Raw genomic sequence first — 111,150 nt, forward strand, 5'->3', positions numbered from 1 at the left:
CGGCGCAGCGACAGGGCGGCGTGGCTCCACGGCAGCAGGGCGAGGCCATGGGTGCGTACGGCTTGCGTGAGCACGCGGGTGACCTCTGCCGCATCGGGCGCGTCATCCCCCCCGCTCGCCAGCGCGATGGCGCCGAGCCGGGTTTCGCGGCGGGCGTCGACGCCTCCGGTGTCGGCACGGAAGCGCACGCTGCGTTGCTCGGTGATGCGATCTGCGAACAGGCGCTCTATGTCACGCCGGTCCAGCGGGGCGGCGGAGAGGATGCGCGCGCCCGATGCCGCGCCCTGCACCGCGCCGACCGCGAGCCATTCGGCGCGGGCGAGCGGGCTGGCGGGATCGAGGCGGAAGCCCCTGCCCCCGGCGCTGATCCACTCCGCGCCATCGCCGCCGCGCCGCTTCGACACCCTGTCAGGGAAAGCGAGCGCCAGGCAGAGGCCGGCGGCATGGGGTTCGTCTGCGTCGGCGGCGGCGGGTGTGGCGTCGCCATCCCCCTCGCCCACCATGCGCGCCCAGCGGTCCGCCAGCCTGCGCGCGGCGTCGGCGCGGCTGCCCTTCTCTTGCGCGAAACGGCGGAGGCGCTCGGCCATATCCTCGCCGGTGCCGCCAAGGCCTCGCTCCCCCAAGAGCGCGGCGATGCGGGAGGCGGTGCGCACCAGACCGAGGTCGCGCGCGGCGAGCAGCATGTGGGCGATGCGCGGCTCCAGCGGGAGTTTCGCGATGGCGCGGCCATGCGGCGTGATCCCGCCTGCCGCATCGAGCGCGCCCAATGCGGTGAGGCGGGTGCGGGCCTCGGCGAGCGAGGCAGGCGGCGGCGGGTCGAGCCAGCGGAGCGAGGCCGGGTCCGCCACGCCCCAGATCAGGCATTCGAGCAGCAGGCCGGATAGGTCGCTCTCCATTATCTCGGGCGGATCGAACGGGGCGAGGCCGCCGGTCGCTGCCTCCTCCCACAGCCGATAGGCGACGCCCGCCTCCTGCCGCGCGGCGCGGCCCGCCCGCTGCGTCACCGCCGCCTGGCTCGCCTTTTCCGTGACAAGGCGCGTGACGCCCGCCGACCGATCATAGCGCGCGCGGCGGGTGAGGCCGCTGTCCACCACGATGCGCACGCCGGGCACGGTGAGGCTCGTCTCGGCGATGTTGGTAGCGAGGATGATCTTGCGGCGGCCGTGCGGATCGGGGCCGAGGGCGCGGCGCTGGTCCGCCGGTTCGAGCGAGCCGTGGAGGGGGAGAACGCTGGCGCCCGCCAGCTCGGCAAGGCGCTCTGCCGTGCGGTTGATCTCGGCCACGCCGGGGAGGAAGGCGAGGATGTCGCCATGCGCTTCGTCCATGAGCGCGCGGCGGCATGCGGCGGCGATCTCGTCCTCGATCCGCGCTTCGGCGCGGCGACCGATGTGGCGCAGGGCGAGCGGATGGGCGCGGCCCTCACTTTCGACGATCGGGCAATCGCTCATCAGGCGGGAAAAGCGCGCCCCATCGAGCGTGGCGGACATGGCGAGCAGGCGCAGGTCTGGCCGGAGCGCGCCCTGCACATCGAGCGCCAATGCAAGGCCGAAGTCGCTGTCGAGGCTGCGCTCGTGCACCTCGTCAAACAGCACGGCGGAGACGCCGCCAAGCTCCGGGTCGTCCTGTATGCGATTGCGGAAGATGCCTTCGGTCAGCACGAGGAGGCGGGTTTGCGCCGAGAGGCGGCTGTCCATGCGGGTGGCGTAGCCGACAAGGCCGCCGGGCTTCGTGCCGGTCAGCTCCGCGAGGCGCTCGGCAGCAGCGCGCGCGGCGAGGCGGCGGGGGGAGAGCAGCAGGATCTGACCGGTGCACCACTCCTCGCTGAGCAAGGCGGGCGCCACCGCCGTCGTCTTGCCCGCGCCGGGCGGCGCGACCAGCACCGCGCCGATATTGCGCCGCAACACATCGAGCAGCGTCGGCAGGACCGCATGGATGGGAAGATCATTCATGGCCGGGAAATCGCGCGAAAGTCTGCGTTGAACTGTTTGCTTCGCAGGACCTGCCGCAAAACATGGTGAATCAAGTGTTGCATTTTCTGCAATCGCGAATCCAGCCTTTGCGTTTGAACCATGGTGCGCCGCAACATAGATAGGCCCTGCAAACAAAGCACAATATGTTGTTCACAGGAGCGTACCATGAAAAACATCGCTGATCTCGGCTTTACCGCGTTCGCTGGCGTCGTTTCGCTCGGCATTCCCGCGATGGCCTATCTGACCCTTTTCGGGTAAATTGCGGATTGCGGCGTGCCCTTCAAGGCGCGCCCCATACCGCCGGACCAGATCGCCCCTGCCGCGCTGCGGCGGGGGTTTCTGTTTGTGGGCGGCGCGGGCAGCCGCAGTCAAAGCCCGCCGAGGCGGAGAATATGCGCATATTCCGCCGCACCCACCGGGGAGACGGACAGGCGAGACTGGCGCAGCATCACCATATCCTTCAGCGCCGGGTCGGCCTTCATCGTCTTGAGCGTGACCGGCCGGGGCAGCTTTTCGACCGGAGCGACATGCACCGCCATCCACCGGCCCGTGTCGTCGGTACTGTCCGGCGCGGCTTCCCCGACAATCTCCATGATGCCGACAACTTCCAGCCCGATATTGCTGTGATAGAACAGCGCGCGGTCGCCGATCTTCATCGCCTTCATGTGCATCTGCGCCAAATGGTTGCGCACCCCGTCCCACTCGGCCTTGCCTTTGCTGACGAGGTCGTCCCACGAGAAACAGTCCGGTTCCGATTTCATCAGCCAGTGGTTCATCGGTTCAGCCTTTGAGCAGTGTGCGCACCGCATCGAGCGCCGCCGGGGCCTTGGCGCCATCGGGACCGCCGCCCTGCGCCATGTCGGGCCGCCCACCGCCGCCCTTCCCGCCCAGCGCCTCCACACCCGCGCGAACGAGGTCGACCGCGCTGATGCGCTCCACCAGATCGGCGGTGACGCCTGCCGCAATCGATGCGCGCCCGTCTGTCACGGCGATGACGGCGGCAACACCGGAGCCGAGCCGCTGCTTGTTCTCATCCACCAGCCCGCGCAGGTCCTTGGGGTCCAACCCCTCGATGATCTGGCCGAGGAAGGCGATGCCGCCGATATCCTCCGGCCCGGCCGGGGCGGCGCTGCCTCCGCCACCCAGCGCGAGCGCCTTCTTCGCCTCGGCAAGGTCGCGCTCGGCCTTCTTCAGCTGCTCCGCCAGGGCGGAGACGCGGGCAGGCACATCTTCCGGGGTGGTGCGCAGCGCGGCGGCGGTCGCCTTCAAGGCATCCTCCCGCTCGGTGAGCCAGAACCGCGCCGCCTCGCCGGTCAGCGCCTCGATGCGCCTCACGCCGCTCGCCACCGCGCCTTCGCTGACGATCTTGAACAGCGCGATGTCGCCGAGCGCGCGCACATGCGTGCCGCCGCACAGTTCGGTCGAATAGCTCGCCCCGCTGCTAACGCCGGTCGCTTCCTCCGTCGCATCGCCCATCGAGAGCACGCGCACCTCGTCGCCATATTTTTCGCCGAACAGCGCCATGGCGCCCGCCGCGATGGCATCGTCCGGCGTCATCAGCCGTGTGGTGACAGAGCCGTTCGCGCGGATATGGGCGTTTACGTCCGCCTCGACCCTAGCGATCTGCGCGGGCGTGAGCGCCTCGGGGTGCGAGAAGTCGAAGCGGAGCCGATCGGCCGTCACGAGGCTGCCCTTCTGCGTGACATGCGCGCCGAGAGCCTTGCGCAGCGCGGCGTGCAGCAGGTGGGTGGCGCTGTGGTTGGCGCGGACGCGGTCCCGCCGCGCACCATCGACCGAGAGGTGCACGCTGTCACCCACGCCGAGCGCGCCCGCCTCGATCCGGGCATGATGCGCATGGAGCCGACCAAGCGGCTTGGCCGTGTCGCTTACCGTTGCCGCGAAACCATTTGTTCCGCTGATGCGCCCGGCATCGCCGGTCTGGCCGCCGCTCTCGCCGTAAAAGGGAGTCTGGTTGGTGACGATGATGGCGTCTTCACCGGCCATCACACGATCGACGCGCTGGCCGTCACGCACTATGGCCACCACCTGCCCCTCGCCGCTTGTCGCTTCATAGCCGATGAACTCGGTGGCGCCCGCTTCCTCGGCGATATCGTACCAGATCTCGTCTGACGCGCGCTCGCCCGAGCCTTTCCACGCGGCGCGGGCGGCGGCTTTCTGCTCAGCCATTGCGGCATCGAACCCGGCGCGGTCCACGCCGATGCCTTGGGCGCGCAGGGCGTCTTCGGTGAGGTCATAAGGGAAACCGAAGGTGTCGTAGAGGCGGAAGGCGGTGGCGCCCGGCAGCACATCGCCCGCCGCCATGCCCGCCGTCGCGTCATCCAGCAGCCGCAGGCCCTTGTCGAGCGTCTGGCGGAAGCGGGTTTCCTCGCGCAGCAGCGTTTCCTCGATCAGCGGTTGCGCGCGCAACAGCTCAGGGTACGCGCCGCTCATTTCCTTCACCAAAGACCCGACAAGGCGGTGCATCAGCGGCTCGGTTGTGCCGAGCAGATGGGCATGGCGCATGGCGCGGCGCATGATCCGCCGCAACACATAGCCGCGCCCTTCATTGGCCGGGAGCACGCCGTCGGCGATCAGGAAGCCCGACGAGCGCAGATGATCGGCGATGACGCGATGGCTCGCCTTATGTGCGCCGGCGGTGTCGCTGTTCGTGAGCGCGCCGGACTCGGCGATCAGCGCGCGGAAGGTGTCCGTGTCGTAATTGTCGTGCACGCCCTGCATCACCGCGGCGATGCGCTCCAGCCCCATGCCGGTGTCGATGCTGGGGCGCGGCAGCGAGATGCGCGTGCCGTCCGCCTGCTGATCGAACTGCATGAACACGAGGTTCCAGATCTCGACGAAACGGTCGCCATCCTCATCGGGCGATCCCGGAGGCCCGCCGGGGATATGTGCGCCGTGATCGAAGAAGATTTCGGAGCATGGGCCGCATGGACCGGTATCGCCCATAGACCAGAAATTGTCCGACGTTGCGATACGGATGATGCGGTCTTCTGGCAGGCCCGCGATCTTGCGCCAGTGGCCAAAGGCCTCGTCGTCGTCATGATAGACGGTGACGGTGAGGCGGTCGGGCGCGATACCCCATTCGCGCGTGATCAGCGTCCATGCATGGTGGATCGCCTGCTCCTTGAAATAATCACCAAAGCTGAAATTGCCCAGCATCTCAAAGAAAGTATGGTGGCGCGCGGTATAGCCGACATTGTCCAGATCGTTATGCTTGCCGCCCGCACGGACGCATTTTTGCGATGAAGTGGCGGTCTTGTAGGGCCGCGTCTCAAGGCCGGTGAAGACATTCTTGAACGGCACCATCCCCGCGTTGGTGAACATGAGCGTCGGGTCGTTGTGCGGCACCAGCGGCGCCGACGGTACGGACGTGTGCCCCTGCCCGGCAAAATAATCGAGAAAGGAGCGGCGGATGTCGTTGGTCGATGTCATAAGCTGAGCGATTAGGCGAGCGCAAAGGCGGAGACAAGCGCCAAATCAGCCCTCGCCTCCGCCCTGCTTTTTCCGGTTTCATCGTGTTCGGCCATCGGGCCAGCGCATTTACGCTAGCCTGGGTGGGCCGGATACCCAAACTCCGGCTCAGCCGTCGAGGTCGTCGCTCTCCTCCGGCCCCGCCATCATCGCTTCGGAGACTGCCTCGGTCTTGCCGCGAATGGCGGCCTCGAGGCGCTCCTTCAGCTCTGGGTTTTCCTTGAGGAAGGTCTTCGCGTTCTCGCGCCCCTGGCCGATGCGGACCGAGTCGTAGGAGAACCATGCACCGGATTTCTCGACGATGCCCGCTTTGACGCCGAGATCGAGTATTTCTCCAATTTTCGAGATGCCCTCGCCATACATGATGTCGAACTCGACCTGCTTGAACGGCGGGGCGACCTTGTTCTTCACCACCTTGACGCGGGTGGTGTTGCCGATGATCTCCTCGCGATCCTTGATCTGGCCGGTACGGCGGATGTCGAGACGCACGGAGGCATAGAATTTGAGCGCGTTGCCGCCGGTCGTCGTTTCCGGATTGCCATACATGACGCCGATCTTCATGCGCACCTGGTTGATGAAGATGACGGTGCAGCGCGAGCGCGAAATCGAACCGGTAAGCTTGCGCAACGCCTGGCTCATCAGGCGCGCCTGCAGGCCGACATGGCTGTCGCCCATCTCACCCTCAATCTCCGCGCGCGGCACGAGAGCGGCCACCGAGTCGACCACGAGCACATCGACCGCGTTGGAGCGCACCAGCGTATCGACGATTTCGAGCGCCTGCTCGCCGGTATCCGGCTGCGACACGATCAGCTCGTCAATGTCGACGCCCAGCTTCTTGGCGTACACAGGGTCCAGCGCGTGCTCGGCATCGACAAAGGCCGCCGTGCCGCCCGTCTTCTGCGCCTCGGCAATTGCGTGGAGCGCCAGCGTGGTCTTGCCCGAGCTTTCCGGGCCATAAATCTCGATGATGCGGCCGCGCGGGATGCCGCCGATGCCGAGCGCGATATCCAGACCCAGCGACCCGGTGGAAACCGCCTCGATCTCCATCTTTTCGCGGCTGCCCAGCTTCATCGCGCTGCCCTTGCCGAATGCGCGGTCGATCTGCGCCAGCGCGGCTTCCAATGCCTTCTGCCTGTCCATACTGCCCTTCTTGTCGGAATCGATGAGTTTGAGCTGTGCGGTCATGGGCCTGTCTCCTGCCAAGTGCAACCGGGATTGCGGGTAGGAGGCCTATGTATTCGATTTGTTCTCATAGAACAAGAGGGGAACATAAATTTTCAGGCGGGGTCGAAAAACCCGGCAAGAAGATCGGTCAGGGCGCTGATGGTGTAGGGTTTGTGCAGCATGGCGCATCGCGCATAGCGCGGGGGAAGCGAGGAAATCGATCCGCCGGAACTGAGGATGATCGGTACGCCCATCTCGGCCAGCCTGTCCGCAACCGGCCAGACTTCCTCCTCACCCAGATGACAATCGAGAATGGCGAGATCGATGGCGCCGCCCTTCTCGCCGATCAGCGCGTTCGCCTCATCCAAACTTGTCGCCACGCCACACAGGCTGTGGCCGAGCGCCTGCAGATATTCCTCCAGCATCATGGCGATGATTGCCTCGTCTTCCACCACGAGGATCGAACGACTGGCAGTAGCAGGGGCGGGAACATCCATGAAAATACCGTAACTTACCCCAGAGTGCAGGCGGCGGATGCTGACGCACGGTTGGGTGCGGCGCAAGCGAAATCCGAACAATCCATCGCGCCCCTGCTACGCCCCGGCATGATTTTCGGCTGCTCTGGCAAAGCATTCCGACACCGCTTCCGAAAGCTGGGCGACGGAAAAGGGCTTGGGCAGGAACGAGACATTCTCCATGTCGATCGATTTACGAAGCTGTTCTTCGGCATAGCCCGACATGAACAGCACCGGCAGATCGGGCCGGGCGGCACGCGCCTGACGCACCATCGCCGGGCCATCCATGTTGGGCATGACAACATCCGAGATCAGCAGATCGACCTGCCCCAGCTCCGCCAGCCGCTCCAGCCCCTGCTCCCCGTCCGATGCGGTGTGAACGGTATAGCCCTGCCGGGCAAGCGCACGCTCCGCCACCGCGCGCACCATATCTTCATCCTCCACAAGCAGGATGGTGCCCGTGCCCCAATTGCCCCTGCTCGGCGGCGCCGATTTGATCGATGCCGGTTCCTTTTCCTCCACCCCGGCGGTGTGGACGGGCAGATAGACGGTAAAGCTCGTCCCCCGCCCCGGCTCCGACTCCGCAAAGATATAGCCGCCCGATTGTTTGACGATGCCATAGACGGTGGAGAGGCCGAGCCCCGTGCCCTTGCCGACCTCCTTGGTGGTGAAGAACGGCTCGAAGATCTTGGGCAGGATTTCGGGCGGAATGCCGTTTCCGGTGTCGGAGATGCGCAGGCCGGTATAGTCGGCAGCGGGCAGCACGGTGGAGCGCATCTCACGCGCCTGGCCTGCGGTGACGGAAAAGGTCTGGATCGACACCGTACCGCCATCGGGCATCGCATCACGCGCGTTGACGGCGAGGTTGACGATCACCTGCTCGATCTGGCCGGGGTCGGCCCGGACATGGCCGAGGTTGCGGCCGTGCGTCACCTCGAGCCGCACATTCTCGCCGATCAGGCGCTTGAGCAGGCTGGATACATCCGACACGATATCCGGCAACTGGATCACCTGCGGGCGCAGGGTCTGCTGGCGCGAGAAGGCGAGCAGCTGGCGCGTCAGGCTCGCGGCGCGGTTCGAGTTGGACTTGACGTGCTGGATGTCGTCATAGTCGCTGTCTCCCGGCGTATGGCGCATCAGCATCAGGTCGCAATGGCCGATGATCGCCGTGAGGATGTTGTTGAAATCATGCGCGACGCCGCCCGCGAGCTGGCCTACTGCCTGCATCTTGGTCGCCTGCGCGACCTGCCGCTTGAGGCGGCCTTCCTCGTTATCGTCCTTGAGCGTAAGCATGACGGCGGCCTCGCCCAGCCCGCGCACACCCGCGAGGCTGAAGGCGACCGGCTCCTCGGGCTGGTTGCGCAGGCGCACCGCTATGTCTCCCGACATCTGCGGGCCGACAGCATAGCGCCGCACCGCCGAAGCCAATGCCGCCTGATCCTCCGCCACGACGAGATCGCCGGGATAGGTGGGCTTCTGCCCATCGGGAACATTGGCGGCGCGGGCGAATACATTGTTGAGGAACAGCAGCCTGCCGTCCCGGTCCGCCATGGCGATGCCGAAGGGCAGCAGCGCCATCAGCCCCTGCAGATAAGATAGCGACGAGCCGCCCAGCGTGGCATCGCCCGGCTGATCGACCAGCAGGATCAGCGCGGGGCCATCTGGCTGGTCGTTCTTCAGCAGCACGCGGAAGACAGCGACGGGAAGCGTCGACATCGCCTCACGCTCGAAGAAGATGCGGCCTTGATCGTCGCGCCGGAAGAACTCCGCGAAGTCGCGCCCGTTAAGCTCCGCGTCGGCCCGGCCCAGCGCGCGCATCAGGAAGGCGTCATTGGTGCTGCGGATCCGCCCTTCCGAGCCGATGATTGCCGCCATGATGCCGGCATCACCCAGCTGCGCACCGACCTCGCCGGAGATCATGCGGCCGAAATCTTCCATCACGCTCGATTGGCGGACGGGCTGGAAATGCCAGATCAGATAGTCGTCGGCCCTGCCGGTGCGCGCGACATGTGCTTCCAGCCGCAACGCGCCGTGGGCGAGGCCATCACATCGCCCCTCCCCGTCGCTCGCGGCGAGCCGCCCGGCCTGCACGAGCGCCACCACCTGATCCGCCGCGAACGGCAGCGCCGAGGGGGCGGGCCAGCCGGGGAACCATTCGCCATACAGGTCGCTCGCGCAGACGAGCTTGCCTGCCTGATCCGTAACCGCCAGGCCCATGCCCGCGCTGTTCGCCGCCGCGCGGACAATCGACCAGTCCGGCGGCAATTCGCGGGTGGCGATTATTGCGGGTTCGGCGGGGCGCACCGCATAGGCAAGGCCCGCCAGCCCAATCACCGCCGCCGCAAAGCCCGAGGCGATGATCCAGTCTCCCAGCGCCGCGAACACCAGCACCGCGCTCAGCACGGCAGCGGCCAGCAGGAGCGGCAAGGCATAGCGCCGGTCCGGCTCCGCCGTCAGAGCGAGAATATCCTGTTTATAGCTGCTTCCCTGCGCCGCAGACATGGCGGTTTTACGTCCTTATCGTCCCGTGCGGATGGTGTTGGGCCGTCATAGTAGCAAAGTGCCCGGCGCGATGAAGCAGAAAATGACGAAGGTGGTTGGTGGCGGCGCCAGCTTCACTCGCCGCGCCGCGCTTTCCACTTGCGCCAGAGATGTTGACGCCACACCCAGTCTGCCAGGAAATATCCGACTATCGCAGCGACGATGGAGATGAGCGCCAGCCCGAAGATCATCGCCGGCGCCGCCTCGGACACCAGCCACTGCATCCAGCGCGCCGCGCCCGCATGTTCGTTCACCAGTGCCATGAACTGCGCGATCTCGGACGAGCGCCCCAGCGCCAGATTGCCGACATAGACCGACGCCCACAATATGAGCGGTGTGGTTGCCGGATTGCTCAAGAAAGTCATCGCCGCCGCCAGCGGGATGTTCGCACGGAACGGCAGCGCGAGAAACGCCGCGCCCGCGATCTGCAGCCCGGGGATCATCAGGAAGATGCCGACGAGCAGGCCCAACGCCACGCCGCGCGGCACCGAGCGACGGGTGAAACGCCAAAGTTCCGGGGCGAGTACACGATGCGCGATTGGCGCGAGGATGCGGCTGTTTTCGAACACCTCGCGGCGCGGCGCATGCACATGCCACCAGCGGGTAAGCCGGTTCTGCATCAGCCATGCTCCTTGAGCAGGCGGCCCTGCTCGCGCTTCCACTCGCGCTCCTTGGTCGTCTCGCGCTTGTCTGCGGCGTTCTTGCCCTTGGCGAGCGCCAGCTCGACCTTGGCGCGCCCTTGACCGTTGAAATAGATCGACAGCGGCACCAGCGTCATGCCCTTGCGCGCCACCGCGCCATGCAGCTTGGCGATCTCGCGCTGGTGCAACAGCAGTTTGCGCGGGCGCTTCGGCTCGTGATTATAGCGGTTGCCGTGGCTGAACTCCGGGATGTTGCTGTTGACGAGCCAGACCTGCTCGTCCTTCACCTCGGCATAGCTCTCAGCGATCGAGCCTTCGCCGAAACGCAGCGATTTTACCTCGGTGCCCTGCAGGACAATGCCGGCCTCGAACACCTCGTCAATCGCATAGTCAAAGCGCGCGCGCCGGTTCTCGGCGACGGTCTTGACCTTTTTGAAGGCTTCGGGGCGGGGGCGGGCCATGATGATCTGTTGTCCTGCGGCGGATATGGGGACGAAGCCGCCCCTAGACCAGACCCGCGATTTCCAGCGCGCGGTCGACTGCTGCCTGACTTGCGGCGCTGGGCCAGGTGATGGGCAGGCGAACATCGGTAGGCATCTCCGGGCGAATACGCGAGAGCGCATATTTAGTTGGCCCCGGTGAAGAATCGCTGAACAAGGCGTCATGCAGCGGATATAATTTGTCCTGAATTTCCAGAGCCCTGTCCCACTCGCCAGCGGCCATGGCAGCCTGAAACTCGGCGCACAGGCGCGGCGCCACATTGGCGGTCACGGAAATGCAGCCAACGCCGCCCATGGCGTTGAAGCCCAAAGCGGTTTCATCGTTGCCCGAAAGCTGGATGAAACCCTTGCCACAGGCGAGGCGCTGCGCCGTAACCCGGCCCAGATTGCCGGTGGCATCCTTGATACCGATGATCGTCTGATATTCCTCGGTCAGCCGGTGCATTACCGGCACGCCGATGTCGGTAATGGTGCGCCCCGGCACGTTGTAGAGGATGATAGGCAGATTGCAGCGCTGCGCCAGGTAGGCGAAGTGCTGATAGACGCCCTCCTGATTCGGCTTGTTGTAATAAGGCGCGACAACGAGCGCCGCATCGGCGCCCGCCGCCTGGGCCGCGAACATATGCTCCAGCGCGATACGCGTGTCGTTGGATCCGCAACCCGCAATCACAGGCACGCGCCCGGCCGCCTGCTCCACGCAGATCGCGATGACGCGGTTATGTTCCTCCACCGTCATCGTCGCGCTTTCGCCGGTAGTGCCGCAAGGCACCAGCGCACTGCTGCCTTCCGCGATCTGCCAGTCGACAAACGTGCGGAAAACCGCTTCATCGAGCGATCCATCCCGGAAGAATGTGACGAGTGCCGGTATCGAGCCGGAAAACATGCGAAAAAACTCCTTCAAACATGCCGTTCATCGCGGCATAATCATCGCCATGCCATACTCACGCAAATCGGATCGGGCAACACACCGGAACATGAGCGAGACTATGCGTCACACCACTGTATATCGGCGACTGATGGCTACTGGCACGCTGCTGATCGCGTCGGTCGCGGTGGCGCAAATCAGCGGGCCGCGCAAGGAAATTGTGCAGCCGATCCCGCCCGGCGCCTCCGCCGCGCTGCCACAAGGCTCGCCCGATTGGCCGACGGCGAGCGCCCGCGCGGTGCAGACGGGCGATGCCGCCATTCTCGCGGATGTCGACGAGTGGAAGCGCCTCCAGCAAAGCGATGGCTGGGGCTATGCGGCCTATTCCCGCTTTCTTTTGACCCACCCCGATTGGCCGGGCGAAAGCCGGATGCGCGGGCTGGCCGAACGGGGCATCACGCCGCTGACCCCCGCCAGCGAGGTCGTCGAATTCTTCAGCGCGTTTCCGCCGAGAACCGCTACGGGCGGCGCGCGCCATGCGATGGCGCTGGAAGCAATCGGTCGAACCGCCGAGGCGCGTGTTGCCGCGCGCAATGCATGGCGCATGGGCGGAATGAGCCCGGAGGACGAGGCGCTGATACTCGGGCAGTTTGCGGCATCCCTTTCCGCCGACGACCATGACGTCCATGCCGATGCCGCGCTTTGGGCGCGCAATGCCGCTTCCGCCGAGCGCGCGCTGCCCTATGTCTCGCCACAGATGCGGTCCATCACGGCCGCGCGGATCGCGATGCAGCGCAATGCACCGGATGCGGGCGCGCTGATGCAGGCAGCCGATCCTTATGCGCGCGGCCATGCCGGCTATCTGGCCGACAAGGCGCAGTGGCTGGCGGCGAGCGGCAACGCGGTGCTGGCGCGCGACGTTCTTGCCGGGCGGCAGGCGCTCACCACCCGCCCCGCCAGCGTCGAGAAATGGTACGAGGTGCTGCTCCTTCACGCCCGCGCCGCTGCGAAAGACGGGCAGGCCAGCACGGCTTACAGCATCGCCAGCCGGATCGACGACGCCTATCCCGCCGGCACCGATGTAAGCGAGCGGCCGCTGGGCGAGCGCGACGACTATACCAGCCTTGCCTGGCTGGCAGGCACGACGGCACTCGAGCAATTGGGCCGAGCTGCCGATGCGGGCGCGATGTTCCAGCGCTATGCCGCCGCCGCACGCTCGCCGCAGACGATGTCCAAGGGATATTACTGGGCCGGGCGCGCCGCACTCGCCGGGAAAGACACCGCTGGCAGCAACAAGTACTTCCAGCTTGCCGCCAGCTATCCCGACCAGTTTCATGGCCAGCTCGCACTGGAACGGCTGGGGCGGGCGGTCCCCGCCCCTCGCGCAGTGTTCGCCGCGCCGGTCAGCGCCAAGGAGCGCGCGGATTTCGAGGGTAGCGCGCTTGTGCGCGCCGCGCGCGCGCTGGGGCTTGCAGGGCGCTGGGCGGACCAGAGCTTTTTCCTGCGCGCGATTGCGGCCAATGTCACCACGGACTCGGAGCGGGCGCTCGCCATCGAGCTGGCCGAACGGATCGGCAGGCCTGATCTCGGCGTGATGGTGGGGCGAAAGGCCCGCGCTGATGGGAGCAGCGCCTACAATCTTGCCAGCTTTCCGAGCCTGCCTGTCCCGCCAGAGCATCAGGCCAACTGGACGATGATCCACGCGATCGCCCGGCAGGAGAGCCAGTTTGACAAGGCGGCCGTCAGCCGCGCCGATGCACGCGGGCTGATGCAGCTGATGCCCGGAACCGCGCGCGAAACGGCAGGCAAGATCGGCCTCGCCTACATGCCCACGAGCCTGACCAGCGACACTAACTATAACATGCAGCTGGGGAGCAGCTATTTCCAGCGCCTGCTCGATCGTTTTGGCGGCTGCCATCCGCTCGCGATCGCCGCCTATAATGCGGGGCCGGGCAATGTGAACAAGTGGATCACCGCCAATGGCAACCCCTGCACCGGCGGCGGTGATATGGTCCGCTGGATCGAGGCGATACCCTTCTCTGAGACGCGCAATTATGTGCAACGCGTGCTGGAGAATGCGGTGGTCTATGACGCCTTGCGGGCACAGAAAGTCGGCGCCGCGATGCCGGTGGCGCCGCTGAGCCGCTATCTGGGCAAAACCGGCGCGGGCTGATACGCCTGCCGCCATGCACGACAAGACCAACTACATCACCCCGCAAGGCTACGCCGCACTGCGTGCCGAATATGACCGACTGCTGGGCGAGGAACGCCCGAAGATCGTCGAGATCGTCAGCTGGGCAGCGGGTAATGGCGACCGCAGCGAAAATGGCGACTATCTCTATGGCCGCAAGCGCATGCGCGAGATCGACGGGCAGCTGCGGCGCCTGGCCAAGAAGATGCAGCATGCGCGGGTGATCGATCCGGCGCAGCAGCCTGACAAGGCTCGCGTCTATTTCGGGGCTACCGTCACGGTGGCGGACGAAGACGACGTACGCCGAACGATCACCATAGTCGGCAATGACGAGACGGACGCCGCATCGGGGCGGATCGGCTGGGACGCCCCGCTGGCACGCGCGCTGCGCGGGGCGGCTGTGGGCGACGTGCGGCGGGTCAACCTGCCCGGCGGAGCGAAAGAGGTGGAGATAATGAAAATCGGCTACCCGACATAAGCCGGATAGCCGATCCCTTGGTCACTTTTATGCGCGCGAAAAGCGCGTCTTCAATCAGAAAGCGTAGCTGACCTTGGCAGTCTTGGCGCGACGGCTGCGCATCGCCATGCCAACGGCACCCATGCCCAGGATCATCATCGCCCAGGTGGCCGGCTCGGGAACGGCGCTGACAGTGATCTGACCGATCTTGAACGCATCAAACGTGCGATCCACGCCGCCAGCGGCGATCGCCCAGAACTTGCCGGTCTCGCCGTTGGTGGCAACGTTGCGCAGACCGGTGAAGTTGGCAGCGACTGGCGTGACGATCGATCCAGCGAGCGTAGCGGCGGTGTTGCCAAAGCTGAACACGGCGTCAGCGTCCTTCACGGGCTGCTGAAAGATCGGATAGCCCTTCGAGGTGATGAACGCGCTGGTCAGGCTGACCGGCCGGCTGAATTGCAGGAGCACGTAGTCCACGCCTGCATAGTTATCGACCGAGTTCTGGTCAGTCGCGGAGTTCTTGACACCGAGTCCTTCGGGGTAGTTGCCGAGCCAGGCAGCGCTGATCACGTTGCCGACATTGCTCCAGCCCGAAGCCGTCACGCTGACGGTCGTCGAACCGCTGGTCGCCGAACGGGTGATCGTGTTGCCCGGCGTGCCATAGCTGTTCGAATTGTTGTTGCCCGCGAAGTTGTACACGTAAACGCCGGCGTGAGCCGAGCTGAGTGTAGCGGTGGCGAGTGCCGCCGCCGATACGATTTTGGCAAGTGCCCGCATTGTGTATCTCCCTTGAATTACAAATCCGGTAAGGCCCTGTTTCCGAACCCTGCCAGTAAACTTAATGTCCCGACCTTGGTTCCTCTTATAATTTAACCGGTCCATCGCTGCAAACCCTAAGGTGGTTAATTTTAATGGCTCAATAAAAATTCGTAAAACCCTTTTTTTCACGTATTTTCAATATCTTATGCGGCAATCGTCGTTGAATGGTTATCGATGGTCGCCGAGACCGTTCCGTTATGGTACAGTCCGTTGCGGCGTCGTGATGAATAGACGAAGTTAAAAAATCCCTAAAATCAGGCAGTTTCAGTTGTAAAATCACAGGCGGAAAAACGCTGGACATCTGCGAGTCTTTGTTGTAGCGGCCCCCTCTGCATTGCGGGCACCTGCTCGTCATGCGCCGTTCGAGACAGTCGGTGACGGGGGCTTTTCCGTCTTAATTTCCGGCCGAGACGGGGAACAGATTCATCAGGGTGCCGCATAGCCATATGCTGCCCCGCCGCGCTGCCTCAATCGCCTCCAATCCGGGCCTGAGCGGGCATTTGATCCTACCCCTTTCGAACACACGCACGAGGGCTGTGCCTCACGGTATTGCTGCGTGCGCACAATCCCTCCGGATGGGCCGGGGGGATATTATGGAGAATGGCATGGATCGTACCCAGAAAGCTGAGTTGGTATCCGCGCTGAACGTAACTTTTGGCGAAGTCGGTGTTGTGGTCGTTACCCGCAACCTCGGCATGACCGTGGCGCAGTCCACGTCGCTGCGCCAGAAGATGCGCGAGGCCGGGGCCGCTTACAAGGTATCGAAAAACCGCCTCGCCAAGATCGCCCTGAAGGACACGGCGTATGAGCCGATCAGCGACCTGCTGACCGGCCCCGTTGCGCTCGCTACTTCGGTCGATCCGGTTGCCGCCGCCAAGGTGGCAGTCGAATTCGCCAAGACCAACGACAAGCTTGAGATCGTTGGCGGAGCGATGGGCAGCACAGTGCTGAACGCGGAAGGCATCAAGGCGCTCGCCTCGATGCCGTCTCTGGATGAAATGCGCGCCAAGCTCGTCGGGCTTATCCAAGCCCCGGCGACCAAGCTCGCAGGCGTCACCCAGGCACCGGCCGCACAGCTCGCGCGGGTTTTCAACGCATACGCTACGAAGGATGCCGCCTGATTTCAGGTGGATAGCTTCGATACTTACCAGGAACTCTAGTATTAGGGGCCACGCCCCGCTCAGAAAGGTAGATAGGTTACATGGCTGATATCAATGCTCTGGTCGATCAACTGTCGGCCCTCACCGTCCTCGAAGCTGCCGAGCTCTCCAAGGCTCTGGAAGAGAAGTGGGGCGTTTCCGCCGCTGCTCCGGTTGCGGTTGCTGCCGCTGGCCCGGCTGCTGCCGCTCCGGCTGCTGAAGAGCAGACCGAGTTCGACGTGATCCTGACCGGCGACGGCGGCAACAAGATTGCCGTCATCAAGGAAGTCCGCGCCATCACCGGCCTGGGCCTGACCGAAGCCAAGTCGCTGGTCGAGTCCGCTCCAAAGGCGATCAAGGAAGGCGTGAACAAGGCGGAAGCCGAGGAAGTGAAGAAGAAGCTCGAAGCGGCTGGCGCCACTGTCGAGATGAAGTAAGCTTCATCTCAGCTTCACGCTGAAGATTCGAGGGGCGGTTCCTGCGGGAGCCGCCCCTTTCTTTTGCGCTTATTTCCTTGTCTTGTTCGCCCTGGCAGATACCGCCTTGGGCGCGGAGGCCTTGCCATCCAGCCAGGCGAGGACTTCCGGTTTCAGACGTGTGCGGGCCGCGGCGCGTGCGCGGACCGCCGCGATTACCCGGTCCGTCGTCTTGCGTGCGTCGGCGGACAGATTTGCCTCCGCATAGGCGGCCAGCTTGTCGGCCATCGCAATGTCGGCAGACCCGGCCCCAAGTCGCCCGATCGCCCGGTTGCGCGCGGACGAATCGATCAGCGCGAGATAGTCGTCAAGGTGCGCGAGCGCGAAATCGACCGCCAACGCACTGTGCTCATCAGCAACGGAAGAGATGATGTCCGCGCTGGTAGTTTTGCCCGGTTCGTTGGTCATGGCGAGATTGAGAGCCTGGGTTGCGAGCTTTTCGTCTTTCGCCCGCCCAAGCAGGCTGAAAAGCTGGCTCTTTTCGAGCGCGGTCGGAGCCGCATTGGCCATCTTGCGCATATTGTCCCAGGTCGGCTGGTCGGCATTGCGGGCGACAATGCGCAGCCAGACGAACTTCATCGGTCCATCGAGCGCAGCCGGGTTGGTCGCCAGCGCGGCATAGCGCCGTTGTGCTTCCGCGACCACGGCGGCGTCTCCCATGTCACCCAGGGTTGCGATGAGCGACTGGCGCAGCAACGCGGTCTGGGCGCCCTCTCCCTCCTTCACATCCATGCCGATGCGGGTGAGGATCGGCGTCAGCTTCGCGCTGGCGTAGGCCAACAACCGCTGCTGACTGGGCGCGTCACCCTCGAACATCTCGTGCGCGGCGGCGAGATAGTCCGGCAGCGCGGTGAGGATCGCCGTGCTGGCTGTGGCTGGCACGGCATCGACCAGATCGAGCGAGCGCGCCATCGGCTGATAACCGCCGAGGCCGAGCTGCCAGTTGTCCGCGAGCACACCCTTCTGGTCGATCGAGGCCAGCTTGGTGAAATCACTGGCAAGCGCGGATACATTGTCGGCCGGATAGAGCGTGCGATAATAACCCGCCTGCCCCTTGTTGATCACATATGGGCCGCAGCCTTGCAGCTCGATCGTCGCCTTGCCCTGCAGGATGACGGATTGCTCCGCGCCGCCCAGCACCTGCGCCTTGACCGGCACATGCCAGCTCAACGGCGAGTTGTCCTTGGCCTCCTTGGCATCGCGGCTGAACTCGCTCTGGCTGAGGGCCAGCCGCGTAGTGCCGTTTACGCACTGCGCGCTGTCCACCTTGACCAGCGGAATGCCGGGCTGGCTGGTGAAGTCATGCGCGATGGTGGACAGCCCCTTGGCGCCGGCAGCCTCCACCGCACTCCACAGGTCGGTCGTCACCGTGTTGCCATAGGCGTGCTTCTTCATATAAGCGCGAATTCCGTCCCGCCATGTGTCCGCCCCGGCGAAATTCTCCAGCATGGTGATGACAGCCTCACCCTTTTCATAGGTGATGGCATCGAACGCCTGATTGGCTTCCTCGACCGTCTTCACATGCTGCACAACCGGATGGGTCGTTACATAGGCGTCCAGGCTCATTGCCTGCTCACGCCCGTCGACGCGGGTGAGCAGAGTTTCCCACTCCGGCTGCATCACGTCCGTGACCTTGGTGGCCATCCAGCTCGCAAAGCCTTCGTTCAGCCACAGATCATCCCACCACGCCATCGTGACGAGGTTGCCGAACCACTGGTGCGCGGTTTCATGCGCGACGATCTCGTACACCCGGCGCTTGGAGGCTTCCGAGGTGGACTTGGGATCGACCAGCAGCGCGCGCTCGAAGGTGAAGATCGCGCCCCAGTTTTCCATCGCGGAGAAGAACTGGCTCTGCCCCGGGCCGGCGACGTTATCGAGCTTGGGAAGCGGGAATGGCACGCCGAAATAGTCGTTGTAATAGGGCAGGATCTGCGCCGCGGCATCAAGCGCAAGCTGCGCCTTGGCGACATTGCCCTTGCCGGTGATCACGCCAAGTTCAGTCGGGCCCGATTTCGTGGTCATCCGCTCAAGCTCGCCCATGCCGAGGAAGAGCAGATAGGTGGACATCTTGGGGCTGGTGCCGAAGGTGACGAGGCTCGTGCCATCCTTCTGCGCAACGCTGGAGGCAATCGGCATGTTGCTGACCGCCATCTGGCCCTTGGGCACAACCACGGAAAGGTCGAAGGTGGCCTTGTAGCTCGGCTCATCCCAGCTCGGCACGAAGCGGCGCGCGTCCGGCGCCTCGAACTGGGTGAAAAGCGCGCGTTTGGATGCGCCCGCGCCATCGGTGTAATCGAGCGCGAACAGCCCGTTCGCCTGCGTGTTGATGACCCCGGTATAGGCGAAGGCGAGCTTGTAGTTGCCGGGCTTCAAAGACTTGGGGAAAGTGACGGTCACGGTCTGCGCGGCGGCATCGGTGGCGATAGTGCCGGAAACCGGCTTGCCCTTGCCCATAGCGATCGTGGCGGACGAGATTGCGAGGTCGGCAGCGTTGAGCGTGATCGCATTGGTGGCGGTCGAAAGCGCGATATCGATCTGCGCCTCCGCCGAGAATTTGAGGTTGGCCGCGTCCGGCGCCATCCTGATCGCATAGTGGCTGGGCACCGCAACGCGCGGCAACTGCGTGGTGACCTCGGCAACAGGCGCGGCCTGCGGCTGGGCAAGCGCGGGGGCGACGAAAGAGGAAAATGCAAGCGCGAGAGGCGCAGCGGAAAGCGACAATGCGCGACACACCGGGGAAAAGCTCATTGGATCATGCTCCGACGAAAGAGACGGACTGTCCGAAGCGGGCTGACGCCTCATCTTTCGGCAGTTTGCGATGCCCAGCATAAACGTGACACGCTCCTGAACGCTAGCTTAACCGCGATGCAAGACATGGGTTCCCGTCATTCTATCTGGAAGTCTGCGGACCGAAGGCCTATGGGCTGGCGCCTGAAGCAATCCAGCAATCAAGAGGTCAGGCACGCCATGGGTTTCAAATGCGGTATCGTCGGGCTGCCCAACGTCGGCAAATCGACCCTGTTCAATGCGTTGACGGAGACGCAGGCCGCGCAGGCGGCCAATTACCCTTTCTGCACGATCGAGCCGAACATCGGCAACGTCTCCGTGCCGGATGCGCGACTTGATACGCTTGCAAAGATCGCAGGCAGCGCCAAGATCATCCCTACACAGCTCGCCTTTGTCGATATCGCCGGGCTCGTGCGCGGCGCGAGCAAGGGCGAAGGACTGGGTAACCAGTTCCTCGGCAACATCCGCGAGGTCGACGCGATCGTTCATGTGCTGAGATGCTTTGAGAATGACGACATCCAACATGTTGATAACAGGGTTGATCCGATCGCTGACGCCGAGACTGTCGAGACCGAGTTGATGTTGTCCGACCTTGAGTCGCTGGAAAAGCGCGTGCCCGCTGCACAGAAGAAGGCGGCGCAGGGCGACAAGGAAAGCAAGCTCATCGCCTCGGTGCTGGGCCAGGCGCTGGACCTGTTGCGCGAAGGCAAGCCAGCACGGCTGGTGTCGCCCAATGACGAGGAGGAAGCGCGCGTGCTGCGGCAGGCGCAGCTGCTCACCTCCAAGCCGGTGCTCTATGTCTGCAATGTCGAGGAAGAGAACGCGGCGCAGGGGAACGCCTTCTCCGCACGGGTATTCGAGAAGGCTCAGGCCGAAGGCGCGCAGGCGGTGGTCGTCTCCGCCGCGATCGAATCTGAGCTGGTGGGAATGGAAATGGCCGAGCGCATCGAATATCTCGAAGAGCTGGGCCTGCATGAAACCGGCCTCGCCCGCGTGATCCGCGCCGGCTATGAGCTGCTCCACCTGCTGACTTTCTTCACCGTTGGGCCTAAGGAAGCGCGCGCGTGGACCGTGCACAAGGGCGCGACGGCGCCGAATGCGGCAGGCGAGATTCACTCGGACTTCGAAAAGGGCTTCATCCGCGCGGAAACGGTGGCCTATGACGACTATGTCACGCTGGGCGGCGAAGCCAAGGCGCGCGAGGCAGGCAAGCTGCGCGCGGAGGGCAAGGCCTATGTGGTGCAGGATGGCGACGTGATGCACTTTTTGCATAGTTGAGGCTGCTAATGCCTTGATCTGGCGCGACGGTCCCTCCCACCGAGACTTGCAGAAAGGTGGGCGAAAGGATCGTGCGCTGGCCGACCGTTACCCCCGGTGTGTCAAAGCTGCGGAGGATCAAAGGCCGTCAGGATCGGGCATGGTCCTGAACCGCTGTGTTCGCACTGATGAGCCAAACGCGCCAGTGCGTCGCGCGCGCGCTCCTTGGCCGCGATCTCGATGTTCAACACCGCGATGCGATCCCTTGCGATCTGCCGCACCTCGATCCGGTCGTCCGTTTGTTCCAGCTCGATCAAACGGGCGATTTCCTTGAGCCTGAATCCTGCAGCTTGCGCGCCCCGAATGAAGTTGAGCCGACGAACGTCGCGTTCATCATAATGGCGAATGCCACCCCCGGCGCCGACGGTAGCCGGACGCCGCATCAACCCTTCACGCTGATAATAACGGATGGTTTCGATCCCTACCCCACCCGCCCTGGCCAGTTCTGAAACTGAAAGCCCCGTCACCTGTTGACTCCGTACTATGGTACGCAGGGTATAGCGCCTTGCGAACGACGAATCACTCGCGAAAACGGAGTTTTTCCTGTGGCAAAGACAGCGCAGATTTATCGCATGGTTATGCCGGATCATATTTGTCCCTTTGGCCTCAAATCGCTGCACATGCTGCGGTCGCACGGCTATGAGGTCGAGGACAACTGGCTGAGGACGCGCGCGGAAACCGATGCTTTCAAGGCCGAGCGCGGCGTCAAGACCACGCCGCAGACGTACATCGATGGCGAACGCATCGGCGGCAACGACGATCTGCGCCGTTTTTTCGGCAAGCACGTGCCACGGGACGGCGAGACAAGCTATCGCCCCGTGATCGCTTTGTTTGCGATGACCGCGTTGATGGCTCTGGCGCTATCCTGGGCTGTAACCGGCGCCGCATTGACGGTGATGGCTGGCGAATGGTTCATCAGCCTCTCGATGTGCGTGCTCGCGCTGTTGAAACTTCAGGATGTGGAGAAGTTCTCTACCATGTTCCTGAACTACGACCTGCTGGCGCGCCGATGGGTTCCTTATGCCTATATCTATCCCTTTGCCGAAGGGGTAGCAGGCGTGTTGATGACGGCGCATGCGTTTGACGTCATTTCCATTCCTCTTGCGTTCACCATAGGATCGATAGGTGCCGTGTCGGTGTTCAAGGCGGTTTACCTAGACAAACGGGAGCTGAAGTGCGCCTGCGTGGGGGGAAACAGCAATGTCCCACTCGGCTTCGTCTCTCTGACGGAAAATCTGATGATGGTCGCGATGGCGATCTGGATGGGAGTTCTCTGATGTTTGCCAGGTGGATTTATGTTTCGGCCGCCGCACTTTGCATTGGCGCGCCGGCGGTCGCGCAAGATCATGACCACCAACATCATGAGGGCATGGAGATGGGAGCGCCCAGTGCATCAGCATCCCACAGCGCCATGCCCGCAGAGGAGAAGCATTTTATCGAAGGCTCCGGCACATCCCGCCTCCCCGGCAAGGATCCCGCGATGAATGGCCTTCACATGATGCCGGGCGACAACTGGATGCTGATGGCGCATGGCTATGCCCAGGCCAATTACACCGACCATTCCGGTCCGCGTGGCGACGACAAATTCTATGTCACCAGCATGGCGATGCTGAACGCGGAGAAGGATTTTGGTGGTGCGCGGCTGGCGCTCAAGTCCATGTTGAGCCTCGAACCGGCGATGCGGCATGACGGCTATCCCAACCTCTTCGCCACCGGCGAAGTTGCTTATGGTCAACCCCTTGTCGACCGGCAGCATCCGCACGATCTGTTCATGGAGCTTGCAGCAAAGCTCGATATCGATGTCGCGCCCGGCACTTCGCTGTTCCTTTATGGCGGGCCGGTAGGCGAACCGGCGCTGGGGCCCAGCGCGTTCATGCACCGGGGCAGCGCGGTCAATAATCCCGAGCCGCCGATCACGCACCACTGGTTCGACAGCACCCACATCACTTATGGTGTGGTGACGGCGGGCGTTTCCGCCAGCAACTGGCAGATCGAGGTGTCCGCATTCCGGGGTCGCGAACCGGACGAACACCGCTGGGACATCGAGACGCCCAAGCTTGACAGCTGGTCGATCCGCGCGACGTGGAACCCGACGCCCAACTGGTCCGCCCAGGTCAGCCATGGCTTCCTCAAGCAGCCGGAGGCGTTGCACGCTGACGAGGACGAACACCGCACAACGGCGAGCGTCCATTATGCCGACGGGCGTTTGTCCGCCATGGCGGCATTCTCCGCCAAGAACCGCGACCCGGGCGAAACGCTGACCGCGTGGATCGCCGAGGCGAACTATGCGCTTACCGAGCGGCACGCCCTGTTCGGGCGGGTGGAGAATGTGAAGAATGACGAGCTGTTCCCCGACCATGCCGACCCGCTGCACGACCAGCCTTTCCGCGTGACGAAATTGCAGGCGGGCTATGCCTGGAATACGCCTTTGGGTGACAGTCCGTTTCACCTGACGCTGGGCGGCAGCGCATCGACCTACCTTAAGCCGGACGCACTCGATGCCGCTTACGGCAGGCGCCCGTGGGGCTATACCCTGTTCACCCGCCTGTCATTGGGACACCGATAAATGATGCTATATTCCGACGATCTGGAAGCAGGCAGGATCGAGCGCTTCGGTGAATATGAGGTGACGCGAAAAGAGGTCCCCTAGGGGCTGTGGGGATTCAGTCCATATAGGCCTGCAAAGCGCGATTTTCTGTGCTTCGGTGCTCACGTACCTTTAAGTACGCTGCGCTCCGATGCTCGAAAATCCCCCTTTTGCCCTGCGGTCGCCTGCGGCCCCGGCTCCATCTGACCTGAATCTCCACAGCCCCTAAGTGAAGTTCTCTATTGCACGGCGAACCTGTTATGAGCGTGATCGCTATCGGCCTGCTCCGCCGCCCCCCCGCCTGAAGCGGCTCACTTCCGTCCGAACAGCTTTTCGATATCGCCGTGAGCGAGCTTGATCCATGTCGGGCGGCCATGATTGCACTGACCTGAGTGGGGCGTCACCTCCATCTCGCGCAGCAAGGCGTTCATCTCCGCAACCGATAGCACACGCCCCGCCCGGACCGAGCCATGGCAGGCCATCGTGGCCGCGACATGGTTGATCCGCTCCCTGAGCGTGAGCGCCTGATCAGTCTCGGCAAGGTCGTCCGCCAGATCGCGCACCAGCCCTTCCGCATCACCTGCGCCGAGCATCGCGGGCGTCGCGCGCACCAGCATGGCGGCGGGGCCGAAACGCTCCAGCTCCAGCCCGAACTCCGCCAGCTCGCCGAGGCGGGTTTCCAGCCGGTCACAGCTTGGTTCGTCGAGCTCCACCACCTGCGGCAGCAACAGCGCCTGCGCGGCGACTCCCTGCCCCTCCCCCTCCAGCGCGCGGCGCATCCGCTCCAGCACCAGCCGCTCGTGCGCGGCGTGCTGATCCACGAGGACGAGGCCATCCTCCGCCTCAGCCACGATATAGGTCTTCGCAACCTGCCCGCGCGCGATACCGAGGGGAAAGGACTGAACAGCAGGCGCGGGCTGATGGGCGGCCTCCGCGCGCGCGGCGGGCATGGGAATGGCCGGTGCATAATCGCCCCACTGCCGAACGGCATCGGACACCAGAAAGTCAGCCGATGGTCGATCGGCGATACCGCCGTCCCGTCGTTCAAAGATCGGCAGGCTACCGATGGGCGTGGGAGACGGTGCTTCCGCGCGCCACATGCTCATGGCTGCCATGTCGGGCCGCTGTGCCGACCGCACACCCGCTTCATCGAGCGCGCGCTTGAGGCCGCTCACGATCATCCCGCGCACGAGGGCGGGATCGCGAAAGCGCACCTCGGTTTTGGCGGGGTGGACGTTCACATCGACTTCCGAGGGCGGCACATCGAGGAACAGCGCGAGCACCGGATGCCTGTCTCGCGCGAGAAGATCCGCATATGCGCCGCGCACCGCGCCGAGCAGCAGCCTGTCCCGCACCGGGCGGCCATTGACGAACAGATAGAGGTGATCGGCGACGCCGCGATTGTAAGTAGGCAGGCTGGCGACGCCTGAAAGGCGCAGCCCTTCCCGCTCCAGCGAGACGATGACGTGATTGTCTGCCAGCGCCCGATCGGTCAGCGCCGCAACGCGCGCCTCGCGGCCCTCGCCCGGTTGAACGGCAAGCGCGCGCCGCCCATCATGCTCCAGCGAGAAGGCGATGTCGGGATGCGCCATCGCCAGGCGGCGGACGACATCAAGGCAGGCGGCATATTCGGCACGGGCAGAGCGCAGGAACTTGCGGCGGGCGGGCACACGGCCGAACAGATCCTCGATGCGCACACTCGTCCCCGGCGGCACGGCGCAAGGGCCCTCGGTGACCAGCGCGCCATTGTCAACCACGCGTTGCCAGCCATCGCGCCCGCGCACCCGGCTCTCCAGCGTCAACCGCGCCACCGAAGCGATCGACGGCAGGGCCTCGCCGCGAAAACCGAGCGTTTCGACCGCCTCGATGCGCTCGTCGGGCAACTTGGAGGTGGCGTGCCGCTCCAGCGCAAGCGCCATGTCTTCCGCGCTCATGCCGCAACCGTCGTCGATCACCTCGATTCGCTCGATCCCGCCGCCCGATAGCCGCACCGTGATGCGGCTCGCGCCCGCATCGATGGCGTTTTCGGTCAGCTCCTTGAGCGCGCTCGCCGGTCTTTCAACCACTTCACCAGCGGCGATACGGTTGACGAGGTGTTCGGGCAGGCGGCGTATTGACATATCGCCCTGACTAGCCCAAGCGGGCGCATTCCGCGAGCCGGGGCCGGATATTTTTTCATACCTGTTCCGGTGCGGCCCGCATGGCGCGAACCCCAGTTTACAGGATCAGGCATGTCGATTTTCACCCGCTTGTTCAAATTCTCCTCGCAGGACATGGCAATCGACCTGGGTACCGCCAACACCGTAGTTTATGTGCGCGGGCGCGGCATCGTCCTCAATGAGCCGTCGGTGGTTGCGGTTGAGACGATCAACGGCATCAAGCGGGTGAAGGCCGTGGGCGACGACGCCAAGCTGATGATGGGCAAGACGCCTGACTCGATAGAGGCGATCCGCCCGCTGCGCGATGGCGTGATCGCCGACATCGATGTCGCCGAGCAGATGATCAAGCATTTCATCACCAAGGTGCACGGCGGCAAGGCACGGCCCTGGCGCTTCCCGGAAATCGTGATCTGCGTGCCGTCCGGATCCACAAGCGTGGAGCGCCGCGCGATCCGCGATGCGGCGAGCAATGCCGGCGCCTCTCAGGTATTCCTGATCGAGGAGCCGATGGCCGCCGCGATCGGCGCGGACATGCCGGTGACAGAGCCGATCGGCTCGATGGTGGTCGACATCGGCGGCGGCACGACAGAGGTTGCGGTGCTGTCGCTGCGCGGCCTCGCTTACACCACATCGGTGCGCGTGGGCGGCGACAAGATGGACGAGGCGATCGTCTCGTTCGTGCGCCGCCATCACAATCTGCTGATCGGCGAAGCCACGGCGGAGCGCATCAAGAAGGAATTCGGCGTCGCCCAGCCACCCGCTGACGGCATCGGCGCGACGATCCACATCAAGGGCCGTGACCTTGTGAACGGCGTGCCCAAGGAAATCAGCATCACGCAGGCGCAGATCGCAGAGGCGCTGGCCGAACCCATCGGCACCATCGTCGAGGGTGTGCGCATCGCGCTGGAAAACACCGCGCCGGAGCTGGCGGCGGACATCGTTGACCAGGGCATCGTGCTCACCGGCGGCGGCGCGCTGCTGAAGGGCCTGGACGACGAGCTGCGCGACGAGACCGGCCTGCCCGTCACGGTCGCCGAGGATCCGCTCACCTGCGTCGCCATCGGCACCGGTCGCGCGCTGGAGGACCCGATGTTCCGCGGCGTGCTGCAAACGGCGTAACGGCTAGAGGAGTACGCCTGCCATGGCGCGACCGCCCAGTCGCCGTCCCGGAGTGAACAGGCGGGCGCAATATGGCTTGTTCGCCAGCTATGTGATCACCATAGCGTGCGCCGTGGTCGGCCTGTTGCTTGTCGTGATATCGGCAGCCGACCCGGCGGGCTTCGCCGTGTTGCGCGCGGGCGCTGCGACTTTCACCAGCCCGATTGCCTCCACGCTCAAGTCCATGGTGCGCGGCTTTGGCACCATCGACGAGCAAATCGTCGCCTATATCGACGCGGGATCACAGAATGCGGATCTGCGGCGGCAGGTGGAAACCAACCGCGTCAAGCTGATCGAGGCCGAGGCGGTAGCGCAGGAAAATGTGCGCCTCAAGAAGCTGCTCGGCATTGCGCAGGAGAGCCAGGACAGGGTCGCGATCGCGCGGATGATATCATCCTCCTCCTCTATCAGCCGCCGCCTCGCGCGCATCAACGCGGGCAGCAACGCCGGGGTTGCACCGGGCATGCCGGTGCGCGCGCCGGAGGGGCTGGTCGGCCGTGTGCTGATCGTCGGCCCGAGCAGCGCGGACCTGCTGCTGCTGACCGACAGCCAGAACATCGTTCCCGTGCGCCGCGCCAAGGACAATATCGGCGCGATCTGCTCCGGCCGGGATGACGGGACGCTGGAGATCAAGCCGCTGAGCGCGGGCGCGAACCCCTTTCACCCCGGCGACATATTGGTCACGACCGGCACAGGAGGCATTTATCGGCCCAACATTCCGGTGGCCATCGTCGTTGCGCTACGCGAGGGCTATGCCATCGGCGTACCGCTGGCCAGCCCCGCCCGGGTCGAGACCGTGATGGTGGAGCGCGCCTATGACGCGAACATCCCCGCCCCGGTCGCGCGCTCAACTGCCCCCGGTGAGGCGTCTTCGGGAACGGCGCAGTGAACCAACCTGTCCCGCGTCTTGGAAATACGCCCACGCCGTGGCGGATGGATGGCACGCCGATCCTCACCGTGTTGCTGGCCTCCGCATTGCCGACGCTGCTCCCGCTCGTCGCGCAGGCGCCGACGCTTCCGCCCTTTGGCCTGCTGTTGTTCGTAGGTTGGCGCCTGTTGCATCACGAAATCTGGCCGCTGTGGATGGCGGCGCCATTGGGCGCGTTCGACGACGTGATGAGCGGCAACCCGCTGGGTACCGCGATCTTCCTGTGGTCTGTCATCAACCTTGCGATAGAAATGGTCGACACCCGGCTGTTCTGGCGCGATTACTGGCATGACTGGTTGATCGCGCTCGGAGCAGCGGCGGCCTTCCTGTTCGGCGGGCTTGTTTTTGCGCGACTGTCAGGCAGTAGCGCGCCGGTGGCCTTGATCCTTCCACAAATCCTCTGGTCTGCCCTGCTCTATCCGCTTATTGTGCGCGTGGTCGCCCGAACGGACCGCTGGCGCATGATGGCATGAAATTTCCCAAGCTCACCCCGAAGAATATCACCCAGGCCAACCTTTCCCAGACCTTCACGCGCCGCGCCATGGTGCTGGGGGCGATACAGGGGGGGATCGGGGTGATGCTCGCCGCGCGGATGGGCTGGATCAGCATCGCCGAGAACGAGAAATACTCGCTGCTCGCCGAGAGCAACCGCGTGAACCTCACGCTGGTGCCGCCCCGGCGCGGCTGGATCATCGACCGGCACGGCAGGCCTATCGCCAAGAACCGCACGGATTTCCGCGTCGATATCATCCCCGACCGGCTGCAGGACCGGGAACGGGTGGTGGGGACGCTGGCGCAGCTGCTCTCGCTCGCGCCCGAGGATGTCGACCGCATCAACGAGGAGCTGGACAAGGCGGCCGGATTTCAGCCGGTGCAGGTGTCTGACAAGCTGAGCTACGATCAGTTCGCAGCCATTTCCGTCCGCCTGCCCGACCTGCCCGGCATCGCGCCCGCGCAGGGCTTTTCGCGCGATTATCCGGCGGGGCCGTCTGTCGGCCACCTCATCGGCTATGTCGGCGTCGCATCCGCCAAGGATTATGAGGAGCGCAAGGACCCGCTGCTCATCACGCCGGGGTTCAAGATCGGCAAGGACGGGCTGGAACGCACGTTCGAGGCCGCGCTGAACGGCAAGCCGGGCGCAAAGCGCGTGGAGGTGACCGCGCGCGGCAAGGTGGTGCGCGAACTCACCACCCGGCCGGACACGCCGGGCAAGACGATCCAGCTCACGATCGACGCGGGGCTGCAGGAATATGCGGGCCGCAGGCTCGGCACGCAGAGCGGGTCAGTCGTTGTCGTCGACTGCCGCACCGGTGATCTGCTTGCCATGGCATCCATGCCCAGCTTCGATCCCAACAGCTTTTCCGACGGCATCGGTCATATGGAATGGGACATGCTGAGCCAGGATGACCATGTCCCGCTCCGCAACAAGACGCTTCAGGGCCTTTACCCCCCCGGATCGACCGTGAAGCCGATGGTTGCCCTCTCATTCCTCGAGGCGGGCCTCAGCCCTAACGAGACCGTGCATTGCGGCGGAGCCATTCGTGTGGGCAATGGCAGCTTCCACTGCTGGCGGCGCGGCGGACATGGCGCGGTGAACATGCATCGCGGGATCGAGCAGAGCTGCGACATCTATTTCTATGTGATGGCGCAGCGCCTTGGCATGCAGGTGATCGCGGATATGGCGCGCAAGCTTGGGCTGGGGCAGAAATTTCCGCTGCCCTATCCCAGCCAGAGCTATGGCACGGTACCGGATGCGGCGTGGAAGAAGAAAAAATACAAGGAAGACTGGCAGGTCTACGACACGGTGAACGCCACCATCGGCCAGGGCTATATGCTGGTGAACCCGTTGCAGATCGCGATGATGGCGGCGCGGCTGGCCTCCGGCAAGGCGCTGATGCCTAACCTGCTGTTCGGCGCCAAGCGTCCGCCTGCACAGCCACTCGGCGTCTCGCGCGAGCATCTGGAGATCATCTGGGCGGCCATGCGCGATGTGGTGAACGGGGGAGGCACAGGTGGCGGTGCCCGCCTTTCCGTCCCCGATGTGCTGATGGCTGGCAAGACGGGCACCGCCCAGGTGCGGCGCATCACGATGGCGGAGCGCGCGGGCGGCGTGCGCTCCAACGCCTCGCTCGCCTTCAAGCTGCGCGATCACGCGCTGTTTCAGGGCTTCGCGCCCGCCGAAAATCCGCGCTATGCCATCGGCACCATCATAGAACATGGCGGCCATGTCGATATCATTCAGGACGCCCCGCGCATCTCCGGCGATGTGATGAGCTATCTGTTCGACCCCAAGGGCGCGATGGAACGCCTGCTCAACTATGAGAAGAATTGGGGCGGGGATCCGTTCGTTCGACAGGAGAAGCAGATGGCGGCCTATCGCGCGGCCCATGGCATGGCCCCCCCCGCCCCACCTGCAGACAATGCCGCGAATAGCGCAAGCGAGGCCCGGCCCGGTGCGGAAGACGCTCCTGCGGCTGCCACACAGGCTGATGATCCCCCCGCCGCTCCAAACGGCAATGCGCAAGAGGCGGCAGAGTGAGTGTCATCCCCTCCACCGTCGCCCGACTGCCCTGGCGGGTCATGCTGCTCGTTGGTGCCATAGCCTGTTTCGGGGTCACGGTATTGTACAGTGCGGCTGGCGGCAGCATGACGCCCTGGGCGATGAACCAGCTGATACGCTTTCTGTTGTTCACGGGGATGGCGGTGGTGATCTCGCGCGTGCCGGTGGAGCTGTTCGCGCGCATGGCATTTCCCGCTTATGGTGCGGTGCTGGGCGCGCTGGTGGTGGTGGAGCTGATAGGCGGTGTCGCGGGCGGCAGCCAGCGATGGATCAACCTGGGATTCATGCAGCTCCAGCCTTCGGAGTTCATGAAACCGGTCATCGTGCTGGCGGTGGCGCGCTTCTACGCCAGACTTCCGGTGGGGGAAACCCGCCGCTGGACGGCGATCTGGCCAGCGCTCGTAATGATCGGCGTGCCCTGGGCACTCGTGCTGATCCAACCCGATCTTGGTACCGCGACCATGATCGCGGCCGGCGGCGTGACGGTGATGTTCCTCGCCGGGCTGCCGCTGCGGCTGTTCGTCGGCTCGGCGCTGGCAGGAGCCGCGATCATCCCCATCGCCTTTAGTTTCCTGCATGAATATCAGCAGAAGCGCGTGCTGATCTTCATGGACCCGGAGAGCGACCCCCTCGGCGCGGGCTATCATATCAGCCAGTCGAAGATCGCGATCGGCTCGGGCGGGCTATGGGGCAAGGGCTTTCTCCAGGGTACGCAGAGCCATCTCGATTATCTGCCTGAAGGGCATACCGACTTTGTATTCGCCACCATGTCCGAGGAATGGGGGCTTGTCGGCGGGGTGGCGCTGATTGCGGCTTTCATGCTGCTGTTTCAGTGGGGCATCCGCGTTTCGATGCGCGCTCAGGACAGGTTTTCGGCGCTCATCGCGGCTGGACTGACGACGACGGTTTTCTTTTACGTCGCCATCAACCTGATGATGGTGATGGGTCTGGCGCCGGTCGTGGGCATCCCCCTGCCCTTCATGTCCTATGGCGGCTCCTCGATGCTTACGGTGATGCTGTGCATCGGCATCATCCTAGCGGTGGATCGAGACAGCCGACGGGGATCGGGAGCCGGATGGCGATGACGGCGGATCATCGGCACCTGATAGCGCGGCGCTCGTCCCCGGCTCGTCATAATGCCCATCCAGCCTGAGCCTGAGCGCCCATCACGCTGCTTTGCGCCGGTATGCGACGCCGACGTTCGCCTGCTGGTGCTCGGCAGCCTGCCCGGCCAGCGATCGCTGGCGATGCAGCAATATTATGCGCATCCGCAGAACCAGTTCTGGCGGCTGATGAGTGAAGTGACTGGCGCGAGCCTGGTCGCGCTGCCTTATGAGGAGCGGCTTGCCGGCCTGCTGGCCTGCGGCATCGGGCTGTGGGACGTGATCAACGAAGCCACGCGGCCCGGCAGCCTCGACACCCGGATAACGGGTGCTCTGCCCAATGACCTGGCAGCTTTGCTCGCCAGCCTGCCCAAGCTGCGCGCCATGGCCTTCAATGGCAAGACAGCGAGCCGTATCGGCCGGCGCCAGCTCGCTGGCACAGGATCGATCACAACTGACATGGCGCTCATCGACCTGCCGTCGAGCAGCCCGGCCTACACGCTGAGCTATGCCGAGAAGGCCCGAAACTGGATCATGCTGAGAGACTGGATCGGGGCCTGAACTGACCCGATATCAGGAATGGGGCGACCGATGGGATCCGAACCCACGACCTCTGGTACCACAAACCAGCGCTCTAACCAACTGAGCTACGATCGCCACATAAACGACGCCCCGTGCGGGGCGGACGGTCACTTAAGCGCGCCTGCCCCCAGCGTCAAGCAGGCAAATGCCCTCGCCGGGCCATCAGCAGCAAAAAGGGCGGAGCCGAAGCCCCGCCCTCACATCCTCCCCAAAACTCCCGCCACAGAGGCGGGAACAGGATCTGGCCATACCGCTGCGCCCACTTAGCGCGCGTGCGGCGACACTATCAGTTGACGGCGTCTTTCAGGCCCTTGCCGGCCTTGAACTTCGGCTGCGACGACGCCTTGATGGTCATGGTCTCGCCGGTGCGCGGGTTGCGACCGGTGGACGCCTTGCGCTTGGAAACGGAGAAGGTGCCGAAGCCGACGAGGCGCACTTCGTCGCCCTTCTTCAGAGCACCGGTGATCGCGTCGAACACGCCCTCGACGGCCTTTGCCGCGTCCGTCTTGCTGAGACCGCTACCGTCGGCGACCGCGCCAATAAGATCCTGCTTGTTCATGGTATGGGAACCCCCTCGTTGCTTGTGTTGAAAGTAGGAATCGGTAATTCGGGAGCGCCATAAATGCTCGGTTTTTGGCGTCTGTCAAAGGGTAAAGCCAAAAAAATCGTGCGGTTGTGCCGAAGGGAAGGCGAGCCTCACCCTCCGACAGACCGAATCTTAATGCCGCACCGCAACATCAGTGTCGCTGGCAGCGGACGAAACCGGCTGCGCGGCGAGATCATCCTCTTCCGACCAGGAGATCGGCTCAAGCGGAGTGGCAAGGGCGCGGGCCAACACTTCATCGACATGGCTGACCGGGACGATCTCCAGATTTTCGGTGATATTTGCCGGGATTTCGGCCAGATCTTTCTCATTTTCGATCGGGATCAGGACGGTACGGATGCCTCCCCGCAGGGCAGCCAGGAGCTTTTCCTTGAGTCCGCCGATGGGCAGCACCCGCCCCCGCAAGGTAACCTCACCGGTCATCGCGACATCCTTTCGCACCGGCACACCAGTGAGGGTGGAAACGATGCTCGTGACCATGCCGATACCCGCCGATGGGCCATCCTTGGGCACGGCCCCTTCGGGCAAGTGGATATGAATGTCCTTGCGGTTGAAGATGCTGGGACGGATGCCGTAGCCCGGCGCGCGCGCCTTCACATAGGAGAATGCGGCCTGCACCGATTCGGTCATGACCTCACCCAACTTGCCGGTGGTCTTGATCTGCCCCTTGCCCGGCACGGTGACGGACTCGATGGTCAACAGCTCGCCGCCCACCTCCGTCCAAGCGAGACCGGTAACGGCACCGACCTGGTTTTCCTCCTCGCCCACACCATGGCGGAACTTGCGCACGCCAGCGAACTCGGAGAGGTTTTCCGATGTGACCTCGACGCTTTTCACGCCGCCCTCAAGGATCTTGCGCAGCGCCTTGCGGGCGAGCCGCGCCACCTCGCGCTCCAGCGTGCGGACGCCCGCCTCGCGCGTGTAATAGCGGATCAGGTCACGCAGGCCGGCCTCGGTTACCATGAATTCGTCCGCCTTGAGGCCATGCGCCTCGATCTGCTTGGGCACGAGGTGCCGCTGCGCGATCTCGACCTTTTCGTCCTCGGTATAACCTTCAAGCCGAATGATCTCCATCCGGTCCAGCAAGGGCTGCGGCAGGTTCAGCGAGTTCGCGGTGGTCACGAACATCACATCCGAGAGATCGAGATCGATCTCCAGATAATGATCCTGGAACCGGGAGTTCTGCTCCGGATCCAGCACCTCAAGCAACGCGGAGGCGGGATCGCCACGGAAATCCTGGCCGAGCTTGTCGATCTCGTCGAGCAGGAACAGCGGGTTCATGCTGCCCGCCTTCTTGAGGTTGGACACGATCTTTCCCGGCAGCGAGCCGATATAGGTGCGGCGATGGCCGCGAATCTCGGCCTCGTCGCGCACGCCGCCCAGCGACTGGCGCACGAATTCGCGGCCGCACGCCTTGGCGATCGACTTGCCGAGCGAGGTCTTGCCGACGCCCGGAGGGCCGACCAGGCACAGGATCGGGCCTTTCAGCTTGTTGGTGCGCGCCTGGACTGCGAGATATTCGACGATCCGGTCCTTGACCTTTTCCAGCGCGAAATGATCGGCATCTAGGATTTCCTGCGCGCGCTTGAGGTCGTTCTTGACCTTGCTGCGCTTGCCCCAAGGCAGGCCGAGCAGCACATCGAGATAATTGCGCACGACCGTGGCCTCGGCCGACATCGGCTGCATGGACTTGAGCTTCTTCAGTTCCGCGTTGGCCTTGGCCTTCGCTTCCTTGGTCATCTTGAGCTTGTTGATCTTGTCCTGAAGCTCGGCCAGCTCGTCGGCTTCGTCGCCCTCGGCGCCGCCCAGCTCGCGCTGAATCGCCTTCAACTGCTCATTGAGATAATATTCGCGCTGGGTCTTCTCCATCTGGCGCTTGACGCGGCCGCGGATCTTCTTCTCGACCTGCAGCACGCCCAGCTCGCCTTCCATGAAGGCGAAGACCATTTCGAGCCGCTTGGCAGCGTCCGTCTCTGTGAGCAGAGCCTGCTTGTCCGACACCTTGACGCTGATGTGCGCGGCGACGGCATCGGCGAGCCGCCCCGCCTCCTCGATCTCGCGCAGCTGCACTGGCGTTTCGGCGGGCAGCTTCTTGTTGAGCTTGGCGTAATTCTCGAACTGATCGGCAACCGAGCGCATCAGCGCCGAAGCCTGCGGCCCGCTCGCGCCCTGTTCTTCCGCGGCCTCGACCTCGGCGGAGACATAGCCGTCTGCGTCCGACACCGCCTGAAGGCGGGCACGCTGCTTGCCCTCGACCAGCACGCGCACGGTGCCATCGGGCAGCTTTAACAACTGAAGCACGGTGGCGATCACGCCCATGTCATAAAGGGCGTCGCGATCCGGCTCGTCCTCGGCGGGATCTAGCTGGGAGACGAGGAAAATTTCCTTGTCCGCCTCCATGGCTTTTTCCAGGGCGACAACGCTTTTATCCCGTCCGACAAACAGGGGGACGATCATCTGCGGAAAGACAACGATGTCACGCAGGGGGAGCAGCGGGAATTGCATGTCTGTTCTAAACTCCTTGGCGCACCTGAATGGGATGCCGATCCTATATTGTGTTCTATAGTGCGCGGATCAATGGTGCGGCAGCCTTAGCGCAAAAAGCTGAAAATAGGATTGCTCCAACAAGCGCGGTTCGCCCATCAAAACGGCAGCTTGAAACCGGGCGGCAGCGAGAGACCGCTGGTCATTTTACCCATCTCTGCGCTGGACGCTTCATCGGCCTTCTTGCGCGCGTCGTTGAACGCGGCGGCGACAAGATCTTCCAATATCTGCTTTTCGGACGGCGCGAGCAGGCTTTCGTCAATGGAAACGCCGGTAATCCGCCCCTTGGCGGTGGCGCGGACCTTGATCACGCCGCCGCCGGCAGCGCCCTCGACCTCGATCTTGTCCAGGTTTTCCTGCGCGCGGGCCAATTCCTCCTGCACGCGCTGGGCCATGCCCAATATCTCGTTCAAGTCCTTCATGCGCTTTCGCTCCATTTCGCTTCGTCATCGGCAGGCAACAGCTCCGCATCGGGAAACGCCGCCAGCGCCGCCTGCATGACCGGGTGACTGAGAATATCTTCCTTGGCTTGCCGTTCCGCCTGCTCGCGCCGTTCCGACAGGGTTGGCTCCGCCTCGCCCTGAGCCAACCGCAACTGCCAGCGCCCGCGGGTTACCTCGTCGATCGCCACCCGAATGTGGTCGATCTGATCCTGCGCCATCGGCCGGGCGGGCTCGAAATCGAGCTCAGGCGGGGCGTAGCGGATCGGGCGGACGAAGTGCTCTATCTCGTCAGCAATCAGGCCCTTGTTGCGATCCCACAACAGCTTGACCAGCGCCTCGAAGCTGGCGGGAAGCGTGGCGGTGGGGGCGGATGATGGTGCGGCGGCGGGGGAACTTGCGGCATTCGGCGCGGATGCGGCGGGCGCCCCCCCTTCAAGCAGCCGCGCGAGCTCGGACGGATCGGGCAGGCTGGCCGCGTGGATGACCCGCAACAGCGCCATGTCCGCCGCTTGCGTAGGCATCGCGGCGCGCGCAACCTCCTCATGCCCCTTGAGCAGCAGCTGCCACAGCCGGTGCAGCGGCGCGAAGCCAAGCTGACTCGCCCAGTCGGCCAGCGCCTCCCGCTCCTCAACCGATTGCGCGGGGTCATCGCCCTTGCCGCCCGCCTTCAGCAGCGTGACGCCGTGTACTGTCTCCAGCAGACCGCGCAGGATGGAAAGCGGCTCGACGCCGAGATCATGCTGCTCGCGCATGAGAGCAAGGGCGCCAGACGCATCGCCTGCCAACAGCAACCCGAACAGGCGCCGGATTGCGCCACGGTCCGACAGGCCGAGCATTTCGCGCACCTGCGCGGCGGTGACGCGCGCACCATCGCCCGCCCCTTCGGTCTCGGCATGGGCGATCGCCTGATCGAGGATCGAGAGGCCATCGCGCGCGGAGCCTTCCGCCGCCTGCGCGATCAGCGACAAGGCCTCGGCCTCCGCCTCCACGCCTTCCTCGCGCACCACATGAGCGAAGTGTGCAGCGAGCTTTTCCGCCGAAATCCGCCGCAGATCGAACCGCTGACAACGGGAGAGCACCGTGACCGGCACCTTGTTGACCTCTGTGGTGGCGAACAGGAACTTCACATGGGCGGGCGGCTCTTCCAGCGTCTTCAACAGCGCGTTGAAGGCGTTTTTGGAGAGCATGTGCACTTCGTCGATGATGTAGACCTTGTAGCGCGCCGACACCGCCGAATAGCGCACCGCCTCGATGATCTCGCGCACGTCGTCAACGCCGGTGTGGCTGGCGGCGTCCATCTCGATCACGTCGATGTGGCGGCCTTCGGCGATGGCGAGGCAGGGTTCGCATTGGCCGCACGGGTCGATCGTCGGGCCGCCCTGCCCATCCGGGCCGATGCAGTTCAGCGCCTTGGCAATGAGGCGCGCGGTCGAGGTCTTGCCCACGCCGCGCACGCCGGTCATCAAAAAAGCATGGGCGAGCCGCCCGCGCCTGATCGCGTTACCCAGCGTCTGCACCATCGCATCCTGTCCGATCAGCTCGGCAAAGGTCTGCGGCCGATATTTGCGCGCGAGCACGCGATAGGCGCTGCCGGTGGTGGGCGGGGAATCGGTCATGCGGCTGTTCTAACGGCTCGCCGCATCATTGTCGAAGAATTGGCGGCGGCGGGTGCGAGAAAGTAGGAGCCGGAACGACCCGCAGCGAAATCACTGTGGCTGCTTCCGTCAGGACCTGACCAGGTTGGCGACGACCACGTCCGCCCGACTCCCGCGTGCCATATGGAGGCAACGCCGCCGAATTGCAATCAGGCGCTCACACGCCTTTCATGTCGCGCCATTCGCCGGGCATGCGCACGGTGAGGGTGTCCATGTCCGGCGGCAGGACGATCTGGCAGGCGAGGCGGCTGGTGCGGGTGGCAGCGGCAGCGAGATCGAGCATGTCTTCCTCTGCCTCCGAGGCGGGCGGCAGCCTGGCGAAATCCTCCGCAGCGATGATGACGTGGCAGGTTGAACAGGCCATCTGCCCCTCGCAAGTGCCTTCCAGCGGCTGGCCCGCAGCCTGCGCAATGTCTAGCAAGACCTCTCCGCTCTGCGCGGTAACCTCTTGAATATACTCGCCATCATCACTGATGAACCGGACTATGGGCATTGCCGTTCTTACTCCTGAGCCTGCGCCGCGCGGTTGATGATCTCGGCTGCGCGCTCAATCTCATCGAGCGTGGTATATCGCCCGAAACCAAGCCGGATCGAGGACCGGGCCTGCGCATCCGACAGCCCCAGCGCGCGCAGCACATGGCTGGGCCTGCCCGATCCGCTGGCGCAGGCCGACCCGAGCGAGAACGCGACATCGCGGCAATCGGCCATCAGCCGGGCGGCGTCCAGCCCCTCGCGGCGGAGGTTGAGGTTGCCGAGATAGCGGTGATCCACGCTGCCATTAAGCGTCCAACCGGCGAACAGTTCCCGCGCGCGGGCGTGGAGCGTTGCTACATGCGTGGCGTCAGCCTCGCGCCGCTCGGCCATCAGCCGCGATGCGACCCCGATCCCCGCGCACAGCGCGGGCGACAGCGTGCCGGACCGCAAGCCGCCCTCCTGTCCGCCGCCATGGATCAACGGCGGAAGATCAATGCCATTGCGCACCCACAGCGCGCCGATGCCTTTGGGGCCGTGGATCTTGTGCGCCGAAATCGCGATGATGTCTGCCTCAGCAGGCAGATCGACCCGCCCCACCCCCTGCACCGCATCACAGAGGAACAGCGCGCCTGCGCCCTGCGCCATCAGCCCAAGCGTGTCGACCGGCTGGATCACGCCGATCTCATTGTTGACCAGCATCACCGCCAGCACGGCTGTGCGCTCGTCGAGCGCATCTTTCACCACCGCCAGATCGAGCAGGCCATCCTGCCTTACCGGAAGCAGCACTGGGTCGAACCCCTCCGTGCGCAGCGCGAGTGCGGTGTCACGCACGGCGGCATGCTCGGTATCGGGCAGGAGGATGCGCACGCGGCGCGCGTCACGGCCACGCATGCTCCGCGCCGCGCCCACCAGCCCGATGTTGAGCGCCTCGGTGGCGCCCGAGGTGAAGACGACACGCCCCTCAGGCGGCAGCAGGGCCGCCACCTGATCGCGCGCGACTTCTACCGCCGCCGCCGCCGCGCGGCCCGGGCGATGCGCGCTGTGGGGATTGGCGAAATAGTCCTTGAGCCACGGCGTCATTGCCTCGAAAACTTCTGAGGGTAGCGGCGTAGTTGCCTGATAATCCAGATAGATCATGCGGCCTGACCTTTGGCCATGCCGCGCCACGCCTCGATGAACGCGCGTACCTCGGCCTCGCACGTCTGCGACCCGAAACTGACGCGGATCACTTCATCGGCGGCGTCATTGGCCCACCCGAGCGCACGCAGCACCGGGCTTGTCTTGAGCGTGCCGGACGAACAGGCCGCCCCGGCCGACACAGCGATGCCCGCCGCATCGAAGCGGATGAGTTGCGCGCGCGCCGAGACGCCCGGCATCCGATAGCTGGCGATAGTGGGGATGCGCTCTGCCGCGCCTGCCACAACTGCGCCACCCGCCTGGCACACAGCAGCGTCGATCATCGCCCGCAGACGCACCGCCTCGCCCATCCAGCCGCGCCCCTGCTCCACGGCAGCCGCCATGCCCATTATGCCCGGCAGATTCTCCGTGCCGCCGCGATAGCCCTGCTCCTGCCCGCCACTCGGCCGCAACAGCGAGAGGTCACGGACGAGAAGCGCGCCGACGCCCGGCGGCCCGCCGAACTTGTGAGCCGAGATGGCGATCATGTCCGCCCCCACGGGCAGGTCGATCTTGCCGGCGCTCTGCGCGCAATCGCACAGCATCCATCCGCCCGCCGCATGGATGCGCTCGGCGAGTTCGGCGATCGGCTGGATCACGCCGGTTTCGTTGTTCACATGCTGGATGGCGTGGAGCGCGGCTTCGCGTACATCCGTGACGATACCGTCGGCATCCACTGCGAGCCACTCGGCCGCATTGCCCGCCACGCGCAACACTGCATCATGCTCGGTGGGGGAAACGGCGATGCGCTCGGTGGCTGCTTGCCGCAGCGCGATGGAAATCGCCTCGCTTGCCCCTGAAGTGAAGATCAGTTCTCCATCCCAGCCCAGCGCGGCCTTGATGCGCCTCCGCGCGTCCTCCAGCGCCGCCCTTGCCGTGCGCCCATCGGCATGGGGTGAGGATGGATTGGCCCAGCGCGCCAGCCCATCGACCATCGCCTCACGCGCGGCATCGGTCACCGGCGTGGTCGCCGCGTGATCGAGATAGATGCGCTTTTGCGGGGTGAAAGACTGGCCGTTTGGCACGGATCGACTCATTTTATTGCGAAATTGCGGTTGCGTCCTATATAGGCGCTCCTTCATCCTTAGCCAGCGCCGAGCGCGGGCCGGGGTCCACCGTTCTAGCCAGACAGCCAGGTGCCATGCCCGACGTGATCTTTCCCGGCCCCGAAGGCCGCCTTGAGGGCCGCTTCAGCCCGCCGCCCCGCCCCCGCGCTCCCGTGGCGATGATCCTCCACCCCCACCCGCAAGGTGGCGGCACGATGAATGACCGGATCACACAGGCGCTCTACAAGACTTTCGTGAAACGCGGCTTTGCCGTGCTGCGCTTCAACTTCCGGGGTGTGGGACGCAGCCAGGGCACGTTCGACAACGGTATCGGCGAATTGTCTGATGCGGCAGCGGCGCTCGACTGGGTGCAGAGCTTTCACCCCGAGGCGCAGACGACCTGGATCGCGGGCTTCAGCTTCGGTGCGTGGATCGGCATGCAGCTGTTGATGCGCAGGCCGGAGATCCGCGGGTTCATCTCGGTCGCGCCGCCCGCCAACATGTATGATTTCAGCTTTCTCGCCCCGTGTCCGGCCTCGGGCATCATCGTTCAGGGCACGCACGACGAGGTGGTTACCGCCAACGCCGTGCAGAAGCTGGTCGACAAGCTGCGGACGCAAAAAGGCATCACGATCCATCATGACGAGATCCGCAACGCCAACCATTTCTTCGAAAATGAGCTGGATCAGGTGATGATGTCGGTCGACAATTATCTCGACATGCGGCTGTCGCCGGACAGCCCGATCAAATAATCATTCGATAGTCAAAACGCGAAAAGGCCGCCAGTCTCGGCGGCCTTTTCCCTTGGCTGATCAAAGCTCAGCGCTGCCCGCGCTGGGACTGATCCGAGCGGTCTCTCTCGTTATAACCACCCTGCTGGGAACCCCCCTGATTCTGCTGGTTCTGCTGGCCTGAGCGGTTCTGGTCCGTCTGGCCGCCCTGCTGATTGCGGCCCTGGTCCTGCTGGTTTTGCTGACCGGCACGGTTGCTGTCCTGCCCGCCCTGCTGACGGTTTTGATCATTACGGTTTTGATCGCCCTGGTTCTGGTTGGGATTTGCCATGGTAAAACTCCTCTACCTTTGCGTGTCCAACTCACAGACACATCATACCCAACCCGTGCTTGCGCATCCCGTTCCGGCCGATGAGAGAGGCTGTGGTGCTATTCGGTAAGGCGTTCAAAACTATAGAGGAATCGTCCAAATCGCCACATTCGCAAACATCACCAGACCGGCAATGATCATCAGCCAGGCGCGCTTGCTGTTCCCTGGCTGGCGGACGAACAGAAGACCTCCGCCCCCTGCCAGCGCCAGCCCTGCAAGCATCAGCACGGACAGCACTGTTCCGGATACGGGCGCGGCATTCATGGCATGTCTCCTTTTCGGCCACCCGCATAATCGGGCAACGCGACTGTGGCAATTGCGGGGCATCGCGCCTAGATAGGCGCCACAGCCGAATCGCTCCGCCAGAGGAAAGCCACAACCCATGCGCATCGCCATCGCGTCAGACCATGCCGCCATCGAGCTGAAAGCGCAGCTGGCCGGCTGGTTGCGCGAGCAGGGGCATGAGGTGGACGACCTCGGCCCGCATGACGGCACGTCCGTCGATTATCCGGATTATGGCTACAGGCTGGGCCAGGCCATCGCCGGCGGCGCGGCCGAGCGAGGGGTTGCGCTCTGCGGATCGGGCATCGGCATTTCGATTGCCGTGAACCGCAATCCCAAATGCCGCGCGGCACTTGTTTCCGAGCCGCTCTCCGCACAGCTGGCGCGCGAGCATAACGACGCCAACGTCATCGCGATGGGTGCGCGCCTGATCGGCCCGGAAATGGCCAAGGCGTGCCTCACCGCCTTCCTTTCGACCGACTTTGGCGGAGACCGCCACCAGCGCCGTGTCGACAAACTCTCGAACCCTTCGCTCTGAACCGGAAAGGACCGCCCTCATGAGCACCGCCCCCGCCACCCTCGAAGCCGCGAACGACATTCGCGCCGCCGATTTCTTCACCGCAGGCGTTGCCAGCCGCGATCCGCTGGTCGCCGCCGCGATCGGCAAGGAGCTGAAGCGCGAGCAGAACCAGATCGAGCTGATCGCGAGCGAGAACATCGTCTCCAAGGCGGTGCTTGAGGCGCAGGGCTCGGTCTTCACCAACAAATATGCCGAGGGCTATCCCGGCAAGCGCTATTATCAGGGCTGCGCGCCCTCCGACGATGTGGAGCAGCTTGCCATCGACCGCGCCAAGGAGCTGTTCGGCTGCGGCTTTGCCAATGTCCAGCCGCACTCGGGCGCGCAGGCGAACGGCGGCGTGATGCTGGCGCTGACCAAGCCGGGCGACACGATCATGGGCCTCAGCCTCGACGCAGGCGGCCACCTCACCCACGGCGCCAAGCCCGCCATGTCCGGCAAATGGTTCAACGCCGTGCAATATGGCGTGCGCGAGGACACGCACCTCATCGATTATGACGAGGTCGAGCGCCTGGCCGTGGAGTCGAAGCCCACGCTCATCATCACCGGGGGCAGCGCCTATCCCCGCCACATCGACTTCGCCCGCTTTCGCGCTATCGCGGACAAGGTCGGCGCGCTGTTCATGGTCGACATGGCGCACTTTGCGGGCCTCGTTGCGGGCGGAGTTCACCCCACACCCTTCGGCCACGCCCATGTCGTGACCACCACCACGCACAAGACGCTGCGCGGCCCGCGCGGCGGCATGATCCTCACCGATGACGAGGCGATTGCCAAGAAGATCAACTCCGCCATCTTCCCCGGCCTGCAGGGCGGCCCGCTGATGCATGTGATCGCCGCCAAGGCGGTCGCGTTTGGCGAGGCGCTGACACCCGAATTCAAGGCCTATGCCAAGGCGGTGCTGGCGAACAGCAAGGCGCTTGCGGCGCGGCTGGAAGCGCGCGGTCTGGCGGTAGTGTCGGGCGGCACCGATACCCACCTGTCGCTGATTGACCTCCGCCCCTATGGCATTTCCGGCAAGGAAGCGGACGAGGCGCTGGAGCGCAGCTGCATCACCTGCAACAAGAACGGGATTCCGGGCGATCCCCTGCCCCCGACCAAGACCAGCGGCATCCGCGTCGGCAGCCCCGCAGGCACCACGCGCGGCTTTGGCGTGGCGGAGTTCGAGGCGATCGGCGACATGATCGCGGACGTGCTCGGCGGCCTCAAGGACAAGGGCGAGGCGGGCGACCCGGCGATCGAGGCCAATGTGCGCGAGCGCGTGGCGGCGCTGTGCGCGCGCTTCCCGATCTACGAGGGATAAGAACGGGTGCGCTGCCCCTTTTGCGGACATGACGACAGCCAGGTGAAGGACTCGCGGCCCACGGACGATGGCGCCGCGATCCGCCGCCGCCGCCAGTGCGAGGCCTGCGCCGCGCGCTTCACCACGTTCGAGCGCATCCAGCTGCGCGACATCTGGGTGGTGAAGAGCAATGGCGAGCGCCAGCCGTTTGACCGGGACAAGCTCGCCCGCTCGCTGGAGATTGCCTGCCGCAAACGCCCGATCGACCCGGCGCGGATCGAAAAGCTTACCTCCGGCATCCAGCGCCAGATCGAGACCAACGGCGAAAACGAGGTCAGCGCGCAATCGATCGGCGAGCTGGTGATGGCGGCGCTGAAGGAGCTGGACAGCGTAGCCTATATCCGCTTCGCCTCGGTCTATAAGGACTTCCGCGAGGCGCAGGATTTCGAGGACTTCGCCTCCGCCGTGAAGGAAGCGGGGGGTGAATAGAACACGCGCCCTGTTCACCCAGAGCAAAGGCAAATGGCAAGGTCGAGGCTTGAGAGACCGGCCAGCGTGAGCTTCTGGGTCTATATATTGCGATGCGCTGACGGCAGCTATTACACCGGGCACACCGACGATCTGGACCGGCGCATTGCGCAACATCAGTCCGGCACGCTTCCTGGCTACACCCACACCCGCCGACCCGTAGAATTGATGTTTTGCGAGGCCTTCCCCGAGCGCATCGACGCGCTGGAGCGCGAACGGCAGATCAAGGACTGGTCGCGCAAGAAGAAGGAGGCGCTGTTCAGGGGCGACTTCGCTGCGGTAAAGAGCGCGGCCTCGATTTCTCGACAGTCGTCTCGACTGCGCTCGACGACTGCTCGAAACGAACGGGGTGAGGATGAAGGCAGCCGTTCGGTTCGAGCACCGGTCGAGTGTGTCGAGACCGGTGTCGAGACCGGCGGCGGAATCGAAGACCATCGCCCCATCATCGTCCTCGTCCGCCCGCAACTGGGCGAGAATATCGGCAAGGCGGCGCGGGCGATGCTCAACTTCGGATTGACCGAGCTGCGCCTAGTTGCCCCGCGCGATGGCTGGCCGAACCCTGACGCAGGCCCGGCGGCGGCCGGGGCGGACCAAGTGCTGGAAGGCGCAAAGATTTACGACACGCTGGCACAAGCCGTGGCGGACTGCGCCCATGTCTATGCCACCACCGTGCGCAAGCGCGGCGTGACCAAGCCGGTGGTGACGCCGGAAGAGGCCGCTCTGGAGATCCATGGCGCAGTGGGACGCAGCGCGGTCGTATTCGGGCCGGAACGCTCAGGGCTGGAGACCGAGGAGGTGGCGCTGTGCCGCACGATCCTCACGGTGCCGATCAACCCGGAATTCGCCTCGCTGAACCTTGCGCAGGCGGTGATCCTTGTTGCCTATGAATGGTCCAAGCATGTCTCGAGCGACGCAGAGGGAGGCGCGGTGTCGCTCGCCCAACCCACGCACGAGGACCTGCTGCCCCCCGCCCCGCAGGAGGAGCTGGAGGGCATGATCGCGCAGTTCGACACGATGCTGGAGGCGGCGGGCTATTTCTTCCCCGAGAGCCGGGCGGCGGCAACACGCCGCACCTTACGCAACCTGCTCACCAAGCCGGGCTGGAACCATCTGGAGGTGCGCACGCTGCGCGGCGTCCTTTCCAGCCTCGCCAATCCGCGCCCGCGCTGAACGTCTGCGGCGTGACGTCAAGCGGCCGCAGCCAAGGGCCGTGGTGCGGCTCTCGTCTGACCACCCGAGACCTGAAAGCCGCTCAGCAACTCGGCAAGCTGCGCCACCTGCCCGCCCATGGCCCGCGTCGCCGCCGTGCTCTGCTCAACCATCGCCGCATTCTGCTGGGTCATATACTCCATGTCGGTGATAGCCGCGTTTACCTGCACCAACCGCGATGCCTGCCGCACCGAGGCGCCGGAGATATCGCCGATCAGCGTCGAGATAGAGCCGACCCTGCCCACAATCTCGTCAAGCACCGCGCCGGTTTCGCCGACCAGTGACACGCCTGCGTCGACCTGGCCGGCGCTCTTGGTGATGATGTCCTTGATGTCCTTGGCCGCCTCGGCGCTACGCTGTGCAAGGGCGCGCACTTCGTTCGCGACGACGGCGAAGCCTTTGCCGGTATCCCCGGCCCGCGCAGCCTCCACACCCGCATTGAGCGCCAGCAGATTGGTCTGAAACGCAATGCTGTCCATCATGGTGATGATGCTTGCGATCTCGTCCGATGACGCCTTGATGGCGCTCATCGCGCCCATCGCGCGGGTCACCACTTCCCCGCCTTTGGCTGCCTCCCGATGCGCGGCCGAGATCGTGTGGTTGACCTGATCGGCATTGCCTGCCGTCTCCTGTACCAGCTCCGTAACCTGGCTCATGCTGCGCGCAGTTTCTTCCAGCGACATCGCCTGCTGCTCGGTCCGCTGGGAGAGGTCGGCCGATGCCACCCGTATCTCGCCCGAGGCGGACAGCACGTTCTGTGTGGAGGTGCATACGGTGGCGATGAGATGATCAAGCCGCTCTGCCGTGGCGTTGAAAGCCGTGCGCAGTGCTTCGTATTTCGGCGGGAAGGTGCGATCGAGGCGAAGAGTGAGATTTCCCTGCGCCAGCGCCATCAGACCGGTGCCCAGCGCGGCGACGGTGGCCTCCACTTCCTCCGCAGAGCTCGCCCGCAGCGCGTTCTCCTTGAAGACGGACATCGCCCGCGTCATCCTGCCCACGCAGTCCTCATGGTCGGTATAGGCCACGGGCGAGACGAGGTCACCCGCCGCCAGCCCCTCCATCCGCACCACCGTATCAACATAGGGATCGCAGATCAGCTTGCTGCTCACCGCCACCAGCGCGATATGGCCGATCATTGCCGCAAAGGCGATGCACAGCCCCGCGCCGAGTGACCAGCTTGCCGCCAGCGCTGCCCCGATACATGCCAGTGCGCCAAGCCCCGCATGCAGCGCCAGCAGCGCCTTGAATTTCTGCCGGATCGGCGCCTTTTTTGTGAACCAGTCGACCATTTCCCTTTTCCCCTCGGCCGAAATTAAGATTTGGATGGATAATCTTCACCCTTCGTCGCGCCAGAAGATTAATACATTATTTTCAACAATTTAGTTATGCGACGAACCGAGTGACAATAGCCGTTTGCGCGCCCCCCTTGACAGGAGCCTGCTTGGCCGCCATAGGCGCGCCTTCGCAATTGGCTCCGCACCCCGGTGAAGCGGCGGCCCTGCTCCTGAAACACGGAAATCAGGCGATACCGGGATCAACCCACGCTCTTGCGGGCATGGGCGACGTTGTTAGCAATTGAAGGAAGTCACATGACGAAGCGCACCAGCGCCAAATACAAGCTCGACCGCCGGATGGGCGAAAACATCTGGGGTCGCCCGAAATCCCCGGTCAACAAGCGTGAATATGGCCCCGGCCAGCACGGCCAGCGCCGCAAGGGCAAGATGTCCGACTATGGCATCCAGCTGCGCGCCAAGCAGAAGCTGAAGGGCTATTACGGCGACATCACCGAGAAGCAGTTCAAGAAGAACTACACCGAAGCTTCGCGGATGAAGGGCGACACCGGCCAGAACCTGATCGGCCTGCTGGAGCGCCGCCTCGACGCAGTCGTCTATCGCGCCAAGTTCGCGCCGACGATCTTCTCCGCCCGCCAGCTCGTTTCGCACGGCCATATCTATGTGAACGGCGTGAAGTGCAACATCGCCAGCCGCCTCGTGAAGGTGGGTGACGAGATCACTCTGGGCAAGAAGGCCCGCGAGATGGCGCTGGTGATGGAGGCGCAGAGCCTCGCCGAGCGCGACATCCCCGACTATGTGGCGCCCGATGGCCCGGCGAAGGTGACCTATGTCCGCGTGCCCACGCTGGACGAAGTGCCCTATGCCGTGAAGATGGAACCGAACCTCGTCGTCGAATTCTATTCGCGGTAACCTTTTACAGTTCAGCGATATATGCGAAGGGCGGCCGCTGGGTCGCCCTTTTCATTTGGTTCGAGGACATATCATGACCATCCGCATGCCCGCCGAGTGGGAGCCGCACGAGTGGCTGTGGATCGGCTTTCCATGGAACCGGCAAGAATGGGGCGGCGCGGAGACGCTGGCCCGAGCGCAGGCGCAGATCTGCGCCTTTGCCGATGCCGTGCGCGCGGGGAGCAAGGGCGAGGAAGTGCGCCTCGTCTGCAATGATGAGGGGAGCGCCGGGCAGGCGCGTGCCTTGCTCAAGAGCGATACGCGGATCGTTGTCGAGCGCATTGGTGACGTCTGGCTGCGCGATACCGGGCCGATCGGTGTCGTCGACGGCGCGGGCGTACGTTCGCTTGCGGATTTTCGCTTCAACGGCTGGGGCGGCAAATATGAGATGCCGGGCGATGAAGACATCGGCGCCCGGCTCGCGGCCACTTGCCCCCTGCCCCGCCGCTCCGTGCCGCTCATCTTGGAGGGCGGCGCGGTCGATAGTGATGGCACCGGGCTGTTCGTCACCACCGAGGAGTGCCTGCTCAACCCCAATCGCAATCCGGGGCTGGACCGCCGCCAGATCGAGACGCTGTTGGCGGGCAGCCTGGGGTTAACCGACATGCTGTGGCTGGGCGATGGCCTCGTCAACGATCATACCGACGGCCATGTCGACAACCTTGCCCGCTTCGTCGCGCCGGGAGTGATCGCGATCCCGGAGGCGAGCACGGACGATGACCCCAATGCCGCAATCTATGCGGACGCTTGCGACAGGGCCAACGCGCACGGACTCACTGTCGCACCCATACCTTCGCCGGGCCGGGTGGAAGCGGGCGGAGCGATCGTTCCCGCATCCTATATGAACTTCCTCATCGGCAATGCGGCCGTCATCGTGCCCGCCTATGGCCGCCCGAACGACGCGGCGGCGGTCGAAGCACTCAGGCCATTTTTTCCGGGACGGGAGGTTGTAGCCTTGCCGTCCGATGCGATATTGGCAGGCGGCGGCAGCTTCCACTGCACCAGCCAGCAGATGCCGAGGGGGATGGGATGATACGTGCATGGCTTCTTGCGCCCATCCTGGCTTTCGTTGGCCAGGCCTTGTCCGCTCAGACGCCGGAAGATTATCCGTTGGACGCGCTTAGAGAGGGGCGTCAAGGAACAACGTCGCTGAGGCTAGCTGTAGCTAAAGATGGATCCGTTAAGGGTTGTTTGATTCTGGAATCTTCTGGTCATGTTGATCTCGACGCAGCAAGTTGTGAGAGAATGATCCGCCGCGCTCGCTTTAAGCCAGCGAACGATCAGAACGGTGCCCCGATTGATTCTACCTATGACATGCGTTTCGTATGGAAAATACCGCAATGACCACTGCCACGCCTCCCCGCGCCACCGTCGCCGCGCTGCAACTCGCCTTCACCGATGACATGGCGGCCAATATCGCCGCTGTGGAAAGCGCCGCGCGTCAGGCCGCGGCGCGCGGGGCGAAGATCATCCTGCCGCCCGAATTGTTCGAGGGGCCATATTTCTGCACGGTGGAGGACGAGGCGCTGTTCGCCCGCGCCATGCCCACGGCCGAGCATCCGGCCGTGCTTGCCATGCAGGCGCTCGCGGCGGAGCTTGGCGTCTATATCCCCACCAGCTTTTTCGAGCGGGACGGCCAGCATCATTACAACAGCCTTGCGATGATCGACGACACGGGCGCGATCATGGGCGTCTATCGCAAGAGCCACATCCCGGACGGACCGGGCTATGAGGAGAAATATTATTTCCGCCCCGGCAACAGCGGATTCAAGGTGTGGCCGACCAAATACGGCACTATCGGCGTGGGTATATGCTGGGACCAGTGGTATCCCGAAACCGCGCGGATCATGGCGCTGATGGGCGCGGAAATGCTTCTCTTCCCAACCGCCATCGGCTCGGAGCCGTATGACACGGAGCTTGACACCAGCCGCATGTGGCGGCGGGCGATGGTGGGCCACGCCGTCTCAAACTGTATGCCGGTGATCGCGGCCAACCGCATCGGCAATGACGGCGTGGAGGGCGGCCAGAGCTATTACGGTCACAGCTTCATCGCCGACGAATGGGGGGACCTGGTTGCTGAGGTCGAGGATTGGCAGACCGGGGCGCTGGTCGCCACGCTGGATCTGGAGCGGGCGCGCAGGCATCGCGCGGGGATGGGCTTCTTCCGCGACCGGCGGCCGGACCTCTACCAGCGCCTCGCGCAGGACATCTGAGTGGGCAAGGGCAGGCATCGCTACGCGATTGCGCTCGGCTCCAACCAGCCACGCTCGCGCACGCTCACACCGCACAGACTGGTGGAAAAGGCGATGGAGCGCCTGTCGCGCAAGCCCTTCGCCGCGATTGCTCAGTCCAACATCATCGAGACCGCGCCGCTCGGCCCCTCCCGCCGCCGCTATGCCAATGCGTGCATGATCGTGGAGACGCGGCTCGATCCGCCTGAGCTGCTCGACAAGCTGCACAAGATCGAGCGCAAGGCCGGGCGCAAGCGCCGCCGCGTCTGGGGCGCGCGCACGCTGGACCTCGACATCATCCTGTGGAGTGGCGGCATGTGGGGCAGCGATGGCCTCGTCATCCCCCACCCCGCCTTTCGCGCGCGCGGCTTCGTTTTGAGACCGCTCGAGGGGGTCGCGCCGCGCTGGCGCGATCCGGTGACGGGCCTGCGCATCGCCCATTTGCGCTCCCGCCTGGAAAAACCGCGTTGCCCGCCCGGAAGCGGTTGACCGCGCCGCCAGCCCCGACTAGGTGAACCCCTGTTTGCAGGCGCACGCATCAGCTGCGCACCTGCGGGCCCTTAGCTCAGTCGGTAGAGCAACTGACTTTTAATCAGTAGGTCGCTGGTTCGAATCCAGCAGGGCTCACCATATTTTCAATGGCTTACCGACACGCGATTTCGTCACCTTTGCGGGCCATCATGGTTGGCGCTGTACGGCGCAGGTACTGCCTACCGCAGTCCTCCATCAACGGTTCGTGTATCTTGGTGGCGCCGGTGATCGGCGTGTTGCGTGTGGTCGTGAATATAAGATCGCAACTGCCCTGGCGCGGGACGTCTTCGAGCACCGCCAGCATGAAGGGCGAGAGCGGGACGACATTGGGTCGGCCGTTCTTGCATTTTGCTCTGCCCCTTACCTACCATCGCCGGGAAACTGTCACCTGGAAGTTGCGAGGATGCAATGGCGTGAACTGCGGTGTGCTGCGGACGGAAAACGGGTTGCCGAAGGCGAAGCTGTCGGCGCTGCTGTCGAGCAGATTGCTCGCAAACATTCCGAAGGTCCAGCCGCCCCTGCCCAATGACAGCGACGGATCGACCGTCGCATAACCGCCCATCCTGCGGTCCAATCCGGGGTCGAGGCTTAGGCGCGCCCGTCCCGTATATCGGACGAAGAGCCCCGCCTCACCCGCCCATTCACCGAACGAGAGGGCGCGGGTTCCCGCGATCCGGCCGGACAAGTCCGGCACCACCGGCAAATGGGCGTTATCGGGAACCCGTATGTCGAACGACTTCTCCAGCCGTGCATGTTGCACCTGCGCACCACCCTCGATCCGCCAGCCACCATGGTGCCACACCAAGCTGATGTCCGCACCGTCGACGGTGCCGCCCCCCACATCGCGCGCTATCTGCGAATATATGAAGTCGTTGGGTTGCTAGTTGAAGCCGGTGGGCCTAGCCCTTTGATCAGATAATCATGGGAGCGGGGCGATGGGGGATGGACCGACGAATGAGTGGCGCCGTGGCTGGCGCCCACTGCTCGCCTCGACAATCGGCTAAGGCACCGGGATGGCCAATCTGTCGATGACCGCCCCGCTGAGCCGTTTTAAAGCCGACTTCGAAAGCATCGACAGTTTCCGGCCGGATTGGGAGCCGGGCTGCGGCGGCTGTCGACGCCGCAGCATTGAAAGAACCCGATCGAAATCCTGCGAATAGGTGAAATAGACATTCGACCGATCGGCAACCTCGTAACGCACCGTCGCGCGCGGCGTGAATTAATCCGCGACGGCCACAAGCGACCGAACGGTTGCTGCCGCTTACCGAAGAGCTAGGTATATCGGTGCTCGTAATGCAGCCTTTGCGCTGGGGCGTGCTGCTCGCTGATCCAACGGCGGATGAACTGGCCGCGCTTGAAGTGGGCGATTGGGGCGCTGCCATTCTACGCTGGATACTTTCCGATGCGCGTGTTTCTTCGGTTCTGACCGCGACGTCGCGCTCGGGCCGGATTGCTGCGAACGCGGCAGCGGCGCGTCAGGAGCCGTTCGATACTGCGCAGCGGTCCTTGGTCGAACGGATTTTGGATCGCGGACCGAGGCAACGCGACACGCGCCCGCGGCCTTCGGCCGAGCTGGCAGATGAACTTCGTCAGTTCCTGTCGCAACGGCTCGGCGCGAGCTTTTGCGATACGTGTCTCGCGCGATTTCTCGCGGCCGATTTGCAAACGATCGCCACGGCGCGCATCGATTTGAGCACCGATCTATTTGCGCAGGAAGTTGGAGCGTGTCTCAACTGCGGCAATGAAGGCCCCATGATCCGATCTCGCACCATCATGCGCTGAGCAGGAGAGAATGATCATTGCCCGAAGTCCTCGGTATCGATGGTGTGGCGCATGACCTCCGGGTAGCGATGGCCAGAGATCGTTTGATGGTTGATGATGGCGCCGGCTTCGTTAAGGATTTCATCCGAAACCTCACACGCCAGTGCGTCGAAATTTTCGCGCAGATGAGCAACGCTTGTAGTGCCGGGAATAGGATACACATGGTCGCCCTGTGCGAGCAGCCATGCCAAAGCTAACTGGGCGGGTCTCAAACCTTCTCTCGCGGCTAGCGCATCAAACTGGGCTAAGGGTAAAAGGTTCTTCGGCCAGTTTTCCGTACTGAAACGTGGATGGGTCAAGCGCAGATCGTTCTCCCCCAGCGTGCCCACATCCTTGAACTCTCCGCCGAGCGCGCCACGTGCCAGTGGAGAGAACGCGACAAGCGCTATACCGAGCTCCCTGGTTGCTGCGAGCACGCCCAGCTCAACGTTGCGTGACCAAAGGGAATATTCCGATTGCACCGCCGCCATCGGATGGACCGCATGCGCCTCACGAATATGTGCCGCTGACCATTCCGAGACACCATAGGCGCCGATCTTGCCTGCCTCTATAGCCCGGGCCATCGCGCCCACACTGTCGGCAATCGGTACCTTGGGGTCGAACCGGTGCATGTAAAACAGGTCGATATGATCTGTTCCAAGACGCTTCAGACTCTCGTCAAGCGAGGCTGAAATCGATGCCGGGGAACAGTCGATGCCTCGGCGCGGCCCGTCGACAATGATGCCCGTCTTGCTGGCAAGCAGAAATTCGTCGCGCCGGTGCATGACCGCCCCTGCCAGCAGCTCTTCATTCGCACCCTTGCCATAGATATTCGCGGTATCGAGATGATCATAGCCGAGGTCGAGCGCTTCATTCAGCAAGCGCACCTTGTCATCATGAACCGGCGGGCCGCCGTAGGCCCAGCTGAGGTTCATGCATCCCAGACCAATGGGGTGCACGTCGCGACCGGCAACGCGTCGTCTCATCAGCTCCATCCTTCCTGCTGCGCGCGTCTGGCCGCCAATTCACCGCCCACGCGATGGCAACTCACCACCTGTTCGACCGATGACATTTTGTGGATTCTCCCTCACCGCAAACCCCGATATCCCCCCGCCGATTTTATGGCAATGTCGGCCCGTCCCATGCCGACTGGAGTTTCGACTATTTGCGCCGCAGCGATCATCCACCCAGAACCTGGCAAGAGATGGCGCTGAACACCTCTCCGAAAGCGACGTTTTCCTCTATATCGGAACCGCTGTGGTGTACTTCACTTGCGCAAGGGCAAAGTATGACGATCCCGTCTCGACGGAAGGGTGTCGCAGCACAGTGCGCATCAGAAACCGGTTATAGTCTTCGACATCGGCCACAAGAATCCGCAGCATATAGTCCCATTCGCCGGACATCGCATAGCATTCGATGATCTCGTCCCGCGATGCGATGAAGTCCTCGAAGGCCTCGGTAGTTTCTGCCGAATGGTTCTTGATCTTGATATGACAGATCACGTTGACACCGCGCCCTACGCGCGCAGCATCGACCAAGCGCACCTGTCGCCCCAGGACGCCATCGGCCTCCAGCGCGCGCATGCGGCGCCAGCATGACGCGGTCGAGGCGCCCACCCGCTCGGCCAGTTCGGCGTGGCTGATCGACGCGTCCCGTTGCAGTTCGTGCAGCAATTTACGATCGATCGGATCAAGTGTTCGAACTGTGGTCACGAGGCCGCTCCATCAGCATCCGGCTGGACTTCGGGCGCGGCACGCACAAAGGCATCAATGGTCTTGCAACGCTCATCGATAGCGACGAGCGCCGGGTAGGCCGATAGATCGATGGCAAAGCGGCGGGCATTGTATATCTGCGGAATAAGGCAGCAGTCGGCGATGGTGGGGCTGTCGGCAAAACAGAAGCCCTTTCCATGTTCGCCAACCAGACGCTCCAGAGCTGCGAAGCCCTCGCCCATCCAGCGGCCAACCCAGGCCTGAACAGCCTGCTCCGATGCGGCGAATTCGCTGCGGAGCGCCTTGAGCACGCGCAAATTGTTGAGCGGATGGATATCGCAGGCAATGATCAATGCCATCGAGCGGACCAACGCGCGCTGCATCGGGTCATGGGGTAACAGCGGTGGAGTGGGATAGCTTTCCTCGAGCCATTCCAGAATTGCCGGACTTTGGGTCAGGGGCTGCCCCTCCACCTCGATTGCCGGCACCAGGCCGTTGGCGGCAATCGCGCGATACAGCGCCCCGCCATGCTCGCCCCTCCGCAGATCATGCGTGACCTGCTCATAACACAACCGCTTGAGATTGAGCGCGATACGCACCCGGTAGGACGCGGAAGAGCGCCAGTAGCCATGAAGAACGATGCTCATGACTGGAAGCTTCCATCGAACCCGACTCGAGAGCTCCTGATTACTCTCTGGCAGCCAGACTCAATAACAGGGCGCGAGACGTTGAGACGAAGATTCATCATAAATCCCTCAATTATGATCCATATCTATCGATGATACCTCATTATTCGTGATATCTGAAACAATAATTCATCAGGATATGCTATGTTCGCATCATGGGAAACAGCAGCCAACCTCCACCCGGAGCGGCCATGGATTGGACTATTGCCCAAGATTGGGGTTCCTATAGCGCTGCCGAACATGAAATGTGGGATCGCCTGTTCGCGCGACAGACGGAAATGCTGCCCGCGCGCGTCGTTCCGGCGTTCATGGAGGGGCTTTACGTCCTGCGCATGACGAAGCCCGGCATCCCCGACTTTGACGAGTTGAACGAGCGGCTGACGCGCGCGACCGGGTGGCAGGTTGTCGCAGTACCCGGACTGGTGCCTGACGAGATGTTTTTTGAGCATCTGGCCAACCGGCGATTTGTGGCGGGTCGCTTCATTCGTACACCCGAACAGCTCGATTACCTGCAGGAACCCGACATCTTTCATGATGTGTTCGGGCATGTGCCGCTTCTCGTCCATCCGGTCTTTGCCGATTATATGCAGGCCTATGGCGAAGGCGGGCTGCGCGCCGCCAGCCTGGGCATGATCGAAGCACTGGCGCGTCTCTACTGGTATACGGTCGAGTTCGGGCTCATCCGCGACGGCGGCGATCTGAAGCTATACGGTGCCGGCATTGTATCGTCCTATGGCGAAAGCGTGTTCGCGCTCGACGATCCGTCTCCGCACCGGATCGCCTTCGACCTCCAGCGCGTCATGCGCACCTGCTACAGGATCGATGATTACCAACAGAACTATTTCGTCATCGACAGCTTTGAGGACTTGCTGCGGCAAACCCGCGATGCCGACTTTGGCCCGATCTATGAGTGCTTGCGCGGGCACGAACCCATCGATGTGGGCGTCCTGCTGCCCACGGACAATGTGATCCATACAGGCACGCAGGCCTATGCAAAATCAACTCTAAAGACGCCTTCGGCGCACTGGCTCCGCTAAGAAATTCCGGGAAGGATGCTGCTCATGACCAGTTTCGCAAATCCCCTTGGCCTCGATGGCTTCGAGTTCGTGGAATTCAGCGCCCCGGAAAAGGGCGCGCTGGAGCCGGTGTTCGCCGCCATGGGCTTTGCCCTGATCGCCCGGCATCGGTCGAAGGATGTACAGCTGTGGCGCCAGGGCGGGATCAACCTCATCGCCAACTACGAGCCGCGCAGCCCCGCCGCCTATTTTGCGGCGGAGCATGGCCCGTCGGCCTGCGGCATGGGCTGGCGGGTGAAGGACGCGGCCAAGGCGTATGCACTGGCTATCGAACGCGGCGCGGAGCCGGTCGAGGTCAGAACCGGCCCGATGGAGCTGCGTCTTCCCGCGATCCGGGGTATTGGCGGCTCGATCATCTACCTGATCGACCGCTATGAGGACGGTGACGGCGCGCTCTCGATCTATGACATCGACTTTGTGTATGAACCGGGCGTCGACACGCATCCGGTCGGTGCGGGTCTCAAGATCATCGATCACCTGACCCATAATGTCTATGGTGGCCGCATGGCGCATTGGGCGGGCTTCTACGAGCGCGTCTTCGGCTTCCGCGAGATCCGCTACTTCGACATCAAGGGCGAATATACCGGCCTGACGAGCAAGGCGATGACCGCGCCAGACGGCAAGATCCGCATCCCGCTCAACGAGGAAGGCAAGGCCGGAGGCGGTCAGATCGAGGAGTTTCTGCGGGCTTACAATGGCGAGGGCATCCAGCACATTGCCTTCCTGTGCAATGACCTCATTGCCGCCTGGGACCAACTGAAGGCGCTGGGCACACCGTTCATGACGGCGCCGCCCGCAACCTATTACGAGATGCTGGAAGAGCGTCTGCCCGGCCATGGCGAGCCGGTTGCCGAACTGCAGACGCGCGGTATCCTGCTCGATGGCTCGACGACGGACGGCGATCCCCGCCTGCTGCTCCAGATTTTCTCCGAAACACAGATCGGTCCGGTGTTCTTCGAGTTCATCCAGCGCAAGAAGGACGAGGGGTTCGGCGAGGGTAATTTCACCGCGTTGTTCGAGAGCATCGAGCGTGACCAACTGCGGCGCGGGGCGCTGAAGACCGGAGAAGCAGCATGACCTCCCCTCCCGAACTCAAGCGCATCCATCATGTCGCCTATCGCTGCAACGACGCCAAGGAGACTGTGGAATGGTATGCCCGCGTGCTCGGCATGACCTACACGACAGCCTTTGCCGAGGACAAGGTGCCTTCGACCGGCGAGCATGACCCCTATATGCATGTCTTCCTCGACTGTGGCGGCGGCAATGTACTCGCCTTTTTCGAGCTGCCGAACCAGCAGCCGATGGGCCGCGACCCCAACACGCCCGCATGGGTGCAGCACCTCGCCTTCGAGGTTGAGGACGAAGCCGCGCTGCTTGCCGCCAAGGCGCATGTCGAAGCGCAAGGCATCGACGTGCTGGGTCCGACCTGGCACGGCATCTTCAAGTCGATCTATTTTTTCGATCCCAACGGCCATCGCGTGGAGCTGGCCTGCAACATCGGAACGGCCGAGCAATATGCGGAACTCAAGCGTGTCGCGCCCTTGATGCTGGAGGAATGGAGCCGAACCAAGCGTGCGCCCAAACATGCCGAATGGCTGCACAAGGCGCCCGAAGCGTGAAGCTGGCCAGCCTCAAGCATGGTCGTGATGGCCACCTGATCGTCGTGTCCGACGATCTTTCCACTTACGCTGACGCCATCGGCGTCGCCCCGACCCTGCAGTCAGCGCTGGACGACTGGGCGACCTGCGAGCCGAAGTTGAGGGCGCTCGCCGATCAGCTTGCCTGCGGCGCGTTGGTAGGGCAGCCGCTCGACCAAGCGGCGCTCGCTGCCCCGCTTCCCCGCGCCTATCAATGGGCGGATGGTTCGGCCTATGTGAACCATGTCGAACTGGTGCGCCGCGCACGCGGTGCGGAACTGCCCGAAAGCTTCTGGCATGATCCGCTCGTCTATCAGGGTGGCTCCGACCGGTTCCTGGGGCCGTGCGACGCCATCCCGCTGGCCGACGAGGCCTGGGGCTGCGACATGGAAGCGGAGATAGTCGTCGTCACCGACGATATACCGCAGGGCGTAACGGCGCAGGAAGCGCGCAGCCTGATCCGCCTTGTCGGGCTGGTGAACGACGTGTCACTCCGGAACCTGATTCCGGCGGAGCTGGCCAAAGGTTTCGGCTTCTATCAGTCAAAGCCCGCCAGCGCGCTCTCGCCCGTGTTCGTCACACCCGATACGCTGGGCGAACGCTGGGCGGACGGCAAACTTTCGGGAACGCTCCACGTCGATCTTAATGGCCGGCCATTTGGGCGCGCGGACGCGGCGACCGACATGACCTTCGACTTCGGCACACTCATCGCGCATCTCGCCAAGACCCGTTCGCTCGGTGCCGGCACGATCGTCGGCTCCGGCACGGTTTCCAATCGCGACGCGGATGGCGGCCCGGGCAGGCCGGTCTCCGATGGTGGATTGGGTTACAGCTGTATTGCCGAGGTGCGGATGGTCGAAACCATTCGCGACGGCGCTCCTGCAACGCCTTTCCTCAAGCATGGCGATGCTGTCCGCATCTGGATGGAAGATGAGACCGGCCGCTCCATTTTCGGTGCGATCGAACAGACGGTTGAGGGAGCGACATGAGACGGCTCGATGACGCGGAGCGCACAGCGGCCCTGGCCGTACTTCCCGGTTGGAGACACGAGCCGGAGCGGGATGCGGTTGTGCAGACCTTCGACTTTCCGGATTTCATCACGGCCTTTGCCTTCATGGCGGCGGTCGCGCTCGAAGCGGAGAAAGCGGATCACCACCCCGAATGGTCCAATGTGTACGGTCGCGTCACCATCCTGCTGACCACACATGATGTAAATGGCTTGTCGGAGCGAGACGTCAAGCTCGCGAAGAGAGTTTCAGATCTCGCAGCCTTGCTCACCGTCTAACCCCCGTCCTGCTCCGCCTGTCACGGGGACAACAACCGCGAGCGCCACCTTACGCCGGTTTTCGATGCAGCAACGCGGGGCGCAGGCACTGGCAGACGATCTCATGGCGCTGGTTGCGCAACACATGCTGAAAGGTGACGATCCCGGCGGTGGGGCGCGACTTGCTGTCCTTGCAGGCGACCACCTCGGTTTCGGCGCGCAATGTGTCGCCGATAAAGACCGGATTCGGCATGACAACCTTGTCGTAGCCAAGATTGGCTACCAATGTGCCCAGCGTCGTGTCGCCTACCGACAGGCCGATCATGAGCGAGAAGGTAAACGTGCTGTTGACGAGTATCTGACCGAATTCGCTGGCCTTGGCCGCCTCGATATCCAGATGAAGGGGCTGCGGGTTATGCGTCATCGTCGAGAAGAGCAGGTTGTCCGTCTCGGTGACCGTTCGCCGGATATCATGGACGAGCCGGTCTCCTACAACCCATTCATCGAAATAGCGTCCAGCCATCAGGCGACTCCTTCAATGCGGACCAGCAGCATTCCTTCCGAAACCTGCGCCCCTTCCGCCACTTTCAATTCTGCGACAACACCGTCGAAGGGGGCTAGCAGGGCCTGCTCCATTTTCATCGCTTCGAGCACGACGAGCCGCTGCCCCTTGGTGACCGCCGCCCCCTCCTCGACCGCAACCGCGATGACGCGCCCGGGCATTGGTGCCATTATGGCGCCGTCGCCTACTGCGCCCCCGCCTGTCGCTGCATCCGCGCGCCGGGGGCCGAAAGGCCAGGCTTCGCCATCAAGGAACAGAATGCCGTCCGCTCGCCGCACGTCCGCTGGAGTTGCATCGACACTTACCAGATAGGCCTTGCCCGCCACTTCGACCTCAACGCGACGGTCGGGCGCGGCGTTCGCCCGGAAGCCGTGGAGCGAAGCCCATGGATCCCTCGACTCCGGCGCGACAAGACATTGCGCAGCGGCCTGGAGAACACGCTCAGACGGCTCCCCGGTCGGGATCAGCTGTGTGCTGTGCCGCTCAATGAAACCCGTGTCGACGTGGCCGCTCACGAAGTCCGGATGGCGCGCGGCGCGCGCGAGAAAGGCCGCGTTCGTCTTGACAGGCCAGACCTGAACGTCTGCACAGGCCTTTGAAAGCGCATTGGCCGCGCGCTCGCGTCCATCGGCGTGAACGATGACCTTTGCGATCATCGGGTCGTAGAAGGGCGTCACCTCCCCACCCTCCTCGACCCCGCTGTCGATGCGGACACCATCGGGGAAACGGAGCCTTTCCAGCGGCCCGGTCGATGGCAGGAAGCCGGTCATCGGGTTCTCTGCATAGAGCCGCGCTTCCATCGCCCAGCCGGTGATTGCGAGTTCGTCCTGGTTCTTGGGCAAAGGCTCGCCGCTGGCAACGCGCAACTGCCACTCGACCAGATCCTGCCCCGTGATCGCCTCCGTTACGGGATGTTCGACCTGGAGCCGGGTGTTCATTTCCATGAACCAGATACGATCGGGCTTGAGACCCTCTGATCCGTCGGCAATGAACTCGATCGTACCGGCACCCACATAGTCGACCGCCCGCGCCGCCTTGACCGCAGCATCGCATACCGCTGCGCGGGTGACAGGATCCATCCCCGGAGCAGGCGCTTCTTCAATCACCTTCTGGTGCCGTCGCTGCAGCGAGCAGTCGCGCTCGAACAGGTGAACGACATTGCCCAGCGTGTCGCCAAAGACCTGAACTTCGATATGGCGGGGAGAGAGGATATATTTCTCGATCAGCACCCGATCGTCGCCAAACGAAGCGGCGGCTTCGCGTTGGCAGCTGGGGAGCATCTCGGCGAATTCCGCGGCGCTATCCACCTTGCGCATGCCCTTGCCGCCGCCGCCCGCGACGGCCTTGATCAGCACGGGATAGCCTATCGAGTCCGCTTCCTTCTGAAGCCGGTTCAACGACTGGTCTTCTCCAAGATATCCGGGAGTAACAGGGACACCTGCGGCGATCATCCGCTGTTTGGCGGCGTCCTTCAGGCCCATTGCGCGAATGCTCGCGGGCGGCGCCCCGACCCAGATCAACCCCGCCGCGACGACCGCTTCAGCAAACTCTGCATTTTCCGACAGGAAGCCATAGCCGGGGTGAACTGCCTCTGCGCCGGTTGCCAGCGCGGTTTCGATGATGAGGTCCTGCCGAAGATAACTGTCCTTGGCGAGCGCCGTACCGATGCAGACGGCCTCGTCGGCCTCGCGCACGAACGGCATCCGGGCGTCGACGTCAGAATGCACCGCAATAGTGCGGACCCCCAGGCGCCTGGCCGTTCGAATGATGCGGCGCGCGATTTCGCCACGGTTCGCGATAAGAAGACTCTTGATCATCTGTTCACTCCGCGTGTCCCGCCGCAATTATTGTCACGTGGTGGGTGGTCTCAGCTTGGGTAGGCACATTCGGTCTCGCCATCCAGGTCACATTCGGAAGAGGCCGAACTGCGCGCGCTCGGGGATCGGCGCGTTCAGCGTCGCTGAGAGGGCAAGCCCCAGCACATCACGCGTCTGCACGGGGTCGATCACGCCGTCGTCCCACAGCCGCGCCGTTGCGTAATATGGGTTGCCCTCAGTTTCATATTTCTGGCGGATAGGAGCCTTGAAAGCCTCGGCCTCTTCGTCCGTCCACGTCTCGGCGTCACGGTGAACGGTAGCCAGCACCGAAGCGGCCTGTTCTCCGCCCATCACCGAGATGCGCGCGTTGGGCCATGTGAAGAGGAAGCGCGGCTGAAAGCCCCGACCACACATGCCATAGTTGCCGGCGCCAAAGGAACCGCCGATCAAGACGGTGAGCTTAGGCACGCTCGCCGTCGAAACGGCGGTGACCAACTTGGCACCATGCTTGGCAATGCCCTCGGCCTCATATTTGCCGCCCACCATGAAACCGGAAATATTCTGGAGGAACAGAAGCGGTATCCGCCGCTGGCAGGCCAATTCGATGAAGTGCGCACCTTTCTGCGCAGACTCGGAAAACAGCACACCGTTGTTGGCCAGGATCGCCACCGGCATGCCCCAGATCCGCGCGAAACCGCAGACAAGCGTGGTTCCGTAAAGCGTTTTGAACTCATGGAACTCCGAACCGTCGACTATCCGCGCGATCACCTCATGCACATCATAAGGCGCGCGGACATCCTGCGGTATGATCCCGTAGAGTTCCTCTGCATCGAACTTGGGAGGCTTGGGATCGGCCAGGACGATATCGGTAGTCTTGGGCCGATTGAGCGTCGCGACGATGTCGCGGACAATCAGCAGCGCATGTTCGTCATTTTCCGCGACATGATCGACCACACCCGACCGCCGTCCGTGGGTCTCCGCACCGCCCAGCTCCTCTGCGGTGATGACCTCGCCGGTCGCGGCCTTCACCAAGGGCGGCCCCGCCAGGAAGATCGTGCCCTGATTGCGAACGATGACGGTTTCGTCCGACATGGCGGGCATGTACGCGCCGCCAGCGGTGCAGCTGCCCATGACACAGGCAATTTGGGGAATGCCCTCCGCAGACATCTGCGCCTGATTGTAGAAGATGCGTCCGAAGTGATCGCGATCGGGGAATACCTCCGCCTGATGCGGGAGGTTGGCGCCGCCTGAATCGACCAGATAGATACAGGGAAGATGGTTTTCACGCGCGATCTCTTGCGCGCGGAGATGCTTTTTGGCCGTCATCGGGAAATAGGCGCCGCCCTTAACGGTCGGGTCGTTGGCGACGATCATGCATTCGCGGCCGGAAACCCGCCCGATCCCGGTGATCAGGCCTGCACCGGGAGCACCATCATCATACATCCCGTTGGCGGCAAGTGCGCCGACCTCCAGGAAAGGAGACAAGGGATCGAGGAGCCGATGAACGCGGTCACGCGCAAGCAGCTTGCCGCGAGCGACATGGCGCTCACGATGTGCGGCCGAGCCCCCCAGCGCGGTGGTTTCCATTCTCGAACGCAGCTCTGCCGCCAGGCTCTTGTTCAGTTCGAAATTCGCCTTGAAGGTTTCCGATGCCGGATCGATCATCGTCGAAAGCATGATTACTGCCCCCTGAAAGCTTCGGCACCGATAAGCTCGCGGCCTATCAGCATCCGGCGAATCTCGTTGGTCCCCGCACCAATGTCGAGCAACTTGGCATCCCGCCAATAGCGTTCGACAGGCCAATCCCTGGTGTAGCCAGCGCCACCGAGAGCCTGGATGGCCTCTCCAGCCACTTTCACGGCATTCTCGGACGCCAGAAGGATTGCCCCCGCCGCGTCGTGGCGCGTGGTCTGGCCGGCATCGCAGGCTTTGGCGACCGCATATACATAGGCCCGAGAGCTGCTCAAGGCGACCGCCATGTCGGCGACCTTCGCCTGCATCAGCTGGAAAGACCCGATGGGCACGCCAAACTGCTTTCGGTCGCGGACATAGGGGATGACGACATCGAGACAGGCCTGCATGATGCCGAGCTGAATCCCCGACAGGACGACCCGTTCATAGTCCAATCCCGACATGAGGACTTTCACACCGCCGTCGATCGGGCCCATAACCTGGGCATCAGACACAAAGCAATCATCGAAAACGAGCTCGGCGGTAGGCGAGCCCCGCATCCCCACCTTCTCGATCTTTTGCCCGATGGAAAAGCCCGCAAAGCCCTTCTCGATCAAAAAGGCCGTGATCCCCTTCGACCCGGCGTCCGGCGCAGTCTTGGCATAAACGACCAGCGTATCGGCATAGGGTGCGTTCGTAATCCAGAATTTAGTACCGTTAAGACGATAGCCGCCATCCACCTTGTCGGCGCGCAGCTTGAGGGAAACGACGTCTGAGCCTGCCCCGGCCTCCGACATCGCGAGTGAGCCGACATGTTCGCCCGAAACCAGCTTGGGCAGATATTTCGCCTTCTGATCGGGAGTGCCCCAGCGGCGGATCTGATTGACGCATAGATTGGAATGCGCACCGTAGGACAGACCGACGGATGCCGATGCGCGACTGATCTCCTCCACCGCCACAACATGTTCGAGATAGCCAAGGCCCAGCCCGCCGAACTCCTCCTCGACGGTGATGCCGTGAAGGCCCAGAACGCCCATTTCGGGCCAGAGTTCACGCGGAAAACTATCGTCCGCATCAATTTGCGCTGCGAGGGGTGCAATGCGGTCTGCGGCGAAACGGGACGTTGTTGCGCGGATCGTATCCGCCATCTCGCCCAGCCCGAAAGCGAGGTCCGCCATCATTCCTCTCCCTCATCCTGTTACCGCACCAGATAGCACAGTGCATAGCCATCAAGGAAGTTGCGTTCGATTCATAATAATCATAGACGGTGTCTATGATAGATCGGTATCTTGTCCGCTATTTCCTCTCGGTCGTGGATCACGGCAATTTCTCGGCGGGCGCCCGCCATTGCCGGGTGTCTCAACCGACATTGTCCGTGGGGATAGTCAAACTTGAAGAAGCGCTTGATCGAAAATTGTTCGAGCGCACAAACCGGCGCGTTGAGCTTACTCCTGCCGGAGTGCGCTTTCTGCCCCACGCCCGGCGTATCGAAGCGGATTTCACGGAAGCCGAATATGCGGCCCGCGCAGACAAGCCCACGGCGACCATTCGCATAGGCATCATGACGGCGCTTCCTGCATCCTGGGTGCAATCTCTCGTCAGTGCAGCATGCGGATCGACGGAAGAACGGATCGAAATTGTCGATGCCCGCGCACGAGACCTGCCCGCCCTGCTCGACCGTGGGCGGATCGACGCCGCTATCGGGCTGAGGGTCCCCGGCTCTTCTGAAGGCACGAAGATCTTCGAAGAAGGCTATGCGCTGGCATTCCCGATTGGCCACCGGCTGGCTTCGGAAAAGGTCGTAAGTGCCGATGCCGTAGCTGGGGAAACCATGTTCGTGCGGCGGAATTGCGAGGCATTGGCAGAGGTCAGCCAGTATTTTACCAGTCGCGGGATACGCCCCTTCATGGCGGCTCGAACTTCAGACGAGGAGCGCGCGATCGCCTATGTCCGCAGCGGACTGGGGATTACGGTCATGCCCTCGAGTTTCGCTCAGGCCGGTATGGCGATGGTGTCTATGGCGGGTTTTACCAAAACGCGAACCATATGCTTTTTCCAAAGCAAAGAGCGAAACGACCTGATTGAAAAATCGAGCGCGATATCGCGGCTGGTGACAGCACTTCGCGAATTATCAGAGCAGTGAAAGCATGGTGTCGGGAAGGTGTCACTGGTGAAGATCGGCATCCGGCCGGAACTGCTTACGATCCACAATGCGAAAAATGCTTTCAGCTGACCGCAATGGCCGCTCAGCCGAGCAGGTCACTCATCAGGCTCAAGCATCCGGCGGTGCCATCCCGTCATCCCATGAAATCACGGAAACCGGAAATCACATATCCCAATCAAAACCAAGGGTTTTAGAGCTCAGAACAATCCCCGTTCAGGGGCCGTCTGAGCTCAATCCTAACAGGCCCCTAAGCTGGTTCGAGGACGATATGTCCGATGGCCGTATTGCTGCACGGAATATGATAGTGCCGATGGAGCGGGGTGACGGCATGCCCCAGTGCACCGCGCATGATGACCCACATGACCATTTCGATACCCTCGCTGCCCGTTTCCCGCAGATATTCGATGTGTGGAATGTGCCGGGCCGCATCGCCCTCGCTCTCGAGAAGGTCGAGAAACCTGTTGTCCCACTCCCGGTTGAGCAGGCCCGCGCGCGGCCCTTGCAACTGGTGACTCATGCCGCCTGTTCCCCAGATCTGGACGTTGAGGTCTTCCGGGAAGCTCTCCACCGCGCGGGCGATTGCTTCGCCCAGCGCCCAGCATCTGTTGCCCGAAGGAACCGGATAGGTCACGACATTGACCGCCAGCGGCACCACCTTGACCGGCCAGGCCGCCGGCGTGCCGAACATCATCGACAAAGGTACGGTGAGGCCGTGGTCGACATCCATCTCGTTGATGATGGTCATGTCGAATTCCTCGAGGATGAGGCTCTGGGCTATGTGCCAGGCCAGGTCGGCATGGCCCTCAACATCGGGGACGGGGCGCGGGCCCCAGCCCTCATCCGCCGATTTGTAAACCTCACCACAGCCGATCGCGAAGGTGGGTATGATATTGGCATCGAAGGCCGATGCATGGTCGTTGTAGACCAGAATGACCACGTCCGGCTTGGCCGTCGTTTCCAGCCATTTCCTTGTCCACTCATAGCCTTGAAAGATCGGGCCGAAATACGCGTCACCCGTCTTGCCCTGATCGACCGCTACACCGAGCAGCGGAACGTGGCTGGAGCCGATACCGGCAGTGATACGCGCCATATCAATATTTTCCTTTGATCGAGCGTACGCCTTCGGGACTGCGGCCGCCGTTGTTCATCATTTCGCGATATTCCGGGAAGGTCATGTCGGTCATCGTGCTGACCGCTTCGGCAAAGCTTAGGCCATCGGTAGAGAACAGCTTGGAGAGAAAATAGATATTGCCCCCCAGATCGAGCAGGCGGTTATAATCGCGGCTGAGCAGCGCTTCCTTCGCCTCCTCCGAAAGTTTCCATTCGTCCAGATAGGCGCGCTCATCCGCCTTGAACCGCGCGCGGTTTTCCGACTTCATCAGGCTCATCGCAAACTGGTTGATCCAGTATCCCTTGCGGGCACGCGCCGCCGTGTAAACGCGCGTGCCCGGAATATCATCGAATTCCGCCAGATACCCATGGATGTCCTGCTGTCCCCGCGTAGCTGTCATTCAATTCTCTCCAGCAATGGATGCGAAACGCACCGTGCGTCAAACGTATAAAGGGGTCCAGACACCCGGAACATCAGACACTCGACCTTTCTCGACTGCCGAGTTCCTCTGGCCAATACAGCTTCATCGGATTTGCAACGAGCAGCTTGTGCTGAAGCGCAGCAGTCGGCGCAATCCGGGGAATCATATCGACGATATCTCCATCGTCCGGGATGTTGCTCTCCATATTGGGGTGCGGCCAATCCGTGCCCCACAGAACCCGATCCTGATATGCCTCTACCAGAGGGGCAACAGCATGAGAAAACATGTCCCATGGGCTTTGGCCGGGATCGAGCCGATCCGGACAGGTCGCCTTGAACCAGATATCCCCCCTGCTATCAAGCAGGCGACGGAAGGCTTTCATATCCTCTCCATCTGGCCCCTGCGAGACATCGGGCCGCCCCATATGGTCGATCACAAGCGGCACCGGGATCGCGTCCATGAACGGGCGCAGCTCTTCCAGGATGTCCGCCTCGAAATAGATGACGACATGCCATCCAGCGGGAAGACGCCTCGCCACCTCGATGAACTTGTCCTTGGGGGCGTCGTCCACCAGGCGCTTCAGAAAGTTAAAACGTACCCCCCGAATCCCGCCTTCATGGAGTTGGGCGAGCCCCTCATCCGAGATATCCGGATCAACGACGGCAACCCCCCGCGCCTTCCCGTCTGATTTCGCGATCGCGTTCAGAGTTGCGCCGTTATCGGTGCCATGGCAGCTCGCCTGCACGATCACGTTACGGCTGAAGCCGAGGTGGTCTCGCAGGGCGAACAGCATGTCCGGGCCGGCGTCCTGCGGATGGTATTTCGCCTTGGGACTGAACGGAAACTCGCTCATCGGGCCAAAGACATGACAATGGGCATCAATCGCCCCAGCCGGAGGAACATAACCCGGCCGGGATGGCGCCGAATGCCATGATCGTATGCGAGCGCTCATCCGAAAATCTCTCCGTCCATCAGCTTGCGGGCAGTGCGCAGCAAGGCTGCAGAGGTGACGGCGCCGCTCGCATCCGTCTCCAGCACGCAGGTCAGCTCGCCGGTAGGATGCTCCACCGAAAGTGCCTTGCGAGCGCCATCCGGAATGCTGGCGACATCAGCCGCAGGCGATCCTTCGATGAGGCAAGCGGTCGCGACGCTCACGGCCCCCAGAACTCCGATGCTCGCGTGGGCGCGATGCGGAATGAAGCTGCGGACGCAGATCGCCCCTCCTGCTTGCGGCGGGGCGACCAGCATCATTTTGGGGACGCTTTTTGCGGTAACGTCGCCCAGATTCATGATCGGCCCCGCCACGAGGCGAATGGCCTCGATGCGTCTCTTAAGATCCATGTTTGCGTCGAGGCTCTCCCGATCTTCATAGCCGGTGATGCCGACGTCGGATGCCTTGATGACAACACAAGGCATGCCGTTATCAATGAGGGTAACGGCGACACCCTCGATGATGTCGACGGGGCGGCCCGTAGGAAGAAGCTGCCCGCAGCTGGATCCGGCGGTATCGCGAAACTCTATGGGGACCGGGGCGTGCGTGCCCGGCACGCCGTCAATGGCAGCATCACCCGTATAGCTGACCTCGCCGTCCGGCGTCTGTACCGTCGCGAGGGCAACCTGCCCGGTATTTTCCATCCAGATGGTCACGCGTGTTTCCGGGTCAGATGCAGCCACCAGCCCGCGCTCAATCGCGAACGGGCCGACGGCAGCCAGCATGTTTCCGCAATTCTGCGCGTCACTGACCACAGCCTGATCGACGAAAACCTGAAGGAACAGATAGTCGACATCGACACCCGCACGCGTGGATTTGCTCACCACTGCCACTTTGCTGGTCAGGGGATCCGCCCCGCCCATGCCATCGATCTGACGCACATCGGGAGACCCCATCGCCCGCAGCAAGAACGCATCGCGCGCCTGCGGGTCGGCTGGCAGATCGTCCTTGAGGAAAAACCCGCCCTTGGACGTGCCGCCCCGCATCCACATGCAACGTGCGGAACCTGAGGCAAGCGGGTCAGACATATTTCAGCCCTTGCTGCGCCAGCCGCTCGCGCATCTTGTACATGTCGAGACCGAGCACCCCAGACGCAAGTTTGGCGCGCTTTTCGCCTTCGTTCGCTTCACGGGCCTGTGCGGCTTCAAGCACGGCCTGCGCATTGGCGCGCGGCACAACGCACACCCCATCATCGTCGGCAACGATCACATCGCCGGGATTGACGAGCGCGTTGGCGCAAACGACAGGGACGTTGACGCTGCCGAGCGTGTTTTTGACCGTACCCTGGGCATAGATTGCCTTGGACCAGACGGGGAATTGCATCTCCGTCAGATCGCGCACGTCCCGCACGCCCGCATCAATCACCAGCCCCCGGCATCCGCGCGCCTGCGCCGAAGTTGCGAGAAGATCACCAAAATAGCCGTCCTCGCAGGGGCTTGTGGGGGCGAGAAGCAAAATGTCCCCTTCGCGCAACTGCTCGATCGCGACATGAACCATCCAGTTATCGCCGGGCGGTGCGCTGATCGTCACGGCCGACCCAGCGATACGCGCGCCGGCATAAATCGGGCGCATATAGCTGGCCAGCAAACCAGTGCGCCCCTGAGCCTCGTGCACCGTCGCAACCCCGCATCGGGCTAACCCATCTATCACATCAGCATCGGCGCGCTCGATGTTCTGGACGACTATTCCGGTCATATATTGCCTCTCTCGTTTCATTTAGCTTGCCCGGGAACGCGGGAAAGGGAAAAACATATGTCTGGCAAAGCTATTAGATCTTGCTAAGATGGCGTTGTGACCGTCTGGGATTTCAATCTGCGCCATTTGCGGGCTGTAGCAAAAATCGGCCAGTTTGGAACGATGAATGCCGCGGCCCAGGCCGTCAATCTCTCGCAACCGGCGATAACCCAGGCGCTGAGCCAGATCGAAAACATGCTCGGCGTCACGTTGTTCGAACGGCGTCACAACGGAATGACGCAAACGCCGGCGGCGGCCGTCTTCCTTCCCCGTGTCGAGGCAGCGCTGGCGCATATCGCCAGCCCTCATGTCACCATGTCGCGCTTTCGGGCGCTCATCGCGCTGGCGGATGCGGGAAGCTACATCGGTGCGGCCCAAGCCGCCCGTCTCGCCTCTCCCTCGCTCCACCGCGCGGTCAGCGATCTGGCGCTGGTGTTGCGCTGCACGTTGGTAGAGCGGCGCGGCAAGATGGTGCGCCTCACTCAAACAGGAACCAGGCTCGCCCGGGCGTTCCGCCTTGCCAAGGTGGAGCTGGAAACGGGGCTGGCCGAACTGGAAGCGCTAAAGGGGCACGAAACCCGGAGCATATCAGTGGGCGCTATGCCATTGTCGCGCGCAAGGGTGCTGCCGGCAGCGGTCATCGGCTTTCTCAAAGCTCGTCCACAAGTCCGTATCTCCATCGTGGAAGGCTCCCGAGCCGAGCTTGTCGAGCCGCTTCGCAACGGAGCGCTGGACATGATGATCGGCGCCCAGCGCGATCCGCTGATGGAGCCGGATCTGTTGGAGCGCGCGCTGTTCCGGGACCGGCTCATCGTCATTGCCCGCAAGGGCCACGCTCTCGACGGGACGGCTGCCAACATGAAAGATCTGGTCAACTTTCCCTGGGTGATTGCGGCCAGCGGAGCGCCCTTGCGCGCGCTATGGCAGACCATGTTCGAGCGGCATGGACTGCCCTTGCCCGCCGTTCCTATCGAATCCGGGTCCATGATGACGATCAGGCAGTTGCTGATGGATAGCGACATGTTGACCCTCGCTTCGCCCGACCAGGTCAAGGTCGAGCTCGAGGCAGGATGGCTGGCCAGGATCATGGATCTGCCTGCCGATCTCGGCCGCAACATTGCCCTGACGACTCGCGCGTCGTGGACACCGACGGAGGTTCATGCAGAGTTCGTCGCTTGTCTTGAGCGTGCTGTTGCAGGTTAGGGGCGTCATACCGGCCGGTGCCAACGGTTAGCCAAGAAATGATAGATTAGCCTGTACTTATGACAACACAACGGTTTCAATTTCCCGATCATGCGGGTTCGCCGCAGAATGACGGCATGATGTTGGCCGTCATTGGATATGGAGAAGCCGGGTCGGCCTTTGCCATCGCGGGCGCATGGGGCAACCATGCCCGCGGCTGGGACCTTAAGGACGACCGGCGTGCCGCGATGGTGGTCGACGGCCTACCTGTCTCGCGCAGTGCGCAGGAAGCGCTTGCCCATGCGCGGCTGGTGCTTTCTCTGGTGACCGCCACAAGCGCTTATGAGGCCGCGCGCGATTATGCGCCCTTACTCGCTCCCGGTGCCATCTGGTGCGACATGAACTCCGTCGCGCCCGAGACGAAACGGGCGGCAGCGGCAATGATCGAGGCTGCCGGCGCACATTATGTCGATGCAGCGGTTCTTGCGCCGGTTCATCCTGCCCGCCTGTCCGTGCCCTTGCTGCTTTCGGGCGAGGCTTCAGCGCAGGCCGAACTTCTCCTGCGTCAGGCAGGGTTCGAGACCATCAGCATCGCGGGCAATGATATTGGGCGCGCCTCCGCCATCAAGTTGCTGCGTTCGGTGATGGTCAAAGGGCTGGAGGCGTTGACAGCGGAAATGCTGCTCGGCGCAAATGCCTTGGGTGTGACGGACGCTGTGCTCGCGTCTCTCGATGCAAGCGAACGGCGAGACAGCTGGTTCGACCGCGCCGCTTACAACATCGAACGGATGGCAACCCACGGAGTTCGTCGTGCCGCCGAGATGGAAGAGGCCGTGAGCATGCTGAGAGATATCGGCGTTGAACCTATAATGACCACCGGCACCGTCCGGCGGCAACAAATGCAGGCGGGTAAGCCGATAGCCAGCCCGAATGAAGGGGAGCACGGTTCATGACCATGATAATCGACTGTCACGGGCATTACACGGTGCTGCCCAAAGCCCATGATGCGTGGCGAGAAAGCCAGAAGGCGGCGTTCAAGGCTGGCACCCCTGCCCTACCCTACCCCGTCATCACCGACGACGAGATCCGGGAAACGATCGAGACCAACCAGTTGCGCCTGTTGAAGGAACGCGGCGCGGACATGACGATCTTCTCACCCCGTGCCAGCGCGATGGCGCCCCATGTCGGCGATCAGACCGTGGCGGTAAAGTGGGCGCAGGTGTGCAACGATCTTATTGCCCGGGTCGTCGGTCTTTATCCCGACGTCTTTGCTGGCGTGTGCATGTTGCCGCAATCGCCGGAGGCGGACATGACCAGTTCGATCGTCGAGCTGGATCGCTGCGTCAACGAGCTGGGCTTCATCGGCTGTAATCTCAATCCCGATCCCGGCGGTGGCCATTTCCGGCATCCCCCGCTGACCGACGAATACTGGTTCCCATTCTACGAAAAGATGTGTGAGCTTGATGTTCCCGCGATGATCCATGTCTCTGGCTCGTGTAACCCGGCAATGCACGCCACCGGCGGATATTATATTGCTGCCGATACCATTGCTTTCATGCAGCTTCTGGAAGGTGATCTGTTCAGTCGCTTTCCGACGCTGCGGTTCATCATTCCCCATGGCGGCGGTGCGGTGCCCTATCACTGGGGCCGCTATCGCGGGCTGGCCGACATGCTGAAAAAGCCCGACCTCCAAAGCCATCTCATGAACAACATCTATTTCGACACCTGCGTGTATCACCAGCCGGGGATTGATCTTCTCGCCGATGTGATCGAGCACAAGAACATCCTTTTCGGCAGCGAGATGGTAGGCGCGGTGCGCGGCATCGACCCCACCACTGGCCATTATTTCGACGACACAAAACGCTATGTCGATGCACTCGGCCTCAGCGAGCAAAGCCGCCACGCCATCTATGAAGGCAACGCACGGCGCGTCTTTCCGCGTCTCGATTCTGCGCTGAAGGCCCGCGGCCTGTGACCGCGCGTTATAAGCGCATTGCGGATTGGCTGCCGACCTACAAGTCAAACTATCGGAGGTAATATCATGAGGATCGCTCTAGCAGGCGCCGGAGCTTTCGGCGAAAAGCACCTGGACGGCCTGAAGAACATCGACGGGGTCGAGATCGTTTCCGTCATCAGCCGGAGGGCAGAGCAGGCGGCGGTGGTCGCCGAAAAATACGGCGCGAAACACAGCTCGACCGATCTTGCCGATGCGCTGGCGCGCGACGATGTCGATGCGGTCATCTTGTGCACGCCGACATCGCAGCATGCCGGGCAGGCAATCGCCTGCATGAATGCCGGAAAGCATGTTCAGGTTGAAATCCCTCTGTGCGATAGCTGGGCTGACGCCGAGGCGGTACTGGCCAAGCAGAAGGAAACCGGCCTTGTATGCATGGTGGGGCACACGCGCCGCTTCAATCCCTCGCACCAATATGTGCACAACCGGATCGTCGCAGGTGAGCTCTCGGTACATCAGATGGACGTGCAGACCTATTTCTTCCGGCGCAAGAATCTGAATGCAAAAGGCGAACCGCGCAGCTGGACCGACCATCTGCTTTGGCACCATGCCGCGCACACGATCGACCTGTTCGCGTACCAGGCCGGGCGGATCGTTGACGCCCGCGCCATGCAGGGGCCGAAGCATCCGGAACTCGGCATTGCAATGGACATGTCGATCCAGCTCAAGAGCGAGACCGGCGCCATCTGTACCCTGTCGCTCTCCTTCAACAATGACGGGCCGCTTGGAACCTTTTTCCGCTACATCGGCGATAATGCGACCTATATCGCCCGTTACGACGATCTGGTCGACGGCAAGGAGCAGCCGATCGACGTCTCAAAGGTCGATGTCAGCATGAACGGCATCGAACTGCAGGACCGCGAATTCATTGCCGCGATCCGCGAGGGCCGGGAACCGAACGCATCCGTCGCCAGCGTGCTGGACTGCTATCGGGTTATCGCGAAACTGGCGCGAGACCTTGAGGAACAGGACGGGTGGTCATAGCATTCCGCGCCGGTCTGGAAGATCGCTTAAGCAGAACGGTATCAGGAGATGGCGAAGGCACTGCGATTGTTCCATGACCGAGGTGCCTGCCGTGACAATGGCACGCTGATGTCCCTCGTGGCGTACCCGCGTCAGGAAGGCGAAACCTTCAGCACGTTTGCGAACGATCCGCTATAATGTCGCACGCTAATGTGGTGGGGCAAGATCAGGCAGCGTTGGTAGGGGCAGCGCTGCACATAAGCATTGGCGCGTGTGTGGCACTGTTGACATCCTATCGTTGGACCAACGGAGACGATCCTCAAGTCGCCTCCGCTGGTCCGATATTCAGGCCATCGTCGGAATGACGAAGCTCTGATCGATCACGGCGCCGCCGGAGGGCCAGCGCTGGGTAATCTTTTTCGTGCGCGTGTAAAAGCGGACGCCGTCCATGCCATATTGATCAAGGTCGCCAAAGCCCGACCGCTTCCAACCGCCGAAGGAATGATAGGCGACAGGCACGGGGATCGGTACGTTGATGCCAACCATTCCCACCTCAACCTGAGATGCAAACTGCCGGGCGGCGTCGCCGTTACGGGTAAAGATCGCGACACCGTTGCCATATTGATGCCGCGTTGGATAGCTCAGCGCCTCCTCGAGTGTTTGCGCGCGCAGGATCTGGAGAACCGGCCCGAATATCTCGTCCTGATAGGACTTCATGTCGGGCTTCACGTGATCGATCAATGTCGGCGCGAGGAAATAGCCGTCTTCGTAACCCTGCAACGAGAAGCCCCGCCCGTCGACGACGATTTCCGCTCCCTCGTCGGCTGCCATCTGAATATAGTTTTCGATCCGCGCCTTATGGGCGGCGCCGACGACAGGCCCGTAATGGGCATCCGGATCAGTGGCGATGCCGACGCGCAGCGATGCGATTTCTTTCACGAGTCGCTTGCGCAGTTCCTCGGCGACGGCGTCACCGACCGGCGTCACGACCGGGAGAGCCATGCAGCGCTCGCCGGCGGAACCATAGGCCGCACCGATAATGTCGGCCACCGCCTGGTCGAGGTCGGCGTCGGGTAGAATGATGCCATGGTTCTTCGCGCCGCCCATGCATTGTACGCGCTTGCCGTTCTGCGCTCCGCGACCATAGACATAGTTGGCGATGTCGGAAGAGCCGACGAAACTGACCGCCTTTATATCAGGATGGTCGAGGATCGCGTCGACGATCTCCTTGTCTCCATGAACGACATTCAGAATGCCTTCCGGAAGCCCGGCTTCCATCGCCAGTTCGGCAAGCCGCATCGGCACAGAGGGATCGCGTTCCGATGGCTTGAGGATGAAGGCGTTGCCGCACGCAATCGCGGGCGCCGCCATCCAGAGCGGTATCATGGCAGGAAAGTTGAACGGCGTGATCCCCGCCACGACGCCCAGCGGTTGACGTGTCGAATAAACGTCTATTCCCGGGCCCGCGCCTTCGGTATACTCGCCCTTCAGCAAATGCGGGATGCCGCAGGCGAACTCGACAACTTCGAGTCCGCGCTGGATGTCGCCCTTCGAATCCGCAATAACCTTGCCATGCTCGGATGAGAGCAGATGAGCGAGCTCGTCCATGTTGCTTTCAATCAGCTCCTTGAAGCGGAACATGACGCGGGCCCGGCGCTGCGGGTTCATCGCCGCCCAGGAGCGCTGTGCCGCGACGGCGTTCTGGACGGCCTGGCTGAGCACGGCAGCATCGGCCAGTTCCACCTGTGCCTGGACCTGGCCCGTGGATGGGTCGAAAACGTCGCTCGTTCGGGAAGTGTTGGCGGAATAAGCCTCACCGGCGATGAAGTGTGTGATGCGGCGCATGGAGTCTCTCCCAATGATGAGATGCTCAAGATAGAGGTGGAAGCTTTGCGAAAACAGGCCTAATATTGCCAATCCGTTGTGCAGAGAAGAGTATGCTCAGTTCAGACGACCTTCGCGTTTTTCTTGGCATCATTCGGACCGGTAGCACCGTCGGCGCAGCGCGGCGCCTCGGGATCGATCACAGCACCGTGTCGCGCCGCCTGACAGCGCTGGAGCATCAACTTGACATACGGCTGTTCGATCGCTCGCCCCGTGGGCTGACAGCGACCAGCGCGGCCGGGCCGCTGATCGCTCACGCCGAGCGGATCGAGAAAGAACTCATCGCCGCTGCCATGAGCGTTACGGGCCGTGCGACAGCTCCAACGGGCGTCGTACGCCTTGCCACGCCAGAGATATTTGGAACCTGGGTCGTCGCACCCCGAATGCACCAGTTTCGTGCGCAATTTCCCGGACTAACGCTGGAGCTTGCACCGGAAAGCCGGTCGGTCAGCCTTTCCAAGCGGGAGGCAGATGTGGCGATTGCCCTGCGGCCTCCACCACGTGGGCGGCTGGTCGTTCGCAAGATGGCCGACTATAATATCGGGCTCTATGGCGCAAAGGCCTATCTGGAGCGCCATGGCGCCGTCATCGAGGTCGATGCATTGCGCGAGCATTGTTTCGTTTCGTACATTGACGAGCTGCTGGACTATCCTGAGATGAACGTCCTGGATACGGCTGTGCCGGGGGCAATCTCCGTTTTTCGATCGAGTTCAAGCGCTGCGCAACATGCCGCTATTGCAGCCGGGCTGGGGCTGGGCATGTTGCACCGATTGGCGGCGGATCAGGATCCTCGCCTGCAGCGGATCCTGCCCACCGAAATCAACGCGGAAAGAAGCTACTGGCTGGTGATGCACGCAGACCTGCAACGCGACCCGCGCGTCCGAGCGGTGTCAGAATTTTTAAGCGAGGCCGTGCGTGAATGCGAACTGAGGTTTTAGCCTTGATTTGGATGTTGGAGCGGCGCCGGATCATTCATGCGCGCCAGTCAAGATACGTTTTCGACAACACGCGTGCCTGGAAATCGATTATCAGCGAGTTCACCTGATAAGGGCATTCCTGTGGGAGCCAGTGTCGCCCGCCGACAACAAAAATGGCTGACAGTCCGGTCGCGTTTGCGAGGCCTGCCACGCAACAGTAGCGCCCCAATCGTGATCCTGGAAACCGGCGATGGTCTGTGGAGCCGGCACGATTGACTCGCGAGAGACCCGGGAAAGGCGATGGTTCGTGGGTTTGTTCGGCATGTGGAGTGCCGTCCCTTGTCGACGAGGGACGCATGACAGCATGCGTCGACACTCGCCTGGACGGGTTCACTGAAGGGGGCTATCAAAATGGTAGCGGAGGAGGGATTCACACGAAAAACATAAGATACTGATTTATAACAACGTTCTTGATCGTCGTGCCGATAATTCCGCTCAATCCACCCCCAATTTTACCCCTTCGCGACAGGCCGTGCCGAAATATCGACAGGCCGACATGCGCGATCCCTGCTACGCCCGAGAACGCGGCTGTTTACAGTGTGATCGCAGAAAGGACCGCAGACTATCGACAAACACCACGGTTGCACGGCCGACCTTGGCTGCCTCGATGTCGCCGGAAGCGATGAGCTGGTAGATCTTGGATTTGCTGAGCCCCGTCATCCGTACTGCGTCGGGAATGCGAACGCTTATCGGCCCAATCGGGGGCGCGTCGTCGCCATTCGTTGCAGGCTGCCGGGCCGACATCGGACTATTTCTTACGTGCCCGGCTGAACGAGCGGTCGCTCGCCAGGAAGCCGCTAAGCATGAATGGAATGAGGTCCGGTACGGACTCGCGTCGGCCGTAGGCCGCCTCATAGGCCTCGGCGTAGTCGTTCAGCGCTTCGATGAGATCCGGCATGACGTTGATCGTGATCTTAACCGGCGTCCGATCGGGCAGCCTTGGCAGCTTCAAATCAGCCATGACGGCCTCCCCAGGGTCCGGGCAATATGATGTCTTTGTGCACGACCACCCGTAGCGGCCAGCCGGGGCGAACGCGCAAGGTCGGCTGGATATTGAGATTGCGCGTGACGAGCTGATCGCTGGCGCGCGCGCCGCTCTGCTGCGCTGACTCGCGGATCGCCCGGACAAGGTCGCTTTCGGTGCTGCCGAAGCTCAATTCAGTGCCGACGCCCAGCAATGTCGACAGGGCGACGCCCTTCAGAAGCTGCCAAGTATGCCGGTCGATCCGGTCGGACAGACCCGCATAGCCCTGCGTATCGGTCGCCGGCACATTGTCGATACGAATCGACGAGCCGTCGGGCAGGATGATCCGCTGCCAGACGACCAGCGCACGGCTCTGCCCAAACGCTACAACGCTGTCGTAGCTGCCGATCAGCCGCGATCCTTGCGGAATGAGCAGACCGCGCCCGGTCACACTGTCATAGACGTTCTCCGTGATCTGCGCGGTGACGAGCCCGGGAAGATCCGAGTTGAGCCCGGTTATGAGGCTCGCGGCAATGATGCTGCCGGCCTGCAAGATCCAAGGCGATACGGACTGCGCCAGCGCGTGCGGATTGATGTCGTCGTCGCGATTGGCGCGGCCGACCAATTCGTTCTTGCGCCCCTGGGCGTTAGGATCTCGGTCAGGGTCGAGGAGCGGCTTGGCAGTCTCGGCCGATGCTGGCGGAACACTTGCATCGGTAGTCACCGGTGCAGGGGCGGCGGCGCGACCGCCGCCCGCCAATTGCAGCATGACGCCAGACTCGCGTGCGGCCTTCTGCTCAGCGGCGATGCGCTGGCGCTCGGCTTCGGCTTCCTGCGCGGCCCGGCTCACCGCATCGGCAGCGGGGTCAGGGGGAACCATCCCGCCAAGCTGCCGCTGGCGCTCGAGGATCGGCCGCCCGAGATCACCGGGAAGCGGTGGCCCGAGCTTCGGCACGTCGCCATAGCTCGTCGGCGCGCCCGCGAGCGCATCAGGCGGCGCCTTCGCGCCAACCAGCTTTTCATCGCTTGGTGCGATCAGGCTCAGGGTCGCGGGCTTGAGCGCCAGCCAGGCGACGCCGATGATCGCGGTCGAGCCGGCGGCAGCGATGGCGACGATCGCACCGCGGCGAAAACGGGTGACGCGGCCCGGCGCCGCGCGCAGAACGAGCGTTTCGGGGTCGGCTTTGGGCGCCGCGATCGGCGCGGAAGAAGCGGTTGGATCGGTCACGCGCCCCTCCCGGCCTTGCGCTGCCGGCTCTTCGGCTGGGCGGCGGTGATACGGACAATCTGCTGTTTCTTGCCGCCAAGGCGCAGCTCGGCGACACCGAACAGGCGGTCGACCACATAATAGCGGCCGGCGACGCGATAGTTGACGAGCTGGGCCTCGCCATCCTCGCCAATCACGAACAGCGGGGGCGCCTCACCCACGGCGATCGCGGGCGAGAACTCGATGTAGGTCTGCCGCCCATCGTCGAACGCGCGCAGCGGCCGCCAGGCCGGCTTGTCGCCCGAGATCGCATAGTTGAAGTTGAGGCTTTCGACCGAGAGGCCCGACGCGATCGGCGTCGCCGCCACGGCTGCATCCCGCTGACGCCGGAGCGCGATCAGCTCGTCATGTGGATAGGTCCAGGAGATCGCCGCCATCGCGGTCGCGGGCGTGCTTTCGAGCTGGAGATGGTAGGTCCGGCGATCGGTAGCAATGACAAGGTTTGTGCGTAGGCCCGCCGAAAACGGCTTGACGAGGATGTGCACGCGCTTGCTTTCGCCGATGCCGCTGGTGGTATCGCCGACAGTCCAGCGCACGGTGTCGCCGGCGGCGACGGACACAATCGTTTCGCCCGGCTGCAAGGCAATGTCGGTGATGCGCTCGGGCGCGGCATAGAGCCGGTAGAGCACGCCTTCCGCCCAGGGATAGACCTGGACGGCATATATATATCCCGCGCTCGACGGCTCGCGCAGTGCCGCCCGGTTGGCGGCAGTGACGCGCGCGGTCGGTGACGCGGGTTCGCGGCTCTGCGCAGCGGCGGGCATGGCAAGCGCCATCGCGCTCGCCGCCAGGATGAGGGCACGGATCATTGGTCGGTCCTTTCGGGGGATGGTGCGGCTGCGGGTTGAGCAAGGGTCGGATCGAGCGGCGAGCCCAGCGGAATGTCGGCGGGCGGCGCGACCGGGAGTGATTGTGCGGGATCGGGCACGGCCGATGGTTGCGGCGAAGGTGGCCGGTCCTGCGGCGTTTCCAGTTCGCGGCTCCAGTCGATCGCGTCAACATAGAGACCGAGCGGGTTTTTTCGGAGCACATCGGCCGAGCGCGGCGGCTTGATCTTCACCGTGAGCATCGCCGTCCAGCGTGACGTGCTGGCGAGGCTTCCCCGCTCATATTGCTGCTCGGTCCATTTGACCTGGAAGCTCGTATCTGACGCGCGGACGATGCTCGTCACCTGCACCGAAACCGTCTTGCGCCCGACATCGGCGAACGGATTGGAGGTGCGGGCATATTCGCCGAGGAACAGTGACGCACGTTCGGTCGCGAAATCATAGGCTGATAGCCAGTTTTCACGCATCAATACCGGATCGAGCGAGCGCGCTCGAACGCCGGTGATGAACCGGCCGAGGAACCATGCGATCTGCGGATCGGTCGGCCGATAGTCCTTGGCGGCAGGCGCGACGGCCTGTGCTTGCCCGAGTGCATCGACCTCGACCACATAGGGCACGACGCGGCTTTGCATCGATTGCCAGACCAGCGCGCCCGACAGACCAGTGGTCAGGAACAGGCCGCCGAAGGCCATCAGCCGCCAGTTCTTCGCCTGTGCGCGAGCCGAGCCGATACGCTCATCCCAAAGCTGGCCCGCTCGTTGGTAGGGTGTCTCGGGTTCGGGCGTTCGCCCATAGCGCTGCAATGCGCGTCGAAATTTCATCGCTCAGTCCCTTTCCTTGATGTCTGGAGTGGCGCCAGCGCCGCCGCGGTCGCCGCCCTGGATTGCGTGGATCGCCATCTGACGGCGGTGGCGAGCATTCTGGCTGGCATGAAGCTTCTGCGCCCAGGCGGGTGTTCCTTCAGCTGCGCCTGTCGGCGCGGCTGCGGGGGCGCCGCCGCCGGCACGGGTGCTTCCTGCTTCCCATGCGGCGCGCTGCCCACGATCGGCGGCAGCGCTAACGCCGAGACCGCCGCTCATCCGGTTGGCAGCCGCGCCGCGCATGGCGGTCGCAACGCCGCCGAGGCCCGCGCCGACGCTGGTCGAGCCCGAGGTTTCCTGCCCGAGCTTGTAGGCGGTGGATGCGGCAGACCCCATCGATGTACCGGCGCGGATCGCGCCGAGACCGGCCCCCGCGAGACCGCGTGCCGCGCCGACGGCGCCAGCGCCTGCCATCGCAAGACCTCCGCCGGCAAGCGCGGTAGTGGCGATCACCGATCCGGCGCCGAGCTGCGGCGCGCCGGCGACGAGGCCGGATGCGATTCCCGGGCCGAAGATGGAGAGGCCAAAGATCGCGAGGCTCGCGAGCATCAGCGACACGGCCTGTTCGATCGACACCTCGTCGCCGGTGATCGCACTGGTGAAGTCGGCGAAATAGTTAGAGCCGATGCCGACGATGACCGCGAGCACCATGACCTTGATGCCCGAACTGACGACGTTCCCGAGCACCCGTTCGGCGAGGAACGACGTGCGGTTCCACAGCGCAAAGGGCACGAGCACGAAGCCGGCGAGCGAAGTGAGCTTGAATTCGAGGATTGTGATGAAAAGCTGGATCGCGAGGATGAAAAAGGCGGCGATGACGACGACCCAGGCGATCACCAGCACGGCGATCTCGATGAAATTGTCGAAGAAGGCGATCGGGCCAACCAACTCCTTCGCCTGCTCGAGGAGCGGCCATGCTGCCTCGAAGCCGGTCCCGGCCAGCTTGCCGGGTCGCAATAAATCGTCAGCCGTAATCGCGCTGCCCCCTGCGGTGAGGCCGAGGCCGGCGAAGCTGCGAAAGATGATATCGGACAGTGTCGAGAAGCTGTTGAGGATCAGGGCGAAGACGCCGACATAGAGGATCTTCTTGAGGAACTTGGCGATGACGTCGTCTTCGCCGCCGAGCGCCCAGAACAGCCCGGCGAGAGTGATGTCGATGCCGATCAGGATCGTGGTCAGGAAACCGACGTCACCGCCCAACAGGCCGAACCCGCTGTCGATGTAGGAGGCGAAGGCCTCCATGAACTGATCGATGACATTCAGGTCATCCATATGGGCGGGTTCCTGCTTGAAGTTGAAAGGTGTCGCGGGGACCGGCGGCCATGAGAGGGGCAAGCCCTACGGCCCCCGCGACGAGACAGGTTCGGACCGGGGGGAGCTGGGGGCGCGGTCCTCGCCTGCCTCAGCTCATTGGCGTGGCGTGTAAGCCTTGCCGTCGCCGAGGAAGCGGCGCGTTGACTCGCGTGCCTCGCGCGCGATCTGGCCCCGCTGCGCCTGCTCGACCGATTCCGCCCGGAACTGCGCCGCCATCATTTGCTGAAGCTGGAGCTGCTGCTTGGCGGTGAGCGCGAGAAGCTGGTTCGTGGCCTGCTGCGCCTGAAGCGAGCCTTCCGCGCCCTGGCTGCGCGCGACGATGTCGGCGAGCGCCTGCGTGTCGCTCCGTACGTTGTCGACGATGCGGTTCTGGACCCCCATCGTCTGGCGAAACGCGGACATTGCGGTATCGAGTTGATCGCGTGCGCGAGCCACACGCTGATCGCGGCGGAACACCTGATCGAACTCCTGCGGGTAGAGCTGGCGGAAGCGCTCGTCGAGCTGATCGATGCGGAAGTCGACGCCCTGCGCCTGGCCCATGAGCTGGTCGATCTGCTGGAGGCGCTGGCGAAGCTCCTGAAGTTGCGGGAAATCGATCCTGGTGAGGTTTTTGCCCTGGTTGATCAGCATTTGCGCTTCGTTCTGGAGGCTCTGGATCTGGTTATTGATCTGGGCGAGCGTGCGCGCGGCGGTGAGCAGGTTTTGCGAATAGTTCGATGGATCGAACACGCTGAGCTGGGCCGCGACGGGCGTCGAGGTCAACGCGATGCCGATACCGAGCGAGCCGACGGCGCCGAGCGCGAGAGCAGAGAGGCACGCATATTTGCGGATAGGGATACGGGGCACGGGAAATTACTCCTTGTCTTCTGGGGGGCGGGCGGCAGGGTGACGCCCAAGCAGGTCGGCCGCCCAATCGAGGCCGGCTTGGGAGAGAAAGGTCGCGGCGAAGTCGGCCTGGCCCTTTTCGGCCAGCACCGCGTCTATGCGCTTCTGGCTGTCGGGATCGGACGCGCCGCACAACGCCAGCGCGATCGGGCCTAGCCCAAGCTCGAACAGCCGGTTGCCGCGCGCTGATTGCAGATAATATTGCCGCTTGGGCGTCGCGCGGCTGACCAGTTCGATCTGGCGCGCGTTGAGACCGAAGCGGACGTAGGCCGTCTGGCCCTGCGGCTCGATCGCCCGATCATTGGGCAGCAAGATGCGCTGCGGACAGCTTTCGATGATGGCCGGCGCGATCGTGCTGTCGGCGATATCGGCTAGGCTCTGTGTCGCGAACACGACGCTGACGTTCTTCTTGCGCAGCACCTTCAGCCACTCACGAATGCGCGCGGCGAACAGCGGGTGGTCGAGGAACACCCAGGCTTCATCCAGTACGAGAAGCGTCGGCCGCCCGGTGAAGCGCTCTTCGAGCCGGTGGAACAGGTAGGTCAGCACGGGCGCAACGACGCCCGCCTGCCCCATCAGCGCTTCAGTCTCGAAGCACTGCACGTCGGCGATCGCTAGATCGTCTTCGGCGGCGTCGAGCAGGCGGCCGAACGGTCCTTCGAGCGTATAGGGCGTGAGCGCCGATCGCAGCGGTGCCGATTGCAGCAGCAGCGACAGGCCGGTGAGCGTGCGTTCCTCGATCGGGGCAGTCGCGAGATTGGTGAGCGCCGACCAGACGGCCTCCTTGATCTCGGGTGTGACCAGTACTTTCTCATGGGCGAGCAGCGCGCCGATCCATTCGGCCGCCCAGGCTCGTTCGTTGGAGCGATCGATGTGGCGCAGCGGCTGGAAGGCGATCGTTCGCCCGCCCTCGTCATCGGCATGACCGCTCTCGCCGCCAAGCCCGAGCGCGTGATGCGCGCCGCCCATCGCCAGCACGGCCGCGCGCGCCGAAAATCCCTTGTCGAAGACATAGACCTGGGAGTCTGGATATCGCCGGAACTGAAGCGCGAGCATTGCGAGCAGCACCGACTTTCCGGCCCCGGTGGGTCCGACGATCAGCATATGACCGACGTCGCCGACATGCGTGCTGAGACGGAACGGCGTCGAGCCGCTGGTTTCCGCATAAAGCAGCGGCGGACCGTCGAGATGCGGATTACGCGCCGGTCCTGCCCATACCGAGGACAGCGGCATGAGATGCGCGAGATTCAGGGTGTGGACGATCGGTTGCCGGACGTTCGCATAGACATGGCCCGGCAGGCTCGACAGCCACGCCTCGACCACATTCATGCCCTCGCGGATGCAGGTGAAGCCGAGCCCGTTGACGATGCGCTCGACCGCGCGGACCTTTTCCTCGACGCGGGCGCGGTCGATATCGGCAACGGTGATCGTCGTCGTCAGATAGCCGAACGCGACATGATCGCCGCCGAGCGCCTGCAAGGCCAGGTCGGCATCGACCACCTTGTTGTCGGCATCGCTGTCGAGAAGCTGGACCGGCTGGTTGTAGATGACTTCGCGCAGCAGCGCGGTGATCGACTTGCGCTTGTTGAACCACTGCCGCCGCAGGCGAGTGAGCGCTTTGGTTGCGTCGGTCTTGTCGAGCGCAATGAAGCGCGTCACCCAGCGATAGCCAAAATCCTCATGGTTGAGTCCGTCGAGGATGCCGGGACGGCTCGCGTTCGGAAATCCGAGAATGGTCAGCGTCCGCAGATGCTGGTCGCCCAGCATCGGCTCCAGCCCGCCGGTCAGCGGCGTGTCGGCCAGCAGCCCGTCCAGATAGATGGGCGTTTCGGGCACGGCGACGACATGGCGGCGCGCGGAGATCGCACCGTGGAGAAAGGTCAGCATTTCGCTGTCGCCGAGCGCGCGCACCTCGGGCATGAAGCCTCTGAACAGGTCAAGCGCGCGATCCGTCTCGGCGATGAAGCCGGCAAGCGCTTGTCGCCAGTCGCGGCCCTTCGCGTCGTCGCTGCGCTCGACCAGCGCTCGGCCCGCCGTGTCCGCCTGATCGGGCGGAGGCAGGAAGGTGAGCGTCAGATAATAGCGGCTCTCGAAATGCGCGCCCGCGCTTTCGAACGCCGCGCGCCGTTCCTCATCGACCAGCCACGACGCCGCATCGGGAAAGCTGCTGTCGGGATAACCCAGCGCTTCGCGCCGCTCGGCCTCGAAATGGAGTGCCCAGCCCGAGCCGAAGCGCTTCAGGACATTGTTCGCCCGCGCGCAGGCGGCGACAAGCTCGGCTTCGGTGGCGGATTCTAGATCGGGGCCGCGGAACCTGAGGACGCGCGAAAAGCTGCCGTCCTTGTTGAGCACCACGCCGGGCGCGACAAGCGCCGCCCATGGAAGGTGATCGGCGAGCCGGGCGGCCTTCTGACGGTATTCGCGCAGATTCAGCATGACAGATGCCCCTTCTGGCGAAGGTGGCGAACCAGGACCGGGGCGAAGTCGGGATCGCGTTTGGCGGCGAACACCGCGAGGGTGTGCCCGAACGCCCACATGGCCAGCCCGGCGATCCACTGCTGGAGACCGAGCCCGAGCGCGGCCGCGATCGTACCATTGACGATCGCGATCGCCCTCGGCGCCCCGCCGAGCAGGATCGGCTCGGCGAGCGCGCGGTGCATCGGCGCCTCGAAACCCTCGATATGACTGCCGGAGGCGATCACGAGATGAGCGCTCCACCGCCGAAGCTGAAGAAGCTGAGGAAGAAGCTCGACGCCGCGAACGCAATCGACAGGCCGAAGATGATCTGGATGAGGCGGCGGAACCCGCCTGCTGTCTCGCCGAACGCCAGCGTCAAACCGGTGACGATGATGATGATCACCGCGACGATCTTGGCGACCGGACCCTGGACCGACTCCAGCACCTGCTGGAGCGGTTCCTCCCACGGCATGCCCGAGCCGGCGGCCTGCGCGGTGGCGGCGAGCGCAAGCCCGAGGCCGATGGCGGCTCCGGTGAGGAAGATGCTCCGACGATCAGGAATACGGGCAGGAATACGGGACAAGCGCATGGTCATTCTCCTTGGGGTTCGAGGGCGTGGTCGGGAGTAAGGTCGAGGACGGCGTAGCCGCCGTCGGGATCGAGGCCGGCGACGCGCGCGATCGTGTCGACGCGGCGCGCGAGGCCGCGCCCGGCGATGAACACGATCATGTCGATGGATTCGGCGATCAGCCGGCGCGGAACGGTGACGACGCTTTCCTGCACGAGCTGCTCGAGCCGGTAGAGGGCCGACACTGCCGAATTGGCGTGGACGGTTGCGATGCCGCCCGGATGCCCGGTGTTCCAGGCTTTGAGCATGTCGAGCGCTTCGCGCCCGCGCACCTCGCCAACGACGATGCGATCGGGGCGGAGCCGCAATGTCGAGCGGACAAGATCAGCCATCGTGACGCCGCCGGCTCCGGCAGTGCCGATCGTACGCGTGCGCAGCCCCACCACGTCGGGCGCGGCGCATTGCAACTCACGCGTGTCTTCAATGATGATGACGCGTTCATCGAGGTGCGCCATCTCGGCGAGCAGCGCGTTGGCAAGCGTCGTCTTGCCCGAACTGGTGCCGCCCGCGACCAGGATGTTCTTGCGCTCGACCACGGCCATCGACAGCAGTCGCGCCGTGTCGGCGAGCATGATGCCGTCCCGCACATAGTCGAGCAAAGTGTAGATGCGCGCCGCGGGCTTGCGGATCGAGAAGCATGGCGCGAGGCTGACCGGCGGCAGGATACCCTCGAACCGCTCGCCCGCGCCTTCGCCGTGCGGCGGCAGCTCGGCCGAAACGATCGGCGCATTGCCATGAACCTCGGTGCGCGCGTGGGATGCTACCAGACGAATGATCCGCTCGACTTGCGCGGGCTCATATTTGGTGCCGGTATCGATCCGGCCTTCGCCAAGTCGATCGAGGCGCAACACGCCGTCCGGGTTGACCATGATCTCGATGACCATCGGATCGGCCAGCGCCGCCGCGATAGTCGTCCCCATCGCGGTGCGCAGCATCGCGCGCCGACGCCCTGCGGAATTATCGGAGCCGAAAAGCGTGTCGCTCATCGCCCACCTCCATTGTCTTTCGCGGAGGCAGCAAGCGTGCGCTGGCCGCTGGCGAGCGCTTCGCCGACGCGGGCAATGAACGCCTCGAAGCGGTCTCGGCCGATCGCACGCGCCGCTTCGTCGGCTTCGGCCAAAGGGGCCTGCACCATCAGTTCATAGCGGATGAACAGCGCCAGGCTCTCGAGCAGCACATGCCCGTCACGCTCGACACGCCCCAGCGCGAGCGACATGCGATCGAGCCGCTGGCTGAACTTGTTCTCCAGCCCGCTCGCCGCCTGCCGGTTGAGCCAGGCGGTGAGCGCGTCGGTGAGGATCGCCGATTTGGACGCGCCGGGCTGGCTCGCCAGCGCCTCGAAGCGGTGGCTCAGATCTTCGGGCAGGAAGAGCTGGTAGCGGACGCGGTTGGGTTTGATCGCCGCCATCGTCAGAAGCTCGGCAGTGTGTCGCTGTCGCGACCCTGGTTGATGGTATGGGCGCGGATCAGCGTGCCGGTGGTGCCGGCGCGGTCCATCGCGTGCTTTTCGGCGACGGGATCGGTGTCGTCGCGGTCGAGGCCGAGAAGATCGAGCTGCCTGGGCGGTTCGGGCTTTTTGGTCTGTTCCTCGCCGAGTCCGGGATGGCGCTGCTGTTGCAAGCCGCCGTCCTCATCGGCTTTCGCGTCGTCGTCGGCCTTGCCAAGCCGGCTGTCAGGCGCGCGGACCAGCCCGCTCCAATCGTCGGGGCGGCCCTGCGGGCGATCGGGATAGTCTCCGGGCGCGAGCTGGGGCGGCGGCGCGATCCGCTCGCGGAAATTGCGATCCTCGTAATAGCGCAGCTTCTTCGCGCGGATCGGCGCCATGCCGGAAACGAGCACCAGTTCGTCCTTGGGCGGGAGCTGCATCACCTCGCCGGTGGTCAGGAGCGGCCGCGCCGTCTCCTGCCGGCTGACCATGACATGGGCCAACCACAGCGCGAGCCTGTGGCCGGCGTAGTTGCGCATCGCGCGCTGCTCGGTGGCGATGCCGAGCGCGTCCGAGATCCGCCGCGCCGTGCGTTCGTCATTGGTCGCGAAGGCAATACGGACATGGCAGTTATCGAGAATGGAGTTGTGCTCGCCATATGCCTTCTCGATTTGATTGAGCGACTGCGCGATCAGGAAGGCGCGAACCCCATAGCCTGCAAGAAACGCAAGGCTGGTCTCGAAGAAGTCGAGGCGCCCCAATGCCGGAAACTCGTCCAGCATCATCAGGAGCTTGTGCTTGCCCGCCTTGGCAGGATCGGCATCCAGCTTCTCGGTAAGGCGGCGACCAATCTGGTTGAGCACCAAGCGTACCAGCGGCTTGGTTCGGCTGATGTCCGATGGCGGAATGACGAGGTAGAGCGAGACGGGGTGGCCCGCCTCGACGAGATCCGCGATCCGCCAGTCGCAGCGCGACGTGACCTCGGCGACGGTCGGGTCGCGATAGAGGCCGAGAAATGACATGGCGGTGGAGAGGACGCCGCTGCGCTCGTTCTCGGACTTGTTGAGCACCTCGCGCGCCGCCGACGCCACGACCGGATGCACGATCGGCGCATCCTTCGTGCCGAGATGATTGGTGGTCATCATCCGCCGGAGCGTGGTGACGAACGGCTGCTGGGGGTCCGACAGGAATGTGGCTACCCGCGCGAGCGTCTTTTCCGGCTCGGCATAAAGAACGTGGAGGATCGCGCCGACCAGCAGGCTGTGGCTGGTTTTCTCCCAATGGTTGCGCCGTTCGAGCGCGCCTTCGGGATCGACCAGGATGTCGGCGATGTTCTGGACGTCGCGGACCTCATGCTCGCCGCGCCGGACTTCGAGCAGCGGGTTGTATTTGGCGGAAGCGGGATCGGTCGGGTTGAACAGCAGGACGTGGGAGAAGCGCGCGCGCCAACCGGCGGTGAGCTGCCAGTTTTCACCCTTGATGTCGTGAACGACGGTGCTGCCGGTCCAGCCGAGCAACGTCGGTATGACCAGCCCGACGCCCTTGCCCGAACGGGTCGGCGCGAACGCCATGATATGTTCGGGGCCGTTATGGCGCAGATAACGGCCACGCGAGCGGCCCAGGAACACGCCGGCGTCACCATGAAGGCCTGCCCGCTCGATCTCGTTCGGCTTGGCCCAGCGCGCGGAACCATAAGTGGTGACCTGGCGCGACTGCCGCGCGCGCCAGAGCGAGCCTGCGATCGCCGCGCCGCAGCCGATGAAACCGCTCGCGCCGGCGAGCGCGCCGGCCTTGTCGAAAACATGCGGCGCATAGGCATCGTAGTGATACCACCAGGGGAAGAGCGCCCAGGGACGATAGACCGGCGTGCTTCCAGCCATGAACCAGGCCGGACCAAGTTCGGGCTGGTAGGCGAGCATCGCCGCCGCCCATTGGGTCGCCGCCCAGAGGCCCGCGATCACGATTGCGAACACGACAAGGATCTGGCCGATGAGCAATTTGGTCGGGGTCACGTTGAAGCTCCCGCCCATACCGCCGGATGCGGTCGGGGCGCGGCTTCAAGACTCGGCTATGGGCCGCCCGAAATGAACGGAGCCGCTGGGGGCTGGTGGGTGACCGAAGGAGATCACTCGTCGGCGACTGACTCAATATTCCAGCTCTGTTCTTTTGATCGAGCTATGACCCGAGTTGATGATTCTGCCCTGCCGTTGTCCCTCGAGGTGGCACTGACCACCACACCGCACCGCCGATGACCCGCTACACCCTGCAAAAATCCGAGCTGCAAATTCGGGCTTGCGTGTCGGATTATCAGACATTATATCGCATTTAATGTAGTGAAATCGTGCGAGGCATGCATGGCGACAATCGCTCCTCCGAAGCCCGCGGCAACCGCGTTTCCCAAAGCCGACGCCATTAGGGCGTTGGTCGACGAACTGCTGCAAGTGGCCAGGGCTGAGGCACAGGTGCGCGGAATTGCCCTACCTCCGGAAAACCCGAAGATCATCCAGGCGCCCGTGCCACTCGACTCCTTGTCCGTGGTCGACACGCTTTGCGCGGTGGAGCAGGTCCTCGACATCGAGCTTCGCGACAGCATCGTCCGCACCGGCGGCTACAATTCGATCGAGAAGGCGATTGACGACCTCCTCCCTAAGATCGAACGCGTCTGGGTTAAGAAGAAAGGGTCGAAGCCATGACCAATCTCGCACTCCGCCAGGAAGGCGACGAGCAGGAGCGGCGGCGCTTGGGCGACCGTCTGCGCGAAGCACGGAAATATCTCGGCCTCAAGCAGGAAGAAGTTGCTGCCTATCTCAAGATTCCCCGGACCGCGCTTACCGATATCGAGAATGGCCAGCGCCGCGTTGAAGCGATCGAACTGACGCGGCTTGCCCGTCTTTACCGCCAGTCGGTGGCCTATTTTACCGGCGAAGACGAGGCCTCCGCGAGCCTTCCCGCCGATGTCGCCCATCTGGCGCGACGCGTTGCGGCCTTGTCGACTGAGGACCGGGCCGAGCTGAGCCGGTTTGCCGAATATCTCCGCTCGCGGTCTGGCGGCGAACGGAGCTGATCGATGGCGTCGGATTATGCGAGCGCGGTTCGCGCTGGTACGATGGCAGCGGGCCGCCTGCATCGCGAACTCGATACGCGCGCACTGATCGAGACCCAAGGCGGCAGCGTCGATGTCTTCGGCGCGATCCATGCCGTGGGTCTACCCTTGCTGCTTCGTCCCCTGAAAGGCCTGCTCGGCGCCTATCTCAGCGCACCTGCTCCTGGCGTTCTCGTCACGACGGAACGACCGATGAGCATCCAGCGCTTCACGGCCGCGCACGAACTCGGGCATTTTTCGATGCGACACGAGCCGAGCCTCGACGATGAGAGCATCCTGCGCCGGATGCCGATGTCGCCCGAACCGGGAAACAACTTCGAGGAAACCGAAGCCGACGCCTTTGCGATCGCCTTCATGATGCCGAAATGGCTGATGCTCGCGCACAGCGCGCGACAAGGATGGCAGATCGATCATTTCCGGCGCCCCAATGTCGTCTATCAGCTCTCGCTGCGGATCGGCGCCAGCTATGAGGCGACGTGCCGCACCCTGGTTCGCTACAATCTGATTTCGCCATCGGTGATGACCGACCTGCTCCGGACGCAGCCGCGCAGCCTGAAGGTCGATCTCCTCAAGGACTATCGGCCCGACAACTATCGCGGCGACGTCTGGCTGCTGACCGAGCGCGATGCCGGCTCGCGGATCGATGGCAGTCGCAATGATCTTTTCGTGCTGCGGCTCGAAGAACATAGCGGCGGTGGGTATCTCTGGGATCTCGACCAACTGATCGCCAGCGGCTTCGCCGTCGTTCGCGACGAGCGTGAGGCAATCGACGGCGATGGCATCGGTGGTCCCGTTGTCCGCCGTGTCACCGCGGCGCCCGATGCGCCGCGGCGCGGCCGCATGTCGCTCGACGAGCGGCGGCCGTGGCAGCCTGCGCCGGCCCTCACCAGCCTGACGCTCGATTTCGACCTCACCGGCCCGGAACAGACGGGCCTGTCGCGCGCCGAACGGCGGCACCTGCTCGAGGCCGCCTGACGCCCCATGATCGATATCGTCCGTGACCTTCGGCCGCTGTTCGGACCTGCGCGCGATCAAGGCGCGCGGCCGACATGCCTCGCATTCGCCGCGAGCGACACCCACGCCGGGCTTCGCGACGGCTGGGCACCGCTGTCGTGTGAATTCGCCTTTCATGCCGCGCAGAAACGGGCGGGCAGACCGCCGACGAGCGGCGCACTGCTATCCACAATGCTGGACGCGCTACGGCTCGATGGCCAACCCGACGAGAAAGGCTGGCCGTATCTGGCTGCGGTTCCAGCCGATCATCGACTGTGGACGCCGCCGGCGACCGTTGGCCCGCTCTATGGCCGCAACGGACAGAGGGATGGAACCGACCTGTCATCCATCCTTGCCGCGCTGGACCGTGACACGCCGGTGCTCATGCTGACGATGCTGTCACGGTCTTTCTTCCAGCCGCGCGGTGATGGCGTCGTCGATCCGGCGAACGACGAACTCCCCGAGCCAGCGCAACGGCACGCGGTCGTCGCGGTCGGGCATGGAACCGTGGACGGCATCCCGGCCATTCTCATCCGCAACAGCTGGGGACCAGGTTGGGGCTTGGAAGGCCACGCCTGGCTTACTGAGCGCTTTCTAGCGCCGCGCCTTTTCGCCACGGCAAATTTGACGGAGGAAGTCGATGTATCTTCCCATACCGCCGCAGCCTGACTGCGTTGCTGGCTGGCGCGAGGCGGTCCGGCTCGTCGACCTCGCCACCGGACACCAGGCGCAGAATGTCGTCATCTCCGTGGCCGAGCCGACTGCGCGCGCAACACTCGCCGATCCCGTCGTGGCGGAAGTCGATGCCTTCCTTTCGGGCCATGGCAAGAAGCCCATCGAGACGGTCGCCAACACGATTTTTCCGGCAGCGCTGTACAGGCGCTACGGCGCGCCGCAATTCTTCGACCGGTTTCGCGACAACGTGCTGCCGAAGGTCCGGAGGTCGGGCGCTTGGTCGGGCTATTATTTCGAACGGATGATGGAATTGCCCCGCGCCGACGGCCAGCCAATCAATCAAATCTGGGGCATCGTCGAGCGCCTGCGCAACCCGAACGTCCGAGCGCTCAACAAATTCGAACTGCTGATCTTCGACCCCGCCCGCGACGTGAATGACTCGCCCTACGGCGGTCAGTGCCTGAGCTTTGCCAGTCTCAAGCTGATCGGCAAGGGCGACGATCGTCGCCTCGGCATGACCGCGCTCTACCGCAATCACTACTATATCGAAAAACTGCTCGGCAATCTGATCGGCCTCGGCCGTCTGCTCGAATTCATCGCCAAGGAAGGCGGGGTCGCGCTGGGTCCGCTCACGATCGTCTCGACCAACGCCACGGTCGACACCGCCAACTGGAACCGCGGCGATCTTAAGCAACTCTTTGAGCGCTGCGATCAGGCGAGCGCACATCTCCTTGCTGCGGCGTGAGGCGCGCCCAACGGCAGTTCTAGCGGCTCATCGTTGTCATCCGCGACACCGTACAGGCTGAACATGCCCTCGATGAACTCGCGCTGCCCGCCGTAGCTCGGATGGCGGACCGCGGTGGTCGGAATGTCGAGACCGTCCAGCGCCAGGTGAGCATCGCGCCCGATCGCGACGATCTGGCGGGGCCGGATCATTGACACGAGGGCTTGCAATATCGGCCAGGTCGCCTCGCGCTCGCTTCGCGTGTGGCATCGGTTCGACATCGGATCATCCGCTTCATGGGGATGGAACGGGAAAACGTTCCAGAGCATGACAGGCTGACCGATCCGCTCTAGCACACGCCAGACGATCGCCGCGGTGCGCTCCGCCACGGCGGGTCCCTGCGTCGCACGTTCGAATGCGATGCCGCCCATCAGCGTACCGGCATGTCCGAGGTGAATTTCGTCGGTCAGCGGTACGCCCGTACGCCGCCCCCCGCGATAGCCGAGATCACGCGCGATCCAGATCGTTTCGACGCGATGATCAAGCGCCGCGGTGAGCAGCATTTCGAGATTGTCGCGGCGCCGGGCGGCGGCGTCGCTGCGGTCATGGACCGTGCAGCGATCGCGCCAGGGATTGAACACTGAGGGAAGTTCGGTCGCCGCCAGGGTGGACACAAAGGATTTCGGGGTCATGACGGCAATTCCTTGATACGCAGGCGGCGATTGGCGAAGTCGATCAGGACGCGGCCGCGCCGATGCTCCTGAAGGAAGCGGAAAGCCGTATAGCCCTGGAGGATCGCTTCCTCCCAAAGCCACAGCGGACAGCGTTCTGATTCGTAGCCGGCGACGAACTGGCGGACATGCTTCAGCATGTCCAGCGGAAGGCCACCGCGCTTCACGTTTTCAAAGTACCGGAGTTGCTGCGCTTGTCCGAAAATCCAGGAAGTTATGCCCTCTTCGATGAGAATCGCCCGAGCACCGTCTTCGGCGTCGTCGAGTTTCGGATCGCTCTTGCGCTTGAGACGGAGCAGCGCACGCAGCACTGGCGACCAGCCAAGCACCGCGACATAAGCGTAGTGAAAGACATCGTGGAAGCGATAGTCGTCGGGTTCGAGCGCGTTGTCGGTGAGCCGGTCGCCGACATACACACCGCTTGAGCGTTGATACACGAATGTCTGCCCGCGAACGGTGCGTTCATAGACGTCGATCGCCATCCGCCGCGGCAATTGCTCTTCTGGGTCGAGCGCCGCATCGGTCGGCGCCGGATAGATGCGCTCGCGCGGCCAGCGATCGAAGATCTTGTGAAGATTCTTCACGGCGGCAGCCTCGATGGTAACACCGGATTCGTTTGCCGCCTGGATCAACCGGCGCATGACCGCGACCAGCCGGCCCGCGAGTGCTTCGCGGTCCTTCGCAAGACCGCCCGCCTGGAAATCGTTGATGAGCAGCCCAACGTCGCCTGCCAGCGCGAGCAGGCTATGCTCGAACTGCGGCATCGGTGCCTTGGCAAGCGGAATGTGCTGCGGCTGCAGCGCATGGAAACTGAGCGTTTCGTTGCCGCCCGTCTGCCATTGTCCGCCGTTTGTCGCCGCGGCGGCAGCGATGTCGCTGAGCGCCATGCGGCTGCGCCGTGCGATCGCCGCCAGATACCAAAGGACGTCACCAAGCTCTTCCGCGACGGCGTGAGCGTAACCCAGGTAGGAGGCATCGTCGCGCTGCTTTTTCTTGGCCTCACTGAGCAAGCTGCCGACTTCGCCGAAAAGGCCAAGCATCGAGAAGCCCAGTGCGCGGCCACCGCTGCGTTGATCAGTCCGCGCGGCCTGCTTCGCATAATCCGCAACAGTGAGAGCTTCGAAATCCTCGCTCATCGCCTGCCCTTCCGGCGATCCGATATCGCGTCTGCGGGGACGCTCACGCCATAGGCTTCAAGTGCCCGCAGTACGATCATCCGGATCGGCTCGCGGGAATCGAGCGACCGTTGACCGAGATCGCGTTTCGTAACGGCAGGAATCTGCACCTGAAGATGCTCGTCGCCGACATCGGTTTGCGCTGCGATATTTTTCATGAATCCATGAAAACATAATTTCATGAAAATAGGAAGCCCGAATCCTCCGGATCAGGAGACGCTCGGCCCGCTGCGCTGCCGCCCGAGTGTCCAGTTGATCCCGCCGTCGCGCATGATGCCCGAGACCGATTTGCCGACATGGCGATCGAGAACAGAGCGCCACGGCACCAGCGTGAAATCGCGCGACCGTTCGATGAGCGCATGGCGACCACTCGTCATCTCGACTGCGCGCACGAGCCTGCCTTGAACAGCCTCCCCCTCTCTGGCCTCGGCGAACGGAACGCCTAACTTGTCGGAGAGCTGGCGGGCGACACGCAGCAATTCTCGCCGCTGGAGCGCGGCGAGCATCCCTCGCCGATAGACCGTCTGCCCATCCTGTTCGTCTGCAAGCTGTTCGGTGATCAGCCATTGCCGTCGCATCGCCTGCGCTGAACGAACCTCGCGGCCGAACCCGGCATCGCGCACCGGCGCTGGGCTGGCGGCAACCAGCTCACGATCGAGCCAGGTCGCGGCCTCGGCCGCTGGCAGATTGTCGAGCGGGACGGTCGACAGCGCCTCGATGGCGACGGGCCGGTCGTGGAGTTGGCGCGCCTCGAACCGAACCACCTTGTCAAGATGATCGGGCGTGACGATCCAGCTTCCATCGGGATCGCGTTCGACATTGCGGGCGATCTTCCGCATCGCCTCCAGCCGGCGGACATGGGTTTCGGCGAAGCCTTCACTGGCGCTCGGGTCCTGCTGCAAATGCGCGTCGATCGTGTAGCGTCCGTCGTTCGCGGCGGCGACTTCGACAATCGTGCGATCGACCGGGCGAACGCCGCCCTCACGCGGCACGATCCGGACGATGGCGTTTTCGGGGGTCGGATCGACCATCTCGCCCTCGCCGATCTCGGCATAGTGCGTGCGCCCGTCGATGCCGTCGATTAGCAGATAATGGCGGTCTTCATGCTCGTCCGCCAATCCCCGCATGATAACGCGGCCGATAATCGGCGCGGCTTCCTGCGCCGTCGGATCATAGATGACGCGATCGGCCGCGGCACAGTCGAGCTTCCGCGCGGTCAGCTCGCGCTGCATGGTACGGATGATATCGCCACGCTCCCCGATCCGGCGCAGTGTGTTCGCGAGGTCGGGCTCGAGCCGCCAGGTGTCGCTGCCGATATGCGAGGCGAGTCCCATGCGCCCAAGTTTCTGCAAGCGGCCGACGCGAACCGATTGGTGAAACGGGTCGCTGTCGCTCGCGCTGACCAGGCGCATACTATCCATGTCGCGGATCAGCCGTCGGTCGATCGCGGTCAGCCGCTCCACGCCAGTATCGCTGCGAAGCCGCTCCTCGATTTCAAGGTCGGTGCGCGGCCCGAGGTCGAGGTTGGCGATCTCGATCGCGCGTTGCCTGGCCCCGTGCGAAATATATTCGCGCGCGATCAGCAGATTTTCGCCCCGGTCATTCACGCCGCGCACAACGATATGCGTGTGCGGATGGCCGGTATTGAAATGGTCGACTGCCACCCAATCCAGCCTCGTGCCGAGATCCTGCTCCATCTGCGTCATCAGCCTGCGCACAAAGGGCTTCAAGTCCGGATATTGGTCGGCGTCCTCGGCCGACACGATGAATCGAAACTGGCGGCGGTCGCCGTCGCAGCGTTCGAGGAACACCTTGCCGTCGGCGACATCCTCGTCGGCCGAATAGAGCGCGCCGGGCTCGCCCTCGCGGGTCACGCCATCGCGCTGGATATAACGCAAGTGCGCCTTCGCGCCGCCCATACCTTTCCCGCCAAGTCCAACAGGCCGTATCTTGACGATCACGCGGCGCGACCGGAACGCGCCCAATCGGTCGCGCGATCTGAGCACCCGTGCAACGCTCGCGCCACGTCCGATCCGGCTGCCGTCGAAGCGGCCACGCCTGCCGGTTTTTAGCCCTGCGCGCTTTGCCGCTTTCACGACGCGGCTCAGGTAGCGCTGCTCCTTGCCCCGGCAGCGCATCCGGCCCAGGTGCGGTTCGAACTCATCATCGCGCATAGCGGCGTCCTTCCATACCGGAATGACGCTCCCCGCCGATAAGAATGGCGCGTCCTCGCCAGAGCGCAAGGAGTCTCGCGATTGGGATCGGAAAAGCCCAGAAAACCGCCATTCCTGGCAACCCTGTCTCGCACTCAAAGGGCGAGTCTCGCAAAAGCCTTCAAAAAACGATGTGCAGACAAACACTTACAAAATCGCGAGATTTTGCCTCTATCTTGCCGTCAAGCCCGACTGCCACCTGCCGCCCCAGACGCCCGCTTTGCCTTCCCGCCTTCCCGATTAGAAAAGGGGAGCGGCGCCATGCGGCACCACTCCCGCGAACCTGCCCCTTCAACAGCGCATCGCCTTATTGCCAGCCTGCCTGTTCGGCCTGACGCAGCGCCCGATTGCACCGCTTCAGCCTCTTCTCAGCGGCCCTTAATTCGGCTTCGATCTGCCGCCGTTCTGCCGCGTCATCGCACCATGAAAGCTCCGCGCGAAGCTCCTCGATCTGTTGTTCAACCGACATCTCATCCTCCTGATACAAGCGAAAGATGAGCCATCGCCCGGCGGGGAGCGGGTCGGGTCAACCACCGCGCAGCGGCCGCGAAGCGGGCGACGGGGGAGCCGATTTTCTCGTCGCCGGAGTGGAGCGAAGCGGAACGCAGGTGGCGTGAAAATTGGGGGAACCGTCGATGGTTGAGGCGGTCCGTTCGCCGCCGGATACTCGGTGCTTGCTGAGCGGATTTCTTCCTCTCTGCAGGCCCGCAAGCGCGTTCCGGTGCAGGAAAAGGCCCACGCCGAGCCCTCAAGGCATGAGGAAAGCCCCGCGCCGGGTGACCGGCGCGGGAGCGATCCGGCTCAGTCGCCGGGGTTCCAGATGACAGCGAACGCGTCGTCGTCGTCCTGCCCGGCGGCGCGGCCGAGATTGGCGTAGAGGGTGCGGCCGCCAAGTTCGGGGGCTGACATGGCGAGGCGGACATATTCGCGCTGGCTCACCTCGCCGGTGCGGATCCAGCCGCCGCCCAGTTCGACGCCGTTCGACAGCACGCGGTAGTCGGGCTGGTCCCCGGTCTTACCGCGATTGGGGATGATGGCGATCTCGGCATTGACCGAAAGCGTCTTCAAGGCGCCCCGGAACGAACCGTCGTTCTGGCGCTGGACATGACCGATTGCGGGCATTTCTCGTCTCCTTCACACAGTCGCCCGACCCGATGCCGGGCGATGGGCGGACCGAAGGGACGGCCCTTGAGCGCGCTGCGAACCGCAGGCCGAAGCGAAGCGGAGGACCGGAAGCGCGGGGCTGATTTGGAGCGAAGCGGCCGCGAGGAGCGCCGCCAAAGCGGCGCGGGGAAATCAGTTCCGCGCGATGGTTTCGCGGGGCGCGCGGCCGTCCCAGGTCATGCGCCCAAGGAGCCGGCGACGGGGTGGTGAGACACGAAAGGACGAGATGCGCGCGCGGACAGGAAGCCCAGTCCGGCGTCCTTCCGGGAAGCCATGATTGCTTTCGCGGCCACGAAGCGGCGGCTATAGCCTCACGGCGATGAACGAAGGAACGACGATTGCGGGGCAGATCGAACGGCTGATCGTGCGGCTGGACGGCGCGGCGGTGTGCGATGCCTGCGTGACTGACCGGCTCAACCTGTGGGTTACCGCACAGGCCAATGTCGTCACCCGCGCGCTCGGCGGCACGCGCGGATTCGAGCGGCAGAAGGACGAATGCACGCTATGCGGAAGCACCCGGACGGTGATCCGCCGCACCGCCCGGTAGGTCAGGCGGCGGGGGTTTTCGGCACGCGAGCGCGCGGTGCGGCGCGATTTGGGCTAGTTGCCGTCGCCCGCGAGCGCGCGCGCCAGCGGCTCGTTGGTCGCCTCGATCTCGATGCGGTCTGCGAAAATCGCGCACCAGCCGCTGCCGAATTCACCGATGCGGGGCTTGGAACAGGTCATCGCCCAATCAAAGCCTATCGGCCCCTTGGACAACGTTTCGGCGCAACATCGCTGGACGACCACGGCGATAGCATAGGCGTCGAAATCGTCCATGCTGGCGAAACACACGATCCGCACGGCTGGGTCGTCGGGGCAGGTTTCCGCGATGAAATCGGCTCCGATGGTGGGAAATTCGGGATCGTTGAACGCCTCGCGAAACCCGCTCCACGGCACGTTCGCATCGTCCGGCGGAAAGGCTGCGAGCAGCGCCGCGCTCGGCGGATCGGGCGCGTCGTCATTCGCCAGCGCGTAGCCAGCGTTTGCGACTTCCTCGATCAGCGCGCACTCGGCGGCGGTGCAGCGAAAGGCGAAGCTGCCCTGAATCCAGATGTCAGCCATTGCTCGCCTCCTCCCGTTCGGGCGTGATGACAAGCGGGGGCACCGCGAAGTCGGCCGCATCGAAATGCGCGATGATCGCCGCATAGCTGCCCAATCGCTCGGCGGTGCAGCGCCCCATGAGGATATAGTTGTCCTCGTCGGCAGCGTAGCTTTGCGGTTCGCCGCTGCCGGTGAACACGGTGCGTTCCGCACCCCACTGGCAGGCATAGGCGCCCGACCAGCGCGCGAAGAAAAGCCCATGCGCGATGCAGAAGGCTTCGAGTCCCTCGAACCGCCCCCAGGCGACCTCGTGCGCCATGAGCGCCAAGGGCTCGCCCTCGGGCAGATCGCCGAGCGCGAAGGGTTCGCCGTCCCATTCGGTGGACAGCCCTTCGTTCGCGATGGCCTCGGCGAAGGCGGGAAGCTGGCTGGCGGGGAGCGTCCCGCCGATGGTGATGGATGCCGAAACACGGTCGGCCATGACAAGTCTCCTGTCTGAAATCCGCGCTGCGAGGGCCGCTTGCGGCCGAGCGGCGCGGCGATTTTATGGGGGGCGGAACGGGCGGCGGGTGCGCCGCCGCCCGTCCAGTTTCATGCGGCTTCGCGCTCGGGCTGTTCCTGCGGCTCGGCCTTGGCAGGGGCCGGAAGCGCAATCACCGCGCCGGGGCCGGTCGGTTCCGGCTCGCGGTCGGGGCGCGCCGCGAGCACCTTGGCATGAGCCGCGACGGTGCCGACGCCGCCGCGCGCCGTATAGGCAGCGGGCGGGAACGCCATCCATTTCGGCACCCAACCCTCGACCTTGGGCCGTCCGTTCGTGCCGTCCAGATGGTCGCGGACGATGCGCTTCAAGACCTTGCCCGGTTCCTTCGCATTGGCGGCGGCGACAGGTTCGCCCGCCACCTCGGCGACGATGCGGGTCAGCACCTCCTTGTCGCGGACACACTCGAAAAAGGCGTCGTCGGCCTGCCAGTAGCGGGCCATATCGACGCCGATCTCGCCGCCCACCGCCTCGACGGCGGCGCTGCCGCTGGCGAGCGTTTCGCCCATGACGATCACCACCACGTCCATGACGGCGCGGTCGGGCACGTCGAGCAAGCGGAGGAACACGCCGACAAGTCCGAAGTCGTCGCCGTTGCCGCCGGCCACGGTCGGTTCCTCGGGCGAGAAGCCGAGAAGGTCCAATACGGCGCGGCGCTTCGTATCGAAGTCGGTTTCCGCGCGGCAGGTTTCGACGCTTTCGGCAACCAAATCGTTGCGCGCGGTCTGCGGCTCGGGCTTGATGGTCCAAAGCGGCGAACCGACGATGGCGTGCGCCACCATCAAGCGCAGCGCGACCTTGGGGTGACGGGTCAGCGCGGCGCGCACGGCCGCGTGGCGATGCAGGTCGATATAGGTCTGCATCGTGCTCGTCACCTCGGGGCGCGGCACCTTGGGAGCGGTGTCGATCGGCTCGCCGCGTTCGAGCCGCTTGGCCTCCTTCGACGTGACATAGCCCTCGTAAAAGTCCACCTCGCCGCTCGCGCGCACGTCGATATAGACGCGCGCCCCCTTGCGCTTGGGAGCCTTCACAAACTCGTAGCGATGGAAGTATTCGCCGCGCGGGACGATCACGACATCGCTCCATCCCTCGTCGAGATAGGCTTCGCGGCGATCCTCGATGGCCGCGTCCTGCTCGCGCCAGAAGGCGTCGGCGTCGGCGAAAAAGCGATCCTCGCCGAACAGGTCGGCGATGATCGCGAGCTTGAGCCTCTCGACGTCGAACAGGGCATGTTCGACCTTGATCGACGCGCCGCCGAACAGCCAGTCCTTCAACTGATGGCCGGTCGGGCAATAGGCGTCGGGGTCGCTGAACAGCGCCAGCCATGCCTTTTGCTGGCTCGTGCTCGCCAAGGTCAGGTGCCGGACGGTCGCCGCGTTGATCTCTTCCTTGCGGTAGAGGTCGCGGATGCGCGGCAAGAGATTGCCGAGCGCGAGGATGCGTTTGACGCCAAGCTCGGGGATGCCGAACGTCGCGGAAATATCCGCTTCGTCGCGGCCTTCCTTGACCAGCCGGGTGAAGGTTTCCCAGCGTGTCACCTCGTCGGGCGCGAGCCGCGCGATATTCTCGATCAGCGACGCCTCGATGGCGGCGGCATCGTCGCCGTTCTCGAGAATGGCGCACGGCAAGGGGTCGGCGCTGCCGGTTTCGCCCGCGACGATCTGCGCGGCGGTGAAGCGCCGCGCGCCCGCGACGATCTCGAACGCATCGGGACCGCAATTCGGTCGCACGATCAGCGGCACGAGAACGCCGCGCGCGCGGACGGTCGGAAGGATGTCGGACACGTCCGGCGCCTTCTTCGCGTAGCGCATATTGGCCTTGCTGACGGACAGCTTGCCAAGGTCGATAAAGTCGAGTTTCATTGGTCTGCTCCTTCTGGAGCGCCGGTCCCGTTTGTCTTGCTGGATGGGCGGGACCGGCACTCGATGCGGCGAAACGCGCCGCGCGTCACCCGCCTCGGGGCGGAAGCTCCTTGCCGTTGCGGCTGTCGGCCGCGCGGCGAAGTTCGGTTTCAGCGAAGATGATCGCGCCCGCCCGCCGCGCGGTCTCGGCCCATGTCGAGAGCGGGGCGAACGGTTCGAAATGCTCGTCGCGCTCGATGAACAGGCCGAAGGGCAAGCGGACGCTCGCCATTTCGGACAGGCTGAATGTGCCGAGTTCGGGAAAGCCGAACCCCAAGTCGGCAAGGCCGAACAGCGTGTCGTCATCATCGTAAAGCTCGGTCGCGAGCCATGTTGCCGCGCCCAAGGGATTGAAGAATTTGACCAGCGGAACGGGATCGGGTTCTGGCGCGCCATCGCGCGCGGCGGCGCAGCGGGCCAAGTCGTTCGCGCGCAGCGCGAAGCGCAGTTCGGGGGTCAGCAGGATCATGCCGCCGCCCTCCGCTCGTCGCTTTCGCTGGCCTCGGTATGGCGCGCCATTATCCAGTCGGCGGCCTTGCTCGCCGCGCTCGCGGCGCAGAAGATGGCGCGATTGTCCTCGCGCAAGACCTCCAGTAATCGCGAGGTGTCGATAATGTGAAGGAACGCGGCCAGATTGGCCGAGTTCTGGGGTTTCCTGCCAACGTTCCTTCACATTATTTCAAAGCGTGTCGAGCCAGGCGAGCACGCTTGTATCGCGCTTCCACGAAGGCTGACCGCCGGGTGTTGTCGGAACGGCGACCTGTTCCAGGGCCTTTCGCTTCGTTTCAAGATTGGCCCTGGCATAGTGGTTGGTCGTGTCGAGGCTCACGTGGCCGAGCCAACTGCGGATGACTGTAACATCGACGCCCGCAGATATGAGGTGCACGGCGGTGGCGTGCCGGAAGGCGTGCGGCGTCACGTGCTTGGTACGCAGCGTTGGTGTGGCTTCGGTCGCCGCCTTTACGTAGGCGGCAAGCTTGAATCGGACGCCCGACGCGCTGAGCGGTTCGCCATAGCGGTTAACGAACAGCCGTTGGTCAGGCGCCCGTGGTTGCCGTTCGAGCAGCTTCTTCAGCAGCAAGGCTGTTTCAGGCCAGAGCGGGCAGATGCGTTCCTTCCGTCCCTTGCCGGTCAAGCGCACGCAGCTCGGACTTTCGAACCGGATTGCTTCGGGGCACAAGTCGAGCGCTTCCTGTATTCGTGCGCCGCTGTTGTAGAGGAACGAGAGCAGCACATGATCGCGCATGCCTTCGAGCGTCGAACGGTCAGGCTGGGCAAGAATTGCCGTCACTTCCGCCGGATCCAGATAGCAGGGCTCCGATACCGGCGTGCGCTTGACGGGTATGTTGAGGATTTCGACGCATTGCGCGATCGATGCAGGATCCCTGGTCGCCACGAAGTGGAAGAAGCTGCGGATTGCGGCAAGCCTGCAGTTGCGCGTGCCGATCGTGCCGCCGCGCTCATGTTCAGCGTAACTGAGGAACGCGGAGACCTCGCTTGCGGCCAGATCAGTCATCGTAATCATAGCCACCTTCCTTCCAGCCCGCTGTGCGACGAACCGCAAGAACAGCCGCCAGGTATCGCGGTATGATCGGACTGTATGGATGGATGCGTTGCGCTGCTCGACCAGCCATTCGTAGAAGAACGCGCGCATCAGTACCGGGAACGGGTTGGCCTTGCTCATGTCTGCACCTCCCGCTCCATGCTGAGGCAAGGTGCGCCCACCATGCGGAACCGCTCGTTTGCGTAATGCAGCAGATCCTGGGTGACCGTGATGTAGACCAGCGTAGAGTTGATATCCCGGTGGCCGAGGTAGGTCGCGAGGAATGGCAGACGGTCCTGCGGGTTGATGCCCGTCCTGTACCATTCGAGGATCCGGTTCACGACCATCGAGTGGCGCAGGTCGTGCAAACGCGGTCCCGTTCGCCCCTGCGGTGGCTTCAGCCCGGCACGGCGTATGACGTCAACGAGCAGCCAGGCGACGGCTTGCTTCGTATAGCGGCCGCTCCGCTGCTCGTGCCAGAACAGACCTGACCTCGGATCCTGCGGGGCACCCGCGCGACGCCGCACATCGATGTACGCCCGAAGTTCGGCCATCACAGTGTCGGGCAGCGGCAGTATCCTTGTCTTGTAGAACTTGGTCTGCCGTATAGTGATCGTGCCGCCCTGAAGATCAACATCCCCCAGATCAAGGCGGGCAACCTCGCTGCGCCGCAGGCCCGCGCAATAGGCGAGCAGAAGCATCGTGTAGACACTCAACGGGCGAAGCGACGCTCGCGGAGAGGGGTAAGAGCGAGCAATGTCGAGCATATGCTGCACGTCGGCGGGCGTATAGATATGAGGTTTGCGCCATTGTTTGGCCACTTCCTTCCCCGGACGTGGGTCCGGTCGGCGCGGTGGGATCGACGGATCCCGGTGGCGGAGTATCTTCGCAAGGACGCGCTTCAGCTTTTCGCATTCGGCAGGATGATTGCGCGTGGCCTTCGCCGCCGCCCAGTGTTCGAGCATCACCCCGATCGGTTCATCCTGCAGCGCCGGGTTCAGCTGTAGGAACCGGTCGAACCGCAAAAGCCACACAGGCTGCGTGGTATATTTGTACCCCCTGTTGCGCATCAGCGTAACGTGCTCGGCCATGATCGCGCCCAGCACGCTGCCGAACGGTTTGGGCTGATGCAGTTCGGCAAGGGCTTGTTCTGGATCGCGTGAAGCCAGAGCGCGCCAGACCGGCATGCACTGCTTGACGTTGCACTCCTTGCGCAGGACGACGACGGGATTGCGGTGGATCGCCCCGGTTTGCACAAGGTGATCGAGGAACCGGTCGATAATGCGGGTGCGGTGGAGCAGCGTCGTCGCTGTCCAACGGTCGGACCACGCCCGCAACCAGGCTACCAGCACATCTTGGCCGAGTTCGGTGTGGCGCGCGGCGACGTCCTGGAAGCTGTAGAGCACCTGTTTGTAATAGGTGCGGCTGTTCTTGCTGCGCAGGCCAAGGTCCGCGAGATAGCGCGCGATCAACAGTCGTTCGGGATCGGGCCATGGCGTCATGACAGCACCTCCGATCCCGGAACGTCGAGCGCGATGGCCCGCAGGTCTTCGGTTGCCAGCTTGAGATACGGAGCGGTAGATTCCGTCGAACGATGACCCAGCATATCGCCGATCACCTTTTGCGGGACCGAGGCGCGCAGCATCTCGACCGCGCGGGCATGTCTGAAGATGTGTGGCCCACACTTCCCCGGTGGCTTGACCCCGGCATCCCGGATTCGCCGGAAGACGGCACTATGCAGCACCCGGAGCCTTCCATAGGGTGCACGGGTCCGCACGAACACTTCGCGGGCGTCGGTCTGCGGTCGTCCCGAGCGCAGATAGCTGAGGATGGCTTCGCCCACCGGAGCCATCAACGGCAGATAGGAACAGGCACGGGTCTTGGTGTGGAGGATGCGGATCGATTCCGTCCGCCAGTCAATATCCTCGATCTTCAGATTGCGGATTTCGCCGGACCTCAGACCATAAGTCGCCAGCAGTTGCAGGATCGCCTGATCTCTGAGCCCGATAGGCGTTGTGTCTTTGCTCGCGGTTTCCAGAACGGCGGCGATCTGATCGCGCTCCAGGATCGAGGGCACCCCTTCATAGGCATACAATAGCGGGGCGATGACGTGCGGCGACAAGTCGATTGCGGTGCGGCGCGTACGGTGCAGATAACGCAACAGCGAGCGAAGACGCTCCGCCACGTCCTTCACCGATTTGCGCGTTTGGTGCGGGCTGCGCATATCCATGTAACGGTCGATGTCGCCGACGCTCATTTCCACCAGGCTGTCGACGCCGCATCGATCAAGCTGCCAGGTCAGGAAGTTCCGACCTTCCCACATCAATGCGTAGATGCTGCGCTCCGCAAGGCCCCGCTCCTCGCGCAGCCAGATCTCGTATTCGTCGCAAATCGTAAAGCGCAGCGTGTCAGCAGCACATGTCGCTTTGGGCGCGGGTGGCCAACGGCCCTGTGCAAGCCGCAGTAGGGCGTGGATTCCAGAACGCGGAATGGAGTGCCAACACGGCCCTGGTGGTCGGCCATGACGTTTGCGGAACATCGTGATCGCATGGTGCAAATAGTACCCCACCTGCGCCTCGGTCACCTCCGCGATCGGGATGCTGCGCCGGGCAAGATAGTCGAGGAACCCGCGCGCATAGGCGCAGTAGTTCCCGGCCACCACCGGGCTGTATCGTTGGCTGGTCAGTACGGATCTGAGTTCGGAGATCAGTTCGCAATCGGTATTCGGCATTGACGGCTCCTCTGCTGGTCAAACGACCGCAGAGGTTCGTCGAGAAATAATGCGGAGCAAAGCCCGTCAGATAACGTCGCAATTCTGCGCATTTCAGACACTGAAACTGCGTTCCTTCACATTATCGACACCTCGCGATTACTCGAGTTATGCTCACCTCGCCATAACCTGGCCCATGATGCCAGATAATCGGCATGGCGCACGGTCGGTTCGATGCCAAGCGCGGCGCAGAGGAAGGCGCTACCCATTTCGGCCACATATCCTGACAGTCCAGCCCCAATCCGGGGTTCGAGGAAGAAAACCATCGGCTGCCTCCAGCACTGCCCAAAAACCGCATCGGCCTCCCCCGAGGCGGGGGTGGGCGGCGAGAGCGACCGAAGAGGCCCGTTCGAGCGGCGGGCTGCACCCGCAGGGGCGAAATGAAATGGAGCAGCCCGGCGAAGCCGGGGCTTGCAGCCCGCCGTGGCGGGCCTAGCAGGGAGCGCCGACCACCTCCGCGTCGGAAGGGAGGCCCAAAAAGTAGCGCCGCCGCGTCAGCGGCGTCCGCAGATCAGGCGGGCGACAGCCCGCTATCGTCTTTCGCGACAGGCTGCCGCCCGCCCGCGGGCGAGCACTGGTGACGGATCGTGCGCGGCGTCGCCTAGAGCATGTAGCCGATATCCGAGGCGCCGGTCGGATAGGCAAACATGGTGGAGCGTAGATCGGCCGCGGTGAGGCCGTGGCGGATGGCCAGGCCGAAAAGGTTGATCACCTCGTCGGCGTTCGGCCCGACGAGATGCGCGCCGAGGACGAGGTCCGTCCGCTCGTCGATCAGAACTTTGTGGCCATAGACCGGCTCGGCGAGCCGGCGGGCGGTGAACCAGTCCGGCGTCGAGGCCGCGTTAACCCGGAACTTGAGGCCGCTGCGGCGCGCCGCCTCTTCCGAAAGCCCGACGGCGGCGATCGGCGGCACGGTGAAGGCGACGCTCGGAACACCGCGATAGTCGGGCTCGCGCGATGGACCTTGCAGGAGGTTCGCGGCGACGATCTTCGCGTCGTGGCTCGACACCGGGGTCAGGGGCGGCCCGACGCCGGCGGCGTCACCGGCGGCATAGACCCGCGGGTTGGAAATGCTGCGCAGATGCGCATCGAGCTGCAGTCGTCCGTCTTGCACCGCGACCTGCCCGGTGGACAGGTCGAGGCTGCCGAGATCGGGACGACGCCCGGCAGCATGAATGACGAGATCGCAGGCGACCTCCAGGTCCGGCGCTCCCTGGCGAGAGGCACGCACCTGCAGGCCGTCCCCGTTCCGCTCGACCCGTGTGACCGCGGTGCCGGTCTCGATGCGAATGCCGAGCGCCGTGAACCGCGGTGTGAGCCAGCCCACCAGGTCGGGATCGAAATGCGGCAGCAGCCGGCTAGCGCGCTGCAGGATCGTGACTTCGGCGCCGGCACGTGCGGCCAGATGCGAGAACTCCGCGGCGACATAGCCGCCGCCGATCAGCACGATCCGGCGCGGCAGCGTCTCCAGCTCGAGGAAAGCGTCGCTCGTGCTGACCAGCTCCTCGCCTGGAATGCCGAGCGGGATCGGCCCCGCGCCGGTTGCGATCAGGATATGCTGGGCCTGCAACGTCCGACCGTCGACCGCGACCGCGTCCGGGCTTGCGAAGCGCGCTAGCCCGTGGAAGGCGTCGACGCCCAGCTTGGCGTAGCGGCGTTCCTGCTTGGCGGGGACCGGATCGGTAAAGCTGCGCTTGAACGCCATCAGGCTCGGCCAATCGATCGCCAGGTCGCCGCCGACACCATGTCCGGCCATGCGAGCGGCGGCATCGATCGCCTCTTCGCCGCTGACCAGCATCTTCTTGGGATCGCAGCCCCGTAGCGCACAGGTGCCGCCGAACGGGCGGTGGTCGATGACGGCGACGGACCATCCGGCGGCGCGGACCTGGCCGATCGCGACCTGGGCGGCTGTTCCGCTGCCGATGACGATCAGGTCGTAATGGGCCATGGCAATATCCCTCCGAGCATCGGTGCAAAGATCGCGCGGCCGACCTGGAGGGCCTCGCGCAGGGTCAGGCGAATGCCGTCGCGGGCGGTCACGGAACCGTCCATACGCCAGGCTTCAAGATGATCGGCATGGCAGAAGAAAGCCTGCTGAGTGCAGAGCGAAGACGCTGCACAGCCGCCGGTGTAGCGATGACCGGACCAGACGAGAATCCCCTCGGGCACGACGTCGCCCAAGGTGCAGCCCCGGTCGTGGACATGGATCGCAAGCGAGCGCCGGCATTGGCGGCATGACGAGCGGATGAGGCTGGCGTGCGGTGCGATCGTGCAGATCCCCAGCGCGTCGAGGGCGCACATGGCTCCCATCGTGATACCCGCGGCCTCCACCTGATGCTCACTGGGAGCATCGGTGAAAGGATAGGCGCCGCTCACTCGGCCGTCGCCGTCGAGGACCACGAGATCGCGTCCGGCGAGCCGGTGGAGCGCTGCGGCCACGTCGCCGGGCGGGAGCGCAACCGCGGCAGCGATCTCCACCGGCGCCGGCGCGTGGCCCTGGGTGACATAGGCCCGGAGGATGGCACGCCGCACCTCGTCCTCGGTGCTGTCGATGCCATGCCACCTGCGGCCGATAAATGCCGCGAACAGCGCTGTCAGGGCCGAATGGGCGCTTGGCGCGGTGACCGCAGTCCAGTCCGGGACGACGGTGCCGTCGGGGAATGCAACCGTCGGTTCAGGGGCAGCGTCAGCGGGGGTGGCAAGCGTCACGGCTTGTCTTCAGCCGCAGCAGGACGCGCCCTTGCCCTCGATCTGGATCGGCGGACACGGAACGTCGCCATAGGAACAAAAGACGCAGCAATCGCCCTGCTTGGGCTTGAGGACCGCGCCGCAGCCCCGGCAGTCATAGAAAAACTGGCATGCGTTGGTCGGCATCGTCTCGGTCGCCTGATGTCCGCAGTGCGGACAGGTCAGGGTCGAGTGCAGCTCCGGAACGACGTCAGACATAGCTATAACCCGCCCAGAGCAGTGCCGCGCCGACCAATAGGCCGGCGAGAGTGAGGATGCGCGTCCAGCGCGGCGTGCACACGCCGTCCGGGCCGCAGCGCATGGCGGCGAGTTGCTGGCGCAATAGCAGCGCGGCGCCGGCGACGAGGCATAATGCGCCGATCACGAGGAGCGGCGTGCGATAGGGCGCGGAGACGACGGCCACGCCGCTGAGCCAGGCCGCGCCGATGCCGGCGGATGCCAAGAGGATCGGCAGTGCGCAGCAGGCAGCGACGCCGAACGCGGCGGCGATCCCCGCCAGGGTAAGCGCGGCGGTACTTATCCCCTTGGGCGGGCTTGGTGTCTGGGTCACGGGCGACTCCTTGTGGCGGGCATGCAGCTATCCTACCATCTGTAGCGACTACAGACTCAAGAGGTATTTTGAAGATGGCCGCAACCGCCGCGATCCAGATCGGCGAACTCTCGCGCCGTACCAGCTGCAACATCGAGACGATCCGCTATTACGAGCGGATCGGGCTGCTGCCCGTTCCGCCGCGGCGGGGCCGTTACCGCAGCTACGGTCGGGAGGACGTGGCTCGCCTGGGCTTCGTGCGCCGTGCGAGGGAGCTGGGCTTCACCCTTGACGAGGTGCGCGCCTTGCTCGGACTCGCGGCCGGCGGCCAGGCCTCCTGCACCGAAGTCCGCGAGCTCGCGGCGTCGCATCTGCAGGATGTGCGCGCGCGGATCGCGGACCTCAGGCGGATGGAACGGGTTCTGGCAGACTCGGTGCGAGCCTGCGATGCCGGTCAGGATCCGGGCTGTCCGCTGCTTGATGCGCTCGGCGCCGAGGTGCGGGCCGCGTGAGCGTCACGGCTGCTGGGCGTGCATCCAATCGGCCGCCGCCTGCGCCTTGCTGGCCGCAGTGAAGATCGCGCGGCTGTCGTTCTTCAGCACCTGAAGTAATCGCGAGGTGTCGATAATGTGAAGGAACGCAGTTTCAGTGTCTGAAATGCGCAGAATTGCGACGTTATCTGACGGGCTTTGCTCCGCATTATTTCTCGACGAACCTCTGCGGTCGTTTGACCAGCAGAGGAGCCGTCAATGCCGAATACCGATTGCGAACTGATCTCCGAACTCAGATCCGTACTGACCAGCCAACGATACAGCCCGGTGGTGGCCGGGAACTACTGCGCCTATGCGCGCGGGTTCCTCGACTATCTTGCCCGGCGCAGCATCCCGATCGCGGAGGTGACCGAGGCGCAGGTGGGGTACTATTTGCACCATGCGATCACGATGTTCCGCAAACGTCATGGCCGACCACCAGGGCCGTGTTGGCACTCCATTCCGCGTTCTGGAATCCACGCCCTACTGCGGCTTGCACAGGGCCGTTGGCCACCCGCGCCCAAAGCGACATGTGCTGCTGACACGCTGCGCTTTACGATTTGCGACGAATACGAGATCTGGCTGCGCGAGGAGCGGGGCCTTGCGGAGCGCAGCATCTACGCATTGATGTGGGAAGGTCGGAACTTCCTGACCTGGCAGCTTGATCGATGCGGCGTCGACAGCCTGGTGGAAATGAGCGTCGGCGACATCGACCGTTACATGGATATGCGCAGCCCGCACCAAACGCGCAAATCGGTGAAGGACGTGGCGGAGCGTCTTCGCTCGCTGTTGCGTTATCTGCACCGTACGCGCCGCACCGCAATCGACTTGTCGCCGCACGTCATCGCCCCGCTATTGTATGCCTATGAAGGGGTGCCCTCGATCCTGGAGCGCGATCAGATCGCCGCCGTTCTGGAAACCGCGAGCAAAGACACAACGCCTATCGGGCTCAGAGATCAGGCGATCCTGCAACTGCTGGCGACTTATGGTCTGAGGTCCGGCGAAATCCGCAATCTGAAGATCGAGGATATTGACTGGCGGACGGAATCGATCCGCATCCTCCACACCAAGACCCGTGCCTGTTCCTATCTGCCGTTGATGGCTCCGGTGGGCGAAGCCATCCTCAGCTATCTGCGCTCGGGACGACCGCAGACCGACGCCCGCGAAGTGTTCGTGCGGACCCGTGCACCCTATGGAAGGCTCCGGGTGCTGCATAGTGCCGTCTTCCGGCGAATCCGGGATGCCGGGGTCAAGCCACCGGGGAAGTGTGGGCCACACATCTTCAGACATGCCCGCGCGGTCGAGATGCTGCGCGCCTCGGTCCCGCAAAAGGTGATCGGCGATATGCTGGGTCATCGTTCGACGGAATCTACCGCTCCGTATCTCAAGCTGGCAACCGAAGACCTGCGGGCCATCGCGCTCGACGTTCCGGGATCGGAGGTGCTGTCATGACGCCATGGCCCGATCCCGAACGACTGTTGATCGCGCGCTATCTCGCGGACCTTGGCCTGCGCAGCAAGAACAGCCGCACCTATTACAAACAGGTGCTCTACAGCTTCCAGGACGTCGCCGCGCGCCACACCGAACTCGGCCAAGATGTGCTGGTAGCCTGGTTGCGGGCGTGGTCCGACCGTTGGACAGCGACGACGCTGCTCCACCGCACCCGCATTATCGACCGGTTCCTCGATCACCTTGTGCAAACCGGGGCGATCCACCGCAATCCCCGTCGTCGTCCTGCGCAAGGAGTGCAACGTCAAGCAGTGCATGCCGGTCTGGCGCGCTCTGGCTTCACGCGATCCAGAACAAGCCCTTGCCGAACTGCATCAGCCCCAAACCGTTCGGCAGCGTGCTGGGCGCGATCATGGCCGAGCACGTTACGCTGATGCGCAACAGGGGGTACAAATATACCACGCAGCCTGTGTGGCTTTTGCGGTTCGACCGGTTCCTACAGCTGAACCCGGCGCTGCAGGATGAACCGATCGGGGTGATGCTCGAACACTGGGCGGCGGCGAAGGCCACGCGCAATCATCCTGCCTGAATGCGAAAAGCTGAAGCGCGTCCTTGCGAAGATACTCCGCCACCGGGATCCGTCGATCCCACCGCGCCGACCGGACCCACGTCCGGGGAAGGAAGTGGCCAAACAATGGCGCAAACCTCATATCTATACGCCCGCCGACGTGCAGCATATGCTCGACATTGCTCGCTCTTACCCCTCTCCGCGAGCGTCGCTTCGCCCGTTGAGTGTCTACACGATGCTTCTGCTCGCCTATTGCGCGGGCCTGCGGCGCAGCGAGGTTGCCCGCCTTGATCTGGGGGATGTTGATCTTCAGGGCGGCACGATCACTATACGGCAGACCAAGTTCTACAAGACAAGGATACTGCCGCTGCCCGACACTGTGATGGCCGAACTTCGGGCGTACATCGATGTGCGGCGTCGCGCGGGTGCCCCGCAGGATCCGAGGTCAGGTCTGTTCTGGCACGAGCAGCGGAGCGGCCGCTATACGAAGCAAGCCGTCGCCTGGCTGCTCGTTGACGTCATACGCCGTGCCGGGCTGAAGCCACCGC

At 63.8% G+C, this 111,150-nt stretch carries 115 protein-coding genes, 2 tRNA genes and 1 other RNA gene (2 of these 118 cut by a window edge); 48 read left to right on the plus strand and 70 right to left on the minus strand.

Features of this window, described 5'->3' with window-relative positions; genetic code table 11:
• From hrpB to dapA, 9 genes are all read right to left on the minus strand, one after another.
• Window positions 1–1,949 carry the 5' portion of an ATP-dependent helicase HrpB gene (gene hrpB / locus OOT33_RS06410; RefSeq protein WP_307749168.1) on the minus strand. The gene continues 505 nt to the left of window position 1, outside the view, so the window shows 1,949 of its 2,454 coding nt (coding positions 1–1,949); it begins with the start codon at window positions 1,947–1,949; its stop codon lies off the left edge, out of view.
• 389 nt (window positions 1,950–2,338) lie between these two features.
• Window positions 2,339–2,746: an EVE domain-containing protein gene (locus OOT33_RS06415; protein ID WP_307749169.1), complete on the minus strand. Its 408-nt coding sequence runs from the start codon at window positions 2,744–2,746 to the stop codon at window positions 2,339–2,341.
• A 4-nt stretch (window positions 2,747–2,750) separates the two neighbouring features.
• Window positions 2,751–5,420: an alanine--tRNA ligase gene (gene alaS / locus OOT33_RS06420; protein ID WP_307749170.1), complete on the minus strand. Its 2,670-nt coding sequence runs from the start codon at window positions 5,418–5,420 to the stop codon at window positions 2,751–2,753.
• 147 nt (window positions 5,421–5,567) lie between these two features.
• Complete coding sequence (recA, locus tag OOT33_RS06425; protein WP_307749171.1) at window positions 5,568–6,644, minus strand: recombinase RecA; 1,077 nt, start codon at window positions 6,642–6,644, stop codon at window positions 5,568–5,570.
• A 92-nt stretch (window positions 6,645–6,736) separates the two neighbouring features.
• A complete protein-coding gene (locus OOT33_RS06430; RefSeq protein WP_307749172.1) occupies window positions 6,737–7,120 on the minus strand; it encodes a response regulator in 384 nt (127 codons plus the stop codon).
• Window positions 7,121–7,216: 96 nt separating this feature from the next.
• On the minus strand, window positions 7,217–9,640 hold the full coding sequence (locus tag OOT33_RS06435; RefSeq protein ID WP_307749173.1) for an ATP-binding protein: 2,424 nt from the start codon (window positions 9,638–9,640) through the stop codon (window positions 7,217–7,219).
• Between the two features lie 113 nt (window positions 9,641–9,753).
• On the minus strand, window positions 9,754–10,299 hold the full coding sequence (locus OOT33_RS06440) for a DUF2062 domain-containing protein (RefSeq protein ID WP_307749174.1): 546 nt from the start codon (window positions 10,297–10,299) through the stop codon (window positions 9,754–9,756).
• Window positions 10,299–10,781 carry an SsrA-binding protein SmpB gene (gene smpB, locus OOT33_RS06445; protein WP_307749175.1) on the minus strand — a complete coding sequence of 161 codons (483 nt, stop codon included), beginning with the start codon at window positions 10,779–10,781 and terminating at the stop codon, window positions 10,299–10,301. Before smpB ends, OOT33_RS06440 begins: the two co-directional genes overlap by 1 nt.
• A 43-nt stretch (window positions 10,782–10,824) precedes the next feature.
• The gene (gene dapA, locus OOT33_RS06450) at window positions 10,825–11,703 is read right to left on the minus strand and encodes a 4-hydroxy-tetrahydrodipicolinate synthase (RefSeq protein ID WP_307749176.1); all 879 of its coding nucleotides are present in this window, start codon (window positions 11,701–11,703) and stop codon (window positions 10,825–10,827) included.
• A gap of 103 nt (window positions 11,704–11,806) precedes the next feature.
• Here dapA and OOT33_RS06455 point away from each other — a divergent pair, with 103 nt between their 5' ends.
• Together OOT33_RS06455 and greB are read left to right on the plus strand one after the other, a co-directional pair.
• Window positions 11,807–13,858, plus strand: a complete 2,052-nt coding sequence (locus tag OOT33_RS06455) for a transglycosylase SLT domain-containing protein (RefSeq protein ID WP_307749177.1) — start codon at window positions 11,807–11,809, stop codon at window positions 13,856–13,858.
• A gap of 13 nt (window positions 13,859–13,871) precedes the next feature.
• Window positions 13,872–14,354 (plus strand): transcription elongation factor GreB, encoded by a 483-nt coding sequence (greB, locus tag OOT33_RS06460; RefSeq protein ID WP_307749179.1) that lies wholly within the window; start codon window positions 13,872–13,874, stop codon window positions 14,352–14,354.
• 54 nt (window positions 14,355–14,408) lie between these two features.
• Here the strand turns inward: greB and OOT33_RS06465 are convergent, their stop codons facing one another.
• Entirely contained in the window at window positions 14,409–15,110 is a 702-nt protein-coding gene (locus OOT33_RS06465; protein WP_307749180.1) for a PEPxxWA-CTERM sorting domain-containing protein, read from the minus strand.
• Between the two features lie 647 nt (window positions 15,111–15,757).
• On the opposite strand from OOT33_RS06465, the gene rplJ reads away from it, so the two are divergent.
• Entirely contained in the window at window positions 15,758–16,273 is a 516-nt protein-coding gene (gene rplJ / locus OOT33_RS06470) for a 50S ribosomal protein L10 (protein WP_307749181.1), read from the plus strand.
• 80 nt (window positions 16,274–16,353) lie between these two features.
• Entirely contained in the window at window positions 16,354–16,728 is a 375-nt protein-coding gene (rplL, locus tag OOT33_RS06475) for a 50S ribosomal protein L7/L12 (protein WP_307749182.1), read from the plus strand.
• Between the two features lie 69 nt (window positions 16,729–16,797).
• On the opposite strand, the gene OOT33_RS06480 is transcribed toward rplL, so the two are convergent.
• Window positions 16,798–19,515, minus strand: a complete 2,718-nt coding sequence (locus OOT33_RS06480; protein ID WP_307749183.1) for a M1 family aminopeptidase — start codon at window positions 19,513–19,515, stop codon at window positions 16,798–16,800.
• Between the two features lie 219 nt (window positions 19,516–19,734).
• Between OOT33_RS06480 and ychF the strand changes: the two genes are divergently transcribed.
• A complete protein-coding gene (gene ychF / locus OOT33_RS06485) occupies window positions 19,735–20,832 on the plus strand; it encodes a redox-regulated ATPase YchF (protein WP_307749184.1) in 1,098 nt (365 codons plus the stop codon).
• A gap of 101 nt (window positions 20,833–20,933) precedes the next feature.
• Here ychF and OOT33_RS06490 read toward each other — a convergent pair whose 3' ends face one another.
• Window positions 20,934–21,461, minus strand: coding sequence for a MerR family transcriptional regulator (locus tag OOT33_RS06490; protein ID WP_307749185.1), 528 nt, complete (start codon window positions 21,459–21,461; stop codon window positions 20,934–20,936).
• On the opposite strand from OOT33_RS06490, the gene OOT33_RS06495 reads away from it, so the two are divergent.
• Together OOT33_RS06495 and OOT33_RS06500 are read left to right on the plus strand one after the other, a co-directional pair.
• Window positions 21,444–22,148, plus strand: coding sequence for a MauE/DoxX family redox-associated membrane protein (locus tag OOT33_RS06495; protein WP_307749186.1), 705 nt, complete (start codon window positions 21,444–21,446; stop codon window positions 22,146–22,148). The two genes, OOT33_RS06490 and OOT33_RS06495, sit on opposite strands and share 18 nt — an antisense overlap.
• Window positions 22,148–23,437, plus strand: a complete 1,290-nt coding sequence (locus OOT33_RS06500) for a hypothetical protein (protein WP_307749187.1) — start codon at window positions 22,148–22,150, stop codon at window positions 23,435–23,437. The genes OOT33_RS06495 and OOT33_RS06500 overlap by 1 nt, the downstream gene beginning before the upstream one ends.
• A gap of 332 nt (window positions 23,438–23,769) precedes the next feature.
• Here OOT33_RS06500 and mutL read toward each other — a convergent pair whose 3' ends face one another.
• On the minus strand, window positions 23,770–25,578 hold the full coding sequence (gene mutL, locus OOT33_RS06505) for a DNA mismatch repair endonuclease MutL (protein WP_307749188.1): 1,809 nt from the start codon (window positions 25,576–25,578) through the stop codon (window positions 23,770–23,772).
• 111 nt (window positions 25,579–25,689) lie between these two features.
• On the opposite strand from mutL, the gene OOT33_RS06510 reads away from it, so the two are divergent.
• Genes OOT33_RS06510 through OOT33_RS06535 form a run of 6 tightly spaced genes read left to right on the plus strand, consistent with a single transcriptional unit; the run spans window position 25,690 to window position 31,927 of the window.
• On the plus strand, window positions 25,690–26,736 hold the full coding sequence (locus OOT33_RS06510; RefSeq protein ID WP_307749189.1) for a rod shape-determining protein MreB: 1,047 nt from the start codon (window positions 25,690–25,692) through the stop codon (window positions 26,734–26,736).
• A 22-nt stretch (window positions 26,737–26,758) separates the two neighbouring features.
• Window positions 26,759–27,664, plus strand: coding sequence for a rod shape-determining protein MreC (gene mreC, locus OOT33_RS06515; protein WP_307749190.1), 906 nt, complete (start codon window positions 26,759–26,761; stop codon window positions 27,662–27,664).
• Window positions 27,661–28,176: a rod shape-determining protein MreD gene (gene mreD / locus OOT33_RS06520; protein ID WP_307749191.1), complete on the plus strand. Its 516-nt coding sequence runs from the start codon at window positions 27,661–27,663 to the stop codon at window positions 28,174–28,176. Before mreC ends, mreD begins: the two co-directional genes overlap by 4 nt.
• Window positions 28,173–30,242 carry a penicillin-binding protein 2 gene (mrdA, locus tag OOT33_RS06525; RefSeq protein WP_307749192.1) on the plus strand — a complete coding sequence of 690 codons (2,070 nt, stop codon included), beginning with the start codon at window positions 28,173–28,175 and terminating at the stop codon, window positions 30,240–30,242. The genes mreD and mrdA overlap by 4 nt, the downstream gene beginning before the upstream one ends.
• On the plus strand, window positions 30,239–31,348 hold the full coding sequence (rodA, locus tag OOT33_RS06530) for a rod shape-determining protein RodA (protein ID WP_307749193.1): 1,110 nt from the start codon (window positions 30,239–30,241) through the stop codon (window positions 31,346–31,348). The genes mrdA and rodA overlap by 4 nt, the downstream gene beginning before the upstream one ends.
• A 51-nt stretch (window positions 31,349–31,399) precedes the next feature.
• A complete protein-coding gene (locus OOT33_RS06535; RefSeq protein WP_307749195.1) occupies window positions 31,400–31,927 on the plus strand; it encodes a DNA-deoxyinosine glycosylase in 528 nt (175 codons plus the stop codon).
• A gap of 19 nt (window positions 31,928–31,946) precedes the next feature.
• On the opposite strand, the gene OOT33_RS06540 is transcribed toward OOT33_RS06535, so the two are convergent.
• The 9 genes from OOT33_RS06540 to OOT33_RS06580 form a co-directional block, all read right to left on the minus strand.
• Window positions 31,947–32,023 (minus strand) — tRNA-His (locus OOT33_RS06540).
• A 211-nt stretch (window positions 32,024–32,234) separates the two neighbouring features.
• On the minus strand, window positions 32,235–32,507 hold the full coding sequence (locus tag OOT33_RS06545) for an HU family DNA-binding protein (RefSeq protein ID WP_307749196.1): 273 nt from the start codon (window positions 32,505–32,507) through the stop codon (window positions 32,235–32,237).
• A 159-nt stretch (window positions 32,508–32,666) separates the two neighbouring features.
• Complete coding sequence (lon, locus tag OOT33_RS06550; RefSeq protein WP_307749197.1) at window positions 32,667–35,057, minus strand: endopeptidase La; 2,391 nt, start codon at window positions 35,055–35,057, stop codon at window positions 32,667–32,669.
• A gap of 137 nt (window positions 35,058–35,194) precedes the next feature.
• Complete coding sequence (locus tag OOT33_RS06555) at window positions 35,195–35,518, minus strand: YbaB/EbfC family nucleoid-associated protein (protein ID WP_307749198.1); 324 nt, start codon at window positions 35,516–35,518, stop codon at window positions 35,195–35,197.
• Window positions 35,515–37,155, minus strand: coding sequence for a DNA polymerase III subunit gamma/tau (locus OOT33_RS06560; RefSeq protein ID WP_307749199.1), 1,641 nt, complete (start codon window positions 37,153–37,155; stop codon window positions 35,515–35,517). Before OOT33_RS06560 ends, OOT33_RS06555 begins: the two co-directional genes overlap by 4 nt.
• 59 nt (window positions 37,156–37,214) lie before the next feature.
• Window positions 37,215–37,310, minus strand: an RNA gene (gene ffs / locus OOT33_RS06565) — signal recognition particle sRNA small type.
• Window positions 37,311–37,351: 41 nt separating this feature from the next.
• Window positions 37,352–37,687, minus strand: a complete 336-nt coding sequence (locus OOT33_RS06570) for a 2Fe-2S iron-sulfur cluster-binding protein (protein ID WP_307749200.1) — start codon at window positions 37,685–37,687, stop codon at window positions 37,352–37,354.
• A gap of 8 nt (window positions 37,688–37,695) precedes the next feature.
• The gene (locus OOT33_RS06575; protein ID WP_307749201.1) at window positions 37,696–38,805 is read right to left on the minus strand and encodes an aminotransferase class V-fold PLP-dependent enzyme; all 1,110 of its coding nucleotides are present in this window, start codon (window positions 38,803–38,805) and stop codon (window positions 37,696–37,698) included.
• Window positions 38,802–39,881: a cysteine desulfurase family protein gene (locus tag OOT33_RS06580; protein ID WP_373690507.1), complete on the minus strand. Its 1,080-nt coding sequence runs from the start codon at window positions 39,879–39,881 to the stop codon at window positions 38,802–38,804. The genes OOT33_RS06575 and OOT33_RS06580 overlap by 4 nt, the downstream gene beginning before the upstream one ends.
• A gap of 104 nt (window positions 39,882–39,985) precedes the next feature.
• On the opposite strand from OOT33_RS06580, the gene OOT33_RS06585 reads away from it, so the two are divergent.
• A complete protein-coding gene (locus OOT33_RS06585) occupies window positions 39,986–40,642 on the plus strand; it encodes an alpha/beta fold hydrolase (protein ID WP_307749203.1) in 657 nt (218 codons plus the stop codon).
• 67 nt (window positions 40,643–40,709) lie between these two features.
• Here OOT33_RS06585 and OOT33_RS06590 read toward each other — a convergent pair whose 3' ends face one another.
• Window positions 40,710–40,952, minus strand: coding sequence for a hypothetical protein (locus tag OOT33_RS06590; protein WP_307749204.1), 243 nt, complete (start codon window positions 40,950–40,952; stop codon window positions 40,710–40,712).
• 120 nt (window positions 40,953–41,072) lie between these two features.
• Window positions 41,073–41,255 carry a hypothetical protein gene (locus OOT33_RS06595; RefSeq protein WP_307749205.1) on the minus strand — a complete coding sequence of 61 codons (183 nt, stop codon included), beginning with the start codon at window positions 41,253–41,255 and terminating at the stop codon, window positions 41,073–41,075.
• Window positions 41,256–41,373: 118 nt separating this feature from the next.
• On the opposite strand from OOT33_RS06595, the gene rpiB reads away from it, so the two are divergent.
• From rpiB to OOT33_RS06615, 4 genes are all read left to right on the plus strand, one after another.
• Window positions 41,374–41,811, plus strand: a complete 438-nt coding sequence (rpiB, locus tag OOT33_RS06600; protein WP_307749206.1) for a ribose 5-phosphate isomerase B — start codon at window positions 41,374–41,376, stop codon at window positions 41,809–41,811.
• Between the two features lie 19 nt (window positions 41,812–41,830).
• The gene (glyA, locus tag OOT33_RS06605; RefSeq protein ID WP_307749207.1) at window positions 41,831–43,150 is read left to right on the plus strand and encodes a serine hydroxymethyltransferase; all 1,320 of its coding nucleotides are present in this window, start codon (window positions 41,831–41,833) and stop codon (window positions 43,148–43,150) included.
• Window positions 43,151–43,156: 6 nt separating this feature from the next.
• Window positions 43,157–43,618 (plus strand): transcriptional regulator NrdR, encoded by a 462-nt coding sequence (nrdR, locus tag OOT33_RS06610; protein ID WP_307749208.1) that lies wholly within the window; start codon window positions 43,157–43,159, stop codon window positions 43,616–43,618.
• A gap of 66 nt (window positions 43,619–43,684) precedes the next feature.
• Window positions 43,685–44,827: a TrmJ/YjtD family RNA methyltransferase gene (locus OOT33_RS06615; RefSeq protein ID WP_307749209.1), complete on the plus strand. Its 1,143-nt coding sequence runs from the start codon at window positions 43,685–43,687 to the stop codon at window positions 44,825–44,827.
• Window positions 44,828–44,844: 17 nt separating this feature from the next.
• Here OOT33_RS06615 and OOT33_RS06620 read toward each other — a convergent pair whose 3' ends face one another.
• Entirely contained in the window at window positions 44,845–46,155 is a 1,311-nt protein-coding gene (locus OOT33_RS06620; RefSeq protein WP_307749210.1) for a methyl-accepting chemotaxis protein, read from the minus strand.
• Between the two features lie 300 nt (window positions 46,156–46,455).
• On the opposite strand from OOT33_RS06620, the gene rpsD reads away from it, so the two are divergent.
• The 6 genes from rpsD (at window position 46,456) to OOT33_RS06650 (ending at window position 49,970) form a co-directional block, all read left to right on the plus strand.
• A complete protein-coding gene (gene rpsD / locus OOT33_RS06625; protein WP_307749211.1) occupies window positions 46,456–47,070 on the plus strand; it encodes a 30S ribosomal protein S4 in 615 nt (204 codons plus the stop codon).
• Between the two features lie 73 nt (window positions 47,071–47,143).
• Window positions 47,144–48,142, plus strand: coding sequence for an agmatine deiminase family protein (locus OOT33_RS06630; protein ID WP_307749212.1), 999 nt, complete (start codon window positions 47,144–47,146; stop codon window positions 48,140–48,142).
• Complete coding sequence (locus tag OOT33_RS06635) at window positions 48,139–48,453, plus strand: TonB family protein (protein WP_307749213.1); 315 nt, start codon at window positions 48,139–48,141, stop codon at window positions 48,451–48,453. The genes OOT33_RS06630 and OOT33_RS06635 overlap by 4 nt, the downstream gene beginning before the upstream one ends.
• A complete protein-coding gene (aguB, locus tag OOT33_RS06640; RefSeq protein WP_307749214.1) occupies window positions 48,450–49,322 on the plus strand; it encodes an N-carbamoylputrescine amidase in 873 nt (290 codons plus the stop codon). Before OOT33_RS06635 ends, aguB begins: the two co-directional genes overlap by 4 nt.
• Window positions 49,323–49,829, plus strand: a complete 507-nt coding sequence (gene folK / locus OOT33_RS06645) for a 2-amino-4-hydroxy-6-hydroxymethyldihydropteridine diphosphokinase (protein ID WP_307749215.1) — start codon at window positions 49,323–49,325, stop codon at window positions 49,827–49,829.
• A gap of 65 nt (window positions 49,830–49,894) precedes the next feature.
• Window positions 49,895–49,970, plus strand: a tRNA-Lys gene (locus OOT33_RS06650).
• Between the two features lie 265 nt (window positions 49,971–50,235).
• Here OOT33_RS06650 and OOT33_RS06655 read toward each other — a convergent pair.
• The gene (locus OOT33_RS06655) at window positions 50,236–50,712 is read right to left on the minus strand and encodes a TonB-dependent receptor (protein ID WP_307749216.1); all 477 of its coding nucleotides are present in this window, start codon (window positions 50,710–50,712) and stop codon (window positions 50,236–50,238) included.
• Between the two features lie 172 nt (window positions 50,713–50,884).
• Here OOT33_RS06655 and OOT33_RS06660 point away from each other — a divergent pair, with 172 nt between their 5' ends.
• Both OOT33_RS06660 and OOT33_RS06665 read left to right on the plus strand, forming a co-directional pair.
• The gene (locus OOT33_RS06660) at window positions 50,885–51,031 is read left to right on the plus strand and encodes a hypothetical protein (protein WP_307749217.1); all 147 of its coding nucleotides are present in this window, start codon (window positions 50,885–50,887) and stop codon (window positions 51,029–51,031) included.
• A 91-nt stretch (window positions 51,032–51,122) separates the two neighbouring features.
• On the plus strand, window positions 51,123–51,653 hold the full coding sequence (locus OOT33_RS06665; RefSeq protein WP_307749219.1) for a hypothetical protein: 531 nt from the start codon (window positions 51,123–51,125) through the stop codon (window positions 51,651–51,653).
• A 14-nt stretch (window positions 51,654–51,667) separates the two neighbouring features.
• Here the strand turns inward: OOT33_RS06665 and OOT33_RS06670 are convergent, their stop codons facing one another.
• From OOT33_RS06670 to maiA, 3 genes are all read right to left on the minus strand, one after another.
• Window positions 51,668–52,666 (minus strand): aldo/keto reductase, encoded by a 999-nt coding sequence (locus tag OOT33_RS06670; RefSeq protein ID WP_307749220.1) that lies wholly within the window; start codon window positions 52,664–52,666, stop codon window positions 51,668–51,670.
• Between the two features lie 246 nt (window positions 52,667–52,912).
• Window positions 52,913–53,383, minus strand: coding sequence for an Lrp/AsnC ligand binding domain-containing protein (locus OOT33_RS06675; RefSeq protein WP_307749221.1), 471 nt, complete (start codon window positions 53,381–53,383; stop codon window positions 52,913–52,915).
• On the minus strand, window positions 53,380–54,030 hold the full coding sequence (gene maiA, locus OOT33_RS06680; protein WP_307749222.1) for a maleylacetoacetate isomerase: 651 nt from the start codon (window positions 54,028–54,030) through the stop codon (window positions 53,380–53,382). The genes OOT33_RS06675 and maiA overlap by 4 nt, the downstream gene beginning before the upstream one ends.
• A gap of 194 nt (window positions 54,031–54,224) precedes the next feature.
• Between maiA and phhA the strand changes: the two genes are divergently transcribed.
• From phhA to OOT33_RS06705, 5 genes are read left to right on the plus strand one after another with little or no spacing between them, the layout of a single operon-like run.
• On the plus strand, window positions 54,225–55,106 hold the full coding sequence (gene phhA, locus OOT33_RS06685; RefSeq protein WP_307749223.1) for a phenylalanine 4-monooxygenase: 882 nt from the start codon (window positions 54,225–54,227) through the stop codon (window positions 55,104–55,106).
• A gap of 24 nt (window positions 55,107–55,130) precedes the next feature.
• Window positions 55,131–56,222: a 4-hydroxyphenylpyruvate dioxygenase gene (hppD, locus tag OOT33_RS06690; protein WP_307749224.1), complete on the plus strand. Its 1,092-nt coding sequence runs from the start codon at window positions 55,131–55,133 to the stop codon at window positions 56,220–56,222.
• Window positions 56,219–56,764 (plus strand): VOC family protein, encoded by a 546-nt coding sequence (locus OOT33_RS06695; RefSeq protein WP_307749225.1) that lies wholly within the window; start codon window positions 56,219–56,221, stop codon window positions 56,762–56,764. The genes hppD and OOT33_RS06695 overlap by 4 nt, the downstream gene beginning before the upstream one ends.
• Window positions 56,761–57,771 carry a fumarylacetoacetate hydrolase family protein gene (locus tag OOT33_RS06700; RefSeq protein ID WP_307749226.1) on the plus strand — a complete coding sequence of 337 codons (1,011 nt, stop codon included), beginning with the start codon at window positions 56,761–56,763 and terminating at the stop codon, window positions 57,769–57,771. Before OOT33_RS06695 ends, OOT33_RS06700 begins: the two co-directional genes overlap by 4 nt.
• Complete coding sequence (locus OOT33_RS06705) at window positions 57,768–58,067, plus strand: 4a-hydroxytetrahydrobiopterin dehydratase (RefSeq protein WP_307749227.1); 300 nt, start codon at window positions 57,768–57,770, stop codon at window positions 58,065–58,067. Before OOT33_RS06700 ends, OOT33_RS06705 begins: the two co-directional genes overlap by 4 nt.
• Before the next feature lie 49 nt (window positions 58,068–58,116).
• Here OOT33_RS06705 and OOT33_RS06710 read toward each other — a convergent pair whose 3' ends face one another.
• The 4 genes from OOT33_RS06710 to OOT33_RS06725 form a co-directional block, all read right to left on the minus strand.
• Window positions 58,117–58,569 (minus strand): MaoC/PaaZ C-terminal domain-containing protein, encoded by a 453-nt coding sequence (locus OOT33_RS06710; RefSeq protein WP_307749228.1) that lies wholly within the window; start codon window positions 58,567–58,569, stop codon window positions 58,117–58,119.
• Complete coding sequence (locus OOT33_RS06715; protein WP_307749229.1) at window positions 58,569–60,425, minus strand: biotin carboxylase N-terminal domain-containing protein; 1,857 nt, start codon at window positions 60,423–60,425, stop codon at window positions 58,569–58,571. The genes OOT33_RS06710 and OOT33_RS06715 overlap by 1 nt, the downstream gene beginning before the upstream one ends.
• A gap of 87 nt (window positions 60,426–60,512) precedes the next feature.
• Complete coding sequence (locus tag OOT33_RS06720) at window positions 60,513–62,102, minus strand: carboxyl transferase domain-containing protein (protein ID WP_307749230.1); 1,590 nt, start codon at window positions 62,100–62,102, stop codon at window positions 60,513–60,515.
• A 2-nt stretch (window positions 62,103–62,104) separates the two neighbouring features.
• Window positions 62,105–63,274: an isovaleryl-CoA dehydrogenase gene (locus tag OOT33_RS06725; protein WP_373690509.1), complete on the minus strand. Its 1,170-nt coding sequence runs from the start codon at window positions 63,272–63,274 to the stop codon at window positions 62,105–62,107.
• A 95-nt stretch (window positions 63,275–63,369) separates the two neighbouring features.
• On the opposite strand from OOT33_RS06725, the gene OOT33_RS06730 reads away from it, so the two are divergent.
• Window positions 63,370–64,239 carry a LysR family transcriptional regulator gene (locus tag OOT33_RS06730; protein ID WP_307749232.1) on the plus strand — a complete coding sequence of 290 codons (870 nt, stop codon included), beginning with the start codon at window positions 63,370–63,372 and terminating at the stop codon, window positions 64,237–64,239.
• Window positions 64,240–64,507: 268 nt separating this feature from the next.
• On the opposite strand, the gene OOT33_RS06735 is transcribed toward OOT33_RS06730, so the two are convergent.
• The 5 genes from OOT33_RS06735 to ligK all read right to left on the minus strand — a co-directional run bounded on the left by OOT33_RS06735 (window position 64,508) and on the right by ligK (window position 68,478).
• Window positions 64,508–65,350: a class III extradiol dioxygenase subunit beta gene (locus OOT33_RS06735; RefSeq protein WP_307749233.1), complete on the minus strand. Its 843-nt coding sequence runs from the start codon at window positions 65,348–65,350 to the stop codon at window positions 64,508–64,510.
• 1 nt (window position 65,351) lies between these two features.
• Window positions 65,352–65,771, minus strand: a complete 420-nt coding sequence (gene ligA, locus OOT33_RS06740) for a protocatechuate 4,5-dioxygenase subunit alpha (protein ID WP_307749234.1) — start codon at window positions 65,769–65,771, stop codon at window positions 65,352–65,354.
• Window positions 65,772–65,844: 73 nt separating this feature from the next.
• Window positions 65,845–66,744 carry an amidohydrolase family protein gene (locus tag OOT33_RS06745; protein WP_307749235.1) on the minus strand — a complete coding sequence of 300 codons (900 nt, stop codon included), beginning with the start codon at window positions 66,742–66,744 and terminating at the stop codon, window positions 65,845–65,847.
• Window positions 66,741–67,811 carry a 4-oxalomesaconate tautomerase gene (locus tag OOT33_RS06750; protein ID WP_307749236.1) on the minus strand — a complete coding sequence of 357 codons (1,071 nt, stop codon included), beginning with the start codon at window positions 67,809–67,811 and terminating at the stop codon, window positions 66,741–66,743. Before OOT33_RS06750 ends, OOT33_RS06745 begins: the two co-directional genes overlap by 4 nt.
• Window positions 67,804–68,478, minus strand: coding sequence for a 4-carboxy-4-hydroxy-2-oxoadipate aldolase/oxaloacetate decarboxylase (ligK, locus tag OOT33_RS06755; protein WP_307749237.1), 675 nt, complete (start codon window positions 68,476–68,478; stop codon window positions 67,804–67,806). The genes OOT33_RS06750 and ligK overlap by 8 nt, the downstream gene beginning before the upstream one ends.
• A 96-nt stretch (window positions 68,479–68,574) precedes the next feature.
• On the opposite strand from ligK, the gene OOT33_RS06760 reads away from it, so the two are divergent.
• From OOT33_RS06760 to OOT33_RS06775, 4 genes are all read left to right on the plus strand, one after another.
• Window positions 68,575–69,720, plus strand: coding sequence for a LysR substrate-binding domain-containing protein (locus tag OOT33_RS06760; RefSeq protein ID WP_307749238.1), 1,146 nt, complete (start codon window positions 68,575–68,577; stop codon window positions 69,718–69,720).
• Window positions 69,721–69,779: 59 nt separating this feature from the next.
• Window positions 69,780–70,652 carry a DUF1932 domain-containing protein gene (locus tag OOT33_RS06765; protein WP_307749239.1) on the plus strand — a complete coding sequence of 291 codons (873 nt, stop codon included), beginning with the start codon at window positions 69,780–69,782 and terminating at the stop codon, window positions 70,650–70,652.
• Window positions 70,649–71,674, plus strand: coding sequence for an amidohydrolase family protein (locus OOT33_RS06770; protein WP_307749240.1), 1,026 nt, complete (start codon window positions 70,649–70,651; stop codon window positions 71,672–71,674). Before OOT33_RS06765 ends, OOT33_RS06770 begins: the two co-directional genes overlap by 4 nt.
• 66 nt (window positions 71,675–71,740) lie before the next feature.
• The gene (locus OOT33_RS06775; protein ID WP_307749241.1) at window positions 71,741–72,697 is read left to right on the plus strand and encodes a Gfo/Idh/MocA family oxidoreductase; all 957 of its coding nucleotides are present in this window, start codon (window positions 71,741–71,743) and stop codon (window positions 72,695–72,697) included.
• Window positions 72,698–73,021: 324 nt separating this feature from the next.
• Here OOT33_RS06775 and OOT33_RS06780 read toward each other — a convergent pair whose 3' ends face one another.
• Window positions 73,022–74,521 carry a CoA-acylating methylmalonate-semialdehyde dehydrogenase gene (locus tag OOT33_RS06780; protein ID WP_307749242.1) on the minus strand — a complete coding sequence of 500 codons (1,500 nt, stop codon included), beginning with the start codon at window positions 74,519–74,521 and terminating at the stop codon, window positions 73,022–73,024.
• 92 nt (window positions 74,522–74,613) lie between these two features.
• Here OOT33_RS06780 and OOT33_RS06785 point away from each other — a divergent pair, with 92 nt between their 5' ends.
• The gene (locus tag OOT33_RS06785) at window positions 74,614–75,498 is read left to right on the plus strand and encodes a LysR substrate-binding domain-containing protein (RefSeq protein ID WP_307749243.1); all 885 of its coding nucleotides are present in this window, start codon (window positions 74,614–74,616) and stop codon (window positions 75,496–75,498) included.
• A 549-nt stretch (window positions 75,499–76,047) separates the two neighbouring features.
• On the opposite strand, the gene OOT33_RS06790 is transcribed toward OOT33_RS06785, so the two are convergent.
• The 13 genes from OOT33_RS06790 to OOT33_RS06850 form a co-directional block, all read right to left on the minus strand.
• Entirely contained in the window at window positions 76,048–76,281 is a 234-nt protein-coding gene (locus OOT33_RS06790) for a helix-turn-helix domain-containing protein (RefSeq protein WP_051035681.1), read from the minus strand.
• Between the two features lie 4 nt (window positions 76,282–76,285).
• Window positions 76,286–76,498, minus strand: coding sequence for a DUF2274 domain-containing protein (locus tag OOT33_RS06795; protein WP_058454876.1), 213 nt, complete (start codon window positions 76,496–76,498; stop codon window positions 76,286–76,288).
• Window positions 76,491–77,729, minus strand: a complete 1,239-nt coding sequence (locus OOT33_RS06800) for a TrbI/VirB10 family protein (protein ID WP_058454877.1) — start codon at window positions 77,727–77,729, stop codon at window positions 76,491–76,493. Before OOT33_RS06800 ends, OOT33_RS06795 begins: the two co-directional genes overlap by 8 nt.
• Complete coding sequence (trbG, locus tag OOT33_RS06805) at window positions 77,726–78,577, minus strand: P-type conjugative transfer protein TrbG (protein ID WP_058454878.1); 852 nt, start codon at window positions 78,575–78,577, stop codon at window positions 77,726–77,728. Before trbG ends, OOT33_RS06800 begins: the two co-directional genes overlap by 4 nt.
• Window positions 78,574–79,416 carry a conjugal transfer protein TrbF gene (trbF, locus tag OOT33_RS06810; RefSeq protein WP_058454879.1) on the minus strand — a complete coding sequence of 281 codons (843 nt, stop codon included), beginning with the start codon at window positions 79,414–79,416 and terminating at the stop codon, window positions 78,574–78,576. Before trbF ends, trbG begins: the two co-directional genes overlap by 4 nt.
• A gap of 3 nt (window positions 79,417–79,419) precedes the next feature.
• On the minus strand, window positions 79,420–80,727 hold the full coding sequence (trbL, locus tag OOT33_RS06815) for a P-type conjugative transfer protein TrbL (protein ID WP_058454880.1): 1,308 nt from the start codon (window positions 80,725–80,727) through the stop codon (window positions 79,420–79,422).
• Window positions 80,728–80,862: 135 nt separating this feature from the next.
• Window positions 80,863–81,615: a P-type conjugative transfer protein TrbJ gene (gene trbJ / locus OOT33_RS06820; RefSeq protein ID WP_058454881.1), complete on the minus strand. Its 753-nt coding sequence runs from the start codon at window positions 81,613–81,615 to the stop codon at window positions 80,863–80,865.
• A 6-nt stretch (window positions 81,616–81,621) separates the two neighbouring features.
• Window positions 81,622–84,090 (minus strand): conjugal transfer protein TrbE, encoded by a 2,469-nt coding sequence (gene trbE, locus OOT33_RS06825; RefSeq protein ID WP_058454882.1) that lies wholly within the window; start codon window positions 84,088–84,090, stop codon window positions 81,622–81,624.
• Complete coding sequence (locus tag OOT33_RS06830; RefSeq protein WP_051035683.1) at window positions 84,084–84,314, minus strand: VirB3 family type IV secretion system protein; 231 nt, start codon at window positions 84,312–84,314, stop codon at window positions 84,084–84,086. Before OOT33_RS06830 ends, trbE begins: the two co-directional genes overlap by 7 nt.
• A gap of 38 nt (window positions 84,315–84,352) precedes the next feature.
• Window positions 84,353–84,706, minus strand: a complete 354-nt coding sequence (locus OOT33_RS06835) for a TrbC/VirB2 family protein (RefSeq protein WP_017499935.1) — start codon at window positions 84,704–84,706, stop codon at window positions 84,353–84,355.
• Window positions 84,703–85,725, minus strand: a complete 1,023-nt coding sequence (gene trbB / locus OOT33_RS06840; RefSeq protein ID WP_058454883.1) for a P-type conjugative transfer ATPase TrbB — start codon at window positions 85,723–85,725, stop codon at window positions 84,703–84,705. Before trbB ends, OOT33_RS06835 begins: the two co-directional genes overlap by 4 nt.
• A complete protein-coding gene (locus OOT33_RS06845; protein ID WP_058454884.1) occupies window positions 85,722–86,147 on the minus strand; it encodes a hypothetical protein in 426 nt (141 codons plus the stop codon). Before OOT33_RS06845 ends, trbB begins: the two co-directional genes overlap by 4 nt.
• Before the next feature lie 2 nt (window positions 86,148–86,149).
• On the minus strand, window positions 86,150–88,177 hold the full coding sequence (locus tag OOT33_RS06850) for a conjugal transfer protein TraG (protein WP_058454967.1): 2,028 nt from the start codon (window positions 88,175–88,177) through the stop codon (window positions 86,150–86,152).
• Window positions 88,178–88,519: 342 nt separating this feature from the next.
• On the opposite strand from OOT33_RS06850, the gene OOT33_RS06855 reads away from it, so the two are divergent.
• Genes OOT33_RS06855 through OOT33_RS06875 form a run of 5 tightly spaced genes read left to right on the plus strand, consistent with a single transcriptional unit; the run spans window position 88,520 to window position 91,681 of the window.
• The gene (locus tag OOT33_RS06855; protein WP_058454885.1) at window positions 88,520–88,858 is read left to right on the plus strand and encodes a hypothetical protein; all 339 of its coding nucleotides are present in this window, start codon (window positions 88,520–88,522) and stop codon (window positions 88,856–88,858) included.
• The gene (locus OOT33_RS06860; RefSeq protein WP_017499940.1) at window positions 88,855–89,229 is read left to right on the plus strand and encodes a helix-turn-helix domain-containing protein; all 375 of its coding nucleotides are present in this window, start codon (window positions 88,855–88,857) and stop codon (window positions 89,227–89,229) included. The genes OOT33_RS06855 and OOT33_RS06860 overlap by 4 nt, the downstream gene beginning before the upstream one ends.
• Window positions 89,230–89,232: 3 nt before the next feature.
• The gene (locus OOT33_RS06865; protein WP_082657683.1) at window positions 89,233–90,243 is read left to right on the plus strand and encodes an ImmA/IrrE family metallo-endopeptidase; all 1,011 of its coding nucleotides are present in this window, start codon (window positions 89,233–89,235) and stop codon (window positions 90,241–90,243) included.
• 6 nt (window positions 90,244–90,249) lie between these two features.
• Window positions 90,250–90,930 carry a C1 family peptidase gene (locus tag OOT33_RS06870; RefSeq protein WP_058454886.1) on the plus strand — a complete coding sequence of 227 codons (681 nt, stop codon included), beginning with the start codon at window positions 90,250–90,252 and terminating at the stop codon, window positions 90,928–90,930.
• Complete coding sequence (locus OOT33_RS06875) at window positions 90,902–91,681, plus strand: hypothetical protein (RefSeq protein ID WP_058454887.1); 780 nt, start codon at window positions 90,902–90,904, stop codon at window positions 91,679–91,681. The genes OOT33_RS06870 and OOT33_RS06875 overlap by 29 nt, the downstream gene beginning before the upstream one ends.
• On the opposite strand, the gene OOT33_RS06880 is transcribed toward OOT33_RS06875, so the two are convergent.
• The 6 genes from OOT33_RS06880 to OOT33_RS06905 form a co-directional block, all read right to left on the minus strand.
• Entirely contained in the window at window positions 91,648–92,352 is a 705-nt protein-coding gene (locus OOT33_RS06880) for a uracil-DNA glycosylase (RefSeq protein ID WP_017499944.1), read from the minus strand. The two genes, OOT33_RS06875 and OOT33_RS06880, sit on opposite strands and share 34 nt — an antisense overlap.
• A complete protein-coding gene (locus tag OOT33_RS06885; RefSeq protein WP_017499945.1) occupies window positions 92,349–93,527 on the minus strand; it encodes a nucleoside triphosphate pyrophosphohydrolase family protein in 1,179 nt (392 codons plus the stop codon). Before OOT33_RS06885 ends, OOT33_RS06880 begins: the two co-directional genes overlap by 4 nt.
• Entirely contained in the window at window positions 93,524–93,724 is a 201-nt protein-coding gene (locus tag OOT33_RS06890) for a hypothetical protein (protein ID WP_017499946.1), read from the minus strand. The genes OOT33_RS06885 and OOT33_RS06890 overlap by 4 nt, the downstream gene beginning before the upstream one ends.
• A gap of 51 nt (window positions 93,725–93,775) precedes the next feature.
• Entirely contained in the window at window positions 93,776–95,740 is a 1,965-nt protein-coding gene (gene rlxS, locus OOT33_RS06895) for a relaxase/mobilization nuclease RlxS (protein ID WP_058454888.1), read from the minus strand.
• A 346-nt stretch (window positions 95,741–96,086) separates the two neighbouring features.
• Entirely contained in the window at window positions 96,087–96,248 is a 162-nt protein-coding gene (locus OOT33_RS06900) for a hypothetical protein (RefSeq protein WP_167541760.1), read from the minus strand.
• A 332-nt stretch (window positions 96,249–96,580) separates the two neighbouring features.
• Window positions 96,581–96,901: a DUF736 family protein gene (locus OOT33_RS06905; RefSeq protein WP_058454889.1), complete on the minus strand. Its 321-nt coding sequence runs from the start codon at window positions 96,899–96,901 to the stop codon at window positions 96,581–96,583.
• Window positions 96,902–97,220: 319 nt separating this feature from the next.
• Between OOT33_RS06905 and OOT33_RS06910 the strand changes: the two genes are divergently transcribed.
• Window positions 97,221–97,490 (plus strand): hypothetical protein, encoded by a 270-nt coding sequence (locus OOT33_RS06910; RefSeq protein ID WP_307749244.1) that lies wholly within the window; start codon window positions 97,221–97,223, stop codon window positions 97,488–97,490.
• A gap of 53 nt (window positions 97,491–97,543) precedes the next feature.
• Here OOT33_RS06910 and OOT33_RS06915 read toward each other — a convergent pair whose 3' ends face one another.
• The 12 genes from OOT33_RS06915 to OOT33_RS06970 form a co-directional block, all read right to left on the minus strand.
• On the minus strand, window positions 97,544–98,047 hold the full coding sequence (locus tag OOT33_RS06915; protein WP_058454891.1) for a hypothetical protein: 504 nt from the start codon (window positions 98,045–98,047) through the stop codon (window positions 97,544–97,546).
• Complete coding sequence (locus OOT33_RS06920) at window positions 98,040–98,507, minus strand: hypothetical protein (RefSeq protein WP_307749245.1); 468 nt, start codon at window positions 98,505–98,507, stop codon at window positions 98,040–98,042. The genes OOT33_RS06915 and OOT33_RS06920 overlap by 8 nt, the downstream gene beginning before the upstream one ends.
• Before the next feature lie 110 nt (window positions 98,508–98,617).
• Complete coding sequence (locus tag OOT33_RS06925; protein ID WP_058454892.1) at window positions 98,618–100,426, minus strand: ParB N-terminal domain-containing protein; 1,809 nt, start codon at window positions 100,424–100,426, stop codon at window positions 98,618–98,620.
• A gap of 85 nt (window positions 100,427–100,511) precedes the next feature.
• Window positions 100,512–100,934 carry a DUF2958 domain-containing protein gene (locus tag OOT33_RS06930; protein WP_058454893.1) on the minus strand — a complete coding sequence of 141 codons (423 nt, stop codon included), beginning with the start codon at window positions 100,932–100,934 and terminating at the stop codon, window positions 100,512–100,514.
• A gap of 210 nt (window positions 100,935–101,144) precedes the next feature.
• On the minus strand, window positions 101,145–102,149 hold the full coding sequence (locus OOT33_RS06935; protein ID WP_307749246.1) for a tyrosine-type recombinase/integrase: 1,005 nt from the start codon (window positions 102,147–102,149) through the stop codon (window positions 101,145–101,147).
• Entirely contained in the window at window positions 102,146–103,510 is a 1,365-nt protein-coding gene (locus OOT33_RS06940) for a tyrosine-type recombinase/integrase (protein WP_307749247.1), read from the minus strand. Before OOT33_RS06940 ends, OOT33_RS06935 begins: the two co-directional genes overlap by 4 nt.
• Window positions 103,507–104,739 carry a tyrosine-type recombinase/integrase gene (locus tag OOT33_RS06945; RefSeq protein ID WP_307749248.1) on the minus strand — a complete coding sequence of 411 codons (1,233 nt, stop codon included), beginning with the start codon at window positions 104,737–104,739 and terminating at the stop codon, window positions 103,507–103,509. The genes OOT33_RS06940 and OOT33_RS06945 overlap by 4 nt, the downstream gene beginning before the upstream one ends.
• A 116-nt stretch (window positions 104,740–104,855) precedes the next feature.
• Window positions 104,856–105,044: a zincin-like metallopeptidase domain-containing protein gene (locus tag OOT33_RS06950; RefSeq protein ID WP_307749249.1), complete on the minus strand. Its 189-nt coding sequence runs from the start codon at window positions 105,042–105,044 to the stop codon at window positions 104,856–104,858.
• Between the two features lie 335 nt (window positions 105,045–105,379).
• Window positions 105,380–106,726 carry an NAD(P)/FAD-dependent oxidoreductase gene (locus OOT33_RS06955; protein ID WP_039574902.1) on the minus strand — a complete coding sequence of 449 codons (1,347 nt, stop codon included), beginning with the start codon at window positions 106,724–106,726 and terminating at the stop codon, window positions 105,380–105,382.
• Window positions 106,708–107,487 carry a mercuric reductase gene (gene merB / locus OOT33_RS06960; RefSeq protein ID WP_025549114.1) on the minus strand — a complete coding sequence of 260 codons (780 nt, stop codon included), beginning with the start codon at window positions 107,485–107,487 and terminating at the stop codon, window positions 106,708–106,710. The genes OOT33_RS06955 and merB overlap by 19 nt, the downstream gene beginning before the upstream one ends.
• Before the next feature lie 9 nt (window positions 107,488–107,496).
• Complete coding sequence (locus OOT33_RS06965) at window positions 107,497–107,724, minus strand: GDCCVxC domain-containing (seleno)protein (RefSeq protein WP_025549113.1); 228 nt, start codon at window positions 107,722–107,724, stop codon at window positions 107,497–107,499.
• Window positions 107,717–108,076 carry a hypothetical protein gene (locus tag OOT33_RS06970; RefSeq protein ID WP_017184393.1) on the minus strand — a complete coding sequence of 120 codons (360 nt, stop codon included), beginning with the start codon at window positions 108,074–108,076 and terminating at the stop codon, window positions 107,717–107,719. Before OOT33_RS06970 ends, OOT33_RS06965 begins: the two co-directional genes overlap by 8 nt.
• Before the next feature lie 74 nt (window positions 108,077–108,150).
• Here OOT33_RS06970 and OOT33_RS06975 point away from each other — a divergent pair, with 74 nt between their 5' ends.
• The 5 genes from OOT33_RS06975 to OOT33_RS06995 all read left to right on the plus strand — a co-directional run.
• The gene (locus tag OOT33_RS06975; RefSeq protein WP_017184392.1) at window positions 108,151–108,567 is read left to right on the plus strand and encodes a helix-turn-helix domain-containing protein; all 417 of its coding nucleotides are present in this window, start codon (window positions 108,151–108,153) and stop codon (window positions 108,565–108,567) included.
• Window positions 108,568–108,804: 237 nt separating this feature from the next.
• Window positions 108,805–110,037: a tyrosine-type recombinase/integrase gene (locus OOT33_RS06980; RefSeq protein ID WP_307749248.1), complete on the plus strand. Its 1,233-nt coding sequence runs from the start codon at window positions 108,805–108,807 to the stop codon at window positions 110,035–110,037.
• Window positions 110,034–110,468: a hypothetical protein gene (locus OOT33_RS06985; RefSeq protein ID WP_307749250.1), complete on the plus strand. Its 435-nt coding sequence runs from the start codon at window positions 110,034–110,036 to the stop codon at window positions 110,466–110,468. The genes OOT33_RS06980 and OOT33_RS06985 overlap by 4 nt, the downstream gene beginning before the upstream one ends.
• Window positions 110,447–110,623 (plus strand): hypothetical protein, encoded by a 177-nt coding sequence (locus tag OOT33_RS06990; RefSeq protein WP_307749251.1) that lies wholly within the window; start codon window positions 110,447–110,449, stop codon window positions 110,621–110,623. Before OOT33_RS06985 ends, OOT33_RS06990 begins: the two co-directional genes overlap by 22 nt.
• A 94-nt stretch (window positions 110,624–110,717) precedes the next feature.
• Window positions 110,718–111,150 carry the 5' portion of a tyrosine-type recombinase/integrase gene (locus OOT33_RS06995; protein ID WP_307749252.1) on the plus strand. 251 nt of this gene lie beyond the right edge of the window, so the window shows 433 of its 684 coding nt (coding positions 1–433); the start codon lies at window positions 110,718–110,720; its stop codon lies beyond the right edge, outside the window.

Source organism: Sphingobium sp. DEHP117 (genome assembly GCF_030867385.1).
In the GTDB taxonomy this organism is placed as follows: Bacteria; Pseudomonadota; Alphaproteobacteria; order Sphingomonadales; family Sphingomonadaceae; genus Sphingobium.

Excerpts from the sequence above, each read along its gene's own strand:
- OOT33_RS06580 (WP_373690507.1), bottom strand. The coding sequence starts at position 39,881 with ATGAGTCGATCCGTGCCAAACGGCCAGTCTTTCACCCCGCAAAAGCGC.
- OOT33_RS06705 (WP_307749227.1), top strand. The coding sequence starts at position 57,768 with ATGAGACGGCTCGATGACGCGGAGCGCACAGCGGCCCTGGCCGTACTT.
- trbG (WP_058454878.1), bottom strand. The coding sequence starts at position 78,577 with ATGATCCGTGCCCTCATCCTGGCGGCGAGCGCGATGGCGCTTGCCATG.
- OOT33_RS06555 (WP_307749198.1), bottom strand. The coding sequence starts at position 35,518 with ATGAAGGACTTGAACGAGATATTGGGCATGGCCCAGCGCGTGCAGGAG.
- OOT33_RS06660 (WP_307749217.1), top strand. The coding sequence starts at position 50,885 with ATGGCCAATCTGTCGATGACCGCCCCGCTGAGCCGTTTTAAAGCCGAC.
- OOT33_RS06990 (WP_307749251.1), top strand. The coding sequence starts at position 110,447 with ATGGCCGAGCACGTTACGCTGATGCGCAACAGGGGGTACAAATATACC.
- OOT33_RS06465 (WP_307749180.1), bottom strand. The coding sequence starts at position 15,110 with ATGCGGGCACTTGCCAAAATCGTATCGGCGGCGGCACTCGCCACCGCT.
- trbF (WP_058454879.1), bottom strand. The coding sequence starts at position 79,416 with ATGAAATTTCGACGCGCATTGCAGCGCTATGGGCGAACGCCCGAACCC.
- rplJ (WP_307749181.1), top strand. The coding sequence starts at position 15,758 with ATGGATCGTACCCAGAAAGCTGAGTTGGTATCCGCGCTGAACGTAACT.
- OOT33_RS06630 (WP_307749212.1), top strand. The coding sequence starts at position 47,144 with ATGACCATCCGCATGCCCGCCGAGTGGGAGCCGCACGAGTGGCTGTGG.
- OOT33_RS06535 (WP_307749195.1), top strand. The coding sequence starts at position 31,400 with ATGCCCATCCAGCCTGAGCCTGAGCGCCCATCACGCTGCTTTGCGCCG.
- hppD (WP_307749224.1), top strand. The coding sequence starts at position 55,131 with ATGACCAGTTTCGCAAATCCCCTTGGCCTCGATGGCTTCGAGTTCGTG.
- rpsD (WP_307749211.1), top strand. The coding sequence starts at position 46,456 with ATGACGAAGCGCACCAGCGCCAAATACAAGCTCGACCGCCGGATGGGC.
- OOT33_RS06510 (WP_307749189.1), top strand. The coding sequence starts at position 25,690 with ATGTCGATTTTCACCCGCTTGTTCAAATTCTCCTCGCAGGACATGGCA.
- trbE (WP_058454882.1), bottom strand. The coding sequence starts at position 84,090 with ATGCTGAATCTGCGCGAATACCGTCAGAAGGCCGCCCGGCTCGCCGAT.
- rlxS (WP_058454888.1), bottom strand. The coding sequence starts at position 95,740 with ATGCGCGATGATGAGTTCGAACCGCACCTGGGCCGGATGCGCTGCCGG.
- OOT33_RS06570 (WP_307749200.1), bottom strand. The coding sequence starts at position 37,687 with ATGCCCATAGTCCGGTTCATCAGTGATGATGGCGAGTATATTCAAGAG.
- OOT33_RS06890 (WP_017499946.1), bottom strand. The coding sequence starts at position 93,724 with ATGAAAAATATCGCAGCGCAAACCGATGTCGGCGACGAGCATCTTCAG.
- OOT33_RS06980 (WP_307749248.1), top strand. The coding sequence starts at position 108,805 with ATGCCGAATACCGATTGCGAACTGATCTCCGAACTCAGATCCGTACTG.
- ligK (WP_307749237.1), bottom strand. The coding sequence starts at position 68,478 with ATGACCGGAATAGTCGTCCAGAACATCGAGCGCGCCGATGCTGATGTG.
- OOT33_RS06495 (WP_307749186.1), top strand. The coding sequence starts at position 21,444 with ATGGTTATGCCGGATCATATTTGTCCCTTTGGCCTCAAATCGCTGCAC.
- OOT33_RS06780 (WP_307749242.1), bottom strand. The coding sequence starts at position 74,521 with ATGCGCCGCATCACACACTTCATCGCCGGTGAGGCTTATTCCGCCAAC.
- OOT33_RS06695 (WP_307749225.1), top strand. The coding sequence starts at position 56,219 with ATGACCTCCCCTCCCGAACTCAAGCGCATCCATCATGTCGCCTATCGC.
- OOT33_RS06830 (WP_051035683.1), bottom strand. The coding sequence starts at position 84,314 with ATGCACCGCGCGCTCGCCGAGCCGATCCTGCTCGGCGGGGCGCCGAGG.
- ligA (WP_307749234.1), bottom strand. The coding sequence starts at position 65,771 with ATGACAGCTACGCGGGGACAGCAGGACATCCATGGGTATCTGGCGGAA.
- glyA (WP_307749207.1), top strand. The coding sequence starts at position 41,831 with ATGAGCACCGCCCCCGCCACCCTCGAAGCCGCGAACGACATTCGCGCC.
- rpiB (WP_307749206.1), top strand. The coding sequence starts at position 41,374 with ATGCGCATCGCCATCGCGTCAGACCATGCCGCCATCGAGCTGAAAGCG.
- OOT33_RS06455 (WP_307749177.1), top strand. The coding sequence starts at position 11,807 with ATGCGTCACACCACTGTATATCGGCGACTGATGGCTACTGGCACGCTG.
- OOT33_RS06730 (WP_307749232.1), top strand. The coding sequence starts at position 63,370 with ATGATAGATCGGTATCTTGTCCGCTATTTCCTCTCGGTCGTGGATCAC.
- trbB (WP_058454883.1), bottom strand. The coding sequence starts at position 85,725 with ATGAGCGACACGCTTTTCGGCTCCGATAATTCCGCAGGGCGTCGGCGC.
- OOT33_RS06720 (WP_307749230.1), bottom strand. The coding sequence starts at position 62,102 with ATGCTTTCGACGATGATCGATCCGGCATCGGAAACCTTCAAGGCGAAT.
- smpB (WP_307749175.1), bottom strand. The coding sequence starts at position 10,781 with ATGGCCCGCCCCCGCCCCGAAGCCTTCAAAAAGGTCAAGACCGTCGCC.
- OOT33_RS06860 (WP_017499940.1), top strand. The coding sequence starts at position 88,855 with ATGACCAATCTCGCACTCCGCCAGGAAGGCGACGAGCAGGAGCGGCGG.
- OOT33_RS06750 (WP_307749236.1), bottom strand. The coding sequence starts at position 67,811 with ATGTCTGACCCGCTTGCCTCAGGTTCCGCACGTTGCATGTGGATGCGG.
- OOT33_RS06915 (WP_058454891.1), bottom strand. The coding sequence starts at position 98,047 with ATGGCTGACATCTGGATTCAGGGCAGCTTCGCCTTTCGCTGCACCGCC.
- OOT33_RS06435 (WP_307749173.1), bottom strand. The coding sequence starts at position 9,640 with ATGTCTGCGGCGCAGGGAAGCAGCTATAAACAGGATATTCTCGCTCTG.
- OOT33_RS06940 (WP_307749247.1), bottom strand. The coding sequence starts at position 103,510 with ATGACGCCATGGCCCGATCCCGAACGACTGTTGATCGCGCGCTATCTC.
- OOT33_RS06735 (WP_307749233.1), bottom strand. The coding sequence starts at position 65,350 with ATGGCGCGTATCACTGCCGGTATCGGCTCCAGCCACGTTCCGCTGCTC.
- OOT33_RS06865 (WP_082657683.1), top strand. The coding sequence starts at position 89,233 with ATGGCGTCGGATTATGCGAGCGCGGTTCGCGCTGGTACGATGGCAGCG.
- OOT33_RS06905 (WP_058454889.1), bottom strand. The coding sequence starts at position 96,901 with ATGCCCGCAATCGGTCATGTCCAGCGCCAGAACGACGGTTCGTTCCGG.
- OOT33_RS06545 (WP_307749196.1), bottom strand. The coding sequence starts at position 32,507 with ATGAACAAGCAGGATCTTATTGGCGCGGTCGCCGACGGTAGCGGTCTC.
- rplL (WP_307749182.1), top strand. The coding sequence starts at position 16,354 with ATGGCTGATATCAATGCTCTGGTCGATCAACTGTCGGCCCTCACCGTC.
- OOT33_RS06985 (WP_307749250.1), top strand. The coding sequence starts at position 110,034 with ATGACGCCATGGCCCGATCCCGAACGACTGTTGATCGCGCGCTATCTC.
- greB (WP_307749179.1), top strand. The coding sequence starts at position 13,872 with ATGCACGACAAGACCAACTACATCACCCCGCAAGGCTACGCCGCACTG.
- OOT33_RS06845 (WP_058454884.1), bottom strand. The coding sequence starts at position 86,147 with ATGGCGGCGATCAAACCCAACCGCGTCCGCTACCAGCTCTTCCTGCCC.
- OOT33_RS06790 (WP_051035681.1), bottom strand. The coding sequence starts at position 76,281 with ATGTCGGCCCGGCAGCCTGCAACGAATGGCGACGACGCGCCCCCGATT.
- OOT33_RS06770 (WP_307749240.1), top strand. The coding sequence starts at position 70,649 with ATGACCATGATAATCGACTGTCACGGGCATTACACGGTGCTGCCCAAA.
- OOT33_RS06785 (WP_307749243.1), top strand. The coding sequence starts at position 74,614 with ATGCTCAGTTCAGACGACCTTCGCGTTTTTCTTGGCATCATTCGGACC.
- mutL (WP_307749188.1), bottom strand. The coding sequence starts at position 25,578 with ATGTCAATACGCCGCCTGCCCGAACACCTCGTCAACCGTATCGCCGCT.
- OOT33_RS06635 (WP_307749213.1), top strand. The coding sequence starts at position 48,139 with ATGATACGTGCATGGCTTCTTGCGCCCATCCTGGCTTTCGTTGGCCAG.
- trbL (WP_058454880.1), bottom strand. The coding sequence starts at position 80,727 with ATGGATGACCTGAATGTCATCGATCAGTTCATGGAGGCCTTCGCCTCC.
- ychF (WP_307749184.1), top strand. The coding sequence starts at position 19,735 with ATGGGTTTCAAATGCGGTATCGTCGGGCTGCCCAACGTCGGCAAATCG.
- OOT33_RS06710 (WP_307749228.1), bottom strand. The coding sequence starts at position 58,569 with ATGGCTGGACGCTATTTCGATGAATGGGTTGTAGGAGACCGGCTCGTC.
- OOT33_RS06620 (WP_307749210.1), bottom strand. The coding sequence starts at position 46,155 with ATGGTCGACTGGTTCACAAAAAAGGCGCCGATCCGGCAGAAATTCAAG.
- OOT33_RS06725 (WP_373690509.1), bottom strand. The coding sequence starts at position 63,274 with ATGGCGGACCTCGCTTTCGGGCTGGGCGAGATGGCGGATACGATCCGC.
- OOT33_RS06795 (WP_058454876.1), bottom strand. The coding sequence starts at position 76,498 with ATGGCTGATTTGAAGCTGCCAAGGCTGCCCGATCGGACGCCGGTTAAG.
- OOT33_RS06920 (WP_307749245.1), bottom strand. The coding sequence starts at position 98,507 with ATGGCCGACCGTGTTTCGGCATCCATCACCATCGGCGGGACGCTCCCC.
- OOT33_RS06875 (WP_058454887.1), top strand. The coding sequence starts at position 90,902 with ATGTATCTTCCCATACCGCCGCAGCCTGACTGCGTTGCTGGCTGGCGC.
- OOT33_RS06590 (WP_307749204.1), bottom strand. The coding sequence starts at position 40,952 with ATGGCAAATCCCAACCAGAACCAGGGCGATCAAAACCGTAATGATCAA.
- mreC (WP_307749190.1), top strand. The coding sequence starts at position 26,759 with ATGGCGCGACCGCCCAGTCGCCGTCCCGGAGTGAACAGGCGGGCGCAA.
- OOT33_RS06745 (WP_307749235.1), bottom strand. The coding sequence starts at position 66,744 with ATGAGCGCTCGCATACGATCATGGCATTCGGCGCCATCCCGGCCGGGT.
- OOT33_RS06930 (WP_058454893.1), bottom strand. The coding sequence starts at position 100,934 with ATGATCCTGCTGACCCCCGAACTGCGCTTCGCGCTGCGCGCGAACGAC.
- OOT33_RS06415 (WP_307749169.1), bottom strand. The coding sequence starts at position 2,746 with ATGAACCACTGGCTGATGAAATCGGAACCGGACTGTTTCTCGTGGGAC.
- OOT33_RS06500 (WP_307749187.1), top strand. The coding sequence starts at position 22,148 with ATGTTTGCCAGGTGGATTTATGTTTCGGCCGCCGCACTTTGCATTGGC.
- OOT33_RS06440 (WP_307749174.1), bottom strand. The coding sequence starts at position 10,299 with ATGCAGAACCGGCTTACCCGCTGGTGGCATGTGCATGCGCCGCGCCGC.
- OOT33_RS06575 (WP_307749201.1), bottom strand. The coding sequence starts at position 38,805 with ATGATCTATCTGGATTATCAGGCAACTACGCCGCTACCCTCAGAAGTT.
- OOT33_RS06900 (WP_167541760.1), bottom strand. The coding sequence starts at position 96,248 with ATGTCGGTTGAACAACAGATCGAGGAGCTTCGCGCGGAGCTTTCATGG.
- aguB (WP_307749214.1), top strand. The coding sequence starts at position 48,450 with ATGACCACTGCCACGCCTCCCCGCGCCACCGTCGCCGCGCTGCAACTC.
- OOT33_RS06870 (WP_058454886.1), top strand. The coding sequence starts at position 90,250 with ATGATCGATATCGTCCGTGACCTTCGGCCGCTGTTCGGACCTGCGCGC.
- OOT33_RS06855 (WP_058454885.1), top strand. The coding sequence starts at position 88,520 with ATGGCGACAATCGCTCCTCCGAAGCCCGCGGCAACCGCGTTTCCCAAA.
- OOT33_RS06955 (WP_039574902.1), bottom strand. The coding sequence starts at position 106,726 with ATGGCCCATTACGACCTGATCGTCATCGGCAGCGGAACAGCCGCCCAG.
- OOT33_RS06925 (WP_058454892.1), bottom strand. The coding sequence starts at position 100,426 with ATGAAACTCGACTTTATCGACCTTGGCAAGCTGTCCGTCAGCAAGGCC.
- OOT33_RS06670 (WP_307749220.1), bottom strand. The coding sequence starts at position 52,666 with ATGGAGCTGATGAGACGACGCGTTGCCGGTCGCGACGTGCACCCCATT.
- OOT33_RS06490 (WP_307749185.1), bottom strand. The coding sequence starts at position 21,461 with ATGATCCGGCATAACCATGCGATAAATCTGCGCTGTCTTTGCCACAGG.
- OOT33_RS06430 (WP_307749172.1), bottom strand. The coding sequence starts at position 7,120 with ATGGATGTTCCCGCCCCTGCTACTGCCAGTCGTTCGATCCTCGTGGTG.
- OOT33_RS06935 (WP_307749246.1), bottom strand. The coding sequence starts at position 102,149 with ATGAGCAAGGCCAACCCGTTCCCGGTACTGATGCGCGCGTTCTTCTAC.
- OOT33_RS06975 (WP_017184392.1), top strand. The coding sequence starts at position 108,151 with ATGGCCGCAACCGCCGCGATCCAGATCGGCGAACTCTCGCGCCGTACC.
- OOT33_RS06945 (WP_307749248.1), bottom strand. The coding sequence starts at position 104,739 with ATGCCGAATACCGATTGCGAACTGATCTCCGAACTCAGATCCGTACTG.
- OOT33_RS06595 (WP_307749205.1), bottom strand. The coding sequence starts at position 41,255 with ATGAATGCCGCGCCCGTATCCGGAACAGTGCTGTCCGTGCTGATGCTT.
- OOT33_RS06950 (WP_307749249.1), bottom strand. The coding sequence starts at position 105,044 with ATGGTTTTCTTCCTCGAACCCCGGATTGGGGCTGGACTGTCAGGATAT.
- maiA (WP_307749222.1), bottom strand. The coding sequence starts at position 54,030 with ATGAGCATCGTTCTTCATGGCTACTGGCGCTCTTCCGCGTCCTACCGG.
- OOT33_RS06965 (WP_025549113.1), bottom strand. The coding sequence starts at position 107,724 with ATGTCTGACGTCGTTCCGGAGCTGCACTCGACCCTGACCTGTCCGCAC.
- alaS (WP_307749170.1), bottom strand. The coding sequence starts at position 5,420 with ATGACATCGACCAACGACATCCGCCGCTCCTTTCTCGATTATTTTGCC.
- recA (WP_307749171.1), bottom strand. The coding sequence starts at position 6,644 with ATGACCGCACAGCTCAAACTCATCGATTCCGACAAGAAGGGCAGTATG.
- dapA (WP_307749176.1), bottom strand. The coding sequence starts at position 11,703 with ATGTTTTCCGGCTCGATACCGGCACTCGTCACATTCTTCCGGGATGGA.
- lon (WP_307749197.1), bottom strand. The coding sequence starts at position 35,057 with ATGCAATTCCCGCTGCTCCCCCTGCGTGACATCGTTGTCTTTCCGCAG.
- OOT33_RS06585 (WP_307749203.1), top strand. The coding sequence starts at position 39,986 with ATGCCCGACGTGATCTTTCCCGGCCCCGAAGGCCGCCTTGAGGGCCGC.
- phhA (WP_307749223.1), top strand. The coding sequence starts at position 54,225 with ATGGGAAACAGCAGCCAACCTCCACCCGGAGCGGCCATGGATTGGACT.
- OOT33_RS06880 (WP_017499944.1), bottom strand. The coding sequence starts at position 92,352 with ATGACCCCGAAATCCTTTGTGTCCACCCTGGCGGCGACCGAACTTCCC.
- OOT33_RS06835 (WP_017499935.1), bottom strand. The coding sequence starts at position 84,706 with ATGACCATGCGCTTGTCCCGTATTCCTGCCCGTATTCCTGATCGTCGG.
- OOT33_RS06885 (WP_017499945.1), bottom strand. The coding sequence starts at position 93,527 with ATGAGCGAGGATTTCGAAGCTCTCACTGTTGCGGATTATGCGAAGCAG.
- OOT33_RS06775 (WP_307749241.1), top strand. The coding sequence starts at position 71,741 with ATGAGGATCGCTCTAGCAGGCGCCGGAGCTTTCGGCGAAAAGCACCTG.
- OOT33_RS06765 (WP_307749239.1), top strand. The coding sequence starts at position 69,780 with ATGACAACACAACGGTTTCAATTTCCCGATCATGCGGGTTCGCCGCAG.
- mrdA (WP_307749192.1), top strand. The coding sequence starts at position 28,173 with ATGAAATTTCCCAAGCTCACCCCGAAGAATATCACCCAGGCCAACCTT.
- OOT33_RS06480 (WP_307749183.1), bottom strand. The coding sequence starts at position 19,515 with ATGAGCTTTTCCCCGGTGTGTCGCGCATTGTCGCTTTCCGCTGCGCCT.
- OOT33_RS06715 (WP_307749229.1), bottom strand. The coding sequence starts at position 60,425 with ATGATCAAGAGTCTTCTTATCGCGAACCGTGGCGAAATCGCGCGCCGC.
- OOT33_RS06560 (WP_307749199.1), bottom strand. The coding sequence starts at position 37,155 with ATGACCGATTCCCCGCCCACCACCGGCAGCGCCTATCGCGTGCTCGCG.